Here is a 109,811-nt window from a genome sequence, read left to right on the forward strand (position 1 = left end):
TCCGCGCGGTGGAAAACGGCACCCTGGACAAGGACGACAACCCGCTGAAAAACGCCCCGCACACCGCGGCGGAAATCGTCGGCGAGTGGACGCATCCGTACAGCCGTGAGCAAGCGGTGTATCCACTCGAAACCTTGATCGACGGCAAATACTGGCCGCCTGTAGGTAGGGTCGACAACGTGTTTGGCGACCGCAACCTGATCTGTGCCTGCCCGTCGATTGCGGACTACCAAGACGCCTGAAAACGCCGCTTAACCCCTGTAGGAGCTGCCGAAGGTTCGGGCCGCGTTCGGACGATCTTTTGATCTTGGCTTCTAAAAAATCAAAAGATCGCAGCCTCGTTTCACTCGACAGCTCCTACAGGACATCTGATTCAGAAATAACTGAGGACTCCACCATGTTCAGCAAACACGACCAGATCAAAGGCTACGACGACGAACTGCTGGCAGCGATGAACGCCGAAGACGCACGGCAAGAGCACCACATCGAGCTGATCGCTTCGGAAAACTACACCAGCCAACGGGTGATGGAAGCGCAAGGCAGCGGCCTGACCAACAAGTACGCCGAAGGCTATCCGGGCAAGCGCTATTACGGCGGCTGCGAACACGTCGACGTGGTCGAACAATTGGCCATCGACCGCGCCAAACAGCTGTTCGGCGCCGATTATGCCAACGTCCAGCCGCACTCCGGCAGCCAGGCGAACGCAGCGGTCTATCTGGCGTTGCTGCAAGCCGGCGACACCGTGTTGGGCATGAGCCTGGCCCACGGCGGTCACCTGACCCATGGCGCCAAAGTCAGTTTTTCCGGCAAGTTGTATAACGCCGTTCAGTACGGCATCGACACCGCGACCGGGCTGATCGACTACGACGAAGTCGAACGCCTGGCCGTCGAGCACCAGCCGAAAATGATCATCGCCGGCTTCTCCGCTTACTCGAAGACCCTGGACTTCCCACGCTTCCGGGCGATTGCCGACAAGGTCGGCGCTTATCTGTTTGTCGATATGGCCCACGTTGCCGGTCTGGTAGCGACTGGTCTGTACCCGAACCCGATTCCCTTTGCCGATGTCGTCACCACCACAACTCACAAAACCCTACGCGGTCCGCGCGGCGGCCTGATCCTGGCCAAGGCCAATGCGGAATTGGAGAAAAAACTCAACGCCGCGGTGTTCCCCGGCGGTCAGGGTGGCCCGTTGATGCACGTGATCGCTGCCAAGGCTGTGTGCTTCAAAGAAGCGCTGGAGCCAGCCTTCAAGACCTATCAGGCGCAAGTGATCCGCAACGCCCAGGCGATGGCAAAAATCTTTATTGATCGAGGCTACGACGTCGTGTCGGGCGGTACCGACAACCACCTGTTCCTGGTCAGCCTGATTCGTCAGGGCCTGACCGGCAAAGACGCCGACGCCGCCCTTGGCCGCGCCGGTATAACGGTGAACAAGAACGCTGTGCCGAACGATCCGCAATCGCCGTTCGTCACCTCCGGCCTGCGCATCGGCACGCCGGCAATCACCAGCCGCGGGTTCAAGGAAGCCCAGAGCATCGAGCTGGCGGGCTGGATCTGCGACATTCTCGATCACCTCGGCGATGCCGATGTCGAGGCGCAAGTCGCCCGGCAAGCCGCTGCAATGTGCAGCGACTTCCCGGTCTACCGCGACTGATTACACAGCACTGTCCCTGTGGGAGCGAGCTTGCTCGCGATAGCGGAGTGTCAGTCGACATCAATGTTGAATGATCAATCGCCATCGCGAGCAAGCTCGCTCCCACAGGTTCCGAAGCGATCTTGCCTCCACCACTAGAACAAAAGAAAAATACACATGAGCATAATTGTGGAGCCCGCCGGTAGAAGCCCGGTAAAAATGCAAGTCGGGGTCAAACTGCGCGGTGCAGAAAAAGTCGCGCGAATTCCGGTGAAGATCATCCCGACCGATGAGTTCCCACGCAAACCCGACTGGATTCGCGTACGCATTCCGATCTCCCCCGAGGTCGACCGGATCAAACAGCTGCTGCGCAAACACAAGCTGCACAGCGTCTGTGAAGAAGCCTCCTGCCCGAACCTCGGCGAGTGTTTTTCCGGTGGCACGGCGACTTTCATGATCATGGGTGACATCTGCACCCGCCGTTGCCCGTTCTGCGACGTCGGCCACGGCCGACCAAAACCGCTGAACGCCGACGAGCCGATGAACCTCGCCGTAGCCATCGCCGACCTGCGCCTCAAGTACGTGGTGATCACCTCGGTGGATCGTGACGACTTGCGCGACGGCGGCGCCCAACATTTCGTCGATTGCCTGCGCGAAATCCGCAAGCTGTCCCCGGGTGTGCAACTGGAAACTTTGGTGCCGGATTACCGCGGCCGCATGGACGTCGCCCTGGCGATCACCGCCACTGAGCCACCCGACGTGTTCAACCATAATCTGGAGACCGTCCCGCGCCTGTACAAAGCCGCGCGGCCGGGTTCGGATTTCGAGTGGTCACTGGACCTGCTGCAGAAGTTCAAGCTAATGGTCCCGCATGTACCGACCAAATCCGGCCTGATGCTGGGCCTTGGCGAGACCGACGAGGAAGTCATCGAAGTCATGCAGCGCATGCGTGAGCACGATGTCGACATGCTCACCCTCGGCCAGTACCTGCAACCATCTCGCAGTCACTTGCCGGTCCAGCGTTTCGTCCACCCCGACGTGTTCGCCTGGTTCGCCGAGGAAGGTACGCGGATGGGCTTCAAGAACGTTGCGTCCGGTCCTCTGGTGCGCTCGTCCTACCATGCGGACCAACAAGTTCAGCGGGCAACGAGCACTGTGGATTCCTTCCTTACTGCTGGATTCGATTCCCTTTGAAAGCCTCACGCCGTGCGTTGCGTTCTTCGATATAGGCGGCGCTCGGCTCGCTGATCAGCTCTTCACGGCGCAAGAGTTCGCCGCAATGTTCGCAAAGCGGCCCTAGTCCGGCGGGCTGGCCACAGGTTTGGGGGTGAGGTGATATTCATAACGTGGCGGCCGCTCGTTGAGCGGGACCGCCGGATAAGTCCGCGGACTCAGCCCTTGGCCGCCATCGCAGTGACTTCCACGCGCATGCCTTCAACCGCCAGGGAGGCGACGCCAACGGCGGCCCGAACTGGCCAGGGCTTGGCGAAGAAGCGCTGGTAGACCTCGTTGAAGGCGGCACGGTCGGCCATGTCGGTGAGGTAGATGGTCAAATGCAGAACCCGATCCATGGAACTGCCGGCGTGTTCCAGCGCAACCTTGAGCGCCTGCAGCGTGCATTCGCTTTGCAGGGCGATGTCGCCCAGTTCCAGACTGCCATCGGCGCGGGTGGGGATCTGAGTGGAGACCAGTAGACCGCCGAAACCGGCGACATCCGAGGAGATGGATTGCGGATCGGGGTCGGGGAGGAAGGTGAGGTCGTGGTTTGCCATGGGTGTCTCTTGCTTGAGGGGGTAAAGGGACCGTCGAGTATATATTGGCTGGAAAACTCAGTGTGGAACGCCCAGTTTGGTCGCGATATTTTCTGGCTTGAGACCTCGCCCATCGACTGAAACCAGCTCCAGTTTCTGTAACGGTTTACGGTCCTTTGCATCGACCATGACCGAGCCGACTTCGCCAGGTTCGGACATAAACTCGTTGCCCCACTACCCCGATTCAAGGCGCATTAACCACAACATAAGTCACATCGCTGCCCTGATACTGCGGTTGATACCAGGTTGAACCGCACTGCATGTAAGCCGTGTTGTACTGGATGACTTGCACGCAACTGGGGGGCAATTGCGCGGGAGTGAAGATCGACCCGACCACCGCCGCTGTCACCGCGACCGTTGCGGTGACGGCCGCCGCCGCGGCGAGCGGATGGTAGTGATCGTCGTAGCCATAGCGGCCTTGCCCGTCTACATCGATGTCCACGTCGCGGCTGTTGTCGATGTTGACGTTACGGGTGCTGTTGTTGATGTTGGTTCGGTTGCCGACCGTGTTTCCGGTGTTGGCCCGATTTCCAGAGTTGACCGTGTTACCGGCATTCGCCCGATTTCCAGAGTTGACTGTGTTGCCGGCATTCGCCCGATTTCCAGAGTTGACTGTGTTACCGGCATTCGCCCGATTACCCGCATTGACGTTGCTAGCGCGCTGCGCGGTATTGCCGGTGTTGATGCGCTGAGCCCTTTGGGCACTGGGCGGCGGCGCACGATTGACCGATGCCCTGGCTTGCCCTTGGGCGCGCTGGGGTCGGGCATCCACATAAGTGACCAGGCTCAGCGTCAGTACCGAAGTGGTTGCGAGCGATAACAACAGGCTCCACGACATCGTCCTGTTCATGTCATTCCCCTCCCTGATCACTGGCTTTCTTCAACGGAATCGCCACGTCGCCTTTAGCCGGCGCGAAGGTGAAGATCGAGTTCTTGATGCCCGGCTTCAGGTTCCAGCGATACACCGCGCTGTATTCCGGAAAACCCGGTTTATCGGTGGTAGTGATCACCAGTTTGCACGGCAGTGGCTTGTCGGATCGAGTGATCCACAACTGCCAGTCAACGCCCTCCTGCCGAAAGGCCAGGTGATCACACAGTTGCCCCTTGATCGTCGACGGACCGACGTACAGCGCCGCTTTCAGTGCATCGATCTGCGCCTGATCGCTGCCAAACAGAAACAGGTCCTCCATGGGCACCTGAATCCCATAATGATTTTCTATCATGTGCAGCGTATCGGAGATTTTAGGCGGTGCATCCACGGTGGTGTAGTACTTGAGAAACGGAGAATACTGGGTCAGTTTTTTGCCGTTGTAGAAGAACTCTCGCGTTCGAACATCGCCTTCCGTTTTGGCATACATCCGATCGCGACCCACCACTTTCAAGACAGTCGAGGCTTCGGTCTTGATCTTCTGGCCAGACTCCAGAACGGTATCCCGGGACACTTCGGCGTCGACCTGAAACGTCGGCAGACTGCGTAGGTAAGTGCCCATATCGATGAGTTTATCGACCACTTGCGGGTTGATTGTCGGGGTGGCGCCCGGTGTTGGCGGATCGTCGGCACGAGCCCCGGGGATCAGCGTCAGGGTGAACAACAGGCAGAAAACACTCGCGTTGGCTTTCATTGATCCCGCTCCTGGGCCTGTGCACGACTCTTAAGCCTAGACCCGGCGTAACCCGTTCGCCAGAAGGGCAAGAAACCCTATGGGCAAACCTGATTGGAGCACTCTATGATTGAACCCCATGACCACCACGCCTCCGATCCGCCAACCCTGCCCGCCCGGCGCCTGCGACTGCGGGCGTGACCCGCTGCTGGAAACACCGGGGGCGGACGTGCGCATCCTCTTTCTGACCCGTTCGGAAGAAAAGCGCTTGGTCGAACGCCTGGAAAACCTTCAGAGCCTGAGTGATCTGGAACGCCTGCAACAGCGAATGTACGAACAGTTGGGCATCCGCGTAGACATCGTTCCCAGTTTCAACGAAGTACGCACCATGCGTGGTATCGGTATTAACCTCGGCGAACAACCGGGGTTATGCCGCAAAACCCGTCAGTCAATTCCGGCCGCGATTCGCCGCGCACTGGAGAAGCGCCCGGAGATTGCCTACGAGCTGCTCAACGCCAACGACCTGTTGCGTGATGCGTGAAATCAGCCCCCTGAACAACGTCCTCGAAGCACCTGCAAAATTCGTTGCCATGCAACGAAACAGGATCAGCGGTCATACGCAGAGTCTGGCCCGCTGCTATGCCTTCTCATGGGAGCAATGGTATCAAGCCAGTCAGGGATGAAGCTGGACACTCAAGCGTGACCGTGGTCCCGGCGCCAGCCAGGTGCGCGAAGAGCAACAGGTGCCAATCCGTATCAGGAGGTGGCAAATGTTATTCATAGTCAGTTGGTCTATCAGTTCGGCAAATCGTAACAGCGCGATCGAGCGTTTCCTCAAGACCGGGGGTGCTCCACCCGCTGGCGTCAAGATGCTGGGACGCTGGCACGCCGTCGGTGGTGCAACCGGTTTTGGCGTGGCAGAGGCCAGTGATCCGGTAGCGATCCAGAAGTGGGTGCTGGAATGGAGCGACCTCATGACCATGGAGGTCCAGGCGGCACTGACCGATGAACAGATAGCGCCGCTGCTGGCGGCCGCTGTCGGCAAGCAATAGTCGTTGGGGCGGTGGGCGGTGGGTGCTGCCCGCCGCCCTGTTCCGGTCTATACCTATCGCACTTTGCGCAACAGAAAGTGCGATAACGCCGGGATCAGTACCAACGCCCCGACCATGTTCCAGACGAACATGAACGTCAGCAGGATGCCCATGTCCGCCTGGAACTTGATCGGCGACCAGGCCCAGGTGATGACGCCTGCGGCCAGAGTGATGCCGACCAACGCCACGACTTTGCCAGTGAACGCCACAGCGTTGCGATAGGCCTCGGTCAACGACAGCCCGGCACGTTGTTGCGCCAGTTGCACGCTCAGCAGGTACAGCGCGTAGTCCACGCCGATCCCCACACCGAGTGCGATCACCGGTAGCGTGGCGACTTTCACGCCCATGCCGAGCCAGACCATCAGCGCTTCGCACAAAATCGACGTCAGCATCAACGGCACCACCGCCACCACCACCGCCCGCCAACTGCGAAAGGTGATGAAACACAGCACAATCACCGCGCCATAAACGTACAACAGCATGGTGCGGTTGGCATCGCGTACCACGATATTGGTCGCGGCTTCGATCCCGGCACTCCCGGCGGCGAGCATGAACTGTCGCTCGCCATTACTGTGTTCGCGGGCGAAGGTTTCGGCCACTTGCACCACGCGATCCAGGGTTTCGGCCTTGTGATCGGACAGATACGCGACGACGGGCATCATTGAACAATCGTTATTGAACAAGTCCGGGCTGCTGACCGAAGCCTGCTGTGCGCCGTAGTTCAGCACGTTCTGGTTGCGGGCGATGGTCAACCACTTGGGGTTGCCTTCGTAGGAACCGGCGGTGATCTGCCGTACAGCGTTGACCAGTGACACGGTGGTTTGCACGCCGGGTTGCTGCTGCAACAACCAGCCCAGGCGATCGGCCTCCACCAGGGTTTCGTACTTCAAACAACCTTCACTGGGGGTCTTGAGCATGATTGCGAACTGGTCGCTGGACAGCGAATAGTTGGCGGTGATGTAGGCGTTGTCGCGGTTATAGCGCGAGTCAGAGCGCAGTTCCGGGGCGCCGGGGTCGAGGTCGCCGATCTTCAGATGATGGCTGACAACAACCCCGCCCACCGCCAACAGGCCAGCGACAGTGACGGCGATGGTGGCCCAGCGACGTTCGGTGAACTTGTCGAGAAAACTCCAAAGCGCGCCCATGCCTTTGCCACGCAGCTCGTCGCTCTCCGCCCGCAAGCTGCGCACGGCAGCCTTGCGACTCACCCCCCAATAAGACAGCAACACCGGCAGCAGCACCAGATTGGTGAAGATCAACACCGCGACACCAATGCTGGCGGTGATCGCCAGGTCCTGGATCACCGGTATGTCGATCAGCATCAACACCGCAAAACCCACGGCATCCGCCAGCAACGCGGTCAGGCCAGCGAGGAACAGACGGCGGAAGGTGTAGCGTGCGGCGACCAGCTGGTGAGTGCCGCGCCCCACGTCCTGCATGATCCCGTTCATCTTCTGCGCGCCGTGAGACACGCCGATGGCGAACACCAGGAACGGCACCAGAATCGAAAACGGGTCCAGCGCAAAGCCAAACAGTGCGACCAAACCCAATTGCCAGACGACCGCGATCACCGAACAGAGGATCACCAGTGCCGTGCTGCGCACGCAGCGGGTGAAGAAAAAGATGATTGCCGTGGCAATCAATGCGGCGGCGCCGAAGTACAGCATGACCTGCATCAGGCCATCGATCAGGTCACCCACCAGTTTGGCGAAACCGATGACGCGGATCTTGATCGGACCTGCGCCCTCCTCGCCTGCGACGCGAACAGCACCGTCGAATTCATACTTGTTGCGCAGTTTCTCTTCGAGGGTTTTCGAGAACTGGTGGTAGTCGATGCCTTGCCCGGTGACCGGGTCTTTCTCCAGCAGCGGCACGAAAATCATGCTCGATTTGAAGTTGTTGCCGATCAGACTGCCAACAATCCCCGAACGCGCGATGTTCTGGCGCAACTGCTGCACGCTCCCGGCTGAACCGTCATAGGAATCGGGCATCACCGGGCCGCCCTGGAAGCCCTCTTCGGTCACTTCGGTCCAGCGTACCGCCGGGGTCCACAGCGACTTCATCCAGGCACGATCAACGCCGGGGGTGACGAACAGTTCGTCGTTGATTTCCTTCAAGGCATCCAGATAGTGCGGGTCGAAAATGTCACCGTTGCTGCTCTCCACCACCACCCGCACCGCGTTGCCCAGACCGCGCAGGGCCTGACGGTTCTCCAGGTAGTTTTTGATGAAGGGCTGACTGTGGGGAATCATCTTTTCGAAGCTGGCATTGAGCGTCAGCCGTGTGGCGGCGAAGTAGCTCAATGCAACCGTCACCAACAGGCATGCCAGCACCACCCACAGGCGATTATTGAAGATCAGCCGCTCCAGGCGGTTACCAGAACGAACGTCGAAGCCCTTGAGCTCGCGAATGACCGGCATTGTTTCGAGTTCGTAGTGACCCATCATGTAGTTCTCTTTGTAATGCCCGGCTTATTCGAGGTGTAACTGCCGCAGACCACGAGCGCCCGCGAGCACCAGTGCGTCGCCAGTGGCCACTTGCGCGGCGGCCACCGGGGCCAGTGCGGTGTGCGTCTGGATTTGAAAACTCGCACCGTCATCAACGCTGACCAGCACATGGCCGGCCTGGCTGACCAGAACGATCCGGCCGTCGGCGGTGACGCTGCTGGCGGTGATGCTCAGGGGCAGGCCGAGGTCGATTTTGTTCCAGCTCGTCCCGCCATCGGTGCTGCGAAAAACATTGCCGCGCAGACCAAACACCAACGCTGCACCCGGTTTGCCGGTGATCCCGAAAAAGCTGCCATTGTAAGGAGTAAGGGTGGCGTTGAAGCGGCCGCTGGCGCGGTCCAGTTTCATCACCAGCCCCTGCTCGCCGACAACGAACAAATCGTCACCCACTGGCCGCAGTGCGTAGAGGTTCAGAGCATTGGGGTTGTCGGTGTGCTCAAGCAACGGCGTCCAGCTGAGGCCGCCGTTGTCAGTGCGAAAAATCAGGTTAAAGGCGCCGACGATGTAGCCGACCCGATCATTTTCGAACCAGACATCGAGGAAGGGTTTATCGGCGCCCTCATCGACCATACGTTGAGCGTCGCCGACCCGCGCTTGCAGGGCCGAGTCATCCGGTTGGCTGGCAAGTTGATGCTGATAGTAATCAAGCATGATCGGCCCCACCTGACGCCCGTCCAGTTGCCGGCTCCAGGTCTGGCCCGCGTCACTGCTGTGCAGGACCACACCATCGTGCCCCACCGCCCAACCTTGTTGCGCCGTCGCAAAGTGCACGGCAACCAGGTCTGAACTGACCGGTACCTGCGCCTGCTGCCAGTGCTGGCCAGCGTCATCGGAATAGAGAATGTGCCCGCGCTGACCCACGGCAATCAGCCGCTCGCCGGCCCGGGCCAGCCCGGTGAGCGTGGACTGAGCGGCAATATTGCTGCGCAGCGCCGGTGTGTCGAGCACATCGGCAAACTCGCTGGCGATCACCGGGCGGGTGAACGGAACGGCCATCGCTGCCGCCAATGCGGCAAACAGGGTCCACTTGATCATTGTCATTATTATTATCTCGGGTGCACACCACAGTTCCCTTGTGGGAGCGGGCTTGCTTGCGAAAGCGGTCTGACAGACAACATATTTGTCGAATGTGCCGCCCTCTTCGCGAGCAAGCCCGCTCCCACATGGGATTGCAGGGTTTAACGGATGCCGGTACCGGCCAGCGACTCGGCAGACCATTGAGCCTTGGACAGTGGATCGATGTACTTGAGGCCACCGTAAGGACCGTAGAAACCGTTGACGTTGTACGCACCGGAAACCAGGTCATAAAGCATGTGGTTGATGGTGTCCGGGGCCTGCACGTCATAGCTGTAGGTCAGGTGCGAGAAGCCGCCACGGTAGAGCTGGCCACGACCGTCATACTCGTCGGAAGCCAGAGCGATCCAGCTGTCCTCGTCGAGGTAAAAGGTGCGTTTGCTGTAGATGTGGCGTTTGCCCGGTTTGAGCGTGGCTTCGACCACCCACACCCGGTGCAGCTCCCAGCGCAGCAAGTCGGGGTTGACGTGGTTGGCAGTCATCACATCGGCCGCGTCCTTGTGATAGCTCAGCTTGTAAGTGTTGTACGGCACGTAGAGTTCTTTCTTGCCGACCAGTTTGAAGTCGTAACGGTCCATTGCACCGTTGAACAGGAACGCGTCGTCATAGGTCGCGGCGCCGACGGTGCCAGGGTTCGGCGTGTCGTAGGCCAGGTCCGGCGCCAGTTTCACCCGACGTTGCCCCGGCAGGTATTGCCACGCACGACGGGGCTGCTTCATCGGGTTGACCGAGTCCATGAGCAACAACGCTTCACCGGCGCGACGGGCCGGGCCGGAGTAAGCCAGTTTTATTTTGTAAAACACCTCATCAGCCGATACAGGGCCGGCCGGGCGTGCCGGCGAATACAGCGGGTATTCGATGAAGAAGTTACCGGTGGAACTCAGGGATGCAGCGCCGGAGGAGTCTACGTTCCACGAGTCGTACTTGTTGGTCATGGCCACGCCTTGATAACGCAGCAAATGGTTCCACATGGCTTCGTTACCGTCGGCCGGGATCGGGAACGGCACGCCCGGCAGGACATTTTCCAGCGACAAGCCACCGTCGGTGGTCTTGGCAGTCACGGCGTTTTTCGCGGTGTTGTCCAGCACCCCTTTAGGCAGTGCAACACTGCGGTGGGTCGGGTACACGTCAAGGCGATAGGACGGGTAACGGGTAAGCAACGCCTGGGCCGTCGCGGTGAGTTTGTCTTTCTGCTCGGCAAGGTTTTTTGTGGTGATCACCAAGCGCGGCTTCTCAGCGTCGAACGGGTCCGGACGGAATGAGTCACCGGACTTGAACCCGGCCGGGATCGCGGTCAGCCCGCCGGTGTAGGCCGGAATGCTGCCATCGGCGTTGGCGGCTTTGTCGGCGCCGATCGAGGTCAGGCTGTTGCCGAGTTTAGCGGCCTGATCGGCGCTGACTGCCGCGTGAGCGGAGCCTGCGACGGCTAGCGCCAGGGCGCTGGCCAATACTGATTTGACGAAATTCATAGGGTGTCTCCTGTTGACTCACAGCTCGAAGATCAGAGGGTGGTTTTAAAAGTGAAAGTGACCATGCCGCGATCCTTGAGCTGGGCCACGGTACCGGCAAACGCAGTGGTCTGACCGGGAACGCAGTTGTACTGACCATTGGCGCCAGGAGCGGCACCATCCCCCCGTGCCCCGGCACTGCCGGCGGAGTCGCAGGTGTCGAAGTCACCAAAGTTGTCGACGTATTTGAGGTCGAAGCGGTATTGGCTGCGCACGTCCATGCCGACGCCGACCGAATAGCTGCCGGTGCCTTTGTTGCCGCCCAGTTGCACGGAGGACTGCCCTGCAAGGCCGACGTTGTAGCTGACCGGCAGGGACATATCGATGCCGGGGAACACCTGGTACCAGGTCGGGTTGAAGTTCATGCCCAGGATGTAGTTGTCCTTGGAGACCTTGTCGACGCCGTGGTACCAGTCCTCGCCCTTGAACAGTTGCTTGTTTTCAGTCACATCCAGCCAGCGGCTGTAGCCCAGTTCGACCAGCAACGTGGAGGAATCCCAAAGCGGCGTATCGCCGAACGTGGTCAGGCCGTTGAGCACTGCGTGCACGGTATTACCGCGCGCCACACCGTTGTCCCCGTCAAAGCTGGCAATAAATCCGGGGGCCTTCGCCGCGCCCAAAGTCGGATTGACGGTGGCCGGCACGCTGGACAGCGGCATGTTGTGGCGATAGTTGAGGTCGAAACCGACGCTCACGCCTGCGATGCTTTTGGCCAGGCTGAAACCGTAGACGTCGATGTCGTCGACGTAAAACTGGTTGTAACTGCCGGCGTTGCCGGAAATCAGCTGCGCCGGCCCGACGGCGGTCGGTTGCAGCACCAGATTGGGCAGGATGTCCGAGGTTTTGCGGTAGTAAACACCCAGGGTGCCGTCGAGCCACGCCGGGCTCCACTTGGCCATCAGGCCGAAGTCACCGTGGTTGTCAGGCGTGTACGTGTGGCCATTGGTGAGTCGCAGGAACTGATTGGCGCCCAACGGACCGGGTGTACCGAAACGAGGATTCTGCGCGGCGATCAGCGACAGATTGTGGCCCCCGCTCTGGATGCCGTCGTTGAAGCCCAGGTACGTGCCCGACTCCGGCAGCCGTGCGGCGTCCCAGTCGAGGAAGTACTGCGCGGCCAGGGTCAGTTCCTGGTTGACGGTGAAGCTGGTCGACAGCTGATTACGCGGGATGAACAGCTCTTTGGCTTCGGTGCCCGGCACGGCAAGTGCCTTGGACAAATCCAGACCCGACTGGCCATAACTGTTGCCATGAGCGAAGGCCAGCACGCTTTCACCCCAATACAGGGTGTGCTTGCCCGCCTTGCCACTCAGCAGCGATTCGTCGCCCACCTCGGTACTGCCGAAAACAAAGGCGTCGAGGATCTCCGAGGACGGACCGTTGTAGTAACGGTCGGCATAGCCGCTCTGGTGCCGCGAATCGGGCTTGCCATTATTGAGCTGATTGGTCGCCGCGTTATCGCTGCCAATATCGTCATAGGCATGGTCGTACCAGCTGTTGGCACTGACCCGAAAGCCCATCTGTTTTTTGTACACTACGTCCAGTTCCGACAGCACATCAAGACGCTGGGCTACTGGGCTGCCGGACGAGAAATTGCGATCACCGTCGTTGTTGTTCCACGCGTTGGCCAACTTACTGTTCGGGGCTTCGACCCGCTGGGCGTAGTTGAACTTCAAGGTGTTGTCGAAGCGTACCGACACGTCCTCATTCCCCGTATCGAACTCGAACGCCTGCACAGGCGTCATTCCCAGCCCGGTGAGAATCGCCGAGGCCAGCAGCCCGCGCCGCAGATTTGGATGGCAGATCTTATTGTTGTTATTCATCTAGCGTGCTCGCCTTCTCTGTGGTTTCACGAAAAGTCATTCAAGAAAATGCCGGATCCGGTGGCGTGCCTTGGCTCTATGGGGCACAGGCCGGATCGGTCGAGGCTGTTGTATCGCGAGCGGTGGGTAGGTCGCCGGTCAATTGGGCCAAATCATCGGTCAGCGCAATCCGGGCGAAAAAAAAGCCTCCGCGGACGTGGCCCGGGGAGGCTTTTCATTATTGGCAGTCAACCCTGCGATCGATAATCCGTCGGCGATAACCCGGTCCAGCGTTTGAAGGCACGGGTGAAGTTGCTGGTGTCACTGAAGCCAAGCAGGAAGGTAATTTCGGTCACCGGGCGCGATGCCTGGCTCAGATAGCTGCACGCCAGTTCCTTACGGGTGTCATCGAGCAATTGCTGAAAATGGGTGCCACGCTGGGAGAGTTTGAGCTGCAACTTGGTCGGGCTCATGCACAACGCACTGGCGACCTTGTCTCGAGTGCAGTCGCCGTTGGGCAGGAATTCGATGATTTTCTGGGTGACCCCGGTGATCACATCGTTCTTGTCCAGGCGCGCCAGATAGCCGATCACGATGTTGTCATTGACCTGCGCCAATTCAGGGCAGGAGCCGGTCAGCACCTGCAGCAGGTCTGCCTTGTCGAACACCAGCAGGCTGGAGGCCTGTCTGAACAACACCGGCGCACGGAACAATGCTTCATACGGGGCCGCGCCCTCATGCGGCATCGGGCGGCGCATTTCCACGCGCACGGGCTTGAACTCCTGCTTGTAGAGCAACCGCATCACCCGGATCAGAAAAGCGAAAAACGCATCTTCCGTCTCGCCGCAGAGCTCGACCAAATGATCGAACCGCAGCAAAACGTGCTCGTCGGTCTGGCTGACATTGGCCTTGGCGACCTGGGACACCAACCGGAAATAGCGCTCCAGGCGCCGGCAGAAATCCATCAAGGACCCGCTGGCGGCCAGGGAATAACCCAAGGCATGCAAGTGAGTGAGATGGATATGCTTGGCCACGGTCAGGCCAAAATACGGATTGTTGGTCACATCGACGCAGGCCCGATACAGCCGCGTCATGATAGTGGCCGGCAATCGGGTCAGCGGGTCGGTGGACTGGCTCAGCGGAATGCCTGTGGCGATGAAAATCCGTTTGCTGTCGATGCCACTGGCGTCCAGCGCCTGCGCAATCGCCACGGTATAGCTGCCGATGGTGGTAGGTTGCAGCGCGTCTTCATGCAACGGAATTTCGGTACCGGGCGTATCCATTTTCGAACCTGACATGGGCCTGACTGCTGGGGATGCGAGCACCGATACTCGCCCCCGGTTCTGCATCGGTCAATCACCTGCTCAGGGCTTGTACGTGATGTTCCGATGCTTGGCGCGATAGTCACCTGTCCCAGTGACCGTTGAATTCATTCTATTGACCAGTGACGACCCGGCGTTCTGGACACAATGCGTTGAAGTTGTGCATCGAACAAAGAGAAGAACGCATGAACGAGAACACGCAATTCGATTACATCGTAGTGGGCGCAGGCGCTGCCGGTTGCGTGGTCGCCAGTCGTTTGTCGGAAGATTCGAATATTTCAGTCTGTCTGCTGGAAGCCGGCGGCCCCGACACCCATCCGCTGGTGCATATGCCGGCCGGCGTCGCGGCGATGGTGCCGACCTCGATCAACAACTGGCAGTACCAGACCGTGCCGCAAGCCGGCTTGAACGGCCGCATCGGTTATCAGCCACGGGGCAAGACCCTGGGCGGCAGTTCTTCGATCAATGCCATGGCCTATCACCGCGGTCATCCGCAAGACTTCGATCGCTGGGCCGCCCTGGGTAACCCGGGATGGAGTTACCGGGAGGTGCTGCCGTTCTTCAAGCGCGCCGAGCACAACGAACACTTCAAAGATGAATTGCATGGCCAGAACGGCCCGCTGAATGTGCGTTTCCACTCCTCGCCCAATCCCTTTGGCGAAACCTTTGTCGAGGCCGGCGTACAGGCGGGTTACCCGGCCTGCCCCGACCAGAACGGCGCGAGCATGGAAGGTTTCGGTCGTGTGCAGGTCATGCAAAAGGACGGACAGCGTTGCAGCGCGGCCAAAGCCTATCTGACGCCGAACCGCCACCGGACGAATCTGCACATCGAAACCCACGCCCACGCCACGCGCATCCTTTTCGACGGCAAGCGCGCCATGGGCATCGAGTTCATGCAAAACGGCGTCAAGCGTACCTTGCACGCGCGTCACGAGTTGATTCTGAGTTCCGGGGCCTTCAATTCCCCGCAGCTATTGCTGCTGTCCGGTGTGGGGCCGATTGGCGAATTGCTGAAATTCGACATACCGGTGGTCCATGGGCTGCCGGGCGTGGGCCAGAACCTGGTGGACCACATCGACTACGTGCATTCCTACCGCGTGAAATCCCGTCACCTGATCGGCCTGTCGCTGGCGGGCGCCTGGGACATCGCCAAAGCGGCTATCCGTTACTGGCGGCGACGCAGAGGTCCGCTGACCACCAACTTCGCCGAGGCCTGCGCCTTCGTTCAGACCTCTCCCGAGCTGGATCAGGCGGACATTGAACTGGCCCTGACCATCGCCATGTTTGCCGACCACGGCCGCACGCTGTATCGCGGTCATGGCCTGAGTATTCATGCCTGCCTGCTGCACCCCAAAAGCGTCGGGCAACTCAGCCTGGCCAGCGCGGACCCCATGGTCCCGCCACTGATCGACCCGGCGTTTCTGACCCACCCGGACGACATCAAGACGTTGATCAAAGGCTATCGCGTCATCCAGAAGGTGATGGCCACACCAGCCTTCCAGGCATTCAGTCCAAAAGATGTCATTGAGGAGCCGATGTTCACCGACGCCGAAATCGAACGCGTCCTGCGCGACCGATCCGACACCCTCTATCACCCGGTGGGCACCTGCAAAATGGGCGACGACGCGATGGCGGTGGTGGATGCCCGATTGAAGGTCCATGGCCTTGAAGGCTTGCGCGTGGTCGATGCCTCGATCATGCCGACTATCATTGGATGCAGCACCACCGCCGCCACGGTGATGATCGGCGAAAAAGCCGCCGAATTCATCCGTCAGGACCGTGTAACCAGCGCCTCTCTTTCCTCGAAGGACGATCATGAATCCAGTACCCGCCCTTACCCCGCATAAGCTTCTTGTGGTTGCAGCGGTTGTCGAACTGGCGACCGGCGTGGCGCTGCTGCTCACGCCAGGCCTTGTCTGCAACCTGTTGCTGGGAATGACCGCGACGGACGCGAACAACCTCATCGCCCGCTGTTTTGGCATCGCGCTGATTGCGCTCGCCATCGCGTGTTGGCCCCGAGCGGACAACCCTGCCGCGTTGCGTTCGATGCTGTACTACAACGGGGCGATTGCGTTGTACCTGGCGTACATCGGCGTGTGGGTCGGCGGTGGGTTATTGCTTTGGCCCGCAGTGGTATTGCATGCCGTGATGACCGCGTTGTTTCTACGTCGTTAACCTCCCCCCACCTCTAAATTCATCCAAAGGAGTACGCACATGGGCGTATTGGACGGCGTTCGTATCGTCGAAATCGCCGGCATCGGCCCGGGGCCGTTTTGCGGCATGTTGCTGGCGGACATGGGCGCCGAGGTGATCCTTGTCGAGCGCTCGGTGACCAAGGGCGCTGACATGCTCGACCTGGGCAAGCACGCTATCGTCAATCGCGGCAAACAATCGATTGCCCTGAACCTCAAAGACCCTGAAGCCATCGAAGCGGTGTTACGCCTGATCGAGGGCGCCGACGCGTTGATCGAAGGCATGCGCCCTGGCGTCATGGAGCGTCTGGGCCTGGGCCCCGACGTGTGCCTGGCGCGCAACCCACGGCTGGTTTACGGGCGCATGACCGGTTGGGGTCAACAAGGTCCGTTGGCGCAGGCCGCCGGGCACGACCTCAATTACATCGCGCTGTCCGGCGCCTTGTGGTTCAGTGGCGAGGCCGGCCAGCCACCGATGGCGCCCCCTACCCTGGTGGGCGATCTGGGCGGTGGTGCGTTGTACCTGGCGATGGGCATTTTGGCCGGGATCATCAACGCCAGCACCAACGGTGTCGGCCAAGTGGTGGATGCGGCGATTGTCGATGGCAGCGCCAACCTGATGAACCTGTTGCTGTCGGCGCACGCTGCCGGCCAGCAGCCGCTGGAACGAGGTTGCGGGCTGCTCGATGGCGCGCACTGGGCCCGCACTTATGCATGTGCCGATGGCTTGTTTGTCAGCGTGCAGGCCCTCGAACCGCAGTTCAACGCTCTGCTGTTCAATAAACTCGGACTGGGTGACGACGCGGATTTCAAGGCCCCCTACGATCCACGTTTGTGGGGGCCGTTGCGTAAGCGACTGGAAGCCGTGTTTGCCAGCCAACCGCGCCAGCACTGGATCGATCTGCTGGAAGGCACCGATGCCTGCTTCGCCCCGGTACTGACACCGGCCGAAGCCCTGACGCATCCGCACATGGCCGAGCGTGGCGTGTACTCGCGTCAGAACGGCGTACTGCAGGCCGCACCGGCGCCACGGTTTTCAGCGACGCCTTCGGCGGTTGGCAGTGTTCCGTCTCGAGGGGAACACAGCACAGGCATTCTGCGCAAAGCAGGCTTGAGCGAAGAGCAAATCCAGCGATTGAGCTGATCTCTGTAGCAGCTGGCGCAGCCTGCGTTCGGCTGCGAAGCAGTCGTGAATCAGGCGACGCGGTAATCCAGGAAGACCGCGCACTCAGATGTCACGACTGCTGCGCAGCCGAACGCAGGCTGCGCCAGCTGCTACAGGTTGCGTTCACCGCTACGGGATTGTCCTCAGTTTTTCAGGAACACCGCCACAGGACTGTCCTCACGCAACGCGTAACAGGTATTGAGCAGTTGACCGGTGGCGTTGCTGTAAGCCTCGGTGTCTGCCGCCGTGCGCGGTGCAACCATCGCCCGGGCCATGGGAATAGTCTGAAACGCCGTCGTAGCGATTGGCAGCAGTAACTCGGTCAAATGCACGCAGCCACCGATCCCGCCAAACAGCTCTTTGATCCGACGCGAGAACCCTGGCCCGATCCGCTCGCGGAGCAATTTTTCATAGCCCGGCATGGCGCCGCGACATTGGCTGGTGGGCACGTCGGGCATGGCGACATGCACCTCACGCACAATAAAGTCATCGTCCAGGGTCAGACGAATCAGCATTCCATGATAGGTCTGCTCCGCCGCCACGATCCGGCCTTCCGCCAGGGTCACTGGATGAGTTTTGCTGTCGCTCAATCGTCCTTCGATGTCCCACAGACCATCCGTACGCAAATAGCCCTGGCACTCAACCTTGCGCCGGTGAATCAACCGGCGGCCCCACTCGTCGACTTCCTCGATCATCATTCAAATCGTCCTCTTGCGACGGCGGCGCCAGACCAGCACCCCCACCAGCAACGCGATGATTGCAAGGACCGGCGGCGCGGCAGCCTTGAGCTTGGGCATGACCACATGCTTCAAGGCATACAACTGCCCTTGGCGCATGTAGTCATAACCCGCGGGCATCGGCAGCACACCGTTGGCGCGGGCGTATTCGGCGTAGTCGGCCTGCATGCGCTGGAAGCGCTCCGGCATCTGCTGCTGCAAGTCGACCACTTCACCGGGGTCGGTGGCGATGTTGTAAAGGTGCCATTGTTCGTTGCCCACCGGTTTCAGGCTCCTCACCAGTTTGTAGTCGCCTTTGAACAATGCGGCGCTCCCGGACAGCTCATAACCGATGGCCTGATCCTCGGGATGCACTCGCTCGGAACCGCCTTGGAGCACCGGCACCAGACTGCTGCCGATCAACGGTTCCACGGCTTTTCCCCGGTAATGGCCGTCGTGGGGTTGGATACCGGCCACCTCCAGCAGCGTCGGGACAATGTCGGTGACATGGGTGAAGGTTTTGGCAATGTGATTGGCCTGGATGCCGGGCACCCCGGAAACGATCAATGGGGTGCGCAAGCCGCCCTCGCCCGCAAAGAACTTGTAGCCGCTCAAGGGCGAGGCCGCGGCGCTGGCCCAACTTGGACCGATACTGGTGAAGGCACCCTTGCTGCCCAGGCGATCGAGTTGACGGGTGTAGTTCATTTCCAGCCACAACCGCAGCGCTGGAAGGGTGTAAGGATCGGTGGGCTCACTGCCGTTATCGGACAAAAACACGAACACGGTGTTGTCGTACTCCCCCGTGGCTTTGAGATGAGCGATCAGGCGACCGATCTCGCGGTCCATGGTTTCGCCCATGCCGGCATAGACTTCCATGCGTCGTGCTTCGTAGCGTTTTTCGTTCTCATCCAATGCATCCCAGTCGGCGGTGCTGGCCATCGTCTGCATACCGACTCCCGCGGGAATCAGCCCCAGTTCAACCGCTCGGTCGCGACGAGCCTTGCGCAATGCGGTCCAGCCTTCGTCATAGCGACCGCGGTATTTGTCGATGACATCCTTGGGCGCCTGGACGGGAACGTGATTGGCCTGAAAGCCCAGATACGCGAAGAAAGGTTTGCCGTCCTGCCGGTCGGCGGCGATGTAATCCATGGCTTTGTCGACGATGAAGGTCGATGAGTAATAGTCCTTGGGCAAATGCGCCGGCTGTCCGTTCTCGAACCAGGCAGCCTTGTCGTAAAGCGGCGCATACGGCCGCTCTTGCCAGTTGTCAGAGCCGCTGTCGGCCTGGATGAACGAGCGGTCGAAACCGCGGTTGTTCGGCAAGGTGTCAGGGGTTTTGCCCAAATGCCATTTGCCGGTGATGTAGGTGTGATAACCGCCGTCCTTGAGCAGGCTGGCGACGGTGATCGCATTGTCGTTGAGCACGCCGCTGTAACCGGGTTTGCCCAGGTGTTCATCGGGCATGGTTTCCGGCATGTTGCCGACGCCGTTGCGGTGGTTGTCGACGCCCGTCAGCAGCATCGAACGTGTGGGCGAGCAAGAGGCCGTGACATGGAAGTCCGAGAAACGCACGCCTTCGCGGGCCAGGGTGTCGATGTTGGGCGTGGCGATTTCGCTGCCGAACGAGCCGACATCGCTATAGCCCCAATCGTCGGCCACCAACACCACGATATTCGGGCGCTTGGGCGTTGCAAAACTTTGGGTGACGAAGGCTAGACAACACAGGGCCAGGGCAAGCGGTTTCCACGAAATCATTCACAGGTTCCTTTGCTTTTTTTTGTGGGAGCGATGTCTGGCTCAAATCAGGGCTTCAAAAGAGCGCCGATGACCCGGCGAAACAGCCGGCCATAGGGCGGGCGCAAAACGCCCATGACGTCCCATTTCGGTGGTGTGAACACCGAACGTTCCAGGCTGAAGGCCTTGAACCCATACCCTCCTCGGTAACGACCAAACCCCGAGTGACCACAGCCACCAAACGGCAAATCCGTCTGGAACAGGTGCTGCATGACTTCGTTGAGACACGCGCCCCCCGAATGGGTACGCTCCAGCACATGCCTGGCTTCAGCGCGGTTGTCACCGAAGTAATACAGCGCCAAGGGCCGCGGACGCGCATTGATGTACTCAAGCGCTTCGTTGATATGGCGATACCCGCGAATCGGTAGCAACGGACCGAAGACTTCTTCTTGCATCGCCAGTGTCGTGTCCGGAGGATCAACCAGCAGGGTCGGTGCGATCTTGCGTGAAGCGCTCAAGTCCTCGTTGCCCGGATTGACCTCGATCACCCTGACGCACTGTTCGCGGGCGTCTTGCAGACAGGCCTGCATCCGCCGGTACTGCCCGGGCGTGGCCATGGCCGTGTAGTCAGGATTGTTCAGCAGGGTCGGGAACAGACGCTGCAATTCGAGTTGCATGACGCTCAACAAGCGCTCGAGGTCATCCTCGTGCACAAACACATAGTCCGGCGCGATACAGGCCTGACCACTGCTGACCCCCTTGCCGCCCCAGATGCGTCTGGCAGCGTTTTCCAGGTCAGCGCCGCGACCGATGATGGTCGGGGATTTGCCGCCCAGTTCCAGGGTCAACGGCGTCAAATTTTCTGCCGCAGCGCGCATCACCAGACGCCCGACCCGCGGGCTGCCGGTAAACACCAGATGATCGAGTGGCATGGCAGAAAACGCCGCGCCCAGTTCAGCGCCGCCAATAAAGGCAGCCACCTCGCTGTCATCGAACGCCTGAGCCAGCAGCTCAATCAGCACGCCCGCTGTTGCCGGTGACTGGTCAGAAAACAGAATAATCGTCCGGTTACCGGCTGCCAGCGCTTCGGCCAGCGGCCCAAGCGCGATGGCAATCGGAAAATTCCACGGGGAAATAATGCCGATCGTGCCCAATGGCTGGAAATGAATTTCCGCCCTGGCACCCAGCCAGCCGCTGCCCAGTTCGGCTTTGCGCCGCTGCGGTTTCATCCAGCGGTGAACATGGTCGCGGGCGTACTTGAGGCCCTGGACCGGCAACAGAACATCGGCCATCAGCGATTGGTCATGGCTGCGCCAGGTGAAGTCGCTGGCCAACGCCTCGCACAACCGCTGCTGATTTTTCAGCAACAGAACGATGACCCGGTTGATGCGCTCGATGCGCAATTCAGCAGACGGAGGCCCTTCGGCCAGGGACGCGGCTTGCTGGCAGGCGAGCACAGCACGGACCCGCTCGGGTGCAGACTTAGCGCTGGCGGATTTATCGCCAGGCGTTTTGAAGTCGTGCAGTGCAGAGTGCATGTTCAAGCTCCTATCGTGCGGGCTCATTGGGGCCTACCAGTTCGAAGTCTGGAGAGAACTTGTCCAGCGAGCCGAGCACGTCATAGACCGCTATTTTGCTGCCATCGATCTTCAGGTCCCCTTTGAAGACCGCCTCGATCGGCGACACTTTCTCCGCCAGAATCGCGTTCAGCGTCTCGCGTGTCAGGGTCAGGGTGGCATCGGCCTTGTCGGCGTTGTAATCGGCGATATAAGTCAACGCCGAGTTCTCCAGGTTGAGCGTGTAGCGCTTGCCCGACGGACCGACATCCGTGAAGTTCCAGTTGAGGACAATGTGTTTTCCCTCTACATCCGGGGCCTTTAGACGCACACCCAGGTAATCGAAAATATTGTCGATGGTCAGCGCCCGAAGCATGTCGGGGCTGGCGGTACGCAGCGGTGAAGCGAGTTTTTTACCACCGCTGCGATGCTCCATGGCGGCAGCCAGATAGCTGTTGCGCTCTACCGCCGATTCGGCCTGGTAACCCAACTGCTCCAAGGCATCAGCCGCCAATTCCCGAGCCGCGCTGTTGCTCGGTTCGGCGTACACCAAATGGCTCATGGCTTGTGCCACCCAGCGGTACTGGCCGTTGGCGAAGTCAGTGCGGGCACGGGCCAACACGGCGTCGGCACCGCCGCCGTACTCAACGAATTTCTTGCCGTAATCACCGTCGGACAACGCATCGAGATTGGCCGGATTGGCGTCATACCAGCCCATGTATTGCTGATATACCGCCTTGGCGTTGCGTTGTACCGAACCGTAAAACCCGTGGGTGAAGGCCTCACTGGTCAGGCTCGCAGGGACGTGATTGCGCATGTATTCGCCAATCTCGACCGGTTTGTAGCCCTTGTTGACCAGGCGCAATGACTGGTCATGCAACCACTTGTACATGTCCCGTTGTTTGGACAAATAGTTGACTACGCGGTCATGGCCAAAGACCGGCCAACCGTGTTGCCCCACCAGGACATCGGCGCCTGGGGCGAACTGATGCAGCGCCTCATTGAGGTACTTCGACCAGGCCAGGCCATCACGGATCGTCGCCCCACGCAATGTCAGCAATTGATGCTGGGTCGGCAGTGCCAGCTCGCCGGTATCGAGCACCTTGAACTGGGGAAAGTAGTGGATGAACTCGGCCGGTGCCTCGGTGCCGGGAGCAAGCATGTTGACGATCTCTACACCATCGATGGTCAGCGTCTGCACCGGCTGATTGAGCTCGAGGGTCGGCGCGATCATCGTGATGGTGCCGTTGGACAATGCCTTGGCACCGCCGAGGTCGATCTGGCCCTGGGCGCTACGCGGCAAGGTCGTACCAAACTGGTACTCGGCGCGTCGGCTCATGGCGTTGCCGGCCATGACGTTCTCGGCGACCGCCGTTTCCGTGAACCCTGCCGGGGCAATGATCTGCACTTTGCCTGACTTCACGTCCTCCTCATCGACGATGCCGCGAATGCCCGCAAAGTGATCGACGTGACTGTGGTTGTAGAACACCGCCACAACTGGCTTGCGCGGCCGATGCTGGTAATACAGCTCAAGCGAGGCATGCGCCACTTCCGTGGCCAGGTTGCAGTCAATGATGATCAGGCCGGTGTTGCCTTCGATGATGGTCATGTTGGTCAGATCAAGACCGCGCACCTGATAAAAACCTTCGGTGACCTTGAACAACCCGTTGGACATGCTTTTGCGGGCTTGCTGCCACAGGCTCGGATTGACCGTCGCCGGTGCATCGGCGCTGCCGAGAAACTCGTAACCTTTAAGGCTGTACACCACATGACCGTCGGCAGCGGTGGTTTCGGCGTCTGGCAGGCTGGCGATAAAGCCGCGCTGGATGTCGGCTTCCACCGCCTGATCCACCGGAGGCATGCTCTGCGCGGTGGCCGCGTGGACCGCAATGGTCGCCGCCGTCGCCGCTTTCTGCCCCCCCTGGCCGGCGATGTTGTCCACCACAGGCCCAGACACGCCGGCTTGACCGCGTGACCAGTGCAAAGCCCCGGCAATACTGGCAGCCAGCACCGACACCGTCAGCACGACACGGAAAGTTTTCATCTCAGGGTCTCTCATTGTTATTTGGATTGCCATTGCGATGGTGCAATCAAGCACTGGTAACTTGCCGGTCTTCTCGATCAATTCGTCAGTCTTCACAGACCAGGCAACACCCAATGTCACTGAGTCATGAGGACAACTTGTGGGAGCGAGCTTGCTCGCTCCCACAGGGATTGCAGGGTCTTAAGTTTCTACTGCATCCCTCCCCCCTGCGGACAACCGCTTTCGTTGCAATGACCTGCGACAGCACCGCGTGCGTTCCTACTATCGGCCCATCAACGACGCCAACAGAGCGCTAACAATAAGGGGAGTTGTCATGAGTGAAGATGTCTTGCTGTACGAAATCGTCGGCCCGGTGGCGCGCCTGACGCTCAATCGGCCAAGGGCCATGAACGCTCTGAACCTGGCGACACTCGCCGAGCTCGAACGCTGCCTAAATGACATTGCCCTGAACGATGAATTGCGAGCGGTGATCCTCACCGGCAACGGCCCGGCCTTCTGTGCTGGCGCCGACCTGAAGGAAGTGCTGGCTGGTGCCAACTTGGCAGCGGGCGAAGCCGACTTTCTCGACCGTGCCAATCAGGTCTTCGGTCAGCTGCGCAACTTTCCCAAACCGGTGATCGCAGCGCTAAACGGCGTGACCATGGCCGGCGGCCTGGAACTGGCCATGTGCGCCGATATCGTGGTGGCGGCGCAAACCGCGACCCTCGCCGACGCTCACGCCAACTTCGGCGTCTACCCCGGCGCGGGTGGCGCGGCGGTGCTGCCACGGTTGATCCCGCTGAACATGGCCATGTACTTGCTGATGACCGGCAAATCCCTCTCGTCCACCGAAATGAAAGTCTACGGTCTGGTGTGTGAAGTCCACGCCGACGCCGAACTCGCCGACGCCGCCCTGGTGCTGGCCAATCAGATCGCGAAAAAAAGCCCGATCGCCCTGCGCCGCATGAAAGAAGTGGCCCGCGCCTCCGCCGACAAGTCCCGCGACGACGCCTTGCAGCACGAGCAAGTGATGCTGCGTCAGCACCTGCGCACTGCCGATTTCCAGGAAGGGCTGCAGGCCTTTGGCGAAAAACGCGCACCGAACTTCAAGGGCCGCTAGGCCGCCACGTCCCCGCCATCTCAGGAACAGACAATGAACGATATCTACGTAGTGGGCGTCGGCATGACGCCGTTTGGTCGCTTGCTGGACCGCAGCGTCTACGACATGGTCGACGAAGCCGTGGGCCTGGCGCTGAAAGATGCCGGCGCCACCACCGCTGACGTCGGCTCGGTGTACTACAGCACCATGACCAATGGCATGTTGCAGGGGCAGACCGGTATTCCCGGTCCGATCGCCATGCGTCGCATCGGCATCGAAGGGGTACCGGTGTTCTCGGTCGAGAACGCCTGCGCGTCCGGTTCTTCGGCGTTCAACCTTGCTACCCTGGCACTGCGCGCCGGTCAGTGCGACATCGCCCTGGCGGTCGGCGCCGAGAAGATGAACATCACCGACAAAGCGAAGATGTTCGCTGTGTTCGACGGCGGCTGGGACGTGTCCACGGTCGAGCAGAACAAACACACCCTGCTGGCCATGGGCGAAGGCATCGTGCCACCGCCGGGCACCGTTTCCGAGCGCCCTTACAGCGTGTTCATGGACGTGTATGCCTCCATTGCGCGCAACCACATGCTGCGTTACGGCACCACGCAACGGCAGATCGCCGCAGTGGCCGCAAAGAACCACCAGCACTCGGTGAACAACCCTCTGGCCCAGTTCCAACAAGCGTTCAGCATTGATGAAGTGTTGGCCTCGGCAGCGATCTGCTACCCGCTCACCACCCTGATGTGCTCGCCGATCAGCGACGGTGCCGCGGCCGTTCTGCTGTGCAACGCCGAAGGCCTCAAGCGCTTGAAGAACGACGGTGATCGCGCCGTGCGCGTGCTCGCCAGCGTGGTGCAAACCGGCAGTAACCGTGGTCTCGATGAGCCGGAAAAAATCGTTGCCCACCTGGCGGCGAAAAAAGCCTACGCCCAGGCCGGCATCAACCCTTCCGACGTCAACGTCGCGGAAGTCCATGACGCCTCGGCCATCGGTGAAATCCTCAATGCCGAATCGCTGATGCTGGTGCCCTTCGGCGAAGGTGGCCCGGCGGCCGAACGCGGTGACTTCACCGTCGGCGGGCGCCTGCCGATCAACCCGTCCGGCGGCCTCGAATCCAAGGGCCACCCGATCGGCGCCACCGGTCTTGGCCAAATCCATGAACTGGTCACGCAACTGCGCGGTGAAGCCGGCAAGCGCCAGGTCGAAGGCGCGCGCATTGCCATTCAGGAAAACGGTGGTGGCCTGTTCGGCATCGAAGAAGCCGTGGTCGCCGTCAACATTCTCGCCAACAAAAACATTTAAGGAGAACCCCATGGGACACGTCATGCGCACCCCGGAACAACTCGAAGCCGTCGAGAGTTTCCGTCGCTTCCTGGCCGACAAGATCGACCCGGTGTTCAACAAGGAATACCGCGACAAGTTCATGCCCAAAGAGAAAATGGCCGAGATGATGCGCCAGCTCGTAGAGTTCGGCATGGTCTCGGGCGCGGTCAGTGAAGCCAATGGCGGTTTGGGCCTGGACTGGCCGACCATGACCATGTTGTTCGAAGAAGTCGCCGCCTGCTCGGTGGACCTGTCGACGCCGGTGGTCATCAACTCCTTCGGCGCACAGATGCTGGAAAAACTCGCCCCGGATCATCTGCGCGAGCGTTACCTGCCGGGCCTGATCAGCGGCGATTCGTTCGTCAGCGTCGCCATCTCGGAACCGGACGTCGGCTCCAACGTACTGGAAATCAAGACCCGCGCCCGTCGCGATGGCGACGATTTCATCATCAATGGCGAGAAAACCTGGATCAGCAACGGTTCCTACTCCGACTTCCTGATCTGCACCTGCCGTACCGGCGATGACCCACGCAAAGGTTTGACTCACTTCCTGCTGGACCGCAAAGAGCATCCGTACGAAGTCCAGAACATCCACAAAATGGCCTGGAACAGCCAGTCCACCGCGCAGATTTTCCTCAACGACGTGCGTGTTCCGGCCAGCAACATCATCGGCAACGAAGGCGAAGCGTTGAAAAACACCCTGTCGTTCTTCGAGCGCTCGCGGGTGTTTGTCGCCGCTCAAGGCCTGGGTATCGGCCGTCGCGCGCTGGAAGAAGCCGTGCGTTACGCCAAGGAGCGCAAGCAGCACGGCAAGTTGATCGCCGGCCACCAATTGATCAGCGCCATGCTGGCGGAAATGGCCACCAACGTGGATGCCGCCCGCCTGCTGACCTACCGCGCCGCCGAGATGATCGGTGCCGGCATCCCGGCAGAAATGGAAGCGGCCATGGCCAAATACTTTGCCTGCGAAGCCGCGGTGACCATCGCCCGTCAAGCCGTGCAGATCCACGGCGGCGCCGGTGTGACCACCGACTTCCTGGTCGAGAAACTGGCCCGTGAAGCGATCATCGTGCCGATTCCGGAAGGCACCACGCAGATCCAGCAACTGATCATTGGCCGCGCCCTGACTGGGGTCAACGCGTTCTGATCAACCGTCAGTTCCACACCTAACAATAACAACCCGGCTCCTGCGAGCCGGGCAGCGAACAGGGACACATTCATGCGTATTCAAGACAAAGTCATCGTAATCACCGGCGGCGCCTCGGGCCTGGGCTTGGCTACCGCGCATTACATGGCGGGCGAGAAAGCCGCCCGCGTGGCGATTTTCGACCTGAACATCGAAGCCGGGGAAAAAGCCGTCGCCGAGATCGGCGCCGACCGCGCGATGTTCGTGCAGACCGACGTCAGCGATGAAGCCTCGGTGCAGAACGCAGTCGATACCGTCATCGCCAGATTCGGCGCGATTCATGTGTGCATCAACGGCGCGGCCGTGCCGACCGGTTTCAAAGTGTTGGGCAAGGAAGGCAAGGCGGCGCCGCTGTCGCGTTTCGCTCAAGCCACGGCGATCAACCTCAATGGCGTGTTCAACGTCATGTCCAAGTGCGCCGAGCACATGGCCAACAACGAAGCCGAAGCTGGCGAAGAGCGCGGTGTGGTCATCAACGTGTCGTCCGGTGCCGCGTATGAAGGCCAAGTGGGTCAGTGTGCTTACGCCGCGACCAAGGCGGGCGTGATCGGCATGAACATGCCGGCCGCACGTGAACTGGGTGCGATTGGGGTTCGGGTCAACGCCATCGCGCCCGGCCTGTTCCTGACCACCATGGTGGCCGGCCTCGACGAGAAAATCCTCAATTCCCTGAAAGAACAGATGGAAGCGCCCAAGCGCTTGGGTGACATGCGCGAGTTCGCCCATTGCTGTGCCTTCCTGATCGAGAACGCCTACGTCAACGGCGAGACCATCCGCCTCGACGCCGCCTCGCGCATGCGTGCCCGGTAAACGCCTCGTTCTCTTGAGCCAGTCATACAGGGCCAACACACCATGAAAATGAATTTCAGCCGAATCATGCGCTTGCTCGCGCTGCGTCATCGCGACCAAGAGGCGATCGTCAACGTTGAGCGCAATCGGCGCTTCACCTATGAGCAATACCATCTGCTGACCAACCGCGTGGCCGATGTTCTGCGCAGCGTGCTGCAGGTTCGCGCAGGCGAACGCTTCATGCTGATCCTGGAAAACGACAACCTCAGCCTGATGATGTTTCCCAGCACCTTCAAGCAGGAAGGCACGGTGGTCATGACCAACCTGCGCGACCCGCTCGATGAGCACGCGCGCCAGATCGATCTGGTCAAACCGCGCGTGGTGTTCCTGGAAACCCGCCTGCTGGACAGCTACTACGGCATGCTGCGCAGCCGCGGTTGCGAGATCGTCGTGATGGACCCGCCCACCGCCGAACAGTCCACCCTCCCCGGCGTGCACAGTTTCTGGCCAATGGTGGAAGCCGCCTCCGACCTGGACAACGACGTAGCCCTCGATACCGACCAGCACACCTGCATGTTGCGCTTCACCGGTGGCACCACCGGCAAGGGCAAATGCGCGATGTACTCCATCGATAACTGGATGGCCTGCCGTGATGCAGCGTTCATCAACACCGACCTGGGATTGTCCAGCGCGACACGGCTGCTGCATGTGTCGCCGCTGTCACACGGCACGCTAATGCTGTTCTTTCCCACGGTTTACGGCGGTGGCACCAACATCACGCTGAACCAGTTGGACATGGAATGCTGGCGGCAGATTGTCGAAAGTGAGCGCGTTAGCCATTCGTTCCTGGTGCCAACCGTACTTTACCGCCTGCTGGAGTTGCAGCGCGCCGACCCGAAAGACTTTTCGTCCCTGACCACGCTGATCTATGGCGCGGCACCGATGAGTCCGGACAAGCTCGGCGAACTGGTGGAATGTTTCGGGCAGATTTTCGTCCAGGGCTACGCCGCCACCGAGTCGCCAATGATCATCGCGGCGCTCGACAAGGCCGCGCACCAGCCCGGTGATGCCGCTGCGCTGCAACACTTGTCGTCGGCAGGCCGCCCGACCCCAGGCGTCGAAGTGTTTATTGCCGACCTCGACGGCAACCCGCTGCCGGTTGGCGAAACCGGCGAAATCCGCATTCGCTGCAAAGCGACCATCAAGGGCTACTACGAAAACCCTGAAGCGACGGCGGCGGAATTCGACGATGGCGCATGGAAGTCCGGCGACTTGGGTTACATCGATGGCGACGGCTACCTGTACATCGTTGATCGGCTCAAGGACATGATCATCAGCGGCGGATTCAACGTCTATGCGGTGGAAGTCGAGGCCGCGCTGGCAGCGCACCCATCGGTGCTGATGGCGGCAGTGGTCGGTATTCCGCATCCGGAATGGGGTGAAGCGGTCCATGCCGAAGTGATCCTGCGTCAGGGGGAAGCGGTCACTTCAGAAGAATTGATCGCACAGACCCGTACCCGACTGGGCGGCTACAAGGCGCCGAAATCGCTGGTGTTTGTCGATGAACTTCCCACCTCAGTGGTCGGCAAAGTACTGCGCCGACAAGTACGGGAAAAATACTGGCAGGGTTCGTTGCGCAAGATCAGTTGAGGTGCGGCGTAGCGTCTGCTCGCTGGAGCAGGCGCTGACCCCTACACATGTCCTACATCATGAGCGTGCGCATGTCGCTGGTCATGCCTCTGATCGCCGCCTTGAAATTTTCGGCGGTGATGGGCTGACTGGCGTTCTTCAAGGTCTCGCCAAAGACCTTGCGCACCACTTTGAGCACCGGCAACCCGGAAGCGGCATCGATGAACTCGGCCTCGATAAACAACTCAGTGTTCTGATCGCGATGGCCTGTTGCCGCCTCGGTCGCCCCGACCACTGCCGCCACCGGCACAATTTCATACCAGCGCATGCCCTCGCTGGTGGCCGTCACCCCGGTAATCGCCGCGCGTAAAATCAGCGTTCGTTTACCCGGCCGTACATCCTTCATGGCCGGCACCACGCGGTATTTTTCTTCGAGGACGCTTTTTACATTAGCGCTGGTGTAAGCCTGCAACTCTTGCAGCGTCTGCCTGTTCACCCGTTCATTGGGCTGGGGGGCGGGATAAAACTGCAACCCGTTAAACACCACCGTTGAATAGGCGTCGGGGGCGAAGCCCGGAGCTACCCAGCGCATCACTGGCTGCCCCGTGGGCGACTTCAACTCCTGCAAACCCTCGTAGCTGGGCAGAAACCCTGAATACTGCTGCTCCTGTGTCACTTGGGAGGTACAACCTGCGAGCAGCAGGCCAACCAATGCGACACTGACCAGCCATTGACAGCGCATGTTCATTGATCCGATCTCCTGAGAGTGACACGACTTGGCGGACGTACTGACGGGTGTGAGCCAGTCCTTGAGTATTGTTGAACCCGCTGGAATGTCCATGTGCTCTGGCGAACCGTCTAACGGCTCGGCCCCGGCGTCTGGAATACCTTGTGCTAGGCTTTTTTCTCACGTGGTGCGATGCGTTTGAATCAACCCCATTCCCTGAATGACGGAGCTCGAAAATGAAAACCACTGCTTCCTGGCTAACGATCGCACTGGCAAGTCTGGTGCTCAGTGCCTGTGCCACCGTAGGAGCCGGCAGCGGAGGCCCCGGCGAGACAGAGATTCGCTCGGGCAAGATCGAACAGATCGTGCTCACACAGATGCAAACCAATCACGACAGCGGGGTCGGGGCCATTCTTGGCGGGCTCGCCGGCGTCGGCATCGGCAGTCTGATCGGCAGCGGCACGGGTCGGGATGTCGCCATGGTAGCCGGTGCCCTTGCCGGTGCAGCCGGTGGCAACTACGCGGAAAAAAAACGTTATGACCAACCCAAGGAAGCGCAACAGATCATCGTTCGGGTGAGAAGTGGTGTGCTCGTATCAGTGACTCAGCCGATCAACCCGGCGCTGAGCAAAGGCATGAACGTTTACATCGAAGGCTCCGGGAACGACGCCCGGGTTGTTCCGCAAAGCTAAATGGCGCAAACAGAACAATCATCGGTATTGGCCCCGAAGGTGGTGTAGGTGGCGGTGGTGTACGACAGGAACGGTTGCAGGAACGTCTGGTTAACCTTCTGTGCACCATTTGACCCCTCACCATTCAGGCTCCGGATGTGGTTGGCCAGAATGCCTCGGGTCCAGCCGCACGATTGTTTCAGTGCCACCACCGTGGGACCAAGCCCCCATTGGCGACTGCTCAACAGACTATCGCTGCCGGTGGGAATCAGGATCGCCGGTCCGCCCCCAAGGATCCAGCCATTGCGCGAAATCAGGTTCCACTCACTGTTCAATTCGAATGGCAGCACCGGCTGGATATTGGTCACACTGTGCATGCCCTCGCCCGTCGGCCCCATCTTCTGGTCACAGGTGTACTGGATCGGCAGGCTATACATCGCCGCAATCGGATTGAGGGCTTTTTTGGCCAGTTCGGCAGAATCTTCCGCGTGGGCCAGCCCCACAGGTGCAAGGCAAACACTGCAACTGAGCAGCAGATACTTCGGTTGATTGATCGGCCTGTTTTAACTCCCGACGGAATCAACTGCTATCGATCAGTGAACCACTCTTGTGGTTGCTCCTTCTTGATTAGGGCATTGGCACCACAGTGTAGAAAACACCGTTGGCTCCGTAGGCAGGCCGTACCCAAGAATTTCCGCACTGGTAAAAAGTAGCGCCTGAAACGGTCTTCAGCCCACATCCAGAGGGAAGACTGACAAAGGTCGTGCCCATGGGCATGGTCGACGGTGCGGAGGCCGACATTCCCGCGCTATAGCCCGCCCCGTAGGCGTTGTTGTTTGCATTTTGATTGGCCGTTGTGGCGATGGCGGCGCCAGCCACCACCCCTGCCGCTGCCGCGGCGGCGGGATTCACGCCCTCGTTATAACCGCAGTTGTAGCAGCCGCTGCTGGCATAGACAGCGGTCGGCGGGTGATAGTAGCTGGTGCCATAGGTCGCCGGATGGTAGGCCGTCGTACCATATCCGTTCGCATGGTAGCCGCTGGCAGTGGCACCATTTTCACCCTGGGCATGCCACGTGCCCTCACCGCCGGAAGCCGTACCTCCTTCGGCTCCGGTGCCATGCCACGAACCCTCGCCCCCGGAGGCGGTGCCACCATTTTCGTCTTTGCCGCTCCAACTACCGCCACCACCCGAGGCCGATCCGCCGCGATAGCCTGATCCGCTCCAGCTGCCACTACCGCCGGACGCCGATCCGCCTCGATTGCTTTCTCCGCTCCAACTGCCACCGCCGCCCGAAGCCGACCCGTATTCACCGGAGTGACTCCAGGAGCCACCGCCACCGGAAGAGCGCCCGAAGCTGGAAGCGTGCGACCAGGCCGCCGCTTGATTACAGGTGAGCGCCGCGACTAACAGGCCGGTGAATTTCAAGGTAGATCTGTTCATGGTTCAGTCTCCTCGCTCAAGGTTTTGCGACCGGTGCTTTAACCCCTTCCGGGGCGCGCAGGTCGGGCGGCGGAGCAAACTGAATCCGGTGTGCATTCTCAATGTGCTCTGGCTTGAAGAAGTCCGCAGACAGCGCCGAACCAAGCTTCCAGTCACTGAACGCGACCTGATGCCGGGATTGGGTAGGATCGTCACGAAACACCGCACGCAGCATGCGCGGCAGCTTGTCTTGCGTACCGACCCAGGCTTGGACGAACACCACGTCATTGGCGTAGGCAATCACATCCGTCGTGGTATCGCCGACCACCGTGGACTGACCGATGTAAAACGCCAGGCGCATGTCCCTTTGCAGATCCTTGTAGGGATCGGCAACGATGACATCGGTAAAGGGAAAATAGATTGCCGCTCGCTGATAGGCCGCCTCAAGGGTTGCATCGATGGTGGGAGGCGCCTCTGCCTGCGCCAACAGGTTTTCCTTCGGTTCAAAGGCATAGGCTTGCTTGCCGTCGTAGTAAAACTCGGTCGCAGGGCCATCGCCCGAGGTCAACACGCGCAGGCGATCGGGCCGCTGTACATTGACGAGTGCAACAGTGTTATAGGCCAAGGGTGGCCCCAGCCGGCTGGGCTTCTCGTAAGTGGTGACGGCCTTGAAACTCATGCCTTGGGCGCCTGCCAGCCTGGCGCTCATGGCCTTCAAGACCTCCAGCGCCTTGGGCTCCAGTTGAACTGCTGGAGCATCAACGGCAGCGGGTTGGGCCGCATACAAAGGAGCTGCAAACAAGCTTATGACCCAACCGAGAGAGAACAACCGGACACGCTGTAGAAGGTGTGACATCGCTTGCTCTCCGCAGAGACCAAGTCAGGCTCTTAAGCGTAGCTGCGGAAGTAAAACCGCAACGGATTAATTTTCCGTGCCACGCGAACTCCCAAGCTGCAACACCCGGTTTGATGATGCTCGCCATTCAATCAGCAAGCAAAACCGACGCTATGACCGAACCGGGCATTCTTATCTGGATGAGATGTCGCCGACCAAACTGTAAGCCCCATGAAACAACAGTCCACGGGCGGGAAATCAGTCACTGGATAATTCGCAATTCGTACCTACTCTCTTTTCGGGGGATCCAAAATTTCATGAGCGGTCGGGGACTCGTCTCAGAGTACTAACGCTAGTGCACAGGAGCTCAACATGAACCGGAAAAAGTTATCCTCGGTGTTCGCTGTATCAGTGCTGTTGTCTGCAATAGTTCTCCCCGGCATGACCCAAGCGGCGGACAAATCACCGAATATTGTGGTGATCATGGGCGACGATATCGGCTGGTCCAATATCGGTGTCTACAACCAGGGCATGATGGCTGGTCGAACACCCAACCTCGACCAGCTCGCTGCTGAAGGCATGCGTTTCACCGACTACTACGCCGAGGCCAGTTGTACAGCCGGGCGCGCTAATTTCATTACCGGTGAACTGCCGATCCGCACCGGCATGACCACGGTCGGCCAGGCCGGTTCTCCCATTGGTATTCCCGCCGAAGCGGTCACCATTGCCACCACACTGAAAGCCATGGGTTATTCCACCGGCCAGTTCGGCAAGAATCACTTGGGCGACCTCAACGAATTCCTGCCCACCGTCCACGGTTTCGACGAGTTCTTCGGTTACCTCTACCACCTGGACGCCATGGAAGATCCGGCGCACCCCAACTATCCGCAGGAACTGCTCGCCACCGTGGGGCCGCGCAACATGGTTCACAGTTGGGCCGCGGCGACTGACGATACGACAGTGATGCCACGTTGGGGCAAGGTCGGCAAACAGAAGATCGAAGACGCCGGAACGCTGTATCCGGAACGGATGAAAACCATCGACGAAGAGATTCGTGACAAGGCATTTGCCTTTGTGGACAAGGCCAAGCAGGACAATAAACCGTTCTTCCTCTGGCTCAACCCCACCCGCATGCACATCGTCACGCACCTCTCCGACAAATATGAGGCCATGCGCAATTCGCAAAATGGCTGGTCAGAACAGGAAGCAGGCATGGCACAGCTCGACGATATCGTCGGCGACGTGATGGCCAAGCTGAAAAAAGACGGCATGGATGACAACACCATCGTGATTTTCACCACCGACAACGGCGCGGAAAACTTCACCTGGCCGGATGGCGGCACCACCCCGTTTGCCATGGGCAAGGGCACAGTGATGGAAGGTGGTTTCCGGGTGCCGGCGATCATTCGCTGGCCGGGCAAAGTACCGGTCAATACGGTGGCAAACGGCATCATGTCCGGTATGGACTGGTTCCCGACCCTGGTCGCGGCAGCCGGTAATCCGAACATCACTACCGAACTGCTCAAGGGCAAACAATTGGGCGATACCACGTACAAGGTGCACCTGGACGGCTACGACCAGACGCCGATGATCACCGGCAAAGGTCCGTCGAACCGGCATGAAATCTTCTACTTTGGCGAGAGTGCGCTCGGTGCGGTACGGATCGATGACTACAAGTACCGCTTCATTGAACAACCAGGTGGCTGGATGGGCGCCAAATTGGCGGTCGATGTACCGATCCTGACCAACCTTCGTCTCGACCCGTTCGAACGTATGGGCTGGCCGGAAAACCAGTCAGCGCAAGGGTCCCAGCAGTACTTCGACTGGTTCAAGTTCCAGTTCTGGCGGTTCGTGTTCGTCCAGCAGCAGGTCGCCAAGCTGGCTGAAACCGCGATTGAATTCCCGCCGATGCAAAAAGGCGCGAGCTTCAACCTCGACTCCGTCAAAGCCAAGATCGCAGCCGCTCGGGCGGAAATGGCCAAGTAAGCAGTCGAGTCAACGGGTGGCCAACGCTGGCCATCCGCGTTCGGGAAGGACATTTGCTGAGGTAACCCAATGCAGATAAAAACATCCGCCCTGCCCGCCTTCACCTTGCTTGCGTTGTGCTGTCAGCAAGCGTGTGCCGGCGGTCTCATGCTCTACGAAATCGGCACTGATAACGCCGGCCTGGCCAACGCCGGTGCAGCGGCCCGCGCTCAAGGTCCCTCGACCATCGCCAGTAACCCGGCGGGCATGAGTTACCTGCCAGGCACGCAAATCACCGGCGGTCTACAAGTGCTCTACGGCAACCTCAAGTTCAATCGCGACGACAACACCAACGTCCCGGGTAGCGGCAGTGGCAACGCCCTCGACCCCATTCCCGGCGGTAGTTTCTTCATCAGCCATCAACTCGATGACCACTGGAGCGTTGGCTTCGGCCAGTATGCTGACTTCGGATTGGCGGAGAATTACGACAACGACTGGTCCGGGCGCTATTTCGCGCAGAACGCCAGCCTCGGCGGTTTATCTTTTGTACCCAGCGTGGCTTATCGCTTTAACGAGCAATGGTCGGTGGGCGTCGGCGTGAAAGCCATGTACGGCATGCTGCAATCCGACACCGCGATTGACCGCTCGCCGTTCGGCCTTACCGACCGCAGCGACGGCCAGTTCAAGTACAAAGACAAGGATTGGGGTTTTGGCGCGAATGTGGGGGTGATCTACGCGCCGCAAGTCGGCACGCGCATTGGCCTGGCTTACACCAGCAAGGTCGATCTGCAGTTTGAGGACGGGCTAGACGTCAAAGGTAATGGCCCGGCGCTGGATCGATTGAACGGCCTGAACACCCAACTCGACATAACCGTGCCACAAACCGTCACCCTGAGCCTGTTCCAGCAACTCGACCGGCAGTGGGCCTTGCTCGCCTCGGTCAATTGGCAGGACTGGTCAGAGTTCGGCGAGGTCGGGGTCCAGGTCGACACCACAGCGGTCGATGCCCGATCGACCACGATTGATGCCAACTACAAAGACACCTGGCAACTGGCGCTCGGCGCGCAATACCAGGCCACGCCACAATTGTTGTGGAACGTCGGAGTGGCTTACGACAGCAGCGCCGTCTCGGACAGTGATCGCACTGTAACTGTGCCAATGGCCGAATCCTGGCGCATTGCGACAGGAGCCACCTATGCTCTGAATAAGGACACCGACGTCAACGTCAGTTGGGCGTTGGTCTGGCTCGGTGATATGCCGGTCGACCAGACCAAATCAACGTCCGGCAATCGAATTTCAGGTCAATTCGACAATGCCTGGATTCAAGCCGTGACCGGAAACATGACCTGGCGATTCTGATGCCCTGATACCGAAAAAAACGACTTAATCCATGGAGCACACACCACTATGAATCTGTCCCGCAAATTGTTCGTTGGCGCTGCAATGGCCGGCCTGCTGCTCGGCGGTTGCACTTCGAAAGTGACGGAGAAAGAGCAATATTCCGGCTTCCTGTCCAGCTATAACAACCTGCAAGAAGTGAGCACCCCCAGCGGCGGAACAGCGATGCGCTGGGTGAGCCCGTCGTGGAATCCGAATGCGTATGACACGGTGGTTTTCAACAAACTGGAGCTCTACCCGGCGCCCAAGCCCAATGAGCAGGTTAACCAGCAGACGCTCAGCGACATTCAGAACTACATGACCAGCAAAGCCAAAAGTACGCTGGGGCAGAAATACCGCGTGGTCTCCAGCGCTGGCTCGGCCCCCAAAGGCTCAAAAACCCTGATCATGCGCGCAGCAATCACCGGCGTGAGTGCCTCCAACGAAGGCATGAAGTGGTATGAAGTGGTACCGATCGCGGCAGTGGTCGGGGCAACACAGGCAGCAACCGGTCACCGGGACCAGGACACTAACCTGTTCATCGAAGCCGAGTTCATCGACGCGAAAACCAATCAGACAGTGGCCAAAGTGGTGCGCAAAGTCTTCGGCACCCAGCTTTCGAACGAGAGCCAGAAGGTTACCGCCAAGGATTTCAAAGCGGCGATCGATAAACTGACCACCGATATGCAGGCGTTCATCAGCAAGCCCCAGGGCTACTGATTATTTCTTCATACCAACCCGCCGACGCATGTCGGCGGTGATGGTTTGACGGGTTTTCTCAAGATCCGCCCAAGGCTCATCCCCGACCTCGGCCAGGCGTCCTTGCACAGTGTGCACGTTCCACTGATTGCCACCCTTGAGCTCTGCAACCTCTTCACGAAAGATCGGCACCGACACTGGCAGCCCCTCACGAGTGCGCACGGCGTAGGCGCAGATGGTCGTGGCGCCAAGGCCGTTGCGCAGGTAATCGATGAAGATCCGCCCGACGCGGTTCTTCGGGCCCGACACGGCGGAAAAACGCTCCGGCAACAACTTGGCCATGTGGCTGACAATCGCGTGGCTGAAGTCTTTCACCTCATCCCAACCCAGCTTGCGAGTCAATGGCACCACCAGGTGAATCCCTTTGCCACCGCTGGTCTTGAGGAACGCCTTGAGCCCCAGCTCATCGAGTACCGAGAGGGTTAGCTGGGTGGCTTCGACCATGCTTTTCCAGGGCAGCGCCGGGTCCGGGTCGAGGTCGAGGACGAAGCGGTCGGGTTTGTCGAGGTTGTCCGAGGTGGCGTTCCAGGTGTGCAGCTCAACGGTACTCATCTGCACGGCGCCAATCAGGGCTTCGGCGTTGTTGATGATCATCACCGGTTGGCCGGTGAGTGCCTTGTCCAGGGTGGTGATCCCCGGAATGGCCAGGCGCTCGGCGTTCTTCTGGAAAAACAGTTCGCCGGCAATGCCGTCCGGAGCGCGAACCAGCGCCACGGGCCGGTTCTTGAGTTCGGGCAAAATCCATTCGGCGACGCTGGCGTAATACTCCGCCAGTTGCACCTTGGTGGTTCCGCTGCTGGCGTCGATCACCCGATCCGGGTGAGTGATGCGGACCTTGCCCTCGCCCAGGCCGATTTGTGAGGGCGCGGGAGCGGCTTTCTTTTTGGCAGGGGTGGAAGGTTTTTCGGTAGTGGCTTTTTTCGCGGCTGAAGTCTTCACGGCTTTCGCACGCTCCTCGGTAATGTCTTCGGCAGGTTTGTCGTCACGCAAGCCATGGAACACCGCATGACGAACTGAACCTTCCTTGGTCATTTCGGCAAAAGCGACCTCCGCCAGCAGCGTAGGCTTGAGCCAGTGCACACCCTTGGCATCAAAACCGCTCGGCGGATTGACCACCGAAATCTTTTTGCTTTGCAGCGGTTTCAGTTGCTCGTAGATGCGCTTGAGCGTCGTCTCGTTGAACCCGGTGCCGACTTTGCCCGCGTAACGCAACTCACCGCTGTCGCGGTCATGCAACCCCAGCAACAGCGCGCCGAAGGCATTGCGCGAGCCTTTTGGGTCGGTGAAACCGACGACCACAAATTCCTGCCGATGCTTGCACTTGAGCTTGATCCAGTCGCTGCTCCGTCGAGAAACGTAAGGTGAACCCAGACGCTTGCCGATCAGCCCTTCCATCTGCATTTGGCAGGCGCTGTTGAGCAAGGCGTCCGGTTCTTCGCTAAAGGCATCGGAGAAGCGCAGCAGCGGGTCTTTGTTGGGGTTTAGCACGGTCGACAGCGCAACCCTTCGCTCCTCGACAGGCACCTCGCGCAGGTCCACGCCGTTGAGGTAAGGCATGTCGAACAGGTAGTAGACGATGTTGCCGCTGCGGCCCGAGTCGAAGGCGTTTTGCAAGGCCTGAAAGTCCGGCACACCCTGCTCGTCGGCGACCACCATTTCCCCGTCGAGCCAGGCGGATTCGAGACCCAGTGCCGCCAACGCCTCGGCTTGTCTGGGCAGTTTGTGGGTCCAGTCGTGGCCGTTGCGGGTGAACAGTTTGACTTCGTCGTGGTCGATGCGCGCCAAGATCCGATAGCCATCGAACTTGATCTCATAGCTCCACTCGCCGCCCGGGGCTTTTTCGACCAGCGTCGCCAGTTCCGGTTTGAGCAGCTCCGGCAAATTGGCTTTGCGGGCGCCCGCCAATGGCGCCGACTTTTCCTTGCGCGCCGGGGCGGCGGGTTTTTTGACGGGTTTGGGTTTGGCAGCCGTCTTCGGCTTTTTGGCAACGATGGTCCGGTCACTTAGCACGCTGTCGGGCTCGGCGGCGACCACGTCGTAATCGCTTTCGGGTTTGGCCGCGCCGTCCTGATGCTTGATCAGAAACCATTGCTCCTGCTTGCCCGGCATGTGCGTGCGCACCAGATTCCACAGGCCGCCGAGCTTCTCGCCTTTCAGCTCGAATTTGAGCTTGCCCTTGGCATAGGCCTTGGCCGGATCGTCCTGAGGAATCCACACCCCCCGGTCCCAGACGATTACGTCGCCGGCACCGTAATGCCCTTCGGGAATGCTGCCCTCGAAGGTGGCGTAATCAATCGGATGGTCTTCTACGTGCACCGCCAGGCGCTTGATCTTGGGGTCCAGTGAAGGACCTTTGGGCACTGCCCAGCTTTTCAGCGCGCCATCGAGCTCCAGGCGAAAGTCGTAATGCAGGCGCGAGGCGTCGTGCTTCTGGATGCAGAACTGCAAGGCATGGTCTTTCGCGGTTTTTTTGCCCGAACGTTTACCGGCGGCCGGTTCAGAGGTTGCCGAGAAATCGCGCATGCGATTGTAATCGTCCAGGCTCCTGGTCATGGCGCACCGGTTGATGAGGTCACGGTGCCCCCGATGCCCGGGCCGATACGCGTGACAATCAGGGCGACGACGGCAATTCGTTCCACTCGCTGATAGTCAGGGGTCAACAGTTCTTCACCGAACACATCGGGGTCGAGTTCGCGGTAAGTCCAGCCGAACATCGGCGATTCCAGAAGCGGCGTCACCGCATCCAGAAACGGGTCGAGGCCATCGATCATCGCCACGCCCGTGTACAGCACCAGGGACCCACCGGGGGCCAAGCGATACAGGGCTTGCTCGACAATGCGCAACGACAATTGCGCGCCCAGCGCCCCGCCGCCATGCCGGTAAGCACGCTCGGCCGGGTCGGCCATGTAGGGCGGATTGGCGACGATCAAGTCGAAGTGGCCGTCGACGTCCTTCAGCACATCGCTGGCCTCGATGCTGACGTTAGCCACTTCGGCGAGCGCGGTATTGACTGCCGTCATGCGTAACGCCAACGGGTTGATGTCCACGGCCAGCACCTCGGCTTCACGGCGCGCGCGGGCAATCACAATCGCCCCGACACCGGCGCCGCAACCAATGTCCACGGCGCGCCTGATCGGCGCGAAGCTCTGTTGCAGATGGGCATGAATCAGTCGTGCAAAGCGATAAGTGTCGGGGCCGAAGAACACCGCGTCAGCGGCATCAGTGGGGTAACCCGAATGCACGAACAACAGGTCATCAAGGCTTGACCAGCGCACATGACTTTTCAGTCGACCATTGCATTCTTCGAGGACGCCTGCCTGTTGCAACTGCCGCTGCTCATCCACCGACAACAGACCGGGCTCAAACGGCCGCGACCAGCCGAAGACTTCGCGCAGGGTCCGGGCGCTTTGCCCAAAGGAGCGATCATTGACCCGCTGATGGGTCAGCGGCGTTGGCGTGATGAAACGGTAACCGTCAGCCTGCAAGCGGCGCCCCAGTTGCAGTAAGGCCAGATCGGCGGCGCTAAGGTGTTCTTCCTGATTCATGAAGGGCTCCCTATCGAAAACCGGATTTGAGTTCGATGAACCGTCGCGTGGCCATCAGGCCAGCGGGGTGGGCGTGCCGATGGGCGGACAGCCACGGAATCAAAACCTGCATTTGCTCGTCGGCGGCAAGCCCTTTAAGTGTAGCGTGCAGGCTTTGGACATCCGGGTCATTGACGGGCACTGGTGGTTCGGTCGCGGCACTGCTACCGCGTCGAACCGCAGCCGGCGCTCGCTCAGGTCGCCAGTCTCCGGCAATCCAGTCGTGCAGCAGCTGTTTTTCGTAGGGGCTGAACACCCCGAACATGGCCGCGCCGTCGCCCTCGACCAATTGCCAGAAACGGCTGGCTTGCGGGTCCTGGTGACGCTTGATCCAGCCCTTGTTTTCCATCGCGCTGAGGAAGCCTGGCAACTGCTCCGGCGACGACAACCATTGATTGACGGTCTTGCCTTCAAACCGGCAGTAGTCGGAATGCATGTGCTGACCAAACGGGCGCTTGCGCTCAAGCATGCTCAGCAACTCGCCGTACAGGTCGAACGACTCGATGATCGCGCGACTGCCCTGCCCCAGATCGTTGAGCCGATAACCCAACGCAACCCTGCGCAGAAAGTCTTCACGGTCGCCTTCCACCGGCAACAATTGCAGCACCGACTGCACGGCCTTTTGCGCGTGGCCGGTGCTGGCATTGTCGATGGTCACGTGCAGGGTGAAGTAGTACGGATCGATACCCAGCTCACTGAGTTCATAGGCGCTGATCAGCAAGTGCAGCGGCAATTGTTCATAACCGAGGTTGTAGCCGATCACCTCCGGCAGAAAATCGTCGCTGCAATACCCCAGCGCCAATTGCACCGCGCCTTGCAGGTAACGCTCGTCCGGGATAAACGCGTTGTCCAGCAAGCCATGTTCGGCGAGCAGCTTGCGGTAAATCACCACATGATTTTGCGCCGGGTTGCCGTCGCCCAGCTCTTCCAGATAGGTGCAAATCAGGCCTTCGAAACGCGGATCATGCCAGTGCCGCAGCAGGCCATACAGCCACGCGCCGTCCACGAGCTTGGTCGGGGCAACGGCTTGCAGGAAATACAGCGCATGCGCCTTGTTAGTGAAGAACTGCCGCGGGCCGCCGTCCTTGCGCATTTGCAGGTAGTCGGCGTATTGGCGTGCCACCTCGGCGCAGTGCTGTTCGACAAAGGTTGGCAGTGCCGACAGGTCGTGCGGCATGTCCTCGGGCAGGTTCGCCGCGTGCGCAAGTTGAGCCTGGAGGAAAGTCTTGCCGAGTGCGCGCTGGTGTTCGATATCGTCGCTCAGCAATAACTGTTCGTAGATACGTTTCAGGCTGCCGGCGGTCGGGATCGAGCGTTCGTGGGTCGGCCGGGATTCAAGTCGTGTCAGGGCAGTCATGGGGTAGTCTCTCGGTCTGAGGCCAATGGCAGGAAGCTGAATCAGCACGTCTCTACATCAGCAGAGCGACATCCCCGGAAAAAAATTCAATCGGCGTTGAAATTGCCCGGACAGGCGGGCAACGCCGCAGCACCCGGCGCAAGATCAAGTGAATATACTCAAAGGGTGCGGACACACCCTTCGGAGAGCAATCATGCGAATGGTTCATGTCATCGAGCCCGAAAAAAAACCCGACCCGGTCAACGTCGTGGGTGAAGCCATCACCATTCTCGCGGGCGGGGATCTGAGCAAACCTTTTGAAGTGCATATTCAGGAAGGCGTGCAAGGCGGCGGGCCACCTCCGCACTTTCACCCTTGGGACGAAGCGTTCTACGTGATTGACGGGCAGGTGGAAGTGACAGTTGCGGGCAAGGCCACCACCGTTTTCCCCGGGGGTTATGTGCATATTCCTGCTGGGACTGTTCATGCTTACAAGAACATCAGTGCGACAGCGAAGATGATCGGTGTGGTGTCTGATCCGCTCGGTGGTCAGTTCTTTGCCGCGATGGATCAGCTCAAAGTGCCGCAGGATTTGCCGCGGATACTGGAGATCGCCGAGAGTTTCGGGGTTACGTTTCTGGTGCCAAAAGCCCCCATGACCTCGTAGGCGTTGCAACCAGCATCACCGCGTCATCGTTCTTCGCGAGCAAGTCGAATCGTCGCACCGCCGCTCCCACACTGGATCTGTATTGAACACAAAAAATGCATTCACTGAAGATCTAATGTGGGAGCGGCGGTGCGACGATTCGACTTGCACGCGAAGGCAACCTGACAGCCAACTTTTTTGTGGATGAACCTCAAACAGTGCCACCTCTGGCCTGTTGTTCCAGATGCACTTGCAGCTCCGGATCGATACTCAGCGCCGCAGCCAGTTCATCCAGATAGCTGCGTTCGGCGTCCTGCTGATCGTCCACCAGCATCACACTGGCCAGGTACATCTCCGCCGCCATGCCTGAATCGGTGGCCGACCGCGCCACATCGGCGGCATCCAGCGGCCGTGCGACTTCGTCTTCCAGCCATTGCTGGAGCTCTGGGTCATCCGTGTGGCGACCGATTTCGGTACTGATCATTTGCTTCTCGGCATCGTCGATCCGCCCGTCGGCCTTCGCCGCTGCAATCAATGCCCGGAGAATTGCATGGCTGTGGTCCTCGACTTCCGGGCCGGACAACAAGTCGACAGTGCGTGGTGCCTGTTGCGGTGCCGAGGCCTGGCTGCGTTGCCAGGCTTGATAGGCCTGGAATGCCATCATTCCGAGCGAAGCCAGCGCCGCGTAGTTGGTGCCTCCACCCGAGCGGGTCTGAGTCGAACCACCCATGGTTGAGCCACCGCCCAGCAGACTACCGAGCAACCCACCCAGGCCACCGCCCCCGGCGCTTGAACGGGCACCACCGCCCAACAGGCCACCGAGCAATCCACCGAGACCGCCGAGACCACCTTGAGCCGACGCGCCACCGCCACCCTGTTGCGACATTGAGCCCTGGCCGGCCCGCAGAAGTTGTTCGAGCAGATCGCTGGTGTTCATGACGATGTCCTCATCGGTTGGAGTGATCCAGTCAGGCAACGATAGTCCTCGCCGACAAATGCGCCACCACCGTTTGGCTGACGTGAACCCCTTATCGCCCTTGCCCCTGATGACCATCGGCTGCGAGTGTTCTACTCTCGCAAACCCGATGCCCAAAGGATCAACGAACACATGGACCGCACTCTGATTGTCGTCAGCGACGTCATCGAACCTGAAGTCGAGCACGTACTCAGCGCCGGGCTGAGTGCCTTCAATGATCAGATGACTGGAGTCAACGACCGCCAGTCGCTGGCGGTCACGGTCCGTGATCCGGACACCCATCAAGTGCTGGGCGGTATCACCGGGCGAACGTCGCTCGGACTGCTGTTTCTAGATCTGTTCTACTTGCCCGAGTCACTGCGAGGCTCCGGGCTCGGCTCTCGACTGCTCAAAGCGTATGAGGACGAAGGTCGTCGTCGCGGTTGCCGCTCGGCGGTGCTCTATACCCTCAGTTTCCAGGCCCCGCAGTTCTATGAAAAACACGGCTGGCAGCGCTTCGGCGAAGTGCCTTGCGACCCGCCAGGCACGAGTCGGGTGTTCATGAGCAAGGCGCTGTAATGATCCTGTCTGCTGCCGATCACTGCTCTTGAGTAAAACGTATCGCCCTGCGCCGATGTTTCATTTAATACCCAGGACTTATCCGGGGTATTTTTTTGCGGCCCAGCTAAGATTTACTGATGGTGAACCTTATCCCCGGATACCCGGTCGATACATGCAACCTGACTTGGTTTGCCGACACCCCCAATTGAAGGGGTGATAACAGGCTTGCTTCACTTTCTGGAGAACGCCCCCGTGATATCGACCCTACACATCGCCAGGCTCAAAGCATGGGGCGCCCATGGTTTTACCGCCACCGGCGTGGTCACTGCCTTCCTCGCGACCCTCGCCCTGCTGGAAAACCAGGCCACAAACTGCCTGCTGTGGCTGGGCGTCGCCCTGATCGTCGATGGGCTGGATGGCGCGTTGGCACGCAAGGTCAATGTCCAGTCGGTACTGCCAAGTTTCGATGGCTCGATCCTCGATCTGGTCATCGACTACCTGACGTACGTGTTTATCCCCGCGCTGTTCATTTATCGTTACATCCCCTTGCCGGATTACACGCTGCTGCTGTCAGTGTCGCTGATTCTGGTCTCGTCGCTGTTTTGCTTCTGCAACGTCAACATGAAGAGCAAAGACAACTACTTCCAGGGCTTCCCAGCCGCCTGGAACGTGGTAGCCCTGTGCCTGTACATCATCGCCCCGTCGCCGTGGATCACCCTTCTCACCATCATCGGCCTGGCACTGTTGACCGTGACCCGGATGAAGTTCCTCCACCCGTTCCGCGTGCGCAAGTTCATGCCGATCAACATCGCCGTAACGGCCATCTGGCTGCTGTGCAGTTTGTCGCTGGTGGTCAACCATCCGGTGATCAACCCGCTGGTGATGGGGCTTTGGCTGCTGATGTCGGCTTACTTCCTGGGGATCTGCATCTGGCGCACGGCGCTGGAGTGGTTCGAAAACTCGCGCGGATAAAGGACTGTAGAGCGTGGCCATCCATATCGTCCAACTCGGTACACCGCGCGCCGCCAATGAAGGCCTGCGCCTGGGCACGGTGCGTCGCCCGCCGCGTGGCGTGCCGAAAGCCGAGTTTGCCAGTCGGGATTTTTATGACGTGTGGCAGCCGCTGCTGTCTCCCAGTGCCGAACTGGTCGCAGAAGCCAAAGCGGCGGAAGACGCCAAGGCGTGGGAAGCCTTCAAGCGCAAGTTCAAGACCGAAATGAACCACCCGGCGCCCAGCCAGTTGCTCGATTTGTTGGCGGCGTTGTCCCACCAAACGTCACTGGCCATTGGTTGTTATTGCGAAGATGAAGCGCATTGCCATCGGTCGGTATTGCGGGAGTTGTTAAAGGTGCGTGGTGCGCAGCTCAAATAGTCGCTGGCGCAGCGCTACTCCTCGCAGCAAACGACCCGACCAGCCTGTTGCGCGAACAATAGACATGTTCACTAACAGGCTGTCGAAAGTGACGACGACACTAAGCGTGATGCACCCGGTAATGAGGATGAATGACGCAGCTCAGTTGATGCCGCACCTGAAGCTTAGGCAGATTTGAAGCAGTACGCGGCCAGCTTGTTACCGTCGAGGTCGCGGGCGTAAGCGGCATAGGCATTGGGGGCCCAGCCTCGTGGCCCTGGCGCGCCTTCGTCGGTACCGCCATTGGCCAGCGCGGCGGCGTGGAAGGCATCAATGGCAGCTCGATCCGGTGCTTCAAAGCTGACAGTAACGCCGTTGCCCACGCTGGCAGGGGCGCCGTTGGCTGGTTTCAGCACAAAGAAGGACGGGGCGTTCTGCCCCCAGATCGAGCCATTGTCGTCCAGGTCAGCGATACGCTTCTGGCCTAATGCTCCGAGTACATTGTCGTAAAAGCTGCGGGCTTTTTGCAGGTCATTGGTACCGACGGTGACGTGCGTGAAGATGCTCATTGTGATGTTCTCTTTGGTGGAAACGCGGTGGGTGGGTATTAACAGTTTCGCCCGGGCGGCCATCGCCAAGCGGTTGAGTCAGCGATCGAAATGAATAACGGTGCGAATGCTCTTGCCTTCGCGCATCAGGTCAAAGGCCTTGTTGATGTCATCCAGACCCATGGTGTGAGTGATGAAGGTATCCAGCGGAATCTCCCCCTGTTGAGACTTCTCGACATAGCTGGGCAGTTCGCTGCGACCTTTCACTCCGCCAAAGGCCGAGCCGCGCCAGACTCGTCCGGTTACCAGCTGGAACGGTCGGGTACTGATTTCCTGGCCGGCGCCAGCGACCCCGATAATGACCGACTCGCCCCAGCCCTTATGGCAGCACTCGAGTGCTGCACGCATCAGGTTGACGTTCCCGATGCATTCAAAGGAGTAATCCACACCGCCCTCGGTCATCTCGACTATTACGTCCTGGATCGGCTTGTCGTATTCCTTCGGATTGATGAAGTCGGTAGCGCCCAATTGTCTGGCGATGTCGAACTTGGCCGGGTTGATATCGATCGCGATTATTCGACCCGCCTTGGCCATGGTGGCGCCGATAATGGCTGCCAGGCCGATGCCGCCCAGACCGAAGATGGCCACGCTGGCGCCCTCCTCCACCTTGGCCGTGTTGAGCACCGCGCCAATACCGGTCGTTACACCGCAACCGAGCAGGCAAACCTTCTCTAGCGGCGCTTCCTTCGGGATTTTGGCCAGCGAGATTTCTGGCAGTACCGTGTACTCGGAAAACGTCGAAGTGCCCATGTAGTGGAATATCGGTTGGCCCTTGTAGGAAAAACGGCTGGTGCCGTCCGGCATCAGGCCTTTGCCTTGGGTCGCGCGAATTTTCTGGCAGAGGTTGGTCTTGCCGGATGTGCAGAATTTGCACTCCCCGCATTCCGGGGTGTAAAGCGGGATCACATGATCGCCTACCGCCACTGAAGTCACCCCTTCGCCGATTGCCTCGACGATACCGCCGCCTTCGTGGCCGAGAATGACTGGAAAAATACCTTCGGGATCAGCACCGGACAGGGTAAACGCATCGGTATGGCAGACACCGGTCGCGATGATGCGTACCAGCACCTCCCCGGCTTGTGGTGCAGCCACATCGACTTCGACAATTTGCAGGGGTTGGTTGGCTGCAAAAGCTACGGCAGCTCGTGATTTGATCATATTCGTAATTCCCAGGCGCAAAGAGGCGTCGCCTCTTTGTAGAAACAAGAAAAATCAGAAATGAGATAGTGTTTACGCAGGTCGCGCTAGTGACATGTCAAGGGTCAGGGCTTCCTTGCCCCAAGAACCGATTAGAGCGTTGCGTCGATTTTTTTTGCGACGGCTTCATCGACCCAGGCGTGCCAGACTTCCGGGTGCTCCTTGAGAAAAATCCTGGCCAGCTTCGGAGATTCGATGCGCTCCCGGGTCATCCTCGCCAGGTTCTGATTCAACAGATCGATGGGGATGTTGACCTTCTCCAGAACCGCAACCAGTTCAGGAGCCTGCTCATGAAAAGCCTTGGAGAGTCCGACCATGGTAATGACGTCTTTGTTGGCTCCGGTCTTTTCTTCGAGCCTTATCGCGTCGATTTGCCCCATCAGCGGAGTCGGTGACCAGTAGTAGAACAGTACCGGTTCACCGCGCTTGTAGCTGGACAGAACTGCCGCATCCAAGGCCGCACCGGTGCCTGGACGGAAATTTGTGAAGGTATTTTCAAGACCGTACTCTTTCAGCATCTCGGTATTGTCCTGCTCACAAATCCAGCCAGCGGGACAGTTGTAGAAACGGCCTTTGGACGGTTCCTCCGAATCTTTAAAAATGCCTGGGTACTTGCTCAGGTCGGCAACGGTCTTGAGCTCAGGTGCTGGTGCAGGCCTGTTGCGTTTGGCGTCCCCCTCCACGACATAACGCGGCACATACCAGCCCTGAGTCGCACCAATGATCGGAGCGCCGACCCCGACGACCTTTCCGGCTGCTGCTGCCTTCTTCCAGACTTCGCTACGCTCCATCCACTCTTCGCCAAATACCTGAATATCGTTGCTGGCCAGGGCGGTCTCAAGAATGATGGTATTCCCCACTAACTGGTCAGTTGCACAACCGTAGCCATCCTTGAGAACGATCATCATGATGTCGGTGAGGAGCATCCCGCTCTCCCAATTCAGACCGGCAAATTTCACCGATTTGCCTGACTCACACCACCCTGAAGCCTGACTTGAGGCGCTACCGACGAGTAAGCCAAGGGTGAGTAACGAGGCCAGCAAGTTCTTCTTGTATTTCATGATCAGACGCTCCGAAATTATTATTGGGGGCAGCGAACTGTTGCGTGCACACGCGAGGCGAACGAGACCATCAGATCTAACGTGGACAGGTGCCTGTGCAGACACGTGAAGCGATGGAGTGAGTGAATAGTTTTATTGTGGATTGGGTAACTTAATTCAAAGGCTCTACCGTGGTACGCCCGTAAAACAATTGACGGGCATAGGCGCTGAACTCGACATTTGGCTGATCCACGTAAGCGAATACCGCGTTGAGTCTTAACCTGTCGCCCACCACCGGCGTAACACGATGCAGTGAATAGCGGCCGCGAAACAATGTCAGTGTTCCAGGCACTTGAGGCAGTACCTCTATCTGTTGGGTATCGGGGTTATCAAGGAATTGCCCGACCGCGTCATAACAGTCGTCGTCCTCATTGCGAAGCATGCGTACATATTCAAAATCCCCGCCGGCACTTGCGGCCTGGAGTGACAGCGTGACGCTGAAATCGGAGCGGTCAAAGTGCCACCCCAATTGCTGCCCCGTCGTAAAGCCCTGCAAGTTAAGCGCGGCTAACGGATCAGCATGGCGATAGAGCGTATCCAGACCCAACACGTCCTTGATGAAAGAAAGCACTTCGTCCGATTCATAGATCCGTCTGATCAAGTTGTCGCCAGGAATATCCGCGTAGGCGACAGTATCTTTTTCAGTTTTCATCAAACGCCGCAGGGGATGCCCTGAATCAACGTTTTTCTCTTGAGGTTTGAAATAAACCGTGTGGTTTTCCCGAAAATGAAACATGCGCGGGTGTAGTTCAAGCGTTTGATCCGCCATCGTCGCAACCGACTCATCACGGACAAATCCCGGGAAGATCGCGACGCCTTCCTGCCCGAGCAATGACTGGCTATGAGTGACCAGCGCCCGATAAGCGGGGTGGGTTCGATCGGTAATGGGATAACGCTCAAGGTCGATGACATCGCCCAGGGTTACGGCGGGTGTGAGAGGAAGCATAGACATGATTATTGGTCTCCGGTGGCTCTTGCTGGAGTCAGATTGCATCGGAGGCAAAAACAAGTCACGCTCATATTTTTACGCTATTTTGTGAATTATTTTCAGGTCGCGCCCTATGAGACTCACCCTGGATCACCTCGTAATGCTGCAAACCCTGTCGGAAGTCGATTCGGTGACCGCTGTGGCCGAGCGTCTATGGCTGACGCCTTCAGCCGTCAGTCATCGCATGCGGGAGGCGGAACGCCGGCTTGGCGTGACCCTGACAGAGCGCTCAGGGGGAAAGTTGCGACTCAGCCCTGCGGGTGTGCGCCTGGAGCGAGCAGCAAGAGACATCATCGCGATTCTGAACGAAGCGGAGGCGGAGGCCAGATCCATGGCAGGCGGGGTCACAGCCTTTGTACGTATGGGCGTCACCTCATACGGGCCGTTTCGCTGGATTCCAAAATTTATCAAGCATTACTCCAGTCTTCGTCCAGACATCGAAATAACACTGGTGACCGTGCCCCGTAACGACGTTTATGCCAGCCTGATGCAAGGCAGGCTCGATGTGTCGATTATTGATGACGGTATGGTGCCGAGTGGTGTTGCCAAGTTGCCGCTTTTCCGTGACGACCTGATTGCGATCATGGCAACCGATCACCCACTGGCGCAGAGGAAAAACATTTATGCCGAAGACTTCAAAACCTACAACCTGGTGACGTATTCAACGGACCGCGCAAGCGGCTGGGAATATGACCGGTTCTTCGCGCCCGCGAGTATTTTGCCGCGCCGAATGATTACCGTGGAGTTGATTGAAGCCATCGTCGAACTGGTGCGCTCGGGATACGGAATCAGCATATTGCAACGCGACTTGGTGACGCCCAGCCTTGAGCGCGGAGAGCTTGCATGGGCAGCCCTGAATGACGGCCTGGATATCGCATGGAACGCAATTATTCGCCCGTCCGAGCCCGAAGGCAGTGAAGTCAATCAACTGGTCACCGAGCTGACCAGTTGGATCAAACATGCTGGGAAATCCGAGAAAGGCTATGCATAGCTAGACCATGCACGTGCTATTCGACATCGTCACACGGCGCCTCAACGCCAAGGCGCCACTTCCTGCCGTTTACAGCGAACTGGTGGGAGAGACGGCTCAATCGGTGCTGGAACGCCAGCACATCTGGCTGCAACGAAAATAAGGTAGGAGTTGATCGATGCGCATCGCCTTGCTGTCAGACATCCATTTGTCCGTCAACGCGTTACCTTTTCCCGATGTGGACGCCGATATTGTCGTCCTCGCGGGAGACATCTCCCGACCGGCCAAGGCCATTGAGTGGGCCAAATCGTGCCCTGTTCCGATCGTGTACGTGGCAGGGAATCACGAGTTTTATGGCAGTGACTTGATCTCTACTTACGAGCACTTGAACAGGTTGTCGGAAGGCACACCGATACACGTGTTGGAACGTTCGGAGTATGTCCACAACGGCGTGCGGTTTTTGGGTTGCACCTTGTGGTCTGACTATCGTCTTTTCAATTCTGCTGAGGATCGGGCACAGGGTATTGATCTGGCTGCGAAGCTTATGCGGGACTTCACCCACATAAAAATCTCGCCAGATTTTCCAGACCTGTTCAGCCCGGCAATTTCCCAACTGATTTTTTTACAGACAGTCGCCTGGCTGGAAGACTGCTTCACCCGCGACAGAACCAAGCCCACGGTGGTGGTTTCGCATTTTGCACCGACACGGTTGAGCATCAGCCCGCTGTTTGAGAATTCGCCGATTAACGCGAGTTTTGTTTCAGACCTCGAAGACCGGATCAACGTCTGGCAGCCGGCACTTTGGCTGCATGGCCATACCCATGAGAGCTTTGACTACCAAGTGGGCAAAACTCGCGTCATTTGCAACGCCCGGGGCTATGCAAAAAATGGCATTAATGAAAATCCGGAATTTAATGACTCATACGTGATTGACCTGGACATCTGAGGCAACACGGCCCTGCCTCCTGGAAGCCGGGTCCAGAAAACCGAGCAAGGCCTGCCGGGTGTCTTGCCAGGCCGCCGGATGTTCCATATCAAGGAAGTGCCCGGCGTTCTTGATGGTATGGAACCGGGACTGAGACGCATGATCGGCGAACAGCCGGGCGTCTTCGACCGAGGTGTACTCATCCCATTCGCCGTTGACAAACAGCAGCGGTATTTCGATGGCAGCGGCGCAGGCGACATAGCAATGGGTGTCTTGGGTCAGCACCTCATTGACGTGGTAATGCATCTGCCTGTACTCGTGCTCGGCCAGGCTTCTGACATGGCGATCATTAAAGCGTTTGAACAGCGATGGCAGGTGCTTGCCGATTGTGCTGTTGATCAAGCGACCGACATTGAGGCGGTCGCAAGCCTGCAGATGGTACAGGCCGCTCTCCAGGTAATCGCGCATCGGTGTATTGATACGCGCTGCGAATGAATTGATCACCGCCTTCTCGATTCGTCGCGGCCGCTGAGCCAGCGCCAGCAAGGTCGCCGCGCCGCCCCAGGAAAAGGACAGCACATGGTGCGCACCAAAGTGTTCGATTAAATCCAGCAGTATCGCTGCCTCGTCTTCCTTTCGGATCGGTTGGCCGTGGAGGTTGTGTTGCATCGACTGACCGGCGTAGGGCTGGTCGTAGAGAACTACATTGAATCGCGGCTGCAGGTAACGCACCGTTTGGGCAAAAGATGCGGTCGTTGCCAGTGAGCCGTTGACCAGAATGATGGTCTTGTCAGCGGCAGTGTTGAGATAGTGCTCGGTATAAACCTTGTACTTCCCGCAGATCTCGACGATGGCAGTTTTCGGCATCATGACATTTACTTCCTTGAACCCATTGGACTAAGCGCACAGCGTGAGGAATGCCCACAGGGCCCTATCGCAGAAAGCAGAACACGCGGACCTGACAGCGAAGTGTCAGGTCAATACATTGATAACTCAGGGTGGTTCTCAAATATCAACGCATAGGCCTCCTCGGGCTTGGTCTGGCAACACGGACAAGCAACAACAGCGCGAGGGTGCTCGGATGGCTACAGTGACCAATGAGTCACTGACTGACCATATGTTCAGAGTTAAGCAGGGATTTCCCCGTCCGCAAGAGCGCAGACGAGTTATTGCGTCGAAGTCGGCGTGATGGTCGAACGATGTCACCCAAGACAAGGCGATGCGCGAAACCTCCGCAGGCCGCTATCCCGTGATTGGGGATCACTTCCCGGGTGACGCCCCCGAGTCATCGGTCTCGTCGAAATACTTGGCTATTGGCCCAAGCCTTGCTTTGGCATCTTTTGCGGTAACTGGGGGTTAATGCAGGGCCTGAACAGGGTGTTGATTGTGGTAAGCATCTAGACGACAGACCGCCCCACTATCAGGAATCACCCCAAGGTTGGGGACTTTCGCCCGCCAAAGCTAGCAGGCTTATTAATTGCCCAACTTCATTAAAGGCAGGCTGGCCACGCTCCGCGCGTCAATAAAAAAAATAAATGAACAACAAGGCGAACCCACCTTGAAAATTTCAAATATCTGCGTCGCGTGCAGCCTTTTGGTTTCGGTCGCGGCTTCTGCCACAGGGATTATTCCCGCCCTTGATCTGGACTTCACAAGGTCGGCTGCTGAAACGCTGAAAAAACGGGGAATCAACGACGCTTGTATTATTGCCGCGTCAAACCCGAAAACGTTCACCTATTGCCGAGAAGGATCGCCAACGCTCTGGAAGTATCAGGCTTTGGATCTGGAACAACAGGCGGCGATCCTGAATGGCGAAAAGCGGCACCTGACAGACTACGGGCAAATCACCGTCGCGGAAGTCGACAGCGCAGCCTGCGCACAAGATAACCGTGTGCCATTGGTTAAACCGGCGATTACTCGTGGTCTGGGACTCGGCCTGATCACCCTGCTTCTGTTGATTGGATTGCGATATACCTACCGGGCAAGCCGCCGCCCGTAACCAAAACATGATTGGCAAAGGGTCGGCGTAAATCTGCGCAAATCACGAGTAAGCACAGACTCAAAAAGCGATGCTATTTGACGAGTCGCGTTTCCTTGGAAGGTCTGTATCCGAAGTACGAGCTGTAGCACTTGCTGAAGTGGCTGGGCGATACAAAGCCACACGCAACCAACACGTCCACCTGGGATAGCTCCGTGTGCTGGAGCAACCGACGCGCCTCGGTAATTCGCAGCTCCATGTAATATCGCTGCGGCGTTGTCCCGAGCTGCTCCTTGAACAAGCGCTCCAGTTGTCGACGCGAACGGCCAGCGTAAACCGCCAACTGCTCCAGCTCCAGAGGCTCTTCGAGGTTGGCATCCATCAGCTTCACCACCTCGCGTAATGGCGCGCTCACACAGATATTTTCAGTCGGTTTTATGCGCCGATAACGCGACTCCTCGAAAGCCAGGATGTCCTCAATCCCCTCGACGAGGGCTTTGTCGTGCAAGCCTTTGATCCAGTCCAGCGCCATATGGAATGCCCCAGAGGGACTGGAAGCCGTGAGCCGGTCTCGATCGATGACGTAGGGTTCACTGGTGACATGCGTCGCCTTGGAGATTTCCGCGAGTGCGGGGCGATGTTCGGGGTGAATCGCGCAACGATATCCGTCAAGCAAGCCTGCCCTCCCCAGGAACCACGCACCATTCCACAACCCGGCCAGACTGACGCCCTGGTCTGATGCAGCCCTCAACAGGGAGATGAGTTCATCCGTCGCTTTGAGTTCTGTCCTGTAGCCACCGCAAATGACCAGAAGATCCAGGTCCTGGACCGCTGAACAATCGAAACGGGCATCTGGCCGAATGACCAGGCCCAGGTCACTGACGACCTCCTCATCGGTCAAGCCGAACGTTCGGGAAGAGAACAACCCGGGGCGCAGAAGATTGGCGGTGACAATCGTATCCAGTGCTTGCGTGAACGCGGGCAGCGAGAAATGTTCAAGCAACAGAAATCCTGCCCGAACCATTTGAGTTTTCTCGTTGGGGTTCTCATTCAGATAGCGGAGATTTTTCCCCTTCATGCCTCCGCTAAATTGGCGTCGTTCGATCAATGTTTGACCTACTCGGTTACGTTACCCAACCTGTCGTTGGGTGCGTTGATAAACCTCAATGCTAACTGCAGACGTTTCAAAACCACTAGCGCCATTTTGCGATTGATCAGGCCAGCTGAAAGCCGTGACGTAGCTGTGTGTCACTCGCAAACCGCGCCTAAACGATGGCGGGATACCCATCGACACCATCGGGCCAAGGGGACAGAACCTCGAAGCCGTCGTCAGTGACTGCGACCATATGCTCCCACTGAGCCGAGAGTGAGTGGTCCTTGGTGACTACGGTCCAGCCATCAGCCAGGGTTTTCACATGGCGTTTGCCAGCGTTCAACATAGGTTCAATGGTAAAGATCATGCCGGCTTTCAGTTTCAGGCCATGGCCTGGGAAGCCGTAGTGAAGGACCTGCGGCTCATCGTGATAAATCTTGCCGATACCGTGACCGCAGTATTCACGCACGACGCTGAATCCGTCTCTTTCGGCCACCTTCTGAATGGCATGGCCAATGTCACCCAGGGTAGCGCCGGGGCGGACGACGCGAATACCGGCACACATCGCTTCATAGGTCGTCTCTGCCAGGCGTCGGGCATCCGGGCCAGGCTCACCCACGAAGTACATGCGGCTGGTGTCGCCGTACCAACCCTCCTTGATAACGGCAATGTCGATATTGACGATGTCGCCATCCTTTAGTGGCGTGGCTGAAGGAATGCCATGGCAGACCACCTGGTTGACCGAAGTACACACGGTTTTCGGGAAGCCGTGATAGCCGACATTGCCCGGAATGGCTTTCTGCACGTTGACGATGTAGTCGTGACAGAGCTGATCGAGTTGGTCGGTGGTGACCCCCGCTTTGACGTGGGGAGCAATCATGGCCAGGACCTCGGCGGCCAGCGTGCCCGCAGCACGAGACAGGGCTATTTCTGCCGGGGTATTGAGCTTGACGTTGGCCTTCATTGCTTGGCTACTGGTGCTGCATCAACCTGGGCGTTTTGCGAAAAATCGGCGAGCGCGCAAAGCTGTTTTACATCGAGGCCGCCCGCCAGCTCGGTACGAATCAGCAAGCGGCAGATGTCGCTGTGGTCCAGTTCGGGATGTAACTCCGCAAGCATCCCAATGCGCATCCAGTGCTCGGCTTGTGCATTGATCGAGCGACTCAGCGCATCGCTGGCGACGCGCAGATTCTCGTGCATGGCTTCTGAAATTTTTACGATACCCACTGCTTAATCCGATATGAAATGTATATGGACCGTATATTAGTCGGTAGTCGTGTGAAATTGCAATTTCACGATTTATAGCCACGCCTGAAGCGCGCGGCAGCATAAAAAGTCACTGGGCGACTTCAAGCCCGACTTCAATAGCTGAGGGAATGAAGTGCGGAGCAATCATCGTTTGTACCCCCACTCGATGATGCTCAGAATTCGTGGCGCAGACGCTAGCCGTTGTTCTTCCATTTGATCGAGTCAGTACCTGTCAGAAAGAGAGCGATTCACCCTTTCACACCGCACCATTCGACTCAGGAGATAACAATGAATAAAACCATTTCTCGTCGTAGCGGAGGTCAGATATTGGTGGATGCCTTGCGCATCCACGGCGTCAAAAGAGCTTTTTGTGTTCCGGGAGAAAGCTACCTTTCGGTTCTCGATGCATTGCATGACGTGCAAGAAGAAATCGATCTGGTGGTATGCCGCCAGGAAGGTGGGGCGGCCTATATGGCAGAAGCCTACGGCAAACTCACCGGAGAGCCAGGCATCTGCTTCGTGACCCGAGGCCCGGGTGCAACGAACGCCTCGGTTGGCGTTCACACTGCTTTCCAGGATTCATCGCCGATGATTCTGTTCATTGGCCAGGTCGCTCGCGATCAGCAGTATCGCGAAGCCTTTCAGGAAGTTGATTTTCGCCAGATGTTTGGCCCCTTGGCGAAATGGGTCGTGCAAATAGACGACACCCGCAGAATTCCCGAACTGATCAGCCAGGCGTTCCACCGAGCGGTCAATGGCAGGCCAGGGCCTGTCGTGGTCGCACTGCCGGAAGACATGCTGACCGAAATGGCGGAAGTCAGTGATGCCGGGCCTTTCAAGCGCGTATTGATGACGCCGGCAGCCGAGCAAATGGCCGCCATGCAGCAACTGCTTGAGCAATCAGAGCGCCCATTGATGGTGCTGGGTGGCAGCGGCTGGGACACCGAGTCAGTGCACGACATCCGGCTTTTTGCTGAACAGCAAAATATCCCGGTTGCCGCCTCCTTTCGCTGCCAGGACCTGTTCGACAATCGACACCCGAACTATGTCGGCGATCTTGGTTTCGCCGCGTCAGCGCAGCTGTCCTCAGCGGTAAAAAACGCCGACCTGCTGCTGGTCGTGGGCTCCAGAATGGGTGAGGTTTCAACGGGCGGATATGCGGCTTTGGACATCCCGGTACCCAAGCAAACCTTGATCCATATTCACCAAGGCATCGAGGAACTGGGGCGGGTTTACCAACCTGCGTTAGCGATAAACAGCAGCATGTCGACCTTTGCCAAATCAGCCGCAAAGCTTCCAGCGGTGACCAGCCGAATAAAGAGTGAATGGACGCGCACCCTCAACAAAAACTACTGCGAAAATCTGCAACACTCGCCCTCCCCTGGCGATGTGCAAATGGCGGAAATCATTGAGTGGTTGAATCGCAGTCTTCCGGACGATGCGATCCTGACCAATGGCGCCGGAAATTATGCCGTTTGGCTTCAACGTTTCTACCAGTTTCGGCAGTACCGCACACAGTTAGGCCCTACCAATGGCTCAATGGGCTACGGCGTTCCTGCGGCGGTGGCCGCCAAACTCACGTGCCCGGACAGAGTGGTGGTTTCTTTTTCCGGGGATGGCTGCTTCTTGATGAACGGCCAGGAGATAGCGACTGCAGCGCAGTATGGCGCCCATGTGATTTTCGTCGTGATCAACAACGGAATGTACGGAACCATCAGAATGCACCAGGAACGCAATTACCCTGGACGTGTTTCAGGCACCGAATTGCACAACCCGGATTTCGCCGCACTTGCCCAAGCCTATGGACTCCATGGCGAGGTGGTAACCGCCACGTCGGAATTTGCCCCAGCGTTTGAACGCTGCCTTGGTATGTCCCGGCCATCCTTGATTGAGGTCAGGGTCGACCCCGAAGCATTGACCCCTCGACTTAGCCTGACCCAGATCAGGGAGCAATCAAGCAAGAAGTAACCCGTCTCTTCCGTTTTGGGCGCCTGACTCACGATTTACAAGGCGCCTTTTTTTGAGCTTGTGACTCATCAGTTCATCGACCTGTCCCACCTACAACAGCAGTCGATCAATGGCCTGAACAGCATGCATCCGCAAAGACAAACCCTGCACAACGAACTGCACGCGCGCCCGTCACTGTATTTCGACGAGCCAGCCCATGTGTTTCATCTGGCCTTCCTCGGCGGGGAACCGGAGTGCAATGCGCTGCTGGAGCGCTGCTGTTCTACTCCGATCGATCCTCATGCCGCCCAGGGCATTACCCAGCTCGATGGCCACGCCCTGAAATGGGAACGCCACGCCGAGTTCTTCACCCTGACCCTGGTGGTCACTTCATCCTGCGATGACCTGTCCTGGACATCGCTGCCCGAGGTGCTGGCGCAAAAGGTCGAAGCGCATTTGCCGCAGCTGATCAACTCGGTGCAGATCGTCGTGCGTGGCGAAGCCGGCCTGGACCTCGCCGGCTACGGCTTCAAGGACCCGTGCGGTTCCTGCGTGGGCGGTGGCGATGCGGTGGTCTGGAGCGATTTTCGTCTCAGCGAGGATGGCAACAACCACATCCTGTTCGTCAACCGGCGCCTTAACGCTTACCGCCAAGGGCGGATGATCCGCCGTCTGCTGGAAATCGAGACCTACCGCATGATGGCCTCGCTGTCGTTGACCACAGCCAAGACCTTGAGCGCGCAACTCGATGTCTTTGACAAAACCTTGGTCACCCTCTCCGAGCGTAACGCCGACGCTGACAGCGGCAACGCAAAAGCCCTGCTGGCGGACATCTCCAACCTGTCAGCCCAAGTGGTCAGCAGTACCGCGAAAACCCGCCACCGCTTCAGTGCCACCCAGGCCTATGCCCAACTCGTGTACGAGCGCCTGGGCGAATTGCGGGAAAGCCACGTCGGCGATTGCCAGCGCCTCGGGGTGTTCATCGAACGTCGCTTCAAGCCCACCGTCAGGTACTGCACCGCCACCGAACAACGCCTGGAGCACCTGGCCAAAAGCGTGGCCAATCTGGGCGACCTGTTGCAAGCCCGGGTTCAGGTGGAAATGGAAGAACAGAACTCGGAAATTCTCAAAAGCCTGAACGCCCGCGCCGATGCCCAGATCAAGATCCAGCGCGCCGTGGAAGGTCTGTCGATTATTGCCATTACTTACTACCTGCTGAACCTGCTCAAGCTTGGCTACTCAGGGTTGCACCTGCTCGGCGCCGAGGTGGCCCCGCGAGAGGCGATGCTGGCCATGACGCCCCTCGCGATCGCCATCCTTGCGCTGATTATTTTCCGCATCAAGAAAGTCAAAGAGCACTGAAACGGCGAATCGCTGGGATGCTGAATACCGCACACAAGGGCTCTAGCAAGCGTCAGCGCCCGAAGCCTTTAACGCAGTGACTGAGTCAGTGCTTGAAGCAGAGACATTAAGAAAGGAATTCCACATCTCATAAGCATCGTGATGCCGTTTGGTTGCCTCTTCCCATTCCGGCCCTGAAACACGTTTGGAAGAGACCAGCGTCATCATGCCCATCGTTGCGGCATCCAGCTCGATCAGGAAAGCGTGAGAGTGGATCCTGAAGTCTTCGACCGATGGCATTACGTGTTCCCCCGGCGGATTCCACCGCTATCAAGGAGCGACTGCTCCTCGGACGGTGGAGTATCACGGAGAAATTCAGACCGTCTGACCGCCGGTACGTTTCGTCAGGTAATCGAGGAACGCCGACAAAAAATCTCGAACTCAAGCCATAGCGTTGAATCCAATGTTCAGGTCTATAGAGGTCAGCGATATGAACAGTGACGACAGTGTTAATGACGTCAAATCAAATGCAACGTCAAACGCCGAAAGAGAGCTTGAGGACAGGGACACGGACGCCAAAGGTGTGGATGAAACCGTAACGCTCTCTTCAACTCGAACCAAAGAGCAGGAAGCTGAGGAACTCAGTCGGAAAATAGCTGAGATAGAACGGAAGGTGGCGGACGGTAACTAGTAAGGGTCCAAGGGACGTGAGGTTGTAATCTTGAAGACACGCCGCTCCTCTCCTTCACCAATGTATTTGCATTGACGTTGGACGGGGTTAGGCCGGTTCCGGTGCTACGCTTTCATTTCCTCGAATAGAGAACGAAGCGATGTCCACCGAACTCTCAATCCCCACACGTTCACGACTGTAGCCATGAAACGGTTCCTGATCGGTGGTATCACCGTAGCGATTATCGGCACGATGACGTATGGATTTTTCCAATGGAAAATCGTCGAAAGCCAAAAACACGACATGCTGTGCGGACAGGCCAAGCAGACGCTGAAAGGCGTGGAAATCCGGGCGCGGGCGTTGGCTGCCGGACTGTCTGTAGAGGCCTATGGCAAGGCTGAAGAAGACGAAGTGGCGACACTCATTGGTGCGCTCGACGCCGCCAAGAGCGACGCTGAGGTCGACTCGGTCATAGAGGCTCACGCTGCCACCATCGAAGCAGAGGATGCGGCTATTGACGCTCAGGTTGATACCCGAGGGGATCAGACATTCCTCGAGCAACGACTCGTGAAACAGCGGATACCGGTCGACGTTAAACAAGAACTGCAACGCGCCGCGAAGGCCGTCAGCGTCATGTGCAGTTAGTGTTCAACAGTGCCCTACCCCACCGCCCCAAGTAATAGTTCTGCATATCCTCGCGCCCGGCCTAATCCCTGTTGCCTCACCAACACTGCGCTCACTCGACACTTACTCGAGTTGATACGCTGCTTTAAAAAGAGCGTTTCTTGAGCATCGGGCCTTCGAAGGCGCGGCGGTGCTGTCGGCCAGCCAGAGCAAACGGCTGGTCAGTGCCAGCGGCGCCTTTGTCAACCGCGCGTTGTTCCCGTTCGACGTCGCGCGCCCATCGGAGTTTTACGAACTGCGCCTGAGCCCGCTAGGTGAAGACGTCTCCGAGGGCCATGGCCCCGGCGTGGGTTCGATCCCAACGAAGCTCGCGTAGCTTCCTCGTTCGATAAACAAGCCAACGCTTCTGGTAAATGGGCTCAACTCTTGACCTGTTGGCTCCTGCCGTAGACATCTTCCAGGCGCTCGATATCGTCCTCGCCCAGGTAACTGCCGGACTGCACCTCGATGATTTCCAGCGGGATCTTGCCGGGGTTGGACAGGCGATGCACCGAAGCGATCGGGATGTAGGTTGACTGGTTTTCAGTGAGCAGGAAGACCTTTTCGTTGCACGTCACCTGGGCTGTACCGGAGACCACGATCCAGTGTTCGGCGCGGTGGTGATGCATCTGCAGGGAAAGCTGCGCGCCCGGTTTCACGGTGATGTGCTTGACCTGATGGCGGGTGCCGCTGTCCACCGAATCGTAACTGCCCCAGGGGCGATACACCGCGCAGTGGCTCTGGGTTTCCGAGCGACCTTTGGCATCGAGCGCATTGACCAGTTTTTTCACGTCCTGCACGGCATCGCGGTGCGCGACCATCAACGCATCTTTGGTTTCTATCACGACCAAATCGTTCAGCCCTAGCAGGGTCACCAGCTTGCTACTGCCATGCACGAAGCAATTGCGGCTGTTGTAGCTGACGACATCGCCCTTGAGCACATTCCCGTCGACGTCTTTGTCGTGCACATCCCACAGCGAAGACCAGCAACCGACATCACTCCAGCCAGCGCTTAGCGGGACGACCCAGGCGCGGCTGGTGCGCTCCATCACCGCATAGTCGATGGAGTTGTCCGGGCAGCATTCAAAGGTGACCCGATCGATACTGGTCACGCCTTCGCTGCTGCGGCTGCGCTCCAGGGCCAGCACGCAGGTGTCGTACATGTCGGGTTCGTGAGTGCGCAACTCGTCGAGATAGCGGCTGGCACGGAACAGGAACATCCCGCTGTTCCAGAAGTACTCGCCGGATCGGACAAATTCGCTGGCGGTTTGCTGGTCGGGTTTCTCGATAAACTTCTCGACCTTGAAGGCGCCGGCGCCAGCATCGCTGCCGGCGGCCTTGATATACCCAAAACCGGTTTCCGGACGCATCGCCGGAATGCCGAACAACACCATATTGCCTTTGAGCGCCTCTTCCTGCGCGTGTGACAGCGTGGCGCGCAAGGCGGGCACGTCACTAATCACGTGGTCGGCCGGAAGCACCAGCAGCAGCTCATCGCGGCCCTCGGCGATCAGCTTGAGGGCCACCAGCGCCACCGCCGGCGCGGTATTGCGGCCGAAGGGTTCCAGCAGTATCGCCTGCGGCGTACAGCCGATGGCGGCGAGTTGTTCATTGACGATAAAGCGATGTTCCTGATTACAGACCACGATCGGCTTGCCGATACCCTCGAACGCCAGGCGCTGCAGGGTCTGCTGAAACAGCGATCCCTCGCCTGCCAGACTCAGGAATTGCTTGGGATACAACTTGCGCGACAACGGCCACAACCGCGAACCACTGCCGCCGGACAGAATGACTGGAATCATTGCACTTTCCTCCTGCACCTTCATCACTCGACATGAAGGCGCTTCGAACAGCGAAGGACTGCCTTCTCTTTTACAACACAAGCCCAATTACGAATGGCCCTACCGGGTATCCAGAGCGTGTTGGTTGTTACATTTATTCTTTCTGGTCAGCAAATAGCTGGGTGATGTCGCCGCCCAGGCGGTAGGTTTTCATCGGTTCGAACGATTGGCGCCAGCGGTTGGTTTGCAACGAGCAGTCGTACAGCGCGCAGTAAGGTTCCAGCCAGGCAAACTTGCCATCCTCGTCGAGGTCCTCGAGTTCCTGCTTGTAGCCGGTCTTGCGTTCAAACGTGCGTGGGTCCTTGATCCCCTCCTCCACCCGCGCCGCCAGACGCCGCATGGCACCGTGGTTTTCTTCGCGCAGGTCGATGTCATTGGCTCGGGCAAAGGCAGCGATCATCATCAGCGGCCCCATCGCATAGTTGTGGTAAGCCAGCGCACGGGTTTCGCGGTTCAGTTCGTTGGGCAGGTATCCGTCTGCATCGACCTGGGAAGCGCCGATGCGAAACTGCGCTACCGACCAGTCGAACAGGTCGCGTCGGTCGACCACCACCGAGGCCGCCATGACGGCCCAGGCCGCCCAATACTGGTGATTGTTCAGTCGGTCCAGTGGCTGGTCGCGCCAGTCCCGCACCACCTGATCGGCGAGCTGGCCGATCCAGACCTCGATCGGTCGGGTCTGCGCCTCGCGGCCCCTCAAAGGCTGCGAGCGCGAATACTTGAGCCGCAGATAGGCCGAAGAAATACTGCCCAGCGCCCATTTGCGCATCGACTTGCCGGTATGGGTGTAGGTGGTACTCAGCAGCGCCTGCGCCTTGGCCCAATCGCCCAGCCAACTCAGGGTGCAGTCCACATGGCCGGCGCGGCCGAGCCGTAAATAGGCGGCGACTTGTTTGTTGACGCCCTTCTCCAGTTCGTTGATATCGGCTGACATTTGCTTGTAGCGTTGGTTGGATTCCACGTTGAGCTGATCACGTGCCTTGCCCGAGCCCTCGTACTTACTGGGGATCAACAGGTCACCGGTATAGGGTTTGGGCGCCGCCGGACAGCTCGGCACGTCGCCCTTCTTGTCCACGGCCGGCGCGTAATAGCCCTGCGGCGGGCGCAGTTGAGCGGCCACCGCCTGCACGGTCGGCCCCATCAGAATGAAGGCCACGCCAATGGCGGCCCAGTGCGCCTGACGCATCAGTGCCCCTCCGTCTGCGCGGTGCGCAGGGAAGGTGTCGCAGAGATGACGGGCTTGGCACACAAGCGGGCCGAGAGCTCCATGGAGGTCGGTCCAGGCGGTGGCTGCACGTCCATGGAAAGAAAAGTCAGTTCGTCCCAGTCCGCATCGGCGCGCAGCTCGAAGGCGAAGCGGCCCTGGGTATTGACCGTCGGCGAACGGCTCAAGCTGATGTTTTCCTGGCGACCGTTCATGTAGGTCAGGGTCGCGCTCATCAGGTGCACGGCGGGATCGGCGAACTTTAGGTCGACCTGATAACGATTGCCCTTGATCGGATACACATTGCCGCCACCGCCGTTGAACAACACCTGATTGCGCCCGCTGTGCAGGGTCGAAAGGCTTTTGAGCAGCGGCGCCTGGTTGTCGCAGCCATCGCTCAGCGCTGCCATCGCCTGCCGGTAGAAACTGGATTTGCCCAGGTTGTCGAGATTATCGGTTTCCCACACCAGCACCGTCGGCGGGCGCTTCTGGAAGTCGTCGCCGAGCAGGTAGGCGATCAACGAATCATCATAGCCACCGCCCGGCACACTGAAGTTGCTGACCGGCGTCTGCAGATACTGTTCGAGGAAGCCGGCAAAGTTGAACGCCTCGCCGCTGGCGCTGGTACCGATCAATACGACCTTGGCGGGGACCTTGGCATCGCCTTGGGCCCGGGTTTGATAACGGGTGACAAACTGCGCCGCATAACCGTTGCCGCAGATCTGCGCGGCGGCTTTTTGCAACGTGCCAGAGCGTCCCAACAAGCCGACCGGCTGGCTGGCGAAGACCTGATGCGGCAACGCCTTGAGCACGTCGTTACCGCTGAGCGTCTGGGCCACCAGCTGGGCGCTGCGTTCGGCGCCATAGGGCGTCCAGTTGTGGTCGCCCTTGAAGTAGAAAGGCTGCCCGGTTGGCTGCGGCGCACCCAGCAGGCTGGTGAAGTCGGGGACCAGAATACGTAAGTCGCGCACCCGGTCCAGCGTTTGCAAGTAGTTCTGCCGGGCCTTGGCCTGATCGAAGTTGGCCAGTTCCAGCGGCGTCAGGCGGTCGGCATGCAGCAAGCCGCGGCTGGGTGGCAACACCAACACCAGCTCGACCCCGCGTTGGGCCAGCCCGTCGCGCAGACGCTTGAGGGCTTTGTAACCGCTCTCATCGAGGCCGAAGTCAGTGCGAAAATCGCTTTGGGTGCGAAAGAGCCACTGGTCTTGGGCCTCCACCAGGGTCGCGTAGTTTTTCAGCTCCGGCTGCTCGTAAAGTGTCGCCTGCGCCGCTTGTGGGCACAGCTGACAGCAGGCCTCGGCCGTGTACTCCGGCTGCGCCTGTCCCCACGTCGGCACAGACAGCAGGCACAGCGCGGCAAATCCATGGAGGGTGTTCATCGGCAGGCTCCTCACAGTGTCTCGGGCAGAATCAACGCGGCTGCATGGCGGCGCAGGAGAATGTCCATCAAGTCGCCTTGCACCTCCCCCAGCAAACCGGTGAAGGCAAGGCCGTCCTGTTTCTGCGGCGCCAGAAAGGTCAAGTCATAGAGTTCCAGACGCGAGGGTGAAAACACGGTGATGGGGCTGGAACCGTTGCCGATCAGCTTGCCGCCGACCACGGTGAGCGACAACCTGGCTTCGTAGGGATCTTCCTTGAGGTCGCGGTCGCTGCCGCGCAAATCCTTGATGTGACCGTAGATACCGGTCAGGGCATTGGCCATCAGCTCGTTTTCATACAGCCGCACACCGGTGCTGTTACGCACCCGGATCCCGTGCCGGTCATTGTCGATCGCGCGGTTGCGCCAGATCAGGTTATTGCCGCTCTCATACAGGGTCATGCCGTCGGAGCGGTTTTTGTAGGTCTCGTTGTAGGCCACCAGGTTATTGACGCTGGAACGGTCCAGAACGATGCCCGACAGGTGGTTGTTGTAGGCGCGGTTGTAGATGATCCAGCTGTCATTGACCTCGCGTGAGAGGATAATGCCGTGCTTCTTGCGGGTACCAAAGGCGTCGTTGTGGGCAATGATCAGCCGGCGTGAACGGTCGTGCGGGTCGATGCCATAGACGATGTTGTCGCGGTAGGAATTGCCGAGAATCACCACGTCGTCGGCCTCATAGCAATAGAAGCCATACCAGTTGTCAACGAACTGCGAATTGAGCAACCAGCCGGTCGGCCGCTTGCGCTTCATCTTCGGCGCCATGCTCGGGCTGTACTGGGAAATACTCACCCCATAACTCTTGCTCGCGGTGTAGCCGAAGCTGGTGATAGTGCTGTTGACGATGTAGGTCTCGGTGCCGCCCCAGGACACCAGGAAGGGCCGAAACTCCCCCTCTTTCTTGTACCAGGCCGGGCTGTCGTCCTTCTCGCTCCAGGCGCTGACCTTGGTGTCGGTGATAAACAGCTTGCCGTCATTGACCAGGAAGGAACCGCCCTCCTGGGACAATCGCAACTCCTTGACCGACTTGTCGATATGCAGGGTCCCGCCCGGACGTATGACAATTGGCAAGCGTGCCAGAAACACCCCCGGCGCAGTTTCGCGCAAGGCCGTCGGTGGCAGGCTGCGCGCCAGTTGCGTCAAGTTCATGTAGCCCCGATCGATGAAGATCGCCACCGGCATTCGCTGCTGGCGCACCACCCATTCCTTGAGACGCTCCTTGCCGCCGATGAACTCGTCGAGCGAGTTTTCCTTGAGCATCGGCTGGATCAAGGCACTGCCGGCGGGCTTGTAGGAAATCTTCGCCATGGCTGCCTCGGCCGTATAGCCGGACAGGTCGGGGATCTTTGGCTCGCTGATCAGCAAGGGCTTTCCCGGAGCCTCGCTAATGGTATAGCGCGGCGCGAATACGAGACCCGCCGCGCTGACACCCGCGGTCTGCACCAACAGCAGTCCGGCGAGCAACAGCCCTATCTTGACGACACTGTCCATAAGCCTCACTCATCAAAATAAATGCAACCTGGTGTGATCAAGGCGCTGTTGCCCACGATGGCATCACTGCGGGCAACAACCTGGGCCTAGATTTTCCAGACGAAATCAATGAACGCCCGGTGCATGCTCGAGTCGGTGTCGCTGGCGTACGCGTCACCCGGGAAGAACACGCCGAGGCGCAAGCGGATCAGCGCCGAGGGTTCGTCGACCCAATCCACCATGCTCGCGGGCAACAGGCCTTGTTTGAAGTACTTGGTCATGACCAGATCGACTTCCTGGCCCAGGTCCTTCTCACCGTCCACCAGCGCCGCATTGATGACCCCGCCGTCGCCGGTTTCCTGCTGGTCGTCGACCCGCCAGAAGCGGTGGTAGACGAGGCTGGCGTCGTAGTCCTCGCGCAACTGCCAGGAGCCGAACAGGGTAGCCACCTGGAGGTTGCTCAGTTCACCGCGAAAGGCTTCGCCGAAACGGTGAACGCGCGAACGCGTGCCGGTGTAATTCGAGCGGTTGCTCTGCAGGCCGGTTTGCTGGAACTGATTCTCCTGGTCGCGACCACCGCCGTCGCCACGGGCTGCGGCAGCACCGAGGCGCCAGCTTTCATCGATGTTCCAGCGCAGGCCAAGGTCCGCACCCCAGGCGTTGACGTCGCCACTGGTGTGGCCCGTCGCAATGCGATCGCCGTTAGCGTCGACCACGCTGGTGAGGTTGTCGCGACTGCCGGTCAGCCAGGTCGCGTTGAGCCAGTAATTGACCGGCATCGTCGAGCGATAGTTGTAGCCGTCACCGTTCGCTTCGAGACCGACCCAGGTCAGGCTGCCGGTGTTGGTCTTGTCGAGCGCATCGAGCTGCTCGCCCGGATTGGGCAGGCTGCCGCTGTCCTCGGAGTGATGCACGCGCAGGCCGAACCAGTGATTGGGCGCCCATTGCGTTGAGATGTCGGCGAACACATGGGAGCGGTCTTTGTCTACGGGCGCCAGGTCGCTCAAGTCAGTGCGGTAATCGGAAAAGCGCTGGGCGGCACCGAGGTGGGTGCGCAGCAGAGTGGTCTCGAAGGTCCAGTTGAGCGCTTCGATGTTGGTGTCCATCCACTCGCCGCTGTCCTCGCGCAAACGCTGGCGCCCCAAGCGCAAATGCTCGCCCGGATAGGCGGTGATGCCCGAATAGTCGACCCAGAACTCGCGCATCGCCAGGTAGCTGTCATCGGTCCCGCGGGCGTTACTTTCGTCGACGCCGTTGTTCACCGTATCGGTGTCGATGGTATCGGTCGCTGCCACCGCCTGCCCCATCAAATAGGCACTCCAGTCACCCCATTGGCCAAAGGCCCAGGGGCGCAAGTCGATGCCAATACCGTTGAGGGTGCCACCGGGTGCGGTGCCCAGGTCACGGTCGTCCTGCGACTCACCGGTAATCTTCACATCCAGGCCGAAATTCTTCGGAGCCACCTCCGCCGCCAGCACCAGACCGGCACTGCACATCAGCGAAACACCCAGACCACAACCTGCCAATAATGCTTGCTTCATAGTAAGTCCTGTCCATTTTCCGGAGTTTGCAGTCTGGCTAGCGCCGCGCCCGTCAGACGGGCCTGGGCTTCCCCTTCAAGCAAAGGCTGCGCGATTTTCCTTTCTGCCGGGGTCAGCCCCGACTGCAGGGCCGACAGCACTGGCTCTGCATTTACCACGCCCTGACGCTGCGCGAGTTGCGCAAAGACATAGGCATTGATCCGATTGACCTTCACCCCGCGGGAGTCGGAAAACATGTGCGCCAGGGCCAGGTCGGCATTGGGCGAACCGTTGCGGGCCGCCAGCAACAAATGTTGCAGCGCCTTCTGCGGTTCGACCTGGCCCAGATAACCGCGCCGGTACAACTGGCCCAGGTAGTAATGCGCCCCGACTTCCCCGGCCGCGGCCGCCTTGAGCAAATGCTCTTCAGCCAGACGCGGGTTCTGCGGCAACCATTTGCCGAGGTAATACAGCCGCCCGGTCAGCAGTTCCGCCCGTGGGTCGCCCGCCTCGCGCCCGCGCTGCAAGGCCGAGAGCAATTGCGGCGCATCGCCTTGCACGGGGTAGTCGTTGATCAACCGTGCCAGGCTGGTCCAGGCCGGCGCATAGACCGGCGCCAATTCCTCGAGCAGGCGCTGGGCGCTTTGTGCATCGGCCGGGCCTTCGAGGGCTGGCGACGACAGAACGCGCGCCACCGACTCGACCCGCAAGGGCGCGACTCGTCCCTCGCGCCAACCCTGGCGCAACTCCACCAGCAAGGCCGCTTGCGCATTGGGCTGGGCGCGCATTCGGTTGATGGTGGCCAGCTCCACATAACAGGCATCGAGTACCGCAAGCCGAGCCCGGCACATCTGCTCGATCTGCGGCAGGTGAGCCTTATAGGTGCCCTGATTGCGGTAAATCAGAATCTGCGCCAGATCCGCCTCGACAATGCCCTGGGCGCGCCAGCCATCGACCTTCTGCTGCGGATCCACCCCAGGCACCAGTTGCGGGTAGCCCAGGTACAACAACGTCAGCGGCACCACCGCACTGAACTCGCCTTTATCCAGCGCGCCTTCCAATAATTGCTGGGCCTCGCGCACTTGCTTGGGATCACTCGGTCCCTGACGCAACAACAAGCGCCCCAGACGTGACTGCGCCTTGACCGACTCCGGCGCGGCCTGCCGGTACAAGGCTTCAGCCTCTTTCAGGCTCGCCGGGTCGCCCGCCGACGCCGTCAGGTCGCCCATCCCGGCCTGGGCATCGGCATAGCCGTCCTGGGCCAGCGCCGCATAGTGCTTGCGTGCCGTTTCATAATCGCCGCGCAACATGGCCTCGCGCGCCAACCCCTGATCCGGCAGGGTGCCGCAACCATGAATCATCATCAGAGCTGCGGCCAGCGCAGAAAACCGCAGCCCCGATCGCCATGCGCCGTTCATTTTCCGGCCGCCATGGCTTTATTCTCCCAGGCATTCTTCACCCAGGTATTGGCCGCCCAGGCATTCTTCACCCAGGCATTGCTTTGCAGGTTTTCGATACTGACTTCCACCGGACGCCCGGCGAGATCGGTCTGCAACGCGCTGTCAGGCTCAATGGTGACCCGCAGGTCGGCGGCCAGGCCGCCGTTGTCCAGCACCACCGTGGCGATTTTGCCCGTGCGTGGCTGTTCTTCACCCACCAGTTGGAAGCTCACTGCCTTGCCAGGCTGGATCTTGGCAAAGTTCTTATAGGGGAAGCGCGCCTCGATGGTCGCCACACCATCGATCGGCATCAACTCGTATACCGTGGTGCCCTTGCCGACGACCTGGCCGTCCGGCACCAGCTGCGCCACCACCCGGCAATCGCAAGGGCTGGTCAGCGACCCTTGCAGGGTCCGGCTGAACAGGCGCTCGAGGTTTTCCGGGGTCGCCTGCCCGGGTGGCAGGTTGCCTTTCATCACATCCAGCAGCGACGCGGAAAAGGTCGCCAGCGGCGCCCCCTTGGACACCACCGCCCCCACCTTGACCAACGACTTGACGCTGCCGTCGCGCGGCAGGCCGATCAACTGGCCGGGCACGTTGACCCGCGCCGATTCGGCGTGAGTGACGAAATAAATGCCATACAACTGGTTCAGCACATAACCAAAGGCACCCAGTCCCACCAGGAACATCAGCAGGCTCACCGTGGTCGCCCGCAAGCGTGCGAAAAAGCCCAGGCCGTTGCCGCTATCGTGCTTTCGCGGCTTGGTGAAGTTGTCGCGCTGCTGGGTCGCGAGCATGTCACCCAGGCTGATCACCCCACCCGAGAGGTAGGATGTGATCAGATAACGCAATGCGGAGATCGCACGTGGAGGCAGGTTGTGGAACTCGCAACCCACCCGCAGCCCCTCGCTGCCTACCGAGCGCACGACAAACTCCACGTCGATGGCAAACCCAAGCGCATCGACCTGAAACACCAGTTTGCCTTTGTGCTGTCGGCCCACGATCAGCGGTGGATTCAGCTGACTCAGGCTGAAGCCACCGGCCGACAAGTCGATCAGCTCGCAATCGAACATCTCCCGGTTCGGCACGTGTAACTTGAGCCTCGCCGGTAGATTCAGCCGCGCATGCTGACGCTCCACCTCCGACTCATGCACAACATTGTCATCAACAGCAATACAAGCTGTGTTCATAACGCGTCCCTTCCCTTCCACGATTGAGAACGATCCGGCAGGTCAGAGCCGGTATGCACCTTTATCCTTTACCGCTGTGCAGACCGGCACGGCATGCCGACTGCCCTGACACCTGCGCTACACCATCCACATCAGCAGCGCGCAAAACACACTGCCGGCCGAAAAGGTCATGGACCGCGACGACCAGGTATTGAACCAGCGCTGATAGCTGGCCAGCCCGCGGTCGAGTCTGGTTTTCTGGCGCGTCCACGATTGCCGGTCGAGACGGAAGAACACATAGATCTTCACCACGGCGCCGACCAACTGGTTGTAATAGAGAATCAGTGGATAGGCCGGCCCGACCGGGTGCCCCGAAGCCAGCAACAGCAGACTCAGGAACAAGCGAGTCAGGCCGATCCAGAGCACATAGATCAGCAGGTAGGCCATGCTGTATTTGAGGCTGGCAATGATCGCCACTGACGGCCCGAGCAGGCTGGCCCACATCGATACGCGTTGATCGAACAGCACCAGCGAGGTGAACCAGCCCAACCGCTGCACGCCCAAGTGCAGCGCCCGCGAGTTCTGCCGCAGGTTATTGCCATACCAGCGAAACATCAGCTGGCGGCTGGCCTTGAAGAAGCTCTTTTCCGGGGGGTGCTCGACCGTGTTGATCGCCGCATCGGGCACATAAAAGGTGTCGTAGCCCAGCCGCATCAGGCTGTACCAACTGGACTTGTCATCACCGGTCAGGAAGCGGAAACGCCCCAGGCGCCAGTGCTGCAGATAATCGCTCTCAACGTCTTGAATAAAGCCGGGGTCGGTCACCACTTGGGCGCGAAACACCGACATCCGCCCGGTCATTGTCAGCACTCGCTTGCCCAGTGCCATCGAACACATATTGATGTGCCGCTGGGCGAACCGCAGCTTATGCCATTGGCTCATCAGGTAGCTTCCGCGCACCTCGCAGAACTCATTGGTGGTCAGCCCGCCGACGTTCGGGAACAGCTTGAACCAGGGCACGGTCTGACGCACCAGCCCGGGCGAGAGCACGGTGTCGCCATCGACCACCGCCACCACCGCATCGGCATCCGGCAAATACCGGGAGATCGCCCGAAAACCATGGGCCAGGCCATCGCGCTTACCGGTGCCGGGAATCCGCACGAAGCTCAGCTTGACCTGCTCCGGCGGGGTATAGCTGTCCCACAGCGCTTTGATCAGCAGTTCATCGGCCAGCTCGACGATGGAACAGACCACCGTGGTCGGGTAACCACAACCGATGGCCTCTTCGATCACCGAGCGGTAGACCTGCGCCGTGGTCAACGCATCGATACGAAAACTGGTGACCAGCAAAAACACCTGCGACGGATCGGCAGTGCTGCCCAGCCTGGTGACTCTGCGTCTGTAATAAGGGAATACCAGATAAAGGAACAGCATCCCCCGCAGGTAATGGATCGCGCCCATCGAATAACGCCAGATACCGACCGCCCCCAGCAACAGGAGAAAGTCCCTGGATTGGGGATCGAACACGGTGCGCGGCAGCAACAGTGCAAGCCCCATCAGCGCGGTGACGTAGAACAACCAGCCCGCAGCTTCGCGCAAGTAAACCCTGGAATCAGCCATACCTATGACCCCCCGTTCGATAAACCCATGTTGTTTGGGGCGTATCAGCTCCGCGCCTCGCTTACCAGCAGATACCCTCGAGCCGATCGTCACTGGCGTGTGGCAGGAAGCCCACCAGGTCAACCACCTGCTTGCCCTCGGGCACCTGAAGCGCAATGGCTTTGAAGGACTCGTCACCGTTACCCAGCACGATCACCTCCGCCTGCTCGATCACTTTCGCAAGGTCAGGGCACAACAGCGAAGCCAGGTGCGGAATCTTCGACTCGATGTACTCTTTGTTGGCCCCGTAGATACGCGCGTATTCAACGTTGCGGTCGAAGATATGCAGGTCGTAGCCCTTGCCTATCAGCATCTCGGCCAACTCCACCAGCGGGCTTTCGCGCAGGTCATCGGTGCCCGCCTTGAAGCTCAGGCCGAGTAGCGCGACACGCCGCTTGCCGTAACTGCTGATAATGTCGAAGGCTCTCTGTACCTGCACCGCATTGCTGCGCATGATCGAGGCCAGTAGCGGGTGCTCGACGTCCATTTGCCCGGCGCGATAGTTCAGCGCACGCACATCCTTGGGCAGGCAGGAACCGCCGAACGCAAAGCCGGGGCGCATGTAATAACGCGACAGGTTGAGTTTGGTGTCCTGGCAGATCACGTCCATCACATCGCGACCGTCCACGCCGGCGGCCTTCGCGATATTGCCGATCTCATTGGCGAAGGTCACTTTGGTCGCGTGCCAGACATTGCAGGTGTACTTGATCATCTCCGCCACTTCGATGCTCCTGCGCAGGAGCGGCGCGTCCAGCTCTTGATAGAGCGTGGCGAGCATGTCACCGCTGCGCTGGTCGAGTTCACCGATCACCGTCATTGGCGGACAGTTGTAATCCTTGATCGCGGTACTTTCGCGCAGGAACTCCGGGTTGATCGCCACGCCGAAGTCGACCCCGGCCGTCTTGCCGGAATAGTCTTCAAGTATCGGTATCACCACGTTCTTCACCGTGCCCGGCAGCACCGTGCTACGCACCACTACTGTGTGCCAACTGTGCTTGTCGTGCAGGGCTTCTCCGATCTCGCGGCAGACCGACTCGATGTAGACCAAGTCCAGATCGCCATTCTTCTTGCTGGGCGTACCGACGCAGAGGAACGACATGTCCGTGCCCATCACTGCCGCCTTCACATCACGGTCACCACGCAGCCGCCCAAAACTCACACCCAACTCGAGCAGCGGCTCCAGGTCGGGTTCAACGATGGGCGACTTACCCTGGTTGATCAGGTCAACCTTGACTTGCGAGACATCCACCCCGATTACGTCATGACCGCGAGCACAGAGACAGCCCGCACATACAGCGCCCACGTACCCCAAACCAAATATGCTGATCCGCATCGGTGAATCCCCCCGTATAACTTGATTCAGGAATGCCATCGGCATGCCGCGCAGGCCGACAGTCGCTCTACCGCACCAACTAACCGACCGTTAGGTACAACTTGACTCTCGACCCACACCGTAAAACTGGAGTGTAGACAAACATCAAGCACGTACTGTTTTTTTAAAATAAATTTCGAACACTTCGCGCCGACAACATGAGTAGTTGGATCAGCAAAGTGAGTACCCATATCGTAAACACGTTAACCACTGATAAAATTACTATTAAAATCAGTGGTCTATAAAATTTATCGTGACTGACACCTCAAACAAAAACATATACCCGCGCACCAAAAACAAGCAGATACTTACGATACTTACCGGACAGACACGCCTAAAGCCCTGACACAGTGCAATGCCAACGTTGCAACATTGTAAGCGTATCCAATAAATTCCTCGTACAGTGTAAAGCGACTGAAACACGTCAATTTTTTTAATAACTATTTATTGGCGCTCGCCCTACACGCAATAGTTAATACCTTTTAAAGAACAAACTCTTTAGGGACTCTCCGAATAAGTCCTCGAATGTGCTGATATATGTCCTGACTACCTGAGCGAGCCGCCCATGAACCCGATGAGCTCTGCTGGCGCTGATCGAGTCGTACTATCCAAAGGCCGGCGGCGGCGCACACCTTATTCTCCGGACGCTATGCTGCGCATTCATCGGCTGCAAAACGGTTTGCATTGAGCGATTCGGCGATGGAAGAGGCGCTCTATGAAATCACTTCGCTGCGCCAGTTCGCCCAGCTCACGCTGGGCGCTCCGATCCCTAAAGACACCACCCTCATGAATGTCCGGCATCTGCCGGAAAAACACCCGTTGGTGGCGGGAATCCTGGCCGTCATCAATGCCACGACGGTGGAGCTGGCGAACACTCGCCGTAGCTATGACATCGTCCCGGTCAAGGTTGATGAGCTGGCCGAGCAGCAACGCATCGCTGACACCAAAACGCTGAAGCGAAATACCGTCGCCCGGTACTGGCCGGTCTGGTCGTTGCAATGGCCTTGTCGTTCACCTTTGCGGCCCAGGCCCGGGAAACGGTACGAATCGGTTACCAGAAGTCATCGACCCTCATCACCTTGTTGAAAACCCAAGGCACGCTGGAAAAAACCCTCGCGCAGAAGAACATCGATGTGAGCTGGCATGAGTTTTCAAGTGGTTTGCCACTGCTGGAAGCGCTGAATGTCGGCTACGTCGATATCAGCGCTGACGTGGCGGATACCGTGCCGATTTTTGCTCAGGCTGCGCAGGCTAATCGCTGCCTTGGAAAAAGCAGGCCTGGCGTTTTCGGACGTCCAACCGGCCTACCTGTCGCCCGCCGATGGCCGAGCAGCCTTCGAGAACAACAAGGTCGACGCCTGGGTCACCTGGGAACCCTTCCTCACCAGCGCGCAACGTCAACTGCCGACTCGCACCCTGGCGGACGGTGCCGGCCTGGCTTGTTACAAACGCTATTACCTGACCAGCACGAGATACGCCAAGGCGCATCCCGACGATCTCAAGCTGGTTTACGAGCAACTGCACAAGACGGGCGACTGGGTGAAAACCAACCCACTTGATGCGGCGCAAATTCTCAGCCCAATGTGGGGCAACCTTGATGTGACAACCATCGAGACGGCCAACACCCATCGCAGCTACCAGGTACAGCCGGTGCAAGGCGATCAGTTGGGTGAGCAGCAGAAAATCGCCGACGCTTTTTTTGCCGCGGGTTTATTGCCCAAGGCAGTGGATGCGAAAGACGTCGATGTCTGGAAACCCTGAGGACAACCTCAAGGCGTGATCGCAACTTTCATCACCCCGTCCCGCTGATGCGCAAACAACTCATACGCGGCTTCGATGTCGTCAAGCTTGAAGCGATGCGTCACCAGCGGCGACAGATCGACGCCACCGCTTTGCACCACCGCCATCAACCGTCGCATGCGTTCTTTACCGCCGGGGCACAGGGTGCTGACGATGCTGAAATCCCCGAGCCCCGCGGAAAAAGCTTCGAGGGGGATGCGCAGATCACTTGAATAAACCCCCAGGCTGGACAAACGACCACCGGGGCGCAACACCCGCAGCGCGGACTCGAAAGTACCCTGGGTGCCCAGCGCTTCGATGGCCACGTCGACACCTCGACCGTCGGTCAGCGCCATGATCTGCGCGACCACGTCGCCGTCCTTGAAATTGACCACGTGGGTCGCACCCAACTGCCGGGCGACGCTCATCCGTTCTGCCACGGTATCGATGCCGATAATGGTGCTGGCGCCCTTGAGGCGCGCGCCGGCCACGGCACACAGGCCGATCGGCCCGAGGGCGAACACTGCCACGGTATCGCCAATCTTGACCTCGCCCCGCTCTGCCCCGGAAAACCCGGTGGACATGATGTCCGGGCACATCAGCACCTGTTCGTCGCTGAGGCCATCGGGGATCGGGCACAGGTTGGCCAATGCATCCGGCACCAGCACGTACTCGGCCTGGCAGCCATCGATGGTGTTGCCGAACTTCCAGCCACCGGCGGCGCGGAAGCCATGGCGGGTGTCCGGGCCATCCTGTGAACTGCAACCGCACAGGCAGGCGTAACTTTGTCCGCTGGGGGTAATGGCGCCGGCAATCACCCGCTGGCCTTCGACAAAACCACGCACCTGCGAGCCCAGCCGCTCGATGATGCCCACCGGTTCGTGACCGATGGTCAGCCCTTTGGCCACCGGGTATTCACCCCGCAGGATGTGCACGTCGGTGCCGCAGATCGTCGTGGTAGTAATGCGGACCAGCGCATCCAGCGGCCCGACCTCGGGGATCGGTTTGTCATCCAGCACGATGCGGTTTTTCTCAACGAATATCGCGGCTTTCATGGTTGCCATCGGGGTTCTCCTGAGCGTTCACGTGCGTTTGAGTTCAGCATGAACCTCAGTCTGCAACCGGTTTACGGACGGAAGGTTGATCATGGTCAATACTTAAAGACTGGATGTACGTCGCACGAGCCGCACGTCGGGCGGCTAATCCACGGGAGGTTCGTCATGTCTGGTCAATCCCGCTTCATGCTGGTTGCATCACCGCTGATGGAACACAGCCCTGCTTTCGACAGGGCCGCTGCGCTGGCCATGGCCGAAGACGCCGCGCTGCACATCGTCGCCTTCGATTACCTTGAAGGCCTGGCGACCGCTAGTCTGGTCAACGAAAAGGCCCTGGAACAGATGCGTGTGTGCTACGTCGAGCGCCACCGCCAATGGCTTGAGGAACAGGCCCGCCCCTTGCGCAAAATCGGGGTGAATGTCACCACCGAAGTGGCCTGGGTCGAACGCCCCTTGGAGGAAATCCTGATTCACCTCAAAGAGCAGCCGATGGACGTGCTGATCAAGGCGCTGGAGCACGAGTCGCTGCTGTCGCGGCTGATGTTTACCCCGCTCGATGTGCATTTGCTGCGCGAATGCCCGGTGCCGCTGCATTTCGTGAGCCACGCCATGCACGCCTTGCCGCGAAAGATCGTCGCGGCGGTCGACCCCTTTCATCGCGATGACCATTACAAAACCTTCAACGACCGGATCCTTCACGAGGCGGCGAAACTGGCGAGCGCCTGTAATGCCGAACTCGATGTGGTCTACGCCTATGACCTTTCATCCATCAGCGCCGACGAATTCGGCTTCGACAACGGGTCGGCGTTTTTCTCCTCCGGCAAGGCCAAGACCGTGTTCGATTACCAGGAAGATGCCTTCAACGACTTGGCCGAGCGCAACGGCATCGCGCCGGAGCAGCGGCACATGATCATGGGCAACCCGGCCAAGGTCCTCACCCGCTATGCCGATGCTTATGACATTGACGTGATTGTCATGGGCCGGATCGGCCATCGCGGCATGGGCCGGCTGATCGGCAGCACGGTGGAGCATCTGCTGTACAAAATGCCGTGCAGTGTTTGGGTGGTGTACAGCGAGCGGCTGGATGAATAATTGATCTACCGGACACCACAAAACCCTGTGGGAGCGAGCTTGCTCGCGATGAGGGCCTTACATTCAACATTGATGTTGACTGAAAGTCCGCCATCGCGAGCAAGCTCGCTCCCACAGGGGGTTTTGTGGTGGCCGATTAACGCCGGGTAATCACCACCTCAAGGTATTCACTCGGCACCACCAACGATCTCTCTCCCGCTCTGTTCATGCGGTTGATCAATTCGGTCATGTCGCTTTCCAACGCCTTGGCGCCTTCAGGAGGCAGCGCCGCGAAGGCTTTGTGGACCGGGCCGTACCAGGTGCGGAACGTATTGATGAAATGCGCGGCGGAGCGGTAACGGAAGTTGAAGGTCTTGCGCGTCACCTGCAGCAGAAAGTCACGTTCGTCGAACTGCGTGTGCAGCCAGGCTTCGGTGCCCCAGTTCGACGGCGGTTGTGCCCCCGGCGGTGGCGGCAGGTGGCTGCCGAGGGTCTTGAACATCTGGCCGACGAAACCTTCGGGCGTCCAGTTGGCCAGGCCGATCCGCCCTCCGGGGCGACAAACCCGCGCCAGTTCCGTGGCCGCCTTGGGTTGGTCCGGCGTAAACATCACCCCGAAGGTCGAAAGCACGGCATCGAAGCCGGCATCCTCGAACGGCAAGGCTTCGGCGTCAGCCACTTGAAACGTGACTTCCAGGCGTTCGGCCCTGGCCCGGTCTTCGCCGCTTTCCAGCAGCGCGGCCACGTAGTCGGTAGAAGTGACATGGCAACCACGGCGCGCGGCAGCGAGCGTCGCGTTACCGTTGCCGGCGGCCACGTCGAGCACGCGTTCATCGCAAAGCAGGTCGCAGGCCTCGGCGAGTTGCTCGCCGACAATCTGCAAAGTGGTGCCGATCACGGCATAGTCGCCACTGGCCCAAGAGGCCATCTGACGGTTTTTCAAGGCAGTAAGATCAATGGGTGTACTCATGAATTCCGCTCCGTTGCGGGTTGGAACGCAACCCGGCTTATTCGGCCGTGGTGGGATCGATGATGGCCGTGACCTGGGAAATGCGGTTGGCCGGGAAACCGCTCTGCCTGGCGTGTTCCTTGATCGACTCTTCGTTGGGCGCGATGTACACGCAGTAAAGCTTGTCACCGGTGACATAACTCTGCTGCCACTGCACCTCTGGCAAGTCTCGCAACGTCCTGCAGGACTTTTGCGAAGCTGCTTTCAAATCCCTTTCTGACAGTGTTCCAGCACCCGGAATCTCGCGTTCTATGACGAACTTCGGCATGGCAACCTCTCATTCTTCTTATTGATGACAGGGTCGGCAGACCCTGTAGGTCAACTATCGCGCCGGGCGACGCTGGCGTCCTGCCCGATCGTCGGCCAACCCTGCCCGATCGTCCGGAGATTTCACGCTCTGGCGCGACAGGCTCACAATCAAGCTCACCACCCAAAGCGGCCCGCCAACACGGGAAAACCACCATGGATGCCCTGTCCCAGACGCTGCGCGTTGTCCGCCTGGTCGGCGCGATTTTCATCAATGCCAGGTTTACTGCACCCTGGTGCTACCAATCGCCGAGCGCCGACGCGGCGGCTCCGTTTCTGGAGCCCGGCGCCGAACGCGTGGTGATCTTCCACTTGATCACCGAAGGCGAGTGTTATGTCGAACTGGGTGATGATCCCCCGCTCCTGCTGACGGCCGGCGATGTGGTGGTTTTCCCTCAGGGAGATGCCCATCGCATGAGCTCTAAACCGGGGCTCGCATCTGCCACCGGTGCACGGCTGGACGTGGTGCTGGCGCGCCGTCCACGGCAATTGAGCTATGGCGGTGGCGGCGCGGTAACGCGGTTGGTGTGCGGCTATCTGGCCTGCGATACCCGTCTGGCCGGCATGTTGCTGACCGGGTTGCCGGCGGTGGTCCGGGTCAATGTGCGCGGCTCGAATGCCGGTATCTGGCTGGAATCATCGGTCCGTTATGCGCTGGCCGAAGCGCGCTCGCCCCGCCCCGGCGGCGAAGGTGTGCTGGCGAAACTGGCCGAGGTGTTGTTCATCGAAGTGCTGCGACTGTACATGCACGAACAGGGCGAAGGTCGCACCGGTTGGCTGGCTGGAGTGGGCGACCGGATTGTCGGCGCCGCCCTCAACGCGTTGCACAAAAAACCGTGTCACGCCTGGACGCTGGATGAACTGGCGCGCACTGCCGGCACGTCAAGATCGGTGTTGGCGGAACGCTTCCAGCAACTGGTGGGGAGTTCGCCGATGCAGTACCTGACGCAATGGCGCATGTTGCTGGCGGCCAACCTGTTACGCAGCAGTAACAGCTCGTTGATGCGGATTGCCGAAGAGGTGGGCTACCAGACCGATACGGCGTTCAGTCGGGCGTTTCGCCGGGAGTATGGAGCGCCACCAGCGGCGTGGCGGCGCAGTCAGGAGAAAAAAACAATGGCCCACGGCGCGGGGCCTGTGGGCCATTGATTTGAAGCATTACGCAGCGGGCGCTTTAGCCTCTTCCAGCAACTGCTGAATCATCTTCTCCTGAGTCTCGTAACTGCCTTCACCAAAGTGGGTGTAACGCACCTGGCCCTTGGCATCGATCAGGTAGTGAGCCGGCCAATACTGGTTGTCGAAGTTGCGCCAGATCGCGTAGTTGTTGTCGATCGCCACCGGGTAGGTGATGCCGAGCTTTTTCACCTGATCCTTGACGTTGGCGATGATGCGCTCGAAACCGTATTCAGGGGTGTGCACGCCGATCACCACCAGGCCGTCCTTCTCGTATTTCTTCGCCCAGTCCTTCACGTACGGCAAGGTGTGCTGGCAGTTGATGCAGTCGAAGGTCCAGAAGTCCACCAGCACCACTTTGCCTTTCAGCGAATCGTTGCTCAGCGCCGGCGAATTGAGCCATTCGACCGCACCGGACAGCGACGGCATGGTGCCTTGGGCGTTGTCCAAGGACGAGTCTGCCTTGACCTTGCTGATGAAGTAATCGACGACTTTCGGCACGGTTTCCAACACGCGTTGCTCAACCGTCGTCACGCCTTCGGACGAGGTGCCGGCCAGCAGTGTTTTGTCGGCACCGGTGGAAATCACCGCCGCAGCCGCCAGCACCGCAACACCCGCGCCACGACGCAACCAACCGGTGACCGGGATCGACGCCTTCAAGCGATTGACCAGGCCGCGACCGGCGAAGATCAAGGTGCCCAGGGACAATGCGCTGCCCAGGCCGTACGCCACCAGTAACAGGCTGGTTTGAGCGTTTGCACCTTGAAGCATGGCGCCCGTGAGGATGACCCCAAGGATCGGCCCGGCGCACGGTGCCCAGAGCAGACCGGTGGCAACGCCGATCATGATCGAACCCAACGGACCGGACATTTTGCGGGTGTCCGGATCGAGGCGGTTGCCCAGTGCCACGAAGGGACGGGCCAGCCAGTCACCGACACGGGCGGAAATCAGCGACAGGGCAAACAGCACCATCACGATGAGGGCCACATGACGACCGGTGTTGTTGGCGTGTACCACCCACTCGCTGCTGACCACGGCCAGGCTGGAAATCAGGGCGAAGGTCAGGACCATGCCGCCGAGGGTGAGCAGGATCGAGGAACGTGTGCGTTCAACACCGGCGAACAGAAACGGCACGACCGGGAGGATGCAAGGGCTGAGGACGGTCAATATGCCGCCCAGGAAAGCGATGAGAAACATGGGATCACCTTTGAATAGAGTTTGGCCGACACACCACACATCCCTGTGGGAGCGAGCTTGCTCGCTACCACATTGGAGTTGTGGTGCTCACAGAAACAGTGTCAGGCCTCAGGCCGCCTGGTTTTCCAGCTGCTGTCCCTGCGGCGTGCGGCTGGAACCATCCTCAGCCAGTAAGGCACTACCGCCCTTCTCCCCCACCGGCGTCAGCTGGAAGCAAGTCGCGCTGCCACAGCTTTTCTGTTCAACAGCAGCGTTGGCATGGGCAGCGGCGCCAGCCGCGGAGAAGGCAATGGCAGTCAAAAAGCGGCTTACGTTGTTCATGATGTGCTTCCTGTTTCAATTGGGATGAGCAATGGGTTAGCGCAGGACTCAGTTGTCCGAGTTGCAGCCATCAGCCAATTTGCGATAGTCCAGAACCTGGGTTTTGTTATGGGAGTCCAGGTAAGTCAGCTGGGCATCCACAACCCCACAGGAAGTTGAGGCGTCCTGTTTCAGCGACACCACTTTCTTGATGTCCAGGTGCGTGCCGTAGGTATAGGTTTTAGCGGATACATCGGCTTCGGCGCGGGCCGACAAGGTGCAGATGTTCAGGGCGGCAAACAGGCAAGCGGCGTAGACGGCTTTGGTGTTCATGGTGGTTTCCTCAAGGCTTCAATAGGTCAATCGTTGATTGGGCCGAGGCGGTTTGGTTTGCCTCGATGGAACCTATTAGAAGCTCGCGAGGTATCCCGTATGTGTCGGGAACAGGCGCGTGTAAATCGGTACGTATCAGAACCGGGCCGGGATACAGAGCGATACAAAAGCCCTGAAAATGAGTGTTTTTGCGTCCACGTGTATCCGCCGACATGCCAGATACACTGCAATACAAAGGACTGCGGACGAGCGGGCCAAGGCTCGATAGACTGCGCGACATCCCCCATCTACAGAGGCCTGGCCAAATGGAACACGTCGATCACATTCTCATCGTGGACGATGACCGCGAGATCCGGGAACTGGTAGGCAACTACCTCAAGAAAAACGGCCTGCGCACCACCGTCGTGGCGGATGGACGACAAATGCGCACGTTCCTGGAATCCACGCCGGTGGACCTGATCGTGCTCGACATCATGATGCCGGGCGACGATGGCCTGATGCTGTGCCGTGAGTTGCGCGCCGGCAAACACAAGGCCACGCCGGTGCTGATGCTCACCGCGCGCAACGATGAAACCGACCGCATCATCGGCCTGGAAATGGGCGCCGACGATTACTTGGTCAAGCCGTTCGCCGCCCGTGAACTGCTCGCGCGCATCAACGCCGTGTTGCGCCGCACGCGGATGCTGCCGCCCAACCTGGTGGTCACCGAAAGCGGTCGCTTGCTGGCCTTCGGGCGCTGGCGCCTGGACACCTCGGCCCGGCACTTGCTCGATGAAGACGGCACGATGGTCGCGCTCAGTGGCGCGGAATATCGGTTGCTGCGGGTGTTCCTCGATCATCCTCAGCGGGTGCTCAATCGCGATCAACTGCTGAACCTGACCCAAGGCCGCGATGCCGACCTGTTCGACCGCTCCATCGACTTGTTGGTCAGCCGGTTGCGCCAGCGCTTGCTGGACGATGCCCGCGAACCGGCCTACATCAAAACCATGCGCAGCGAAGGCTATGTGTTTTCCCTGCCGGTGGAAGTGCTCGGGGCGCCCTTATGAATCTCTCGATGCGCTGGCCTCGCACCCTGGCCTCGCGACTGTCGCTGATCTTCCTGATCGGCTTGATTCTCGCGCAGGCGCTGTCCTTCGGCGCGCAGTACTACGAGCGATACGAAAGCACGAAGAACACCATGCTGGGCAATCTGGAAACCGACATCTCGACCTCCATCGCCATCCTCGACCGCTTGCCGGCCGAAGAACGCATGAGCTGGCTGCAACAACTGGATCGACGTAACTACCGCTATTTGTTGAACGAAGGCTCGCCGGGCATGCCCATGAGCGATTCGCCAATCGCGATGACGTCGATCAAAGAGGCCATCGGCAAGGATTACCCGATGACGGTGACCGACATCCCCGGGCCGGATAAACATTTTCAGGTCCACCTGAAACTGGCGGACGGCAGCCCGCTGACCATCGACGTGCGACCCTCGATGGTGCCGTTGTCGCCGTGGTTACCCATCGTGTTGCTGGGGCAACTGGCACTGATGCTCATCTGCACCTGGCTGGCCGTGAGAATCGCCATCCGCCCCCTCACCCGCCTCGCCCAAGCGGTAGAGACCCTGGACCCCAACACCCACGCGGTGCACCTGGACGAAAAAGGCCCGACCGAAGTCGCGCATGCGGCCATGGCCTTCAATTCGATGCAGGCGCGCATCGCCGCTTACCTGAAGGAGCGCATGCAACTGCTGGCGGCGATTTCCCACGACCTGCAAACCCCGATCACCCGCATGAAACTGCGCGCCGAGTTCATGGACGACTCCGCCGAGAAAGACAAACTCTGGAATGACCTTGGCGAGATAGAACACCTGGTGCGCGAAGGCGTGGCCTACGCCCGCAGCGTGCATGGCGCCACCGAAGAAAGTCGCCGCACCAATCTGGATTCGTTCCTCGACAGCCTGGTGTTCGACTATCAGGACATGGGCAAAGACGTGCAGCTCAGCGGTAAAAGTGACGCGGTGATCAACACCCGGCCGCACGCCTTGCGGCGGGTGCTGGTGAACCTGACGGACAATGCGCTGAAGTTCGCTGGCGCCGCCGAGTTGAAGGTGGAAGCGAAGGCTGACGGCAGTTTGTCGGTGAAGGTGATGGACCGCGGGCCAGGGATTGCCGAGGAGGAATTAGCCCAGGTGATGGAACCGTTTTATCGCGTGGAGAACTCGCGTAACCGCAGCACCGGCGGGACCGGGTTGGGCTTGGCGATTGCGCAGCAGTTGGCGTTGGCGATCGGGGGATCGTTGACGTTGAGTAATCGTGAGGGAGGGGGGTTGTGCGCGGAGCTCAAATTACCGGCAGCATGATCGTTCCCGCGCTCTGCGTGGGAACGATCAGTCCAGGGTCAGACCGGGTAATTGGCGCGCAAGGCTTCCAGACCACCCTGGTAGATACCGGTAAACAGCGCCACCACTTCCTCGTCACTCACACCGACAGGTGAAAACCGCCCGGACCACGTCACTCGCGCGCCCTGCCCCTGCGCTTCCACGCTGATAGTCGCCAGATAGTCAGTGGCCGGAAACGGCGCCTGCAAAATCGAATAACTGTAAGTCGTCCCTGCGTTATCAAACGCCTCCAACCGCTCAACCACCACCGCCCCGTCCGCCGTTTGCAGGCTACGTACCCGGCCGCCTTCACTCAGCTCGCTTTTCGGGATAAACGGCAGCCAGTCCGGCAGGGAGTTGAAGCCACCAATCAATTGCCAAACCTCATCGGCCGCCGCCGGGATATCAATAAACGCTGATGCAGTTGCCATGAAATGTTCTCTCTTAATCAATAAGGTTCAAATCGCCATGCTGTCGACGACACCGCCGTCAACCCGCAACGCCGCACCCGTCGTGGCCGAGGACAACGGCGAGGCAATATAAGCCACCAGGTTGGCGACCTCCTCGACATCCGCCACGCGCTGGATGATCGAACTCGGCCGAGCCTTGCGCACGAAGGCGTCGGCTTCTTCCCGAACACTGCGCCCCGATTTGGCAGTGGCGTCCTTGAGCATCTGCTCCAGCCCATCGGTCAACGTCGGGCCGGGCAGGATCGCGTTGACCGTCACCCCGGTGCCCGCCAGCCGCTTGGCCAGACCATGGGACACCGCCAGGTTGGCGCTTTTGGTCACGCCGTAGTTGAGCATGTCGGCCGGTGTTGCGACCCCGGATTCCGAGGACAGGAAAATCACCCGGCCCCAGCCCTGCTTGACCATGTCTGGCACGTAATGGCGGGACAGGCGCACGCCGGAGATCACGTTAACCTCATAAAAGCGCGTCCACTCGCTGTCCGGTGCATCGAAGAAATCCACATCGTTGAAGATACCGAGATTGTTCACCAGGATGTCCGCCCGTGGTTCGGCGGCGAACAACAACTCGGCGCCTTCGGCCGTGCCGAGGTCTGCGGTCAGGCCACGCAGCTGCGCGTCCGGCACACTCTGGCGAATGCTCGCCAGCGCTTGTTCGACCTTGGCCGTCTCGCGGCCGATCACCACCACCGTGGCGCCGGACTCGGCCAGCGCCTTGCTGATGCCCAGGCCAATGCCGGCAGTGCTGCCGCTGACAATGGCGAGTTTTCCACTCAGATCGATTTTCATGCTCAACCTCCAATGATCGGCAATGGCGCACGCTCGGAAACCAGTTTCGCCTCGCGCATCGCCTGCCAGAAAGCAGCGGGAATGACGGCCGACATCGCGGCAACGTCTTCAGCAATCCGGTCCGGACGGCTGGACCCCGGAATCACCGCGGCCACCGCCGGGTTAGCCAACGAAAACTGCAACGCAGCTGCCTTGATGTCGACACCATGCGCGGCAGCAATTCGCTTGATGTGCTCGACTTTATTGATGATCGCCGGGCTGGCTTTCTGGTACTCGAAGTGTGTGCCACCGGCCAAAATGCCCGAGCTGTAAGGACCACCGACCACGATCTCGACATTCTGCGCCAGCGCGGCATCCATCAAACGCTGCAAGGCACGATCGTGGTCGAGCAACGTGTAGCGACCCGCCAGCAGAAAACCGTCCGGCTGGGCTTCGGTCAGATCCAGGGTCAGTTCGCACGGTTCAACCTTGTTCACGCCCAGGCCCCAGCCCTTGATCACGCCTTCTTCGCGCAAACGGGTCAACACTTTGAAAGCACCGGTGCGGGCCTGGTTGAAGTATTCCAGCCATTGATCACCGTAGAAGTCCTGGGCGATGTCATGCACCCAGACGATGTCCAGCCGATCGGTTTGCAGGCGCTTTAGGCTGTCTTCTATGGAGCGCATCGTGGCGTCGGCGCTGTAGTCGTTGACGATCTTGTTCGGGCGACCGTGCTCGAACACTCCGCTTTTTTCGCCCAAGTCACGGGCCGCGGCGTCTTCGACTTCATCGAGAATCACTCGGCCGACTTTGCTGCTGAGCACATAGTCGTCGCGGTTGTACTGGGCCAGCGCGGTGCCCAGTCGAATTTCCGACAGGCCCGAGCCGTAAAACGGAGCGGTGTCGAAGTAGCGCACGCCGGCATCCCAGGCGGCGTGGACGGTGGCCAGCGCCTCGTCTTCAGGAATGGCACGGAACATGTTGCCCAATGGCGCGGTACCGAAACCCAGCGCGCCGGGCAATTTGTCTTTCAAGCTCATGGGTGAATCCTCTTGAGTGTCAGGGGTCAGCTGAGGTGACCGATGAGCAGATCCTAGATTGCGCTGATCGGACCGTCCAAGACACAATGAGCAGCACTTGAGTCCCTAGAGGTCTGACATGATCGACATCCGCCAATTGCGCTACTTCGTCGCTGTCGCCGAAGAAGAACACGTCGGTCGCGCCGCCGAACGCCTGCACATTTCCCAGTCGCCCCTGAGCCGGCAGATCGCCCAGCTCGAAGAGCGCCTGGGCCTGACCCTGTTCGAACGCAGCCAGCAACGCATTCGCCTGACCCGCGATGGCCAGACTTTCCTGGCTGAAACCCGTGCCCTGCTGACCCACGCCAGTCGCCTGGAATCCCTGGGCAAGCGCCTCGGTCGTGGTGAAGAAGGCGGCTTGTGCATCGGCTATATCGAAAACGCCATGCACGCCGGCGTCTTGCCCAATGCCTTGCGGGTGCTGCGGGTTGACCGACCGAACGTGCATGTCGCGCTGTACAACCTCAATTCCGCCGAACAACTCGAAGGCCTGCGACAGCGTAGTCTGGATATCGCACTGGTCAGCGAACCGCCCGTCGCCGACGACCCGGACCTGCTGGGTTTTCAGGTGCTGGACGATCCAATGCTGCTGGCCCTGCCCGAGCACCATCCTTTGGCGGACCACACAACCCTGACCCCGGCAGACCTGGCCGATCAGGAATGGATCGGCGTGCAACCCCGCCAAGACGCCGCCAGCCGCGACGACTTCGTCAGCGCCTGCATCCGCGCTGGTTTCACCCCGGACATTCGTATGGAAGCCACCGAACCTTTCACCGCATTGGGACTAGTGGCGTCGGGGCTGGGCATCGCGATGATTCAGAAAGGCTTGAGCCGCAACGCACCACCCGGCGTGGTGCTGCGGGAAGTGCCATGGATTTCCTTCACCACGCCACTGTGGGCCGCGTGGCACCGGATCAATTTGCGACCGCTGGTGGAAACGTTCAGGAAAGTGCTGACCGAATAGGGCCCGGCCACATGATCGCTCCCACGCTCTGCGTGGGAAGGCAGCCCGGAACGCTCTGTGTCCCTTTTGCGAGCTGATCGACGACCGACAATTTAAAGGTCAGCGTGTAGTCTCGCTGACTACGCCTTTTTGCTGATTCCATTACGTCCTCCTGAAAAACGGATCAGAAGGTGTAAACCTTATTCAGGACAGAACACTCAGGATAAATAGATCCGTCCCCTAATCTCCATCAGAGCGGATGGTGAAGAAGAGATCACCTGGAAAACTGCCGACACCTCAAACGCCATGCTCGTTGATGAACGAACATGGCATCTGGTACCAATCCCTTTTAAATTCCTTGGTCTGCGCCAAAGTAGCTGAAGATATTGCCCGTCGTGACATTCGGCGTGACCCGAATCACAGGAATTCGCCTGCCTGTCATTTTGAGGAAGTCCCTCTGAATGTTTTTCGCCCCTTCGACACCCACCGCTCGGCTCGCGGTATTGAAGTAGATAAAAGCCTTGATCGGCAGGTTCGAAGTGTTCTGGGGCCAGGTTTTGATCATCACCTCGTTCTGTCGCCAAGCGGCAAGTTCTGCCGCAGGATTTTCTCGCGAGGTCAGGCTGAGTGCGAATGACGCCTGATCCGGACCGAAACTGCATTGATGGTGATAACGGTTTGTGCTGTTTGCCGGATACTGCTGAAAGTGTGCACGCCAGGTCGCCAGTGTATTGATACCCTGCGCAGCACACGGTCCACTGTTGCTTGGAAAATTGGACGCCGCACCGCAGCCGGCAGCCCCGCGAATCAAAGTGCCGCCATCATAAGGATATGAACACAACACCTGAAGGGGATAGCCCCCGTTGGCCGTAAAGTATTGACCCGGTTCGAGCACAAAGCCTTGGGTACGACTCCCCTGCAGCTGATTCATACCAATGCCGATCTTCATATAGCTGAACGAGACCCCGCCCAACGTGACTGCCCCAGGGCTTGGATTCCAGGCACGAAACGCCGTCGAATCATCCACTGTGCGAATCAGCACGCCGCTGCATTCATATGCAGCTTTATTACCCGGACAGGTATTGCTCGTGTTGGAATACTGCGCATTGAGCTCATTCGCCACACGCTGTCCATCGGTCGGGGCTGTTGAACCAACGATCCTGATTTCCAACGGAGAAGACGTAATCAGACTGCCTGCGCCACCGACCTTGTAGGTGAAGGTGAGGTTGACACTGCGGTTGATGTTTTCGGTGATCCACACTTTAGGCAGGCTGAAGCTCAAGACTCCGACCGTGGATACCGTCTGGATTGGTGCATCCCGCAGTGTCACGCCGGCCAGGCGTACACCGACGGTATCGCGGGCCGCCAGTGTCGGGTAACTCACCTGCACGGTGGCATTAGCGCCCAAGGTGTCGGCATTCAACTGACCGGCCGGCGCTTCCACGACCTTGAACACCGCTGGGCCCTGGGCAGTACCCACTACACGGATGCTTAAGGGTGGGGAGGTAATTAAGCTACCGGCACCACCTACCTTGTAGGTATAGGTCAAGGTCACCGTGCGATTGAGGTTCTCGGCAATCCACGCCTTGGGCAAGCTGAACGTAAGTACGCCGACCGTAGATACGGTCTGAATCGGTGCATCACGCAACGCCACACCAGTCAGGCGCACGCCAACGGTATCGCGGGCCGCCAGCGTCGGGTAACGCACCTGCACCGTTGCGTTAGCGCCCAAGGTGCTGACGTTCAACTCACCGGCCGGCGCTTCCACGACCTTGAACACCGCTTGGCCCTGAGCGCCTATCACACGGATGCTCAAGGGTGACGAGGTGATCAGATTGCCGGCGCCGCCCACCTTATAGGTGTAAGTCAAGGACACCGTACGATTGAGGTTCTCGGTAATCCACGACTTGGGCAAGCTGAACGTAAGTACGCCGACCGTAGATACGGTCTGAATCGGTGCATCACGCAACGCCACGCCTGTCAGTCGCACACCGACGGTATCGCGGGGCGCCAGTGTCGGATAATTCACCTGCACAGTGGCATTGGCGCCCAGGGTGTCGACATTCAACTCACCGGCTGGCGCTTCGACCACTTTGAACACCGCGGCTTGCTGAGCAGTGAGCACTTCACTGCCGTCCTGCCCTGGCGAGGTCAGGACCGATGAGATCGTCTGGCCACCAGTCGGCGGCTCAGGGTCGGTTGGGATGCCTTGCGTCGTGCACCCGACCACCGTTAGCACCAGCAAACAGCCACTGACTCTCCACATATCGCTCACTCCCGACAGTTTCCGAGTCCACCGATACGGGCTCAGGGATAACGCTCGCGGAGATTAGGAGTGTGAAAAAAAACTGTCTACTGTCAGATATGACAGGTGGCTGAACATCCAGCATCAATGTAAGGATGAGCAAATTACGCTACGCAGGTCGAGGAAGAAGGTGAAGAGTCGGCGAATCGCTGGATGCATATCAGCGCGGATGGTGAAGAAGAGATCACCTGGAAAACTGCCTGACACTGATCATTCCCACACGCTCTGCGTGGAAATGCAGCCGGGGACGCCCTGCGGCCCTTCAACAGCCGAACGCAGCGCGTCCGTTCAGGCATAGATCTACAATCGTCCAACTTTTTGGGGTCAGTCCAGAGCGTGGCAACGATCGGTTACTACGGCGAAGGAGCATGCCTGCTCGCCACAGGGTTTGGTGCTTTACTGAAAAGACCCCAAAATCCTGCGAGTAGCCCCGCATGAACCGCAACGACCTGCGTCGCGTCGACATGAACCTGCTGGTGATTTTCGAAACCCTGATGTTCGAAAAGAACCTGACCCGGGCCGGGGAGAAGCTGTTTCTCGGTCAGCCCGCCGTCAGTGCCTCACTGGCCAAGTTGCGCGAGCTGTTCGACGACCCGCTGCTGGTGCGTAACGGTCGGGTGCTGGAGCCGACCCAGCGGGCCCTGGCGATCCTCAAGGAGTTGCAACCGGCGATGGACACCATTTCCGGCGCGGTCAGCCGAGCCAAGGATTTCGACCCATCCACCAGCCGCGATGTGTTTCGCATCGGTCTGTCCGACGACGCCGAGTTCGGCCTGTTTCCGCCGCTGCTCAAGCAAATCCGCGAAGAGGCGCAGAACGTTGTGGTGGTGGTGCGCCGGGTGAATTACTTGCTGATGTCGTCGATGCTCGCCTCCGGGGAGATTTCCGTCGGGATCAGCTACACCACGGAACTGCCGGCCAACGCCAAGCGCAAAAAGTTGCGTGACCTGAGTGTCAAGATCCTGCGCGGCGATGACCGTCCCGGCCCCCTGACCCTGGATGAATACTGCGAACGCCCTCACGCGCTGGTGTCATTTTCCGGGGATTTGACCGGTGCCATCGATAGCGACCTGGCCCGTATCGGCCGCTCACGCCGGGTGGTGCTGGCGGTGCCGCAATTCGCCGGCCTGCGCGCCTTGCTGGCCGGCACCGATATGCTCGCCACGGTGCCGGACTATGCGGCGTGCGCGCTGATCGAAGGCAGCAACCAGTTGCGGGCCGACGACCCGCCGTTTGACATCGTGCTGTCCGAACTGTCCATGGTCTGGAACGGGGTCAACGATAACGATCCGGCAGAACGTTGGTTGCGCTCGCGAATTGCCCAACACATGGCCGCTCCACTGCCGGGGCATTAATCGATTTGAAAGGCTCGGGTTTGGTTTCGCGCAGGTAGACCGGCAAGTCGGTGACCGGTGGCATCACCGGAATCTCGAAATACATTTGGATCACCCAGCCGCGGTGATAACTGGCGTGGTTGACCACATGCATCAGTATCGCGCCGGCGCTCATGATGCCGCTTTCCCCCGAGACAAAGCTGAACTCGACGGGTTTATCCAGCGAGGCATCAGTCTGCCGTTCACTCCAGTCGCAGTACCAGCGATCGATGTCCTTTTGCGCCTGGCGCAGCTCAGCGAGTTCGGGGTGCAGCAGATCGTGTGACGTCTTGAAGCCGTGCCCTCGGCCTTCGAGGTGGGCCCGCCAGATGCAGTCCACCACGTAGAGATGGTTCAGGGTGCCGATCATGTTTTTGAACACCGACACGCGCTCTTTATTGACCTCTCCCGGTGGCAAGGCGGCCAGGCTGTCAAAGAGGCGTTGATTGGCCCAGCGTTTGTAATCGGCAAGCATGCGGGCAGTGCGTACGTTAATCATCGCAGGTCTCCCATTGTGATGGGCGCACTGCCAAGCATAGCCCGTAGGGCGAGCGGCATTGCAAACGCTGATTACCGGTCACTTCGCAACCTGTGTAGCAGCTGCCGAGCCTGCGAGGCTGCGTTCGGCTGCGAAGCAGTCGTAAAACCTGCGCACACGGATTACCTGATAGACCGCAGTGCCTGAATTCACGATTGCTTCGTCCGAACGCGGCCCGAACCGAACGCAGGCGTTGGACTGATCACGCTTCGACAGGGAACTCCTGACGACCGCCACGCATCCTAAATAATGAGGTACTTCCTTTTTTGCTTCACGCTTTCAGAGGACACCGTCATGCGCCGTCTGATCATCATCTCTTCCCTTTTGCTGTGTTTACCCTTCGGCTCCGCTATGGCCAAAGTGGATGCGGGCGATGTCGCCACGTCAGCCGGGGTTTCCGCATCGTTGTACTCGACGTTCAAGGACCACAAACTCATGATTCCTGCCCGGGATGACGCCTCCAGCTTCGTTGCCAGTGGCGGCGCGATTCGTGGTGTTTATCTGGAGTCATACTTAAAGCAGATTCGTCAGGAACATCCCGGCCTCAACGCCAGCGACGAAGACCTGGCCAGAGCGATCCTCGTCCAGGATGGTGCTGCTGCGGGTCAATGATGGCTGAAAAATTAGTGGTGGGGCTCGCAGCACTCGGATAGCGTTTGCAGCCCTACCTTGCTTCAACACCGGTGGATAATCGCGCCCAACCCGCAACCAATTGCGCGCTGATGCTCACGCCGCCGCACACCACAATCACCACATCATGGGCCTCGGCAATCGCCGGATGGTCCAGGTATCCAATAGCCAACGAAACCCCACACGCCGGCTCGACCAACTGACGCAAGTCGTTGGCGTAACGAACCACGCCCATGATCGCCTCATCATCGCTGAGCACCACGCATTCGTGCGGGAAATCGAGGATGTGCTGCACCGGCCAGGCGGCCACTTGAGTCGCGCCGAGCGACTTGGCGACCGTATCGATCTTGTGGAATTTGACTGTATGTCCGGCACTGACAGCGGCGGCAAAAGACGCAGAACCCTGGGTTTCACACGCGATGATCCGGCAGTCCATGCGCTTGTGGCGCATCAATCCAGTGAGAATCCCCGCCAGCAAACCTCCGCCCCCTACCGACATCACGAGCGCATCGATCTGAGGGCAATCCTCGAGGATTTCATCGACCATCGTGCTGTGCCCTTCCCACAACACCGGGTGATCGAAGGCTGGCACGTACTCGGTGTCCGCGCCCTGCGCCAGTTCTTTGGCCCGTAGATTGGCTTCGTCCCAGACCTTGCCATGGACGATCACCTCGGCGCCGGTTTTCCTGATCCGTGCGCGGGTGGTTTCCGGCGTGGTGTGCGGCACCACAATGCAGGCTTTCAACTCCAGGCTGGCGGCAGCCACGGCGGTGGCGAACCCGGCGTTGCCGCCGGAAGGACAGATCACTTTGCGTTTCCCTTGCGCCGCTGCCTGGCTGCACAAGAGCCCTATGCCGCGAAGTTTGAATGAGCCGCTCGGTTGCAGGTTTTCCAGCTTGAGCCATATTCGTCGAGATGGGGTCGACAGGTCTGGATGCAGAATCAACGGCGTTCTGATGTGAAGCATGGCGGCGCTCCTTTAGGGCGAACGGTCCTAATCCAAGCTTAGTTCACCCCGCTCCCACGGTTACCGCTTCAGCGATAACGCGGTGCTGCCGTGGAGTTGCCGAACAAACCTGAAAGCGTCTGGCGCTGGGCTTCATAGGCGTCCCACTGGTCGCCTTGGTGCAGGCCCGGAATGGTCACCACTTCGCCTTGCGCCAGGCCCGTCAGCGCGGCGTCGACCATGTCCTGAGCAGACATCACGATCTCTTGCGGCAGGTTTTCCACCGGGTTGCCGGCCTCGCTCCAGAAGTCGGTGGCGGTGGCACCGGGCAATACGGCCTGGATACGAATGCCTTTGTCGGCCAGCTCGCGGTGCATCGATTGGCTCAGGCCGAGGACAAATGCCTTGGTCCCGCCATACACGCCGTTGAGAATTTCCGGGGCGATGGCAACGATCGAGGAGATATTGATCACCGTCCCGGTGCCGCGAGCGACGAAGCCTGGCACCACCGCGTAAGCCAGGCGCATCAACGCGGTCACGTTGAGGGTGATCATGTCTTCCATGTCATCCACGGGGCTGCCGAGCAGCGGCATGACAGCGCCGACCCCGGCGTTGTTGACCAACAGGGTGATACTGGCGTCGGAGCGTAGAATTTCTTCGACCCGCCGCACGTCGGCCTTGTCTTTCAGATCAGCGGCAACCACTTCGACGGCACGACCGGTTTCGTTACTCAGGTGGTTGGCCAGGGCGTTCAGTTTTGCCTGGCTGCGGGCGACCAGAATCAGGTCGTAACCTTGCCGGGCGAGACGGTCGGCATACACCGCGCCGATGCCTGAAGAGGCGCCAGTGATCAGCGCGGTACCTTTGGATGAGAGGGCCATGTCGATTTCCTTCACAGTGAGGCGATAACGTCGCCGGGTGTGAACCGTTATAAAGGGTCTAACGCCCGTCTCAAATGACGTTTAAAGTACGTTTTTCGGACACGACCTTTTGAGGACATCTCGATGACTTCCGTGGCATTTGTAGTGTTTGAAGGGTTCCAGTCCATGGCGCTGGCGGCCATGCCGGTGTTCGAGTACGCCAATTCCAGCGCTGGCGAAGCGCTCTATGAAGTGAGCGTGATCTCCGAAGATGGCCGCACGTTGCGTGCTTCCTGTGGTTTGAGTGTCGGCACCCAGGCTTTTGATGAGCGAGTGTTCGACACGGTGATTGTGGTGGGCGGCGATGCCATCCTCGAGCAGGCGCCCGAGGGCGTACTGACTTACCTGCGAGACAGCGTTAAAACCGCGCGGCGCACGGCGTCGATCTGCTCCGGGGCGTTCGTCCTGGCCCAGGCCGGTTTGCTCGACGGACGGCGCGCCACCACCCACTGGGCTTATGCCCGGGAGCTGCAAGCGCGGTTTCCATCGATCAAGGTCGAAGAAGACCGCATCTACGTCGTCGACGGTTCGATCTGGACCTCCGCCGGAATGACTGCCGGCATCGACCTGGCGCTGGCCATGGTGGAAAAGGATCACGGCGCCGCACTGGCCCGTTCCGTGGCGCAGAAACTGGTGATGTACCACCGCCGCGCGGGCGGCCAGTCGCAGCACTCGGCGCTGCTGGAACTGGAAGCGAAATCCGACCGCATTCAAACCGTCCTCGGCTATGCGCGAGAACACCTCACCGAGACGTTGTCGGTGGAGCAACTGGCAGACGTCGCGCGCCTCAGCCCTCGGCAGTTCAGCCGGGCCTTCCGGGCGGAAACCGGTCAATCTCCGGCCAAGGCCATCGAAAACCTGCGCCTGGAAACGGCGCGACAGATGCTGGAACGCGGGCGCCTGACCCTCGATCAGATCGCCGAAGAGTCCGGCTTCAGCGACTGCCGCCGCATGCGCGAAGCCTTCCTTCGGGCGTTCGGGCAGCCGCCGCAGGTGATTCGGCGTAATGCCAGGGCCGACACCGCCATGTAGGAGCGGCCCGAGCCTGCGGCAGCTCCTACACTGAACGGTGTCAGGTCCATTTGGAGGTGCAGATGAAAATCTCGGCCAAACTGGCGTTTTTCGCCGTTGTTTCCACCCTCGCCTACCTTGGGCTCGCGGTGTGGGGGCTTGGCGGATTATCGGCGTTTTTCTCTCATGCACCGCTGGTGGTCATTGCGCTTGCCACTTTGGTGATGGCCATCGCGTCCTTGTTCACCGAGGTCAACCTGAGTTCCGGCGAACGTGAAGACCGGGCCAATCGTTGGGTGCTGCCGGCGTTCGGGGTGATCGGTCTATTGAGCGGGTACCTGCCGGCCTACAACGACCGGATCGACTTCTGGACCTTTGGTGGCGAAGGTGTGCGCTGGCTCGGGGCGTTGCTGTTCATCATCGGCGGCGCTCTGCGGTTGTGGCCGGTATTTGTGCTGGGCAAGCGTTTCAGTGGGCTGGTGGCGATTCAGCCGGGGCACACGCTGGTCACCGACGGAATTTATCGCACCTTGCGCAACCCCAGTTATCTCGGGCTGATGATCACTGCGGTAGGTTGGGCCCTGGCCTTTCGCTCCGGCGTTGGCTTGTTGCTGGCCGCAGTGACGCTGATCCCGCTGATCGCCCGCATTCACGCCGAAGAAGGGCTGTTAAGGGCGCAGTTCGGCAACGAATACGAGGCTTATTGCACCCGCAGTTGGCGGTTGCTTCCCGGGGTTTATTAGCCATCCACAGGACCAATATGGGAGCGAGCTTGCTCGCGATGGCGATCTTTTAGTCACATCAATGCTGAATGTGCTGATGCCATCGCGAGCAAGCTCGCTCCCACATTAGATAGTGTGAAGGCGGATATGATCGTCGTGATCCACATGGGCGACGACCGACACATAGCTGACGAGCGTGGCATGCGGGGTCTGGAGCGGATGGTCGTGGGTCGCGGTCACCACGATAAGGCCCGCGCCCGCTGCCTCGGCGGCAAGAATGCCCACGCTGGCGTCTTCAAAAATCAGGCAATCGGCAGGTTCAACGCCCAAGCGCTTGGCCGCCAGTCGATAACCCGCAGGATCGGGTTTACCGGCACTGACGTCTTCGGCAGTGACCATCACCAAAGGCTCTGGAATGCCCGCCGCGGCCATCCGCCGCAACGCCAATGCCTTCGGCGCCGAGGTGACGATCGCCCACTGGTTGGCGGGCAGCGACTTCAGGAAATTCGCCGCGCCTGGCACCTCGATGATCCCCTCGACATCCTCGATTTCCGCCTCGGTGATGAACGCCGCTTCAGCCTCGGCATCCACCCCGGGCAACGCCAGACGATTGATGGTGTCGATGGCGCGAACGCCATGGATGGTGGGCAGGAATGAGTCGACATCGACGCCGTGGCGCAAGGCCCAGGCCGCCCAGATCCGCTCGGCAGCGGCGATAGAGTTGAGGACGGTGCCGTCCATATCAAACAGAAAAGCGCGGTACGGGGTATTGAAGACAGATTCTTGAGCAGACAAAGGGGAGCTTCCTCTCGCAAGTGCCAGGCGGGTTCGCCGAACAATGTAGCATTTGCGAGGAGCTGCCGAACGCGGCCCGAGCCTTCGGCAACTCCTGCAGAGGATTTCTTCACTAAGCGGGACGCGGTGCTTCAACAGGCGGGGTGCCGTCGTGAAACATCGTTTTCAGTTGAGCACGCAGTTCCGGTGAGTCAGTGTGCTTGTGAACACTGACCGCATGCTGTGCAGCGGCTTCTAGCAGTTCGTTTTCAGAGTCTGCGGACAGTGCGACCGAGCATTTGGCATCGCTTGGAAACTCGCGGCAGTCGATGTATTTACGCGCCATGATCTTCTTCTCCCTACGACGAAGGCAGGCCGTGGCCTGCGTGAACGATCACTCGACGCGCCACCCCATACATCAAACGCGATTACATGTCGCACCGAGTGTGCCGACTCTTGAAGTATAGGCCCGCCACAAGGCGAATCGTGACTACAGGGTAGTTTTCGACTTCAAGGCGCCTTCCACACAGTCCAGCAACTGCCCAAGTGCCCACGGTTTCTTGATGAATGAAACCGAATGCCTGACCCCGGCGCTTTCGGGCGTTTCGAAACCGGACATGATCATGATCGGTTTGTCCGGCCAGCGGTCGCCAAACAGGTTTGCCAGGTCTGCACCATTGAGTTTGCCTGGCATGGTGATGTCCGTGAGCAATAGACGGACGCCTTCGGAGTGTTGTTCCAGATACGCTGATGCGGCGTCTGCGCTGACATGCGGTTCAACCACAAAGCCTTCTTCCTGAAGAATTTCACAGAGAAACTCCAGGATCAGCGGGTCGTCCTCAACCACAAGAATCAACCCGTCAGGAAGGTGCTCACCCGCCGTCGATACTGGACTCATGACCGTGACACTCCCTGATTGCCTGAATGATTTCGCGCGCTTAAATCCGCTGCCTATCAGGTATGAGCAGCGGACTTCACGGAAATTCATTTTTGATACAACCGGGCGATTAAATCAGGCGTCCTGCAAAATCAGATCCGCGCCCTTCTCCGCCACCATCAGCACGGCTGCGTGAGTATTGCCAGAGGTCACGTTAGGGAAAATCGATGCATCGACAATGCGCAAACCGTCTAAACCATGGACTTTAAGGCGCTTGTCGACCACCGACTTCCGTTCGTCCGCGCCCATCGCGCAGGAACCGCACAGGTGATAAATCGAACCGCTGTTTTCGCGAAAGTACTGCAGCATCTGTTCGTCACTTTCGATGGCCGGCCCCGGCAGCACTTCTTCGACGGTAATGCCTTTGAGTGCCGGCGCCTGCATGATTCTGCGCATCAAGCGGCTGCCCTGGATCACCTCGTCGATGTCCTTTTGCGTGCTCAGGTAATTCGGGTCGATCAGCGCCGCGTCCCGCGGATTTTTCGAGGCGATCTCGATGTGCCCGCGACTGGTCGGCCGGCACGGGTTGAAGCACAACAGGAAGCCTGAATACGGTTCGGGCTTGAGGCTGGCCTTGTTGTTTTTCGGGATCTGGTACGACAGCGGATTGAAGTACAACTGCAGGTTAGGATTGGCTTGCAGCTCGTTGCCACGGAAAAAACCACCGGCCTGATTGACACTCATCGCCAGTGCGCCCTTGCGGGTGAACAGGTACTTCAAACCCAGTTTGAACTGACCGAACAGCGAGCTCAGTTGATCGTTGAGCGTCGGAATGTTGGCCTTGTAGTAGTAACTGGCGCACAGGTGGTCTTGCAGGTTCTGCCCCACCGCCGGCAGGTGTTTGACCAACGGGATGTTGTGTTTGGCCAGCAGCGCCTGATCCGCGACACCGGACAATTGCAGGATCTTCGGCGTGTCTACGGCACCGGCGCAAAGAATGACTTCCTTGTTGGCGGTAAATGTCCGCACCACGCCGTGCTGGGTGATGGAAATCCCCGTCGCCCGGCAGTTATCAAACAACACCCGATCCACCAGTGCGTAATGCTCGACCGTCAGGTTCGGCCGGCTCAGGGCCGGGTGCAAATGCGCGAAGCTGCTGGAGCAGCGCTGACCGTTGCGGGTGTTGACGTCGTAGATTCCCGAACCTTCAAATTTCGGGCCGTTGAAGTCGTCGCTGTGCGGATAGCCGAGTTCGTCGCAGCCCTTGAGGAACACATCACAGATCGGGTGGGTATGACCCTTCATCGGGGTGATGCTGATCGGGCCGCTGCCGCCGTGGTATTCGCTGTCACCCAGCGGATGGTTTTCCAGTTTTCGGAAGTACGGCAGCACGTCCTTGAACCCCCAGCCATCGTTGCCGTTGGCGGCCCAGTCGTCGAAGTCATGGGCCTGGCCACGGACGTAGACCATCGCGTTGATCGAACCCGAACCGCCCTGGACTTTACCGCGCGGGGCATAGATTTCGCGGTTGTTCAGCTGCTTTTGTGGCTGGCTGTAGTACATCCAGTTGAAGGTCGGGTTGTAATACATTTTGGCGAAGCCGACCGGGATCTTGAACCACAGGGAACTGTCCTTGCCGCCCGCTTCCAGCAGCAGCACCGTGTGTTTGCCCGAGGCCGAGAGCCGATTGGCGAGGATGCAGCCAGCGGCGCCTGCGCCAGCGATGATGTAGTCGTATGTCATGCACGGTTACCGCGTAAGTCGTTATCCAAAAAAAAAGCCCAGTCAGGTACAGCACAAAACCTGTGGGAGCGGGGGGGGGGGGGGGGGGGGCGGGTCAGTCAACATTGATGCTGAATGTTCTGCCGCTTTCGCGAGCAAGCCCGCTCCCACAAGGGGGCTGCGGCAAATCCCGTCAGCCTCTGGCCGGCGATGTGTCTTTGACGTCAACCGGGGTCGGCGCCATTTGCAGGTGCAAACGTTCGCCGGTGTACGGCGAATGCCTGCGCACCACGTCCATGTTCAGTTCCACCCCAAGGCCCGGCTCGGTGGACGGGATGATGTAACCGTCCTCCCATTGCAGCGGTTTGGTCAGGACTTCGGCATGGAACCCGCCCCAGGTCATGATGCTTTCCTGGATCAGGAAGTTCGGCGTGCACGTCGCCAACTGGAAACTCGCCGCCGCGCCAATCGGCCCGTTATAGAGGTGCGGCGCGATCTGCGCGTAATAGGCCTCGGCCATGCTCGCGATCTTCTTGGCTTCCAGCAGCCCGCCGCAGCGGGCGACGTTCATCTGCAGAATCGACGCCCCGCCGGCCTGCAGCAGTTTGAAGAATTCGTACTTGGTGGTCAGTCGTTCGCCGGTAGCAATCGGGATGCTGGTTTTGGCCGCGACTTGCGCCATGGCCTCTTCCTGACCCGGCGGCACCGGTTCTTCGAACCACAGCGGATCATATTTCTCCAGGCGCTTGGCCAGGCGAATCGCCGAGGACGGCACCATTTGCCCGTGGGTGCCAAACAGCAAATCGCACTTGTCGCCCACCGCTTCGCGGATCTTGCGGCAGAAGGTTTCGCAGCGCTCCAGCACTTCCAGCGAGATCTGGTGCCCGGAGTAGGCGGTGTACGGCCCGGCCGGGTCGAACTTCACGGCGGTGAAGCCTTTGTTCATGTTCTCGATGGCGCATTCGGCGGCCAGGTCCGGGTCGTCGTAGTCGTACTCGCCCTTGCTGTTGACCGGGTACAGGTAGGTGTAGGAACGCAGGCGCTCGTTGACTTTTCCGCCCAACAGTTCATACACCGGTTTGTTCGCCGCCTTACCGATGATGTCCCAGCAGGCCATCTCCAGGCCGCTGACCACGCCCATCATGGTCAGGTCCGGCCGCTGGGTGAAACCGCTCGAATAGGCCTGACGGAAGAAGCGTTCGATGTGGTGCGGGTCGTGGTTGAGCAGGTAGCGTTCGAACACGTCTTCGATGATCGGCAGCATGGCTTTCGGGCCGAAGGTCGCGGCGTAGATTTCGCCCACGCCTTCAATACCGCAATCGGTCTTGAGCTTGACGAACAGCCAGTACATGCCGCCGATGTGCGGTGGCGGAACGGCAACAATATGAGTTTCAAGGGCGACGATTTTCATCTCATGCACCTGCCTTGATCAAAGATTTACGGTTGATTCGAGCGCGCAAGGTCAGGGCCGCGAAGGTCCCGAGCAGGCCGACGGAAGCGATGTAGCCGAAATACAGCTTGTAACCAACAGCACCGGGGAAATGTTCAGTGAGGTAGCCGTTGATCAACGGAATAAAGGCGTCCGGCAGGTAACCGACCACCGAGACGATGCCGATGGCCAGGCCGGTGATGCGCAATGGAATGTTGCAGGTGTCGAGGATCGCCCAGTACAGCCCGCGAATGGCGTAGGTCATCAAGCCGATGAAGATCACCGTGCCGACCAGCAGGCCCATGCTGTTGAGCGCCGGGAACACGATCAGGCCGACCATCGCCAGGGTCGCTAGGAACAGCGCCACGATCAGCACCGAGATGTTCGAGAACTTGTCACCGAGCCAGCCACCGCCGATGCCGCCAATCGGGCGCATCCACAATTTGATGGTGGTGATGGTGCCGGCCATGACCGCGGTCATGCCGCCGCCCTGCAAGTAATCGGAGAAGCTATAGGTGGCCCAGAAGATGTGATAGCCGCAGAAAACGATGGCGGTGACCAGCCACAGTTCAGGGATTTTCACCAAGGTCGTCAGGTCGCTGAGCAGGTTGTACTTGCCCTTCTCTACCGCTGCCGTGTCTTCCATCGACTTCGGGTCCTTGATCAACACCAGCACACAGCCGATGGCGATACAGGTGAAGGCGTAGAGGTAGACCACATGCTTGAAGCCTTCAGCGGCGGACTCACCACGGGTTTCAGTGGCGAACGCGAACAGACCCAAGGCAACGGTTGCCAGCAAGGCTTCGACCAGACCACGACCGCCGTCGAGGATGCCGAAGAACCGGCCCTGTTCAGTGTGATGGGCAATCATCTTCACGCGTTTGAGCACCGACGCCCAGAACGTCAGGCCAGTGGTCAGGCCCCAGCAACCGAAGATGATCATCAACCCAGTCATCGACGGTGCCGTGGAGTACCAAAGCCCCAGGGCTCCGGTGGCCACCAGCGAAAAGAAAATCAGGAACCGTGGCGCAATCCGGTCCGCCAGCCAGCCGCTCGGCAAGTAACTGAGGAGGAAAATCGTCCCCAGCATCGAGTACAGATAACCCAGCTCGCTGTGGTTGATCTGGAACACTTCGAGCATAGTGGTCTGGTAGACCTGGCGCAGGTACAGGATCGGGTAGATCGCCCCGGCCGCCAGCACCAATAGCATCAACTGGAAATAGCGACTTCCCTTGTCACTGTGGCTTTTTGAACCCGCGTTCGAACCCTGAACAGCGGCAACAGTGGTTGCAGGCTTGGACATCTGTGTGACCTCGGGCAGCCCGGTGGTCCGGGCGCCCCAAATAATTGTTTTTATAGGTGTGGCGTGAGGCGTGTTGCGGGTGGATCAGTACTTCATCACCACCAGACGGGTCTGAGTGAATTCAAGCATGCCGTGCTTGCCGTCATCACCGCCCAGACCGGAACGTTTCCAGCCGGCGTGGAAGCCCTGGTACGGGTCTGCCGGCGTGCGATTGACATACAACTCGCCGGCCTCGATGGCGTTGGCGACTTTCATGGTGGTGCGGTAGTCCTCGGTGTACAGCACCGAGGACAGACCGAACTGATGGTCGTTGGCCATGGCCAGCGCTTCGTCGATGTCGCGGTACTTGAGCACCGGCAGCACCGGGCCGAAGATTTCTTCCTGGATGATTTCCATGTCCTGACGGCAGTTGCTGAGCAGCGTCGGCGGGTAGAAATGACCCTTGCCTTGGGGGATAAAACCACCTGTTTCCAGTACAGCACCGTCGGCGATGGCGCGCTCGACCATGGCGTGGATGTTCTGCTGCGAACTGGCGTTAACCAGTGGGCCCATCAGGCTTTCGTCGTTGGCGCGGTCGCCGAACTTCACCGCGCTGATTTTGGTTTTAAGCAGTGCGAGGAATTGTTCGTAGACACTTTCCTGGACGTAGACCCGTTCGACCGCCGTACACAACTGGCCGCAGTGGGTGGTCTTGGAGGCGATGATCGCGGTCGCGGCGGCTTCAAGATCGGCGTCGGCCTCGATGATCGCCGGGGTCTTGCCACCCAGTTCCAGGGATGGCTTGGCGATGTTGGCCTTGCAGTAATCGAGCACGATGCGCCCGGCGTTGACGCTGCCGGTCAGGGTGATCAAACCGACAGCCTTGTGGGTGCAAACCGCTGCGGCGGTGGCGTGATCCATGGTCAGGATGTTCACCACGCCGGCGGGCAAACCGGATTGCTGCACAGCCTTGGCTATCTCGAACGCCGAGGTCGGGGTGTTGTTGCTTGGGCGCACAACCACCGTGTTGCCGGCAATCAACGCCGGGGCGATTTTGCGCAGCAACGTATAGACCGGGTAGTTGAACGGAATCAGGCAGGCGACCACGCCGATCGGCTCGCGGTGCAAGAACAGGTTTTCGTTTGGGGAATCGCTGGGAATGATCTCGCCTTCGATCCGGCGTGCCCACTCGGCGTGGTAACGGGTGATCTGCGCGGCGTAACGGGCCTCGTTGCTGGCGTCGGCAACGCTCTTGCCGGACTCGGCAGCCAGGGCTGCGCCGATGTTTTCAGCGCAGGCATCGAGGGCGTCGGCGAAGGAACGCAGGTGTTCGGCGCGTTCGATGCTGGTGAGTTTGCCCCAGACTTTCTGGGCGCCTGCGGCGGCTTCGACGGCTGCAGTGGCTTCATCGGCGGTCGCCGCTGAAACATGGCCCACCAGCGCTTCGGTCGCCGGGTTGTAGACTGCGATCAGCGCTTCGCTGGCAGGTTCAATGAAGTGACCGTTAACAAAATTTCGCTCGGTTCGCATGTGCATCGCCCATCGTTGTTTTTATCCAGTGAATGCAGTCTTGTCATTGGGCTGGTGTTGAACAAACGATTTATTGAGCGATGTAACATTCGAAAAATGCAGGTTAACCCTGAGAGCGATGAGATACCTTGTGGGAGCTTGCCCGCGATGAGGGGCAGGCCAGTCAACATTGATGTCGACTGAAACACCGCTATCGCGAGCAAGCTCGCTCCCACCGGGTTCTGCATCGGTCAGTTAGCGGCGGTCGAGGGCTCCAGCTGCCGCTGCGCCAACCAGATTTCCTCCTGCAACCACTGACTAAACACCTGCAATTGCGGCATCAGCGTCTGCTCGGGCCGGGTCACCAGCCAATAGGATTGATGCCCTTCCACATGCACGTTCAGCACCTGGGTCAGTTGCCCGCTCGCCAGTTCCGAAGCGACCATGTGCCAGTCGGCAATGGTAATGCCCAGGCCGTCGATGGCCGCGCGGATTGCCAGGTCCAGCAGGTCGAATTCATAACCGCCCTGGGTGTCGACGCCGGTGATCCGCGCGGCGTCCAGCCAGTGTTTCCAGGTCAGGTAACGCTGGTCTTCCCGGGCCAGCACATGCAGCAACGTCAGGCGATTGAGGTCAATGCCCCGCTCGCTCCACTCCCGTGCGTACAAGGATGGTGCGCAAACGGCGATGTGCCGTTCCTGGATCAGCAACGAGCTGTCCAGGCCGTCCCATTCACCGTCGCCAAAACGGATCGCGCAATCCAGCGTACTGGTTTCCGCCAGGCTGTCCTGCAAGCGCGTGGTGATGCTCAGTTCCAGTTCCGGATGCTTCTCGCGCAGCCGCCCCAGACGCGGCATCAACCAGCGGTTGGTGAAGGTTGGCGGCGCGTTGATGTGCAGGCGATTGGAATGGGTTTTCTGCTGAATACTGCGCACCGTCAGTTCGATTTTGTCGAAGGACTGATGCAATGCCCGCAGCAGAATCCGACCGGCGCTGGTCAATTCGAGGTGGTGGTGACGGCGCTCCAGCAGGTTTTCACCAAGCTGCTCTTCGAGCTGACGCACCTGGCGGCTGACCGCGCTCTGGGTAACATTCAGCAACTCCGCCGCCCGGGTAAAGCTGCCTGTACTGCCGGCCACTTCGAAGGCTTTGAGCGCATTGAGCGCGGGCATTTTGCGTTTCATGAAGAGTACTCGGGCAAGGGCTGACGAGTGCCAAGCATCCCACGGCTTTCGGGAAATTTCCTGAGTAACATGCATTTTTGTGTTGTGCAGGACGATTTCTGCGGCTTCAACTCCAACCTGTGGCGAGGGGCTTGCCCCCGTTGGACAGCGAAGCCGACCTAAAACCTGCAACCTCAGTGAATCAGACACACCGCCATCGACTGGATGGCGGCTGCTTAGAAACCGAACGGGGGCAAGCCCCCCCCGCCACAAGTAATCGGCAATATTCAGATTGCGTCGGTTTCAGCCCGATAACTGTCGCAGACGTATAAATAGCATGAGTATTTCGCAGCACACTCATGACTATTAAGCACTGGCTGTTTTCTTCATATAAACGCTAGTCTGATTTTAATTAAATACCCCTAATACGCCAATGCACTTACATAGGGCAAACCCTGCAGCTTCGCCCCATACTGTTGCAATTAATCTGATCGAGCCGAACATATGCCACCCCCTATAAGTTCATCTGCAAGAAGTATTGGCATATTGGCTTTGATCTTCACCGCCTGTAACGCCACCACCCACGGCTTCAGTATTTTCCTGTATTCGGCGTTATTACCCGAGATCCGCCAAGAGTTCGAATTGAGTTACAGCCAAGCCGCGTTTATTGCGGCGCTGCTGCAACTGTTTTACATGGGCGCGTCGATTGTCAGTGGCATCGCCGCGGCGTGGATCAGCCCGCGCAACATGGTGCGCCTGACGATGGCCTTGAGCCCGATGCTGTTGTCGCTGGCGGTCACCACGCCGTGGGTGCTGCCGTTTGCGCTGTGCCTGGCGCTGGTTTCGGCGTGTGCGGTGTCGAACTGGAATGCCATCGCCGCACTGGCCAGCGAAGTAATCCCCGCCTCCCACCGCAGCCGGGTGCTGGGGTTGGCGTCTTCCGGGGCGGCGTTTGCGATTTGCCTGAATGGTTTGCTGATCGCCTTGTTGCAAGGGATCTCCCTGATGCAGTTTTGGCTGATCTGTGCGGCCCTGACGCTGATCGTCACCCTGCTGACGTTCTGGGCCCTGGCACCGCTCGCTAAAGAGCAAAGCCTCAAACCCTCTCCTGCGCCGTCGCTACGCCGGGTGCTCCGGCAATGGCTGCACCTATGCCTGGAGTATCCGGTGGCGCTGCATATATTGCTGCTCAGCGCGTTTATCGGCGCGATCAGCGGACCCTTCCTGAACTTCCTCTCGGCGTTTGCCAGCGACCGCCTGGGCGCCAATGCGCAGATCACCGGGTCGTTGTGGACGCTGATCGGTATCGGCGGGGTTGTCGGCGGTTTGCTGCTGGGTTCATTGGCGGATCGCTGGGGCGCGCTGCGGGTCATGGCGTTGAGCATCAGCGCGTTCGGCGTGGCGATGCTGGCCCTGCTCTGGCAACCGAGCCTGAGCCTGACCTGGCTGGCGGCCGGGCTGTTTGCGCTGTTCTATTTCCCGGCCTGGGGATTGATGGCCGCCTACCTCAGCGCCCGGTTGAGCCCGGTGCAAAGCCTGCAAGTGGTGAGCCTGAGCATGGTCGGCTATGGACTGGGCAGCGCCACCGCCAACTGGCTCTGTGGCTGGCTGCTGCAAGCGACCGGGCAGTTTGCCCTGGTGCATGGCTGGATCGCCTGCTGGGTGGCGGCCAGCCTGTTATTGCTGGGACTGATGGCCCGCCGTCAACGCCGCGAGCCCGCGCTCGGCCAACCACTCTGAACGGCCCAACTGCTGCGAGAGAATGCCCACCAAGGCCTCCACCGCCTCACACTGAGTCGAACGCCAGAACATCAACCGCGCCGGCTCAATTGGCGGAAAGCCCTGGGCTTCATCGAGTACCTGCCAACCCGGCGGCACCAAGCGCTGCGCCGTGACACCCACCGACTGCCCCTGTTCAATGGCAATCCCGATGCCCCGCGGACTCTGGCTGGTGTAAACCACGTGCCACGGCCGCCCGGCCTCGGCCAACGCCCACACGGCGTTGGCCCGAAACGCGCAACCCTCGGCATACACCGCCAATGGCACCGATGCGTCTTCCCTTGCATGCCAGCCTTCGGCTGCCACCCACACCAGCGGCTCGTCGCACAGGTACTCACCTGGTTGCAGATTGGCGTGCTGCACACCCAACACCAGATCCAGTTCGCCGCGCTGTAGACGGCTGACCAGCGCCGTGGACATCTCGCAACAAATGTCTGGCCGCACGTGCGGAAACTGCGCTTGAAAGTCCCGCAACACTCCGGCCAGGCAGAACTGCGCATAGTCCTCGGGCATGCCAATGTGAATGCACACCTGCTCGTCGGGCAGGTGCACGGCGTTGATCGCATCGGCGTGCAGCTTGAGGATCTGCCGGGCGTAAATCAGAAAAGTCTCACCGCCGGGCGTCAGGCTTATCGAGCGACTCGTGCGCTGTACCAGCGGCGTGCCGACGATCTCTTCCAGTCGCTGCAAACTCTGACTAATCGTCGATTGGGTTTTATGCAGACGCTCGGCCGCCGCGGAAAAACCATGACACTCGATAATCGCGACAAAGACTTTAAGCAAGGTCCCATCCAGTTCGCCTGACATAACTATCGCCCCTGCCGATGGATTCGATCACAACTTGTAATTTCCACTTCGCACCTCTTTCAGCAACTATCAATTCAACGCCAAACACTGACCATTGATAGTTCCAGGAGACTTACATGAGCCTTCAACTTGCCGACGCCGAAGTGGGCGATATCAGCGACATCATTAATACCGAGTTGTACCCCATACATGATTCGGGCCATGTCCAATTGCAGGCGTTGATCGAACACGCCCGCGCCGAACTCGCCGAGGACGGTTGCTGCCTGCTGAAGAATTTCCTGCGGCCCGAGGTGCTGGAACAGGCCCGTGCCGAAGGTCAGGCGCTGTCGGGGAAGACGTTTTACTCGGTGCGCAAGGTCAACGCCTACTTTACCGAAGACGACCCCGCCCTGCCCCAGGATGACCCGCGCCGCACATTCATGGAGCGCACCAGCGGCTTCGTCACCCGGGACATGATCGCCCCGGACGCAATCATTCATCGCCTGTACGTCTCGCCGATGATGAAGCGTTTTATCGGTGCCTGCCTGAACGAACCGGAGATTTTCGAATACGCCGATCCGTTCGCCGGCCTGGTGATCAACGTCATGCCCGAAGGCACCGAGCAGCCCTGGCACTTCGACACCAACGAATTCATCGTCAGCATGATGACCCAGAAACCCGAGGCCGGCGGCCTGTTCGAATACGCGCCGATGATCCGGACCCGCACCCAGGAAAACCTCGGTGCTGTCGGCAAAGTGGTGCGCGGCCACGACCGCAGCCGCGTGCAGGGACTGGAACTCAACCCCGGCGACTTGCAGATCTTCAAGGGCCGTTTCTCGGTGCACCGGGTGACCCGCGTCGAGGGCGCCACCGAGCGCAACACGGCGATCTTCGCCTACTCGGAAAAACCCGGAATCATCGGCCGCGCCCAGCGCACCAAGTAGCTTTACGGACGCCTGTCCGAGGCCCACCTGCAAGCCGAACGCAACCTGGTGCGCAGCGACCAGTTGCTCGACTGATCCACCCAAAAATTCCTGAAAAAAAACCAACCGTATTTGCCCTGCGAGGAACACCCCATGAGTCTGTCCGGCCCTAACCGCAACCCCGCCGACTGCGAACCCACGTACGACGAGATCCAGCAGATCCAGCTCGACCGTTTGCAACGGGTGCGCAACGAACTGAAAAAACGCAACTACGCCGCCTGCGTGCTGTTCGACCCGACCCACATGCGCTACGCCACCGGCTCGCGCAACATGCAGGTGTACTCGGCGCGCAACCCGGCGCGTTACGCCTTCATCCCGGCAGAAGGCCCGGTGGTGGTCTTCGAATTTGGCGGCTGCCTGCACCTCGCGGAACAGCTCAACACCGTCGATGAAGTGCGCCCGGCCAAAGCCATTTCTTATTACTTTTGCGACAGTTTCCTCAATAACGTCACCGCCGAATGGGCCGCCGAAATCGATGAATTGGTGCGCAAGCACGGTGGCGGCAACAAGCGGGTCGCCATCGAAAGCGCGACCTCGGCTGCCGCGTTCGAACTGCAAAAGCTCGGCTACCAGATTTTCGATGCTCAGGAACCGCTGGAGCGGGCGCGCTGCATCAAAGTGCCGAACGAGCTGAAGATGATCCGCGCCAGCCTGCGCGCCACCGAGGCCGGCGTGCGGTTGATGGAAAGCAAACTGGTGCCGGGCATCAGCGAAAACGAACTGTGGTCGCACTTGCACCAACACGTGATTGCCACCGACGGCGACTACGTGGAAACCCGCCTGCTGTCCTCCGGGCCGCGCACCAATCCATGGTTCCAGGAATGCAGCACCCGGCCCATCGAGACCGGTGACCTGGTGGCGCTGGACACCGACGTGGTCGGGCGTTTTGGCTACTACGCCGACTTCTCGCGGACCTTCCTCTGCGGCGAGCAAGCCGCCACCGCCAAGCAGCAGGAACTGTACAAACTGGCCTACGAGCAAGTGCAGACCAACATGGAAATGCTCAAGGCCGGCCGCAGCTTCAAGGAGTACGCCGAGCTGGCGTGGAGGATCCCGGATAACTACAAGGCCAACCGCTATTTCGCCTTGGCCCACGGCGTCGGCATGACCGGTGAATACCCGTACGTGGTGCACCGCGAAGACATTGATGCGCTGGGTTACGACGGCGTTTTCGAAGCCGGCATGACCATCTGCGTGGAAAGCTACATCGGCCACGACGAGGGCGGCGAAGGGGTCAAGCTCGAAGAGCAGATCTACATCCACGAAAACGGCATCGAATTGCTTTCCGACTACCCGTTCGATCCGCGCCTGATGCCGCGTTGATTCCAACGCACGGGTCCCCCCTATAAACGCGCCCGCTGTAGCAGCTGCCGAAGGCTGCGTTCGGCTGCGAAGCAGTCGTCATCCAGCCAATGCGGTGCAGCAGAAAGAGCGCGGTCGCCCCCTTTTGC

At 59.5% G+C, this 109,811-nt stretch carries 101 protein-coding genes and 4 pseudogenes; 44 read left to right on the top strand and 61 right to left on the bottom strand.

Translation table 11 applies throughout. From position 1 onward, the window contains the following. The 3 genes from MO767_RS23885 to lipA form a co-directional block, all read left to right on the top strand. Positions 1–242, top strand: a 242-nt coding sequence (locus tag MO767_RS23885; protein WP_282482518.1) for a hypothetical protein, incomplete at its 5' end; no start/stop codon positions are given. Positions 243–397: 155 nt separating this feature from the next. Continuing rightward, positions 398–1,654 carry a serine hydroxymethyltransferase gene (gene glyA, locus MO767_RS23890; protein ID WP_282482519.1) on the top strand — a complete coding sequence of 419 codons (1,257 nt, stop codon included), beginning with the start codon at positions 398–400 and terminating at the stop codon, positions 1,652–1,654. A 156-nt stretch (positions 1,655–1,810) separates the two neighbouring features. After that, positions 1,811–2,827 (top strand): lipoyl synthase, encoded by a 1,017-nt coding sequence (gene lipA, locus MO767_RS23895; protein WP_282482520.1) that lies wholly within the window; start codon positions 1,811–1,813, stop codon positions 2,825–2,827. Positions 2,828–3,024: 197 nt separating this feature from the next. On the opposite strand, the gene MO767_RS23900 is transcribed toward lipA, so the two are convergent. The 4 genes from MO767_RS23900 to MO767_RS23915 are packed head-to-tail and all read right to left on the bottom strand — an operon-like array spanning position 3,025 to position 5,066. After that, positions 3,025–3,405 (bottom strand): RidA family protein, encoded by a 381-nt coding sequence (locus MO767_RS23900; protein ID WP_123369193.1) that lies wholly within the window; start codon positions 3,403–3,405, stop codon positions 3,025–3,027. Between the two features lie 57 nt (positions 3,406–3,462). Then, a complete protein-coding gene (locus MO767_RS23905) occupies positions 3,463–3,603 on the bottom strand; it encodes a hypothetical protein (RefSeq protein ID WP_282482521.1) in 141 nt (46 codons plus the stop codon). Positions 3,604–3,628: 25 nt separating this feature from the next. Then, positions 3,629–4,294, bottom strand: a complete 666-nt coding sequence (locus MO767_RS23910; protein WP_282482522.1) for a hypothetical protein — start codon at positions 4,292–4,294, stop codon at positions 3,629–3,631. Position 4,295: 1 nt separating this feature from the next. After that, positions 4,296–5,066: a DUF2092 domain-containing protein gene (locus MO767_RS23915; protein ID WP_282482523.1), complete on the bottom strand. Its 771-nt coding sequence runs from the start codon at positions 5,064–5,066 to the stop codon at positions 4,296–4,298. 118 nt (positions 5,067–5,184) lie between these two features. On the opposite strand from MO767_RS23915, the gene MO767_RS23920 reads away from it, so the two are divergent. Both MO767_RS23920 and MO767_RS23925 read left to right on the top strand, forming a co-directional pair. Then, entirely contained in the window at positions 5,185–5,586 is a 402-nt protein-coding gene (locus MO767_RS23920; protein WP_129436701.1) for a hypothetical protein, read from the top strand. A gap of 229 nt (positions 5,587–5,815) precedes the next feature. Then, positions 5,816–6,097 (top strand): DUF3303 family protein, encoded by a 282-nt coding sequence (locus MO767_RS23925; RefSeq protein ID WP_282482524.1) that lies wholly within the window; start codon positions 5,816–5,818, stop codon positions 6,095–6,097. Positions 6,098–6,150: 53 nt separating this feature from the next. Here the strand turns inward: MO767_RS23925 and MO767_RS23930 are convergent, their stop codons facing one another. From MO767_RS23930 to MO767_RS23950, 5 genes are all read right to left on the bottom strand, one after another. Continuing rightward, complete coding sequence (locus MO767_RS23930; protein WP_282482623.1) at positions 6,151–8,580, bottom strand: MMPL family transporter; 2,430 nt, start codon at positions 8,578–8,580, stop codon at positions 6,151–6,153. Between the two features lie 27 nt (positions 8,581–8,607). After that, the gene (locus MO767_RS23935; protein WP_282482525.1) at positions 8,608–9,684 is read right to left on the bottom strand and encodes a YCF48-related protein; all 1,077 of its coding nucleotides are present in this window, start codon (positions 9,682–9,684) and stop codon (positions 8,608–8,610) included. A 137-nt stretch (positions 9,685–9,821) separates the two neighbouring features. After that, complete coding sequence (locus tag MO767_RS23940; RefSeq protein ID WP_282482526.1) at positions 9,822–11,186, bottom strand: DUF1329 domain-containing protein; 1,365 nt, start codon at positions 11,184–11,186, stop codon at positions 9,822–9,824. A 32-nt stretch (positions 11,187–11,218) separates the two neighbouring features. After that, positions 11,219–13,048, bottom strand: coding sequence for a DUF1302 domain-containing protein (locus MO767_RS23945; protein WP_282482527.1), 1,830 nt, complete (start codon positions 13,046–13,048; stop codon positions 11,219–11,221). A 227-nt stretch (positions 13,049–13,275) separates the two neighbouring features. Further along, positions 13,276–14,325, bottom strand: coding sequence for an AraC family transcriptional regulator (locus tag MO767_RS23950; protein ID WP_282482528.1), 1,050 nt, complete (start codon positions 14,323–14,325; stop codon positions 13,276–13,278). 209 nt (positions 14,326–14,534) lie between these two features. On the opposite strand from MO767_RS23950, the gene MO767_RS23955 reads away from it, so the two are divergent. Genes MO767_RS23955 through MO767_RS23965 form a run of 3 tightly spaced genes read left to right on the top strand, consistent with a single transcriptional unit; the run spans position 14,535 to position 17,685 of the window. Continuing rightward, positions 14,535–16,196: a GMC family oxidoreductase N-terminal domain-containing protein gene (locus tag MO767_RS23955; RefSeq protein WP_282482529.1), complete on the top strand. Its 1,662-nt coding sequence runs from the start codon at positions 14,535–14,537 to the stop codon at positions 16,194–16,196. Next, positions 16,165–16,524 carry a hypothetical protein gene (locus MO767_RS23960; protein ID WP_282482530.1) on the top strand — a complete coding sequence of 120 codons (360 nt, stop codon included), beginning with the start codon at positions 16,165–16,167 and terminating at the stop codon, positions 16,522–16,524. The genes MO767_RS23955 and MO767_RS23960 overlap by 32 nt, the downstream gene beginning before the upstream one ends. Positions 16,525–16,563: 39 nt before the next feature. Beyond that, positions 16,564–17,685: a CaiB/BaiF CoA-transferase family protein gene (locus MO767_RS23965; RefSeq protein WP_282482531.1), complete on the top strand. Its 1,122-nt coding sequence runs from the start codon at positions 16,564–16,566 to the stop codon at positions 17,683–17,685. Between the two features lie 164 nt (positions 17,686–17,849). On the opposite strand, the gene MO767_RS23970 is transcribed toward MO767_RS23965, so the two are convergent. The 4 genes from MO767_RS23970 to MO767_RS23985 are packed head-to-tail and all read right to left on the bottom strand — an operon-like array spanning position 17,850 to position 23,756. Then, entirely contained in the window at positions 17,850–18,404 is a 555-nt protein-coding gene (locus MO767_RS23970) for a DUF2889 domain-containing protein (RefSeq protein ID WP_282482532.1), read from the bottom strand. Further along, the gene (locus tag MO767_RS23975) at positions 18,405–20,177 is read right to left on the bottom strand and encodes an arylsulfatase (protein ID WP_282482533.1); all 1,773 of its coding nucleotides are present in this window, start codon (positions 20,175–20,177) and stop codon (positions 18,405–18,407) included. Between the two features lie 47 nt (positions 20,178–20,224). After that, on the bottom strand, positions 20,225–21,694 hold the full coding sequence (locus MO767_RS23980; RefSeq protein WP_282482534.1) for a coniferyl aldehyde dehydrogenase: 1,470 nt from the start codon (positions 21,692–21,694) through the stop codon (positions 20,225–20,227). A gap of 10 nt (positions 21,695–21,704) precedes the next feature. Then, positions 21,705–23,756 carry an alkyl sulfatase dimerization domain-containing protein gene (locus MO767_RS23985; protein ID WP_282482535.1) on the bottom strand — a complete coding sequence of 684 codons (2,052 nt, stop codon included), beginning with the start codon at positions 23,754–23,756 and terminating at the stop codon, positions 21,705–21,707. Positions 23,757–24,069: 313 nt separating this feature from the next. Between MO767_RS23985 and MO767_RS23990 the strand changes: the two genes are divergently transcribed. The 5 genes from MO767_RS23990 to MO767_RS24010 all read left to right on the top strand — a co-directional run bounded on the left by MO767_RS23990 (position 24,070) and on the right by MO767_RS24010 (position 29,782). Beyond that, on the top strand, positions 24,070–24,855 hold the full coding sequence (locus MO767_RS23990; protein WP_282482536.1) for an enoyl-CoA hydratase/isomerase family protein: 786 nt from the start codon (positions 24,070–24,072) through the stop codon (positions 24,853–24,855). A gap of 33 nt (positions 24,856–24,888) precedes the next feature. Continuing rightward, complete coding sequence (locus MO767_RS23995; protein ID WP_282482537.1) at positions 24,889–26,136, top strand: thiolase family protein; 1,248 nt, start codon at positions 24,889–24,891, stop codon at positions 26,134–26,136. 10 nt (positions 26,137–26,146) lie between these two features. After that, positions 26,147–27,304, top strand: a complete 1,158-nt coding sequence (locus MO767_RS24000) for an acyl-CoA dehydrogenase family protein (RefSeq protein ID WP_282482538.1) — start codon at positions 26,147–26,149, stop codon at positions 27,302–27,304. A gap of 72 nt (positions 27,305–27,376) precedes the next feature. After that, on the top strand, positions 27,377–28,153 hold the full coding sequence (locus MO767_RS24005; protein ID WP_129436716.1) for an SDR family NAD(P)-dependent oxidoreductase: 777 nt from the start codon (positions 27,377–27,379) through the stop codon (positions 28,151–28,153). A 42-nt stretch (positions 28,154–28,195) separates the two neighbouring features. Beyond that, complete coding sequence (locus MO767_RS24010) at positions 28,196–29,782, top strand: AMP-binding protein (protein WP_282482539.1); 1,587 nt, start codon at positions 28,196–28,198, stop codon at positions 29,780–29,782. A 52-nt stretch (positions 29,783–29,834) separates the two neighbouring features. On the opposite strand, the gene MO767_RS24015 is transcribed toward MO767_RS24010, so the two are convergent. After that, positions 29,835–30,509: a DUF3313 domain-containing protein gene (locus tag MO767_RS24015; RefSeq protein ID WP_282482540.1), complete on the bottom strand. Its 675-nt coding sequence runs from the start codon at positions 30,507–30,509 to the stop codon at positions 29,835–29,837. A gap of 215 nt (positions 30,510–30,724) precedes the next feature. Between MO767_RS24015 and MO767_RS24020 the strand changes: the two genes are divergently transcribed. Continuing rightward, a complete protein-coding gene (locus MO767_RS24020; RefSeq protein WP_282482541.1) occupies positions 30,725–31,180 on the top strand; it encodes a glycine zipper 2TM domain-containing protein in 456 nt (151 codons plus the stop codon). A gap of 20 nt (positions 31,181–31,200) precedes the next feature. On the opposite strand, the pseudogene MO767_RS24025 reads toward MO767_RS24020, so the two are convergent. The 3 genes and pseudogenes from MO767_RS24025 to MO767_RS24035 all read right to left on the bottom strand — a co-directional run. Next, a pseudogene (locus MO767_RS24025) lies at positions 31,201–31,695 on the bottom strand (transporter); the annotation flags it as partial. Positions 31,696–31,786: 91 nt separating this feature from the next. Next, the gene (locus tag MO767_RS24030; protein WP_282482542.1) at positions 31,787–32,602 is read right to left on the bottom strand and encodes a hypothetical protein; all 816 of its coding nucleotides are present in this window, start codon (positions 32,600–32,602) and stop codon (positions 31,787–31,789) included. 16 nt (positions 32,603–32,618) lie between these two features. Further along, positions 32,619–33,437 carry a DUF2092 domain-containing protein gene (locus MO767_RS24035; protein ID WP_282482543.1) on the bottom strand — a complete coding sequence of 273 codons (819 nt, stop codon included), beginning with the start codon at positions 33,435–33,437 and terminating at the stop codon, positions 32,619–32,621. Between the two features lie 351 nt (positions 33,438–33,788). On the opposite strand from MO767_RS24035, the gene MO767_RS24040 reads away from it, so the two are divergent. From MO767_RS24040 to MO767_RS24050, 3 genes are all read left to right on the top strand, one after another. Continuing rightward, on the top strand, positions 33,789–35,402 hold the full coding sequence (locus tag MO767_RS24040) for an arylsulfatase (RefSeq protein WP_282482544.1): 1,614 nt from the start codon (positions 33,789–33,791) through the stop codon (positions 35,400–35,402). A 69-nt stretch (positions 35,403–35,471) separates the two neighbouring features. Beyond that, a complete protein-coding gene (locus tag MO767_RS24045) occupies positions 35,472–36,740 on the top strand; it encodes an outer membrane protein transport protein (protein WP_282482545.1) in 1,269 nt (422 codons plus the stop codon). Positions 36,741–36,788: 48 nt separating this feature from the next. After that, positions 36,789–37,478, top strand: coding sequence for a DUF3313 domain-containing protein (locus MO767_RS24050; RefSeq protein WP_282482546.1), 690 nt, complete (start codon positions 36,789–36,791; stop codon positions 37,476–37,478). On the opposite strand, the gene ligD is transcribed toward MO767_RS24050, so the two are convergent. The 3 genes from ligD to MO767_RS24065 are packed head-to-tail and all read right to left on the bottom strand — an operon-like array spanning position 37,479 to position 42,458. Beyond that, complete coding sequence (ligD, locus tag MO767_RS24055) at positions 37,479–40,070, bottom strand: DNA ligase D (RefSeq protein WP_282482547.1); 2,592 nt, start codon at positions 40,068–40,070, stop codon at positions 37,479–37,481. Beyond that, the gene (locus MO767_RS24060) at positions 40,067–41,062 is read right to left on the bottom strand and encodes a class I SAM-dependent methyltransferase (protein ID WP_282482548.1); all 996 of its coding nucleotides are present in this window, start codon (positions 41,060–41,062) and stop codon (positions 40,067–40,069) included. The genes ligD and MO767_RS24060 overlap by 4 nt, the downstream gene beginning before the upstream one ends. 10 nt (positions 41,063–41,072) lie before the next feature. Then, complete coding sequence (locus MO767_RS24065; protein ID WP_282482549.1) at positions 41,073–42,458, bottom strand: iron-containing redox enzyme family protein; 1,386 nt, start codon at positions 42,456–42,458, stop codon at positions 41,073–41,075. 193 nt (positions 42,459–42,651) lie between these two features. Here MO767_RS24065 and MO767_RS24070 point away from each other — a divergent pair, with 193 nt between their 5' ends. After that, complete coding sequence (locus MO767_RS24070) at positions 42,652–43,104, top strand: cupin domain-containing protein (RefSeq protein WP_282482550.1); 453 nt, start codon at positions 42,652–42,654, stop codon at positions 43,102–43,104. 190 nt (positions 43,105–43,294) lie between these two features. Here the strand turns inward: MO767_RS24070 and MO767_RS24075 are convergent, their stop codons facing one another. After that, entirely contained in the window at positions 43,295–44,020 is a 726-nt protein-coding gene (locus tag MO767_RS24075) for a tellurite resistance TerB family protein (RefSeq protein ID WP_282482551.1), read from the bottom strand. A 171-nt stretch (positions 44,021–44,191) separates the two neighbouring features. On the opposite strand from MO767_RS24075, the gene MO767_RS24080 reads away from it, so the two are divergent. The 3 genes from MO767_RS24080 to MO767_RS24090 all read left to right on the top strand — a co-directional run bounded on the left by MO767_RS24080 (position 44,192) and on the right by MO767_RS24090 (position 45,971). Next, on the top strand, positions 44,192–44,617 hold the full coding sequence (locus MO767_RS24080) for a GNAT family N-acetyltransferase (protein WP_282482552.1): 426 nt from the start codon (positions 44,192–44,194) through the stop codon (positions 44,615–44,617). Between the two features lie 234 nt (positions 44,618–44,851). Next, the gene (pcsA, locus tag MO767_RS24085; protein ID WP_282482553.1) at positions 44,852–45,571 is read left to right on the top strand and encodes a phosphatidylcholine synthase; all 720 of its coding nucleotides are present in this window, start codon (positions 44,852–44,854) and stop codon (positions 45,569–45,571) included. 13 nt (positions 45,572–45,584) lie between these two features. Further along, complete coding sequence (locus tag MO767_RS24090) at positions 45,585–45,971, top strand: DUF488 family protein (RefSeq protein ID WP_282482554.1); 387 nt, start codon at positions 45,585–45,587, stop codon at positions 45,969–45,971. Between the two features lie 164 nt (positions 45,972–46,135). On the opposite strand, the gene MO767_RS24095 is transcribed toward MO767_RS24090, so the two are convergent. From MO767_RS24095 to MO767_RS24110, 4 genes are all read right to left on the bottom strand, one after another. Next, the gene (locus MO767_RS24095) at positions 46,136–46,519 is read right to left on the bottom strand and encodes a VOC family protein (RefSeq protein WP_282482555.1); all 384 of its coding nucleotides are present in this window, start codon (positions 46,517–46,519) and stop codon (positions 46,136–46,138) included. Between the two features lie 78 nt (positions 46,520–46,597). Next, positions 46,598–47,716, bottom strand: coding sequence for an S-(hydroxymethyl)glutathione dehydrogenase/class III alcohol dehydrogenase (locus MO767_RS24100; RefSeq protein WP_282482556.1), 1,119 nt, complete (start codon positions 47,714–47,716; stop codon positions 46,598–46,600). Between the two features lie 131 nt (positions 47,717–47,847). Further along, positions 47,848–48,816: an ABC transporter substrate-binding protein gene (locus MO767_RS24105; protein WP_282482557.1), complete on the bottom strand. Its 969-nt coding sequence runs from the start codon at positions 48,814–48,816 to the stop codon at positions 47,848–47,850. A gap of 151 nt (positions 48,817–48,967) precedes the next feature. Next, complete coding sequence (locus MO767_RS24110; RefSeq protein WP_282482558.1) at positions 48,968–49,807, bottom strand: hypothetical protein; 840 nt, start codon at positions 49,805–49,807, stop codon at positions 48,968–48,970. A gap of 136 nt (positions 49,808–49,943) precedes the next feature. Here MO767_RS24110 and MO767_RS24115 point away from each other — a divergent pair, with 136 nt between their 5' ends. From MO767_RS24115 to MO767_RS24125, 3 genes are read left to right on the top strand one after another with little or no spacing between them, the layout of a single operon-like run. Beyond that, positions 49,944–50,834, top strand: coding sequence for a LysR family transcriptional regulator (locus MO767_RS24115; protein ID WP_282482559.1), 891 nt, complete (start codon positions 49,944–49,946; stop codon positions 50,832–50,834). Between the two features lie 7 nt (positions 50,835–50,841). Then, entirely contained in the window at positions 50,842–50,976 is a 135-nt protein-coding gene (locus tag MO767_RS24120; RefSeq protein WP_282482560.1) for a hypothetical protein, read from the top strand. Between the two features lie 15 nt (positions 50,977–50,991). Further along, positions 50,992–51,759, top strand: a complete 768-nt coding sequence (locus tag MO767_RS24125) for a metallophosphoesterase (protein ID WP_282482561.1) — start codon at positions 50,992–50,994, stop codon at positions 51,757–51,759. On the opposite strand, the gene MO767_RS24130 is transcribed toward MO767_RS24125, so the two are convergent. Then, on the bottom strand, positions 51,733–52,608 hold the full coding sequence (locus MO767_RS24130) for an alpha/beta hydrolase (RefSeq protein ID WP_282482562.1): 876 nt from the start codon (positions 52,606–52,608) through the stop codon (positions 51,733–51,735). The genes MO767_RS24125 and MO767_RS24130 overlap by 27 nt on opposite strands. 607 nt (positions 52,609–53,215) lie before the next feature. On the opposite strand from MO767_RS24130, the gene MO767_RS24135 reads away from it, so the two are divergent. Then, a complete protein-coding gene (locus MO767_RS24135; protein WP_349016935.1) occupies positions 53,216–53,737 on the top strand; it encodes a hypothetical protein in 522 nt (173 codons plus the stop codon). A 73-nt stretch (positions 53,738–53,810) separates the two neighbouring features. On the opposite strand, the gene MO767_RS24140 is transcribed toward MO767_RS24135, so the two are convergent. The 3 genes from MO767_RS24140 to MO767_RS24150 all read right to left on the bottom strand — a co-directional run bounded on the left by MO767_RS24140 (position 53,811) and on the right by MO767_RS24150 (position 56,036). Beyond that, positions 53,811–54,824 carry a GlxA family transcriptional regulator gene (locus MO767_RS24140; RefSeq protein ID WP_282482563.1) on the bottom strand — a complete coding sequence of 338 codons (1,014 nt, stop codon included), beginning with the start codon at positions 54,822–54,824 and terminating at the stop codon, positions 53,811–53,813. Between the two features lie 157 nt (positions 54,825–54,981). Then, complete coding sequence (gene map / locus MO767_RS24145; RefSeq protein ID WP_282482564.1) at positions 54,982–55,773, bottom strand: type I methionyl aminopeptidase; 792 nt, start codon at positions 55,771–55,773, stop codon at positions 54,982–54,984. After that, entirely contained in the window at positions 55,770–56,036 is a 267-nt protein-coding gene (locus MO767_RS24150; protein WP_282482565.1) for a ParD-like family protein, read from the bottom strand. Before MO767_RS24150 ends, map begins: the two co-directional genes overlap by 4 nt. Before the next feature lie 309 nt (positions 56,037–56,345). On the opposite strand from MO767_RS24150, the gene MO767_RS24155 reads away from it, so the two are divergent. Both MO767_RS24155 and MO767_RS24160 read left to right on the top strand, forming a co-directional pair. Further along, positions 56,346–58,025, top strand: coding sequence for a thiamine pyrophosphate-binding protein (locus tag MO767_RS24155; protein ID WP_282482566.1), 1,680 nt, complete (start codon positions 56,346–56,348; stop codon positions 58,023–58,025). Between the two features lie 123 nt (positions 58,026–58,148). Further along, positions 58,149–59,366, top strand: coding sequence for a DUF3422 domain-containing protein (locus MO767_RS24160; RefSeq protein WP_282482624.1), 1,218 nt, complete (start codon positions 58,149–58,151; stop codon positions 59,364–59,366). A 42-nt stretch (positions 59,367–59,408) separates the two neighbouring features. Here MO767_RS24160 and MO767_RS24165 read toward each other — a convergent pair whose 3' ends face one another. Then, on the bottom strand, positions 59,409–59,645 hold the full coding sequence (locus MO767_RS24165) for a hypothetical protein (RefSeq protein WP_282482567.1): 237 nt from the start codon (positions 59,643–59,645) through the stop codon (positions 59,409–59,411). 190 nt (positions 59,646–59,835) lie between these two features. Here MO767_RS24165 and MO767_RS24170 point away from each other — a divergent pair, with 190 nt between their 5' ends. The 3 genes and pseudogenes from MO767_RS24170 to MO767_RS24180 all read left to right on the top strand — a co-directional run. Continuing rightward, positions 59,836–60,036: a hypothetical protein gene (locus MO767_RS24170; protein WP_282482568.1), complete on the top strand. Its 201-nt coding sequence runs from the start codon at positions 59,836–59,838 to the stop codon at positions 60,034–60,036. A gap of 183 nt (positions 60,037–60,219) precedes the next feature. Next, positions 60,220–60,660, top strand: coding sequence for a hypothetical protein (locus tag MO767_RS24175; protein WP_282482569.1), 441 nt, complete (start codon positions 60,220–60,222; stop codon positions 60,658–60,660). Between the two features lie 133 nt (positions 60,661–60,793). Beyond that, positions 60,794–60,988 (top strand): annotated as a pseudogene (locus MO767_RS24180) (XRE family transcriptional regulator); the annotation flags it as partial. 70 nt (positions 60,989–61,058) lie between these two features. On the opposite strand, the gene MO767_RS24185 reads toward MO767_RS24180, so the two are convergent. The 9 genes from MO767_RS24185 to MO767_RS24225 form a co-directional block, all read right to left on the bottom strand. Continuing rightward, positions 61,059–62,480, bottom strand: a complete 1,422-nt coding sequence (locus MO767_RS24185; RefSeq protein ID WP_129436742.1) for a mannose-1-phosphate guanylyltransferase/mannose-6-phosphate isomerase — start codon at positions 62,478–62,480, stop codon at positions 61,059–61,061. Between the two features lie 133 nt (positions 62,481–62,613). Then, a complete protein-coding gene (locus MO767_RS24190) occupies positions 62,614–63,705 on the bottom strand; it encodes a mannuronate-specific alginate lyase (protein ID WP_282482571.1) in 1,092 nt (363 codons plus the stop codon). Beyond that, positions 63,705–65,102: an alginate biosynthesis protein AlgX gene (locus MO767_RS24195; protein ID WP_129436744.1), complete on the bottom strand. Its 1,398-nt coding sequence runs from the start codon at positions 65,100–65,102 to the stop codon at positions 63,705–63,707. Before MO767_RS24195 ends, MO767_RS24190 begins: the two co-directional genes overlap by 1 nt. Before the next feature lie 11 nt (positions 65,103–65,113). Beyond that, positions 65,114–66,631, bottom strand: coding sequence for a mannuronan 5-epimerase AlgG (gene algG, locus MO767_RS24200; protein WP_129436745.1), 1,518 nt, complete (start codon positions 66,629–66,631; stop codon positions 65,114–65,116). An 86-nt stretch (positions 66,632–66,717) separates the two neighbouring features. Next, on the bottom strand, positions 66,718–68,106 hold the full coding sequence (locus tag MO767_RS24205) for an alginate export family protein (protein WP_282482626.1): 1,389 nt from the start codon (positions 68,104–68,106) through the stop codon (positions 66,718–66,720). A gap of 41 nt (positions 68,107–68,147) precedes the next feature. After that, positions 68,148–69,548, bottom strand: a complete 1,401-nt coding sequence (locus MO767_RS24210) for an SEL1-like repeat protein (RefSeq protein WP_129436747.1) — start codon at positions 69,546–69,548, stop codon at positions 68,148–68,150. After that, positions 69,545–70,759: an alginate biosynthesis protein Alg44 gene (locus MO767_RS24215; RefSeq protein ID WP_282482573.1), complete on the bottom strand. Its 1,215-nt coding sequence runs from the start codon at positions 70,757–70,759 to the stop codon at positions 69,545–69,547. The genes MO767_RS24210 and MO767_RS24215 overlap by 4 nt, the downstream gene beginning before the upstream one ends. A gap of 117 nt (positions 70,760–70,876) precedes the next feature. After that, positions 70,877–72,358 carry a glycosyltransferase family 2 protein gene (locus MO767_RS24220; RefSeq protein WP_282482574.1) on the bottom strand — a complete coding sequence of 494 codons (1,482 nt, stop codon included), beginning with the start codon at positions 72,356–72,358 and terminating at the stop codon, positions 70,877–70,879. Positions 72,359–72,419: 61 nt separating this feature from the next. Beyond that, entirely contained in the window at positions 72,420–73,730 is a 1,311-nt protein-coding gene (locus tag MO767_RS24225) for a UDP-glucose/GDP-mannose dehydrogenase family protein (RefSeq protein ID WP_282482576.1), read from the bottom strand. Between the two features lie 620 nt (positions 73,731–74,350). On the opposite strand from MO767_RS24225, the pseudogene MO767_RS24230 reads away from it, so the two are divergent. Continuing rightward, positions 74,351–74,618: pseudogene (locus MO767_RS24230) on the top strand (transposase); the annotation flags it as partial. 149 nt (positions 74,619–74,767) lie between these two features. Continuing rightward, positions 74,768–75,530 (top strand): annotated as a pseudogene (locus tag MO767_RS24235) (ABC transporter substrate-binding protein). An 8-nt stretch (positions 75,531–75,538) separates the two neighbouring features. On the opposite strand, the gene MO767_RS24240 reads toward MO767_RS24235, so the two are convergent. Then, positions 75,539–76,612, bottom strand: coding sequence for an NAD(P)-dependent alcohol dehydrogenase (locus MO767_RS24240; RefSeq protein ID WP_129436750.1), 1,074 nt, complete (start codon positions 76,610–76,612; stop codon positions 75,539–75,541). Positions 76,613–76,768: 156 nt separating this feature from the next. Here MO767_RS24240 and MO767_RS24245 point away from each other — a divergent pair, with 156 nt between their 5' ends. After that, complete coding sequence (locus tag MO767_RS24245; protein WP_282482578.1) at positions 76,769–77,695, top strand: universal stress protein; 927 nt, start codon at positions 76,769–76,771, stop codon at positions 77,693–77,695. A gap of 136 nt (positions 77,696–77,831) precedes the next feature. Here MO767_RS24245 and MO767_RS24250 read toward each other — a convergent pair whose 3' ends face one another. Further along, positions 77,832–78,644: a class I SAM-dependent methyltransferase gene (locus MO767_RS24250; RefSeq protein WP_282482579.1), complete on the bottom strand. Its 813-nt coding sequence runs from the start codon at positions 78,642–78,644 to the stop codon at positions 77,832–77,834. 37 nt (positions 78,645–78,681) lie between these two features. Then, positions 78,682–78,951, bottom strand: a complete 270-nt coding sequence (locus MO767_RS24255; protein ID WP_140683752.1) for a DUF4242 domain-containing protein — start codon at positions 78,949–78,951, stop codon at positions 78,682–78,684. Positions 78,952–79,145: 194 nt separating this feature from the next. Between MO767_RS24255 and MO767_RS24260 the strand changes: the two genes are divergently transcribed. Then, positions 79,146–80,138: an AraC family transcriptional regulator gene (locus tag MO767_RS24260; RefSeq protein WP_282482582.1), complete on the top strand. Its 993-nt coding sequence runs from the start codon at positions 79,146–79,148 to the stop codon at positions 80,136–80,138. A 9-nt stretch (positions 80,139–80,147) separates the two neighbouring features. Here the strand turns inward: MO767_RS24260 and MO767_RS24265 are convergent, their stop codons facing one another. From MO767_RS24265 to MO767_RS24275, 3 genes are all read right to left on the bottom strand, one after another. After that, entirely contained in the window at positions 80,148–81,359 is a 1,212-nt protein-coding gene (locus MO767_RS24265; protein WP_282482583.1) for a cytochrome c biogenesis protein DipZ, read from the bottom strand. A gap of 108 nt (positions 81,360–81,467) precedes the next feature. After that, a complete protein-coding gene (locus MO767_RS24270; protein WP_282482584.1) occupies positions 81,468–81,680 on the bottom strand; it encodes a hypothetical protein in 213 nt (70 codons plus the stop codon). A gap of 48 nt (positions 81,681–81,728) precedes the next feature. Then, positions 81,729–81,992, bottom strand: a complete 264-nt coding sequence (locus MO767_RS24275) for a DUF2790 domain-containing protein (protein ID WP_282482586.1) — start codon at positions 81,990–81,992, stop codon at positions 81,729–81,731. 305 nt (positions 81,993–82,297) lie between these two features. Between MO767_RS24275 and MO767_RS24280 the strand changes: the two genes are divergently transcribed. Further along, positions 82,298–83,038 carry a response regulator gene (locus tag MO767_RS24280; RefSeq protein ID WP_282482588.1) on the top strand — a complete coding sequence of 247 codons (741 nt, stop codon included), beginning with the start codon at positions 82,298–82,300 and terminating at the stop codon, positions 83,036–83,038. Next, entirely contained in the window at positions 83,035–84,336 is a 1,302-nt protein-coding gene (locus MO767_RS24285; protein WP_282482589.1) for a HAMP domain-containing sensor histidine kinase, read from the top strand. The genes MO767_RS24280 and MO767_RS24285 overlap by 4 nt, the downstream gene beginning before the upstream one ends. A 38-nt stretch (positions 84,337–84,374) precedes the next feature. Here MO767_RS24285 and MO767_RS24290 read toward each other — a convergent pair whose 3' ends face one another. The 3 genes from MO767_RS24290 to MO767_RS24300 are packed head-to-tail and all read right to left on the bottom strand — an operon-like array spanning position 84,375 to position 86,629. Then, positions 84,375–84,785 carry an SRPBCC family protein gene (locus MO767_RS24290; protein ID WP_282482591.1) on the bottom strand — a complete coding sequence of 137 codons (411 nt, stop codon included), beginning with the start codon at positions 84,783–84,785 and terminating at the stop codon, positions 84,375–84,377. Between the two features lie 27 nt (positions 84,786–84,812). Then, positions 84,813–85,610, bottom strand: coding sequence for an SDR family oxidoreductase (locus tag MO767_RS24295; RefSeq protein WP_282482592.1), 798 nt, complete (start codon positions 85,608–85,610; stop codon positions 84,813–84,815). Between the two features lie 2 nt (positions 85,611–85,612). Beyond that, positions 85,613–86,629, bottom strand: coding sequence for an aldo/keto reductase (locus tag MO767_RS24300; protein ID WP_282482594.1), 1,017 nt, complete (start codon positions 86,627–86,629; stop codon positions 85,613–85,615). A gap of 118 nt (positions 86,630–86,747) precedes the next feature. Here MO767_RS24300 and MO767_RS24305 point away from each other — a divergent pair, with 118 nt between their 5' ends. Further along, positions 86,748–87,632 (top strand): LysR substrate-binding domain-containing protein, encoded by an 885-nt coding sequence (locus MO767_RS24305; RefSeq protein ID WP_282482595.1) that lies wholly within the window; start codon positions 86,748–86,750, stop codon positions 87,630–87,632. Positions 87,633–87,960: 328 nt separating this feature from the next. Here MO767_RS24305 and MO767_RS24310 read toward each other — a convergent pair whose 3' ends face one another. Then, a complete protein-coding gene (locus MO767_RS24310) occupies positions 87,961–89,877 on the bottom strand; it encodes a hypothetical protein (RefSeq protein ID WP_282482597.1) in 1,917 nt (638 codons plus the stop codon). A gap of 473 nt (positions 89,878–90,350) precedes the next feature. Here MO767_RS24310 and MO767_RS24315 point away from each other — a divergent pair, with 473 nt between their 5' ends. Beyond that, on the top strand, positions 90,351–91,271 hold the full coding sequence (locus MO767_RS24315; RefSeq protein WP_282482598.1) for a LysR substrate-binding domain-containing protein: 921 nt from the start codon (positions 90,351–90,353) through the stop codon (positions 91,269–91,271). Here the strand turns inward: MO767_RS24315 and MO767_RS24320 are convergent. After that, positions 91,192–91,788 (bottom strand): DinB family protein, encoded by a 597-nt coding sequence (locus MO767_RS24320; RefSeq protein ID WP_282482599.1) that lies wholly within the window; start codon positions 91,786–91,788, stop codon positions 91,192–91,194. The genes MO767_RS24315 and MO767_RS24320 overlap by 80 nt on opposite strands. A gap of 333 nt (positions 91,789–92,121) precedes the next feature. Here MO767_RS24320 and MO767_RS24325 point away from each other — a divergent pair, with 333 nt between their 5' ends. Beyond that, positions 92,122–92,439: a DUF2388 domain-containing protein gene (locus MO767_RS24325; RefSeq protein ID WP_282482600.1), complete on the top strand. Its 318-nt coding sequence runs from the start codon at positions 92,122–92,124 to the stop codon at positions 92,437–92,439. Between the two features lie 52 nt (positions 92,440–92,491). Here MO767_RS24325 and MO767_RS24330 read toward each other — a convergent pair whose 3' ends face one another. Both MO767_RS24330 and MO767_RS24335 read right to left on the bottom strand, forming a co-directional pair. After that, the gene (locus MO767_RS24330; protein ID WP_282482602.1) at positions 92,492–93,424 is read right to left on the bottom strand and encodes a pyridoxal-phosphate dependent enzyme; all 933 of its coding nucleotides are present in this window, start codon (positions 93,422–93,424) and stop codon (positions 92,492–92,494) included. A gap of 68 nt (positions 93,425–93,492) precedes the next feature. Continuing rightward, positions 93,493–94,284 carry an SDR family oxidoreductase gene (locus tag MO767_RS24335; RefSeq protein WP_282482603.1) on the bottom strand — a complete coding sequence of 264 codons (792 nt, stop codon included), beginning with the start codon at positions 94,282–94,284 and terminating at the stop codon, positions 93,493–93,495. A gap of 123 nt (positions 94,285–94,407) precedes the next feature. Here MO767_RS24335 and MO767_RS24340 point away from each other — a divergent pair, with 123 nt between their 5' ends. After that, the gene (locus tag MO767_RS24340) at positions 94,408–95,355 is read left to right on the top strand and encodes a GlxA family transcriptional regulator (protein WP_282482605.1); all 948 of its coding nucleotides are present in this window, start codon (positions 94,408–94,410) and stop codon (positions 95,353–95,355) included. A 62-nt stretch (positions 95,356–95,417) separates the two neighbouring features. Continuing rightward, positions 95,418–96,077 carry an isoprenylcysteine carboxylmethyltransferase family protein gene (locus MO767_RS24345; protein WP_282482606.1) on the top strand — a complete coding sequence of 220 codons (660 nt, stop codon included), beginning with the start codon at positions 95,418–95,420 and terminating at the stop codon, positions 96,075–96,077. 105 nt (positions 96,078–96,182) lie between these two features. On the opposite strand, the gene MO767_RS24350 is transcribed toward MO767_RS24345, so the two are convergent. From MO767_RS24350 to MO767_RS24385, 8 genes are all read right to left on the bottom strand, one after another. Next, on the bottom strand, positions 96,183–96,851 hold the full coding sequence (locus MO767_RS24350) for an HAD-IA family hydrolase (protein ID WP_282482607.1): 669 nt from the start codon (positions 96,849–96,851) through the stop codon (positions 96,183–96,185). Positions 96,852–96,963: 112 nt separating this feature from the next. Then, positions 96,964–97,176, bottom strand: a complete 213-nt coding sequence (locus MO767_RS24355) for a DUF1059 domain-containing protein (RefSeq protein WP_008156959.1) — start codon at positions 97,174–97,176, stop codon at positions 96,964–96,966. Between the two features lie 144 nt (positions 97,177–97,320). Next, on the bottom strand, positions 97,321–97,728 hold the full coding sequence (locus MO767_RS24360) for a response regulator (protein WP_282482610.1): 408 nt from the start codon (positions 97,726–97,728) through the stop codon (positions 97,321–97,323). A gap of 114 nt (positions 97,729–97,842) precedes the next feature. Continuing rightward, complete coding sequence (locus MO767_RS24365; protein ID WP_282482611.1) at positions 97,843–99,450, bottom strand: GMC family oxidoreductase N-terminal domain-containing protein; 1,608 nt, start codon at positions 99,448–99,450, stop codon at positions 97,843–97,845. Between the two features lie 172 nt (positions 99,451–99,622). After that, positions 99,623–100,840, bottom strand: coding sequence for a mandelate racemase/muconate lactonizing enzyme family protein (locus MO767_RS24370; RefSeq protein WP_282482612.1), 1,218 nt, complete (start codon positions 100,838–100,840; stop codon positions 99,623–99,625). Between the two features lies 1 nt (position 100,841). Further along, on the bottom strand, positions 100,842–102,161 hold the full coding sequence (locus MO767_RS24375) for an MFS transporter (RefSeq protein ID WP_282482614.1): 1,320 nt from the start codon (positions 102,159–102,161) through the stop codon (positions 100,842–100,844). A gap of 84 nt (positions 102,162–102,245) precedes the next feature. Continuing rightward, positions 102,246–103,670, bottom strand: coding sequence for an aldehyde dehydrogenase (gene aldA, locus MO767_RS24380; RefSeq protein ID WP_282482627.1), 1,425 nt, complete (start codon positions 103,668–103,670; stop codon positions 102,246–102,248). 230 nt (positions 103,671–103,900) lie between these two features. Then, complete coding sequence (locus tag MO767_RS24385) at positions 103,901–104,833, bottom strand: LysR substrate-binding domain-containing protein (protein WP_282482615.1); 933 nt, start codon at positions 104,831–104,833, stop codon at positions 103,901–103,903. Between the two features lie 483 nt (positions 104,834–105,316). On the opposite strand from MO767_RS24385, the gene MO767_RS24390 reads away from it, so the two are divergent. Continuing rightward, positions 105,317–106,552 carry an MFS transporter gene (locus MO767_RS24390; protein ID WP_282482617.1) on the top strand — a complete coding sequence of 412 codons (1,236 nt, stop codon included), beginning with the start codon at positions 105,317–105,319 and terminating at the stop codon, positions 106,550–106,552. Here MO767_RS24390 and MO767_RS24395 read toward each other — a convergent pair. Beyond that, positions 106,490–107,398 carry a LysR family transcriptional regulator gene (locus MO767_RS24395; RefSeq protein ID WP_282482619.1) on the bottom strand — a complete coding sequence of 303 codons (909 nt, stop codon included), beginning with the start codon at positions 107,396–107,398 and terminating at the stop codon, positions 106,490–106,492. The genes MO767_RS24390 and MO767_RS24395 overlap by 63 nt on opposite strands. A 116-nt stretch (positions 107,399–107,514) precedes the next feature. Between MO767_RS24395 and MO767_RS24400 the strand changes: the two genes are divergently transcribed. Then, the gene (locus tag MO767_RS24400; protein WP_282482620.1) at positions 107,515–108,321 is read left to right on the top strand and encodes a phytanoyl-CoA dioxygenase family protein; all 807 of its coding nucleotides are present in this window, start codon (positions 107,515–107,517) and stop codon (positions 108,319–108,321) included. A 132-nt stretch (positions 108,322–108,453) separates the two neighbouring features. After that, positions 108,454–109,683: a Xaa-Pro peptidase family protein gene (locus MO767_RS24405; protein WP_282482621.1), complete on the top strand. Its 1,230-nt coding sequence runs from the start codon at positions 108,454–108,456 to the stop codon at positions 109,681–109,683. Positions 109,684–109,811: the final 128 nt, after the last annotated feature.

Source organism: Pseudomonas sp. UYIF39, from assembly GCF_029963765.1.
Classification (GTDB): domain Bacteria; phylum Pseudomonadota; class Gammaproteobacteria; order Pseudomonadales; family Pseudomonadaceae; genus Aquipseudomonas.

What these genes read in the sequence shown, in the direction of transcription:
- MO767_RS24050 (WP_282482546.1), top strand. Translation starts at nt 36,789, where the DNA reads ATGAATCTGTCCCGCAAATTGTTCGTTGGCGCTGCAATGGCCGGCCTG.
- MO767_RS23970 (WP_282482532.1), bottom strand. Translation starts at nt 18,404, where the DNA reads ATGATGATCGAGGAAGTCGACGAGTGGGGCCGCCGGTTGATTCACCGG.
- MO767_RS24060 (WP_282482548.1), bottom strand. Translation starts at nt 41,062, where the DNA reads ATGAATCAGGAAGAACACCTTAGCGCCGCCGATCTGGCCTTACTGCAA.
- MO767_RS23910 (WP_282482522.1), bottom strand. Translation starts at nt 4,294, where the DNA reads ATGAACAGGACGATGTCGTGGAGCCTGTTGTTATCGCTCGCAACCACT.
- MO767_RS23980 (WP_282482534.1), bottom strand. Translation starts at nt 21,694, where the DNA reads ATGCACTCTGCACTGCACGACTTCAAAACGCCTGGCGATAAATCCGCC.
- MO767_RS24110 (WP_282482558.1), bottom strand. Translation starts at nt 49,807, where the DNA reads ATGTCTATGCTTCCTCTCACACCCGCCGTAACCCTGGGCGATGTCATC.
- MO767_RS24310 (WP_282482597.1), bottom strand. Translation starts at nt 89,877, where the DNA reads ATGTGGAGAGTCAGTGGCTGTTTGCTGGTGCTAACGGTGGTCGGGTGC.
- MO767_RS24315 (WP_282482598.1), top strand. Translation starts at nt 90,351, where the DNA reads ATGAACCGCAACGACCTGCGTCGCGTCGACATGAACCTGCTGGTGATT.
- MO767_RS23905 (WP_282482521.1), bottom strand. Translation starts at nt 3,603, where the DNA reads ATGTCCGAACCTGGCGAAGTCGGCTCGGTCATGGTCGATGCAAAGGAC.
- MO767_RS23960 (WP_282482530.1), top strand. Translation starts at nt 16,165, where the DNA reads ATGAATCCAGTACCCGCCCTTACCCCGCATAAGCTTCTTGTGGTTGCA.
- MO767_RS24160 (WP_282482624.1), top strand. Translation starts at nt 58,149, where the DNA reads ATGCATCCGCAAAGACAAACCCTGCACAACGAACTGCACGCGCGCCCG.
- MO767_RS24340 (WP_282482605.1), top strand. Translation starts at nt 94,408, where the DNA reads ATGACTTCCGTGGCATTTGTAGTGTTTGAAGGGTTCCAGTCCATGGCG.
- MO767_RS24245 (WP_282482578.1), top strand. Translation starts at nt 76,769, where the DNA reads ATGTCTGGTCAATCCCGCTTCATGCTGGTTGCATCACCGCTGATGGAA.
- MO767_RS24165 (WP_282482567.1), bottom strand. Translation starts at nt 59,645, where the DNA reads ATGCCATCGGTCGAAGACTTCAGGATCCACTCTCACGCTTTCCTGATC.
- MO767_RS24370 (WP_282482612.1), bottom strand. Translation starts at nt 100,840, where the DNA reads ATGAAAATCGTCGCCCTTGAAACTCATATTGTTGCCGTTCCGCCACCG.
- MO767_RS24155 (WP_282482566.1), top strand. Translation starts at nt 56,346, where the DNA reads ATGAATAAAACCATTTCTCGTCGTAGCGGAGGTCAGATATTGGTGGAT.
- MO767_RS24115 (WP_282482559.1), top strand. Translation starts at nt 49,944, where the DNA reads ATGCTGCAAACCCTGTCGGAAGTCGATTCGGTGACCGCTGTGGCCGAG.
- MO767_RS24395 (WP_282482619.1), bottom strand. Translation starts at nt 107,398, where the DNA reads ATGTCAGGCGAACTGGATGGGACCTTGCTTAAAGTCTTTGTCGCGATT.
- MO767_RS24255 (WP_140683752.1), bottom strand. Translation starts at nt 78,951, where the DNA reads ATGCCGAAGTTCGTCATAGAACGCGAGATTCCGGGTGCTGGAACACTG.
- MO767_RS24020 (WP_282482541.1), top strand. Translation starts at nt 30,725, where the DNA reads ATGAAAACCACTGCTTCCTGGCTAACGATCGCACTGGCAAGTCTGGTG.
- MO767_RS24040 (WP_282482544.1), top strand. Translation starts at nt 33,789, where the DNA reads ATGAACCGGAAAAAGTTATCCTCGGTGTTCGCTGTATCAGTGCTGTTG.
- MO767_RS24000 (WP_282482538.1), top strand. Translation starts at nt 26,147, where the DNA reads ATGGGACACGTCATGCGCACCCCGGAACAACTCGAAGCCGTCGAGAGT.
- MO767_RS24250 (WP_282482579.1), bottom strand. Translation starts at nt 78,644, where the DNA reads ATGAGTACACCCATTGATCTTACTGCCTTGAAAAACCGTCAGATGGCC.
- MO767_RS24305 (WP_282482595.1), top strand. Translation starts at nt 86,748, where the DNA reads ATGATCGACATCCGCCAATTGCGCTACTTCGTCGCTGTCGCCGAAGAA.
- MO767_RS24035 (WP_282482543.1), bottom strand. Translation starts at nt 33,437, where the DNA reads ATGTCACACCTTCTACAGCGTGTCCGGTTGTTCTCTCTCGGTTGGGTC.
- MO767_RS24335 (WP_282482603.1), bottom strand. Translation starts at nt 94,284, where the DNA reads ATGGCCCTCTCATCCAAAGGTACCGCGCTGATCACTGGCGCCTCTTCA.
- MO767_RS24220 (WP_282482574.1), bottom strand. Translation starts at nt 72,358, where the DNA reads ATGGCTGATTCCAGGGTTTACTTGCGCGAAGCTGCGGGCTGGTTGTTC.
- MO767_RS24190 (WP_282482571.1), bottom strand. Translation starts at nt 63,705, where the DNA reads ATGCGTCAGGCGCACTGGGCCGCCATTGGCGTGGCCTTCATTCTGATG.
- MO767_RS24125 (WP_282482561.1), top strand. Translation starts at nt 50,992, where the DNA reads ATGCGCATCGCCTTGCTGTCAGACATCCATTTGTCCGTCAACGCGTTA.
- MO767_RS24130 (WP_282482562.1), bottom strand. Translation starts at nt 52,608, where the DNA reads ATGATGCCGAAAACTGCCATCGTCGAGATCTGCGGGAAGTACAAGGTT.
- MO767_RS24330 (WP_282482602.1), bottom strand. Translation starts at nt 93,424, where the DNA reads ATGCTTCACATCAGAACGCCGTTGATTCTGCATCCAGACCTGTCGACC.
- MO767_RS24260 (WP_282482582.1), top strand. Translation starts at nt 79,146, where the DNA reads ATGGATGCCCTGTCCCAGACGCTGCGCGTTGTCCGCCTGGTCGGCGCG.
- MO767_RS24175 (WP_282482569.1), top strand. Translation starts at nt 60,220, where the DNA reads ATGAAACGGTTCCTGATCGGTGGTATCACCGTAGCGATTATCGGCACG.
- MO767_RS24045 (WP_282482545.1), top strand. Translation starts at nt 35,472, where the DNA reads ATGCAGATAAAAACATCCGCCCTGCCCGCCTTCACCTTGCTTGCGTTG.
- MO767_RS24075 (WP_282482551.1), bottom strand. Translation starts at nt 44,020, where the DNA reads ATGAACACCAGCGATCTGCTCGAACAACTTCTGCGGGCCGGCCAGGGC.
- MO767_RS23965 (WP_282482531.1), top strand. Translation starts at nt 16,564, where the DNA reads ATGGGCGTATTGGACGGCGTTCGTATCGTCGAAATCGCCGGCATCGGC.
- MO767_RS23940 (WP_282482526.1), bottom strand. Translation starts at nt 11,186, where the DNA reads ATGAATTTCGTCAAATCAGTATTGGCCAGCGCCCTGGCGCTAGCCGTC.
- MO767_RS24390 (WP_282482617.1), top strand. Translation starts at nt 105,317, where the DNA reads ATGCCACCCCCTATAAGTTCATCTGCAAGAAGTATTGGCATATTGGCT.
- MO767_RS24015 (WP_282482540.1), bottom strand. Translation starts at nt 30,509, where the DNA reads ATGAACATGCGCTGTCAATGGCTGGTCAGTGTCGCATTGGTTGGCCTG.
- MO767_RS24170 (WP_282482568.1), top strand. Translation starts at nt 59,836, where the DNA reads ATGAACAGTGACGACAGTGTTAATGACGTCAAATCAAATGCAACGTCA.
- MO767_RS24275 (WP_282482586.1), bottom strand. Translation starts at nt 81,992, where the DNA reads ATGAACACCAAAGCCGTCTACGCCGCTTGCCTGTTTGCCGCCCTGAAC.
- MO767_RS24355 (WP_008156959.1), bottom strand. Translation starts at nt 97,176, where the DNA reads ATGGCGCGTAAATACATCGACTGCCGCGAGTTTCCAAGCGATGCCAAA.
- MO767_RS24070 (WP_282482550.1), top strand. Translation starts at nt 42,652, where the DNA reads ATGCGAATGGTTCATGTCATCGAGCCCGAAAAAAAACCCGACCCGGTC.
- MO767_RS24065 (WP_282482549.1), bottom strand. Translation starts at nt 42,458, where the DNA reads ATGACTGCCCTGACACGACTTGAATCCCGGCCGACCCACGAACGCTCG.
- MO767_RS24010 (WP_282482539.1), top strand. Translation starts at nt 28,196, where the DNA reads ATGAAAATGAATTTCAGCCGAATCATGCGCTTGCTCGCGCTGCGTCAT.
- MO767_RS23900 (WP_123369193.1), bottom strand. Translation starts at nt 3,405, where the DNA reads ATGGCAAACCACGACCTCACCTTCCTCCCCGACCCCGATCCGCAATCC.
- algG (WP_129436745.1), bottom strand. Translation starts at nt 66,631, where the DNA reads ATGGACAGTGTCGTCAAGATAGGGCTGTTGCTCGCCGGACTGCTGTTG.
- MO767_RS23930 (WP_282482623.1), bottom strand. Translation starts at nt 8,580, where the DNA reads ATGGGTCACTACGAACTCGAAACAATGCCGGTCATTCGCGAGCTCAAG.
- MO767_RS24195 (WP_129436744.1), bottom strand. Translation starts at nt 65,102, where the DNA reads ATGAACACCCTCCATGGATTTGCCGCGCTGTGCCTGCTGTCTGTGCCG.
- aldA (WP_282482627.1), bottom strand. Translation starts at nt 103,670, where the DNA reads ATGCGAACCGAGCGAAATTTTGTTAACGGTCACTTCATTGAACCTGCC.
- glyA (WP_282482519.1), top strand. Translation starts at nt 398, where the DNA reads ATGTTCAGCAAACACGACCAGATCAAAGGCTACGACGACGAACTGCTG.
- MO767_RS24300 (WP_282482594.1), bottom strand. Translation starts at nt 86,629, where the DNA reads ATGAGCTTGAAAGACAAATTGCCCGGCGCGCTGGGTTTCGGTACCGCG.
- MO767_RS24205 (WP_282482626.1), bottom strand. Translation starts at nt 68,106, where the DNA reads ATGTGCAGTGCCGGTCTGGTGCTGGCGGCGGAGGTGGCTCCGAAGAAT.
- MO767_RS24185 (WP_129436742.1), bottom strand. Translation starts at nt 62,480, where the DNA reads ATGATTCCAGTCATTCTGTCCGGCGGCAGTGGTTCGCGGTTGTGGCCG.
- ligD (WP_282482547.1), bottom strand. Translation starts at nt 40,070, where the DNA reads ATGACCAGGAGCCTGGACGATTACAATCGCATGCGCGATTTCTCGGCA.
- MO767_RS23915 (WP_282482523.1), bottom strand. Translation starts at nt 5,066, where the DNA reads ATGAAAGCCAACGCGAGTGTTTTCTGCCTGTTGTTCACCCTGACGCTG.
- MO767_RS24290 (WP_282482591.1), bottom strand. Translation starts at nt 84,785, where the DNA reads ATGGCAACTGCATCAGCGTTTATTGATATCCCGGCGGCGGCCGATGAG.
- MO767_RS24095 (WP_282482555.1), bottom strand. Translation starts at nt 46,519, where the DNA reads ATGAGCATCTTCACGCACGTCACCGTCGGTACCAATGACCTGCAAAAA.
- MO767_RS24225 (WP_282482576.1), bottom strand. Translation starts at nt 73,730, where the DNA reads ATGCGGATCAGCATATTTGGTTTGGGGTACGTGGGCGCTGTATGTGCG.
- MO767_RS24365 (WP_282482611.1), bottom strand. Translation starts at nt 99,450, where the DNA reads ATGACATACGACTACATCATCGCTGGCGCAGGCGCCGCTGGCTGCATC.
- MO767_RS23985 (WP_282482535.1), bottom strand. Translation starts at nt 23,756, where the DNA reads ATGAAAACTTTCCGTGTCGTGCTGACGGTGTCGGTGCTGGCTGCCAGT.
- MO767_RS23935 (WP_282482525.1), bottom strand. Translation starts at nt 9,684, where the DNA reads ATGACAATGATCAAGTGGACCCTGTTTGCCGCATTGGCGGCAGCGATG.
- MO767_RS24105 (WP_282482557.1), bottom strand. Translation starts at nt 48,816, where the DNA reads ATGAAATACAAGAAGAACTTGCTGGCCTCGTTACTCACCCTTGGCTTA.
- map (WP_282482564.1), bottom strand. Translation starts at nt 55,773, where the DNA reads ATGAAGGCCAACGTCAAGCTCAATACCCCGGCAGAAATAGCCCTGTCT.
- lipA (WP_282482520.1), top strand. Translation starts at nt 1,811, where the DNA reads ATGAGCATAATTGTGGAGCCCGCCGGTAGAAGCCCGGTAAAAATGCAA.
- MO767_RS23945 (WP_282482527.1), bottom strand. Translation starts at nt 13,048, where the DNA reads ATGAATAACAACAATAAGATCTGCCATCCAAATCTGCGGCGCGGGCTG.
- MO767_RS24270 (WP_282482584.1), bottom strand. Translation starts at nt 81,680, where the DNA reads ATGAACAACGTAAGCCGCTTTTTGACTGCCATTGCCTTCTCCGCGGCT.
- MO767_RS24120 (WP_282482560.1), top strand. Translation starts at nt 50,842, where the DNA reads ATGCACGTGCTATTCGACATCGTCACACGGCGCCTCAACGCCAAGGCG.
- MO767_RS24320 (WP_282482599.1), bottom strand. Translation starts at nt 91,788, where the DNA reads ATGATTAACGTACGCACTGCCCGCATGCTTGCCGATTACAAACGCTGG.
- MO767_RS24375 (WP_282482614.1), bottom strand. Translation starts at nt 102,161, where the DNA reads ATGTCCAAGCCTGCAACCACTGTTGCCGCTGTTCAGGGTTCGAACGCG.
- MO767_RS23920 (WP_129436701.1), top strand. Translation starts at nt 5,185, where the DNA reads ATGACCACCACGCCTCCGATCCGCCAACCCTGCCCGCCCGGCGCCTGC.
- MO767_RS24005 (WP_129436716.1), top strand. Translation starts at nt 27,377, where the DNA reads ATGCGTATTCAAGACAAAGTCATCGTAATCACCGGCGGCGCCTCGGGC.
- MO767_RS24385 (WP_282482615.1), bottom strand. Translation starts at nt 104,833, where the DNA reads ATGAAACGCAAAATGCCCGCGCTCAATGCGCTCAAAGCCTTCGAAGTG.
- MO767_RS24080 (WP_282482552.1), top strand. Translation starts at nt 44,192, where the DNA reads ATGGACCGCACTCTGATTGTCGTCAGCGACGTCATCGAACCTGAAGTC.
- MO767_RS23975 (WP_282482533.1), bottom strand. Translation starts at nt 20,177, where the DNA reads ATGATTTCGTGGAAACCGCTTGCCCTGGCCCTGTGTTGTCTAGCCTTC.
- MO767_RS24405 (WP_282482621.1), top strand. Translation starts at nt 108,454, where the DNA reads ATGAGTCTGTCCGGCCCTAACCGCAACCCCGCCGACTGCGAACCCACG.
- MO767_RS23925 (WP_282482524.1), top strand. Translation starts at nt 5,816, where the DNA reads ATGTTATTCATAGTCAGTTGGTCTATCAGTTCGGCAAATCGTAACAGC.
- MO767_RS24360 (WP_282482610.1), bottom strand. Translation starts at nt 97,728, where the DNA reads ATGAGTCCAGTATCGACGGCGGGTGAGCACCTTCCTGACGGGTTGATT.
- MO767_RS24210 (WP_129436747.1), bottom strand. Translation starts at nt 69,548, where the DNA reads ATGAACGGCGCATGGCGATCGGGGCTGCGGTTTTCTGCGCTGGCCGCA.
- MO767_RS23955 (WP_282482529.1), top strand. Translation starts at nt 14,535, where the DNA reads ATGAACGAGAACACGCAATTCGATTACATCGTAGTGGGCGCAGGCGCT.
- MO767_RS24240 (WP_129436750.1), bottom strand. Translation starts at nt 76,612, where the DNA reads ATGGCAACCATGAAAGCCGCGATATTCGTTGAGAAAAACCGCATCGTG.
- MO767_RS24215 (WP_282482573.1), bottom strand. Translation starts at nt 70,759, where the DNA reads ATGAACACAGCTTGTATTGCTGTTGATGACAATGTTGTGCATGAGTCG.
- MO767_RS23995 (WP_282482537.1), top strand. Translation starts at nt 24,889, where the DNA reads ATGAACGATATCTACGTAGTGGGCGTCGGCATGACGCCGTTTGGTCGC.
- MO767_RS23990 (WP_282482536.1), top strand. Translation starts at nt 24,070, where the DNA reads ATGAGTGAAGATGTCTTGCTGTACGAAATCGTCGGCCCGGTGGCGCGC.
- MO767_RS24285 (WP_282482589.1), top strand. Translation starts at nt 83,035, where the DNA reads ATGAATCTCTCGATGCGCTGGCCTCGCACCCTGGCCTCGCGACTGTCG.
- MO767_RS24280 (WP_282482588.1), top strand. Translation starts at nt 82,298, where the DNA reads ATGGAACACGTCGATCACATTCTCATCGTGGACGATGACCGCGAGATC.
- MO767_RS23950 (WP_282482528.1), bottom strand. Translation starts at nt 14,325, where the DNA reads ATGTCAGGTTCGAAAATGGATACGCCCGGTACCGAAATTCCGTTGCAT.
- MO767_RS24100 (WP_282482556.1), bottom strand. Translation starts at nt 47,716, where the DNA reads ATGATCAAATCACGAGCTGCCGTAGCTTTTGCAGCCAACCAACCCCTG.
- MO767_RS24295 (WP_282482592.1), bottom strand. Translation starts at nt 85,610, where the DNA reads ATGAAAATCGATCTGAGTGGAAAACTCGCCATTGTCAGCGGCAGCACT.
- MO767_RS24325 (WP_282482600.1), top strand. Translation starts at nt 92,122, where the DNA reads ATGCGCCGTCTGATCATCATCTCTTCCCTTTTGCTGTGTTTACCCTTC.
- MO767_RS24265 (WP_282482583.1), bottom strand. Translation starts at nt 81,359, where the DNA reads ATGTTTCTCATCGCTTTCCTGGGCGGCATATTGACCGTCCTCAGCCCT.
- MO767_RS24400 (WP_282482620.1), top strand. Translation starts at nt 107,515, where the DNA reads ATGAGCCTTCAACTTGCCGACGCCGAAGTGGGCGATATCAGCGACATC.
- MO767_RS24030 (WP_282482542.1), bottom strand. Translation starts at nt 32,602, where the DNA reads ATGAACAGATCTACCTTGAAATTCACCGGCCTGTTAGTCGCGGCGCTC.
- MO767_RS24345 (WP_282482606.1), top strand. Translation starts at nt 95,418, where the DNA reads ATGAAAATCTCGGCCAAACTGGCGTTTTTCGCCGTTGTTTCCACCCTC.